This window comes from Pseudomonas sp. OE 28.3 (assembly GCF_014268205.2).
Classification (GTDB): domain Bacteria; phylum Pseudomonadota; class Gammaproteobacteria; order Pseudomonadales; family Pseudomonadaceae; genus Aquipseudomonas; species Aquipseudomonas edaphica.
Genome location: NZ_CP077082.1, coordinates 172,126 through 286,024 on the forward strand (window position 1 = coordinate 172,126; position 113,899 = coordinate 286,024).

Consider the following 113,899-nt stretch of genomic DNA (forward strand, 5'->3'; position numbering starts at 1 on the left):
AACATGGGTGCGCTCATTGCTCGGCTCCCTGAATGATCAAGCGGGAGTCGTCTTTAGGGTCGACGGTGGTCACAGAACCTGCCTGGCCCAGAATCTTCGGCAAGCGCTCGCGATAAAGACGCAGCAACAAGCCAGGGTCTTTGACTTGAGCCAGGCTGGCGACGGTCGCGGTTTGCGCCTGGGCGTTGGCCAAGCGTTCACTGGCCTGGGCGTGGGCAACCTGCACCAGCCGATCGGCTTCCTGGTTGGCGGTCTGGGTGAGCTTTTCCGCTTCGGTGCGCGCATTGGCCACGGCTTTGTCGGCCTGCTGGCTGGCCGTCAGCACGGCGTTAAAAGCATTGACGGCCGGGCCTGGCAGACTTGATTGCACGTCGACGCGAGTGACTTCGATGCCCAAGCCCAACCCCGTCGAAGCCAGCTGCGCCAGGCGTTTATTGATGCCTTGCACCAGATCACCGCGCAGCCGCTCACGGCGCTCGGCGGCACCGTTGTCGGTGCCGATCAGTTCAGGGCGCGCCACCAGAATCGTGTCCAGGTCGCGCGCGGCGGTCAGGGCCACCGCGCTGCGCGTCACCAGCCGATCCAGGGCCGGCAGCACGTGCTCGCCCTGCAACACAAACGCGTAAGGCTCGGTGACCTTATAAAACACCCGCACATCCAACTGCACCACGCCGGCATCGCCCGTCAGCAAATAACCGGAACCGGCCAGCGCGTCACTCAAGGGCGTGGCAAAACTGGCCACGCGGTCGGCCTGGATCGCCGCCTCGGAGCGCAACAAGTTCTCCACTCGCCGCTCGATCACACGGTCCGCCGCCGGCAACAGCACCACTTGCTCGAAGGGCTGCGGCCACGCAAGCAAAAGCCCGGCGTTCTGGATGCGGTCAAGCGCGCCGAAGTGCAACACCACGGCGCGGTTCTGCGGGTCGATCTGGCGCACATTCGAAAACGCCCAGGCCAACGCCGCCAATACCGTCACCGCGTACAACGCCAGGAAGGTCAGACGCCCGGCCTGGATCCACGGGCTGTCCGGGCCGTCACGCTCGGTCATGGCTGAACGTCCTTAGGCCCGTCTACCAGTGCACGGAACGGCGCAGCATCGGTGCGCAGGATGATCTTGGTGCCCGGCGTGACCACCGTGCCCAAGGTATCGAGCGAACGCAGCAGGTTGTACAGCTGCGGGTTGCCTGCATAGGCACGCCCGTAAATCTGCGCTGCCTCAACCCGCGACTGGGCTTCGATATCAGCGGCCTTCACCGTGGCATCGGCCTGCACGATGCGCGCATCACGCTCGGCAGCGGAGCGAATCTGCGCCGCTTCACGCTTGCCCACGGCGGTGCGTTCAGTGGCGATGGTTTCGCGCTCGGCACGCATGCGGTCGACGGTGGCGGTCAGGGTGACGGAAGGCAACGTCAGGCGCTCGACACCCACTTGCGCCACGCGCACGCCATAGGTAGTGAGCAATTGTTGATCAATCTGTTGGCGCAGCTGTGCTTCAAAATCAGCAATGCGCACCTGGCTGGCGTCGGTGTTGATCAGGCTGGACAGGTCGAAGCTGGCAGCGGTGGTTTCCAGCGCCGAGCCGACGAAGGTGCGAATCTGCCGCGCCGCTTCATCAGGCTGGTTCTGCACCGCACGCATAAAGCGCTGCACATTGTCGGCATCGCCTTGCACCTGCCACGCCACGTAGGCCTGCACGATGATGCGCAGGCCATCGCGGGTGCCCACATCCTGCAAACCGCTGGAGGTGGTGCGCAGGCGCAAGTCCACCGGGATCGCCGCTTCGAACGGCGCCGGCCAGCGCCAGCCCAGGCCCGGCTCCAGCAGTACCCGCGCCGGGTTGCCGAAGCGGGTAATCACCGTGGCTTCACCGGAGCGCACCTGCACCAGGCTCGCCGCAGCAACGGCAAACAACACCAGCAATACCGCCCAGGCCATGCGCCGCCATGGGAATGGGCCAGCAGCCTGTTCGTCGCCATGATGGTGATGGTGGTGGCCATGATGATGGTGATGACCGTGATCGTGAGAATGAGCGCTCAACAGACAGACTCCTTATTGAACGGCTTTACGCGGCGCCATCGGGTCGGCCGGCAAAGTAAAAGAACGCAGATCGATCGTCGGCGCGCCATCGGCGCCCAGGCGGTGATCCAGAATAAGCAGCTTGGCGTGGGCCAGGCCTTGGCTGAGTTGGCCCAGGTACTGTTCCAGCACAAAGGCACGACCCGCAGTGGCGTAGGCTTTTTGTTCGGCGGTAAAACGCAGGTCGGCCGCCTGGGCGCCCGCGTTTACTTCACGGGCAGTGGCCACCGCCTGATCGCGAGCAGTGCTGGCTTGCAACAACGCCTGGTTGGTTTGCTCGCTGGCAGCCCCGCGTTCGCGGGAGATCAGCGCCTGGGCGCCAATTTGTGCCGCCTGCACACCGTGATAAGCGTTGGCGGCACCGGCCGGTGGGTGAATCGCTTCTACGACCGTGGCCAAAATCTCCACGCCGCTGTCGAGCTTTTGCAGGTCTGCCTGCACGGCGCGACCCACTTCATCGGCGAGGCTGGTGCGTTGCTCACCGAGCAATTCGTCGAGGGTACGCGAAGCAAAGTCATGCACAAGGATGCGGCTGGCGGTGCTGCGAATCAGCGTCGGTATATCCGCGCTGTTATAGGTGGCGGCCAGCGCAGCCTTGTCCGTCAGGCCGATGCGGTAGACGAAACGCACATCCATATTGACGATCTGGAAGCTCTGCTTGTCGCCGCTGCTGCTGGCGATCACTTGGGACTTGTCATTCACATGGCTGGCGTCCCACAAACGATTGGCGATGAGCGGCGCCGGGCCTTCCGCCGAGGCCAACTCCGGTGCGGCGGCCTCGCTGACGCTGGTCGCCAGTTCATGCACCACGCCGTTTTCCACGCTCAGCACGCGCCCCAATGGCCAAGGCAACCCGGCATGCAAGCCAGGCCCGAAAACCTGCACGGGTTTGCCGAAGCGCTCATAAATCCCACGGCCTTGCAGGGGCACTTCGTGCACGCCGGTCAGCGCCCAGCCTACCGCCAGCACCACCAGCAGCACTGGCAAAAACGCCCGACGCATGTAGGTAAACGCCCAGATCTGGCGCAAGTCGATGCCGAACCGGTTGTGCAATTCGTGCTGCAACGCCAGCAAAGGTTGGGGTGGCCAACGCAGCAGGCCCGCGATAAAGCTTTGCGCCATCAAGCGCGGTTCGAGGCGCGGCTGGCGCGGGCTGAACAGTGACAGCACGCCCCTTAGCAGAAACTCCAGCGCCACCAGCGCGGGCAACAGCCCCGTCAACACAGCCAGACGCAGCGGCCACACGGATTCGGCACCGGCAAACAGCAGGCAGATCGCACTGACCACCAGGCTGATAATCGCCACGCGGCTCAACTGCGCCAGCTGTGACGCTTCCGGCCATTGCGCGGCGGTTTCCTGGGCCAAGCGGCGCTCGAACACCAGCAAGCCAAAGGCCAACGCCAGGGCCACCGCCGCGCCGATGCTCGCCGATTGCCCCACCGCGGCAGCGGGCAAGGCCAGGTTCCAGAACTCAATGATGCTGATCAGCGCCAGCAACGACCAGCCGCACAGCCACACCACTGGCGCGCCAATCTGTGCCAGCACACCGCTGCCAAACCGATTGATCGCCCGTGCAAGCGCGCCAACCTCTTCGTCGGGAGCTTCGATCAGTTCAGCCGTGGGCGTTTCCAGCGCCTGGGCGCGCCAATCCGCCACCCACCACGCCGACTGCAACCCGGCCACCAGCACCAGCAAGGCCGACGCGCAATTGATCAACACCACCGGCCAGATCGACAGCGGCGCAAACAGTGCCACGAACAGCGCCAGCACCCAACCGGCCAAGGCCAGGGCCGTCAGGCTGATGCCCGCCTGGCGCAATCGGCGGGCATGGAACAACCCTTGTTGAAAACGCGGAAGGCCTTCAACCGAAGCGCCGTCAGCTTCCAGATCCACTTGCATCCACTTAACGTCCGCTACACACAATTGGTTACGATATAACACGGAGCGTGAAATTTTTGTCCGAAAACAGCGCAAATCCCCTGTGGGAGCGGGCTTGCTCTCGATAAAGGTCTGCCAGTTTTTAATGGTTGGAATGATGTACCGCCATCGCAGCATAGGTATCTACACAACTTTGAAGGCCGCCACTTTCTCCTGTGGCGAGCAGGCTTGTCGAATCGTCGCACCGCCTGCGTTGGGCTGCGAAGCAGCCCCAGTGAAGGCACTGCAATTTTCCTGAAAGTACTCAGTGTCTGGGTTTGGGGCCGCTTCGCAGCCCAACGCAGGGCAAGCCTGCTCGCCACAACGGCTCACCTGCCACAGATTTCGTGTCAACCGGCTGTGTAGATACCTATGCCCATCGCAGGCAAGCCAGCTCCCACATTTATTCTGTGGTGCTCTCTGGAAAGTGATTAAACCCCCAGAAACACAAGCCATCACTGGTGCAGGCACAGATTAATCGGCACACTCCAAAACAGTTTTTCGCGGGCCCATGGACAAGGAAGCGTCATGATTTCGATCTACCAGCTAAAACCGCGTTTTCAGAACCTGCTGCGCCCTCTTGTGCAGCGTCTCTACGACAATGGCACCACCGCTAACCAGATAACCGTGCTGGCCGGCGTCGTTTCCTTGCTGGTCGGCCTGCTGATCGCCAGCTTTGCCCAACACCTCTGGCTGTTTGCGCTGATCCCGCTGTGGATGATCCTGCGCATGGCCCTCAATGCCATCGACGGCATGCTCGCACGCGAATTCGGCCAGCAATCGCGCCTGGGCGCCTACCTCAATGAACTGTGTGACGTGATCGCCGACAGCGCCTTGATCCTGCCCTTTGCGCTGATTCCGGGCGTGAGCCTGGCGCCGGTGCTGCTGGTGGCGTTGCTCGCCGTGTTCAGCGAATACGCCGGTGTACTGGGGCCGATGGTGGGTGCCTCACGGCGCTATGACGGGCCGATGGGCAAAAGTGATCGTGCGTTCGTGCTCGGTGTACTCGCCACTGGCGTGGCGTTGGGCTGGCTCGGCGCGGGCTGGGTGGATGCGGTGATGTGGCTGGTCGCTGCCCTGCTCGCCTACACCTTGGTCAACCGCGTGCGTCAGGGCCTCAAAGAACAACAAGAAACCTCTCCGATTGCATAAGGATTTTTGCGATGCGCGAACAGCAAGAGCACACTTTCAGTACCCATGATGGCGTCGAGCTTTTTTATCGACACTGGCCGGCCACTGCGCCTGCGGGCGATGAGCCGCGCAAGGCGATCCTGCTGTTCCATCGCGGCCATGAGCATTCGGGCCGTATTGCCCACCTGGTCGATGAACTCGACCTGCCGCAATTCGATTTCTTTGCCTGGGACGCCCGTGGCCACGGCCAATCGCCGGGCGCCCGCGGTGACAGCCCAAGCTTCGCCACCAGCGCCCGCGACGTGCAGACCTTCTGCGAACACATCGGCGCCACTTACGGCATAGAAGAACAAAACTTCGCCGTTATCGCCCAAAGCGTCGGCGCGGTAATCGCGGCCACTTGGGTACACGACTACGCGCCAAAAATCCGCGCGCTGGTGCTCGCCTCCCCGGCGTTCAAGGTCAAGCTGTACGTGCCCTTCGCCCGGCCCGGGCTGGCGTTGATGCGCAAGTTTCGCGGCAACTTTTTCGTCAACAGCTACGTCAAGGCCAAGTTCCTCAGCCATGACCCTGAGCGCGTCGCGTCCTACGACAGCGACCCGCTGATCACCAAAGCGATTTCGGTGAATGTGCTGCTCGGTTTGTACGAAGCCGCCGACCGGGTAGTCGCCGATGCCCAGGCGATCCAGGTGCCGACGCAATTGCTCATCTCCGGCTCCGACTTCGTGGTGCACCGCAAACCCCAGCAGCAATTTTTCGACCGGCTTGGCAGCCTGAAAAAAGAGCTGCACATCCTGCCCGGTTTTTTCCACGACACCCTCGGCGAGCGCGACCGCGCCACGGCCGTAAGCAGCGCTCGGCGTTTTATCCTGCAGAACTTCGCCCATCCGCTGGACCGCGCGGCCCTGCTCGACGCCGACAAACTCGGCGCCACGTGCGCCGAATCCGAAGCCCTCGCCGCGCCGCTGCCGCGTAATTCCCTGCGCGACCTGTACTGGCGCATCACCCGCGCCAGCATGGGCCTGGGCAAGAACCTGTCGGACGGGGTGAAACTGGGTTTCGACACCGGCTTCGACTCCGGCAGCACCCTGGACTACGTGTACCGCAACACGCCCACCGGCAAGGGTGGGCTGGGGCGGATGATCGACACCAACTACCTCAACTCCATCGGCTGGCGCGGCATTCGCCAGCGCAAGCTGAACGTCGAGGAACTGCTACGGCTGGTCATGGCCAGGTTGCGCGATGAACATCGCGAGGTGCGCATCGTCGATATCGCCGCCGGCCACGGGCGCTACATTCTTGAAGCCTTGCAAGGCGTTTCGCCGCTGCCGGAATCGATCCTGCTGCGCGACTACAGCGACATCAACGTGCGTGACGGCGGCGCGCTGATTCGTGAAAAAGGTCTGGGGGATATCGCGCAGTTCGTCAAAGGCGATGCATTTGATAGAGCTGACTTGGCGTCACTGGCGCCCAAGCCGACCCTGGCAGTGGTGTCCGGCCTGTATGAGCTGTTTGCCGATAACGGCATGGTCGGCGGTTCGCTGGCCGGTCTTGCCGAAGCGGTGGAGCCCGGCGGGTACCTGGTCTATACCGGCCAGCCGTGGCACCCGCAACTGGAATTGATCGCCCGCGCGTTGACCAGCCATCGCCAGGGCCAGGCCTGGGTAATGCGCCGTCGCAGCCAGGCAGAGATGGATCAATTGGTCGAGGCGGCGGGCTTTCGCAAAATCACCCAGCGTGTGGATGAGTGGGGCATTTTCACCGTGTCCCTGGCACAGAAGATCTGAGCATGCGCGAACCCGGTTTATTGAAACCCGCAGTCCTGTGGCTATTGCTGTTGGCGCCGCTGTTTTTCAGCACCTACGGCTTTGCCACCTGGGTCACCAGCCAGCGCAGCGATGTGGGCACGCTGGTGTTCGGCTGGGAAACCCATATGCCGTTCTGGGCGTGGACCATCGTGCCCTACTGGTCCATTGACCTGCTGTACGGGTTTTCACTGCTACTGCCCAATACTCGCCATGAGCTGAAACAACACGCGTTGCGCCTGCTCAGTGCGCAGGTCATTGCCGTGAGCTGCTTTTTGATCTGGCCGCTGCGTTTCACCTTTGAACGGCCGGAGCTGGATGGCGTATTCGGCTGGCTGTTTGCAGTGCTGGCCGGGTTCGACAAACCCTTTAACCAGGCGCCGTCGCTGCATATCGCGCTGCTGGTGATTTTGTGGGTCATGTATCAGCGCCACACCCAAGGGTTTTGGCGTTGGCTGGTGCATGGCTGGTTTGCGTTGATAGGTATTTCAGTGCTGACCACTTATCAACATCACTTTATCGACTTACCCACAGGCGCCCTGGCCGGTTGGTTGTGTGTGTGGCTGTGGCCGGTGGAACATCCAAGCCCGCTGTTGAATGCACGGCTGACGCGGGACACAAAACGATGGCGACTGGGCATGCGCTACGGCCTCGGCGCTTTAGTGCTGGTAATCCTGGCCTTGGTGCTGCGCGGCGGGTGGTTGTGGCTGCTTTGGCCAGCGGTTTCCTTGGGTTTGATCAAGGCGAACTACTTTGTACTCGGCGCGTCGGGCTTCCAGAAGCGCAAAGACGGCCGGCTCACTCCTGCCGCGCGCTGGCTGTATGCACCCTATTTAGCGGCTGCGTGGATAAATTCCAGGCTGTGGACACGTAAACATCCACAGCCTGACCAAATTGTGGATAACGTCTGGCTTGGTCGAATTCCTGCCAACGGCGAGCAAGGTTCCTTCAAGGCTATCGTCGATCTGTGCGCCGAATTGCCGATTAATCCACAGAGCCGCGCCTATGAATGCGTGCCCGTGCTGGACCTGATTGCCCCGTCCCCCGCCGAGTGCCAGCAAGCCGCCGAAGCCATTGAGCGCCTGCGTTCAAACGGCGCGTTGCTGGTGTGCTGCGCCCTCGGCTACTCACGCAGCGCCACCGCCGTCGCCGCGTGGCTGCTGCACAGCGGGCGTGCTGCCACGGTCGACGAGGCACTGGCTATTATTCTTACAGCACGGGCCGAAGTGGTCCTGCATCCTGCTCACCGTAAAGCGTTGGAGGGTTTGCCCCATGCCCGCTGATATGGAACTTCAGGTTGTTGCCAGCCTGCTGCGCCGTGGCCGTTCGCTGGATCAGTTATCCACAGGCCTGACCGTGGCTGGCGTGTTGTTTGGCCTCGCTCAGTTGCTGTTGGCGAGCGTTTCGACCCTGTGCCTGCTGCTCAGCCTGTGGATGATTATTCTTGGCTTGCTGCAAAAGTACTGGGCCTTGCGCGTGGCCTTCGACGCCGACCTGTTCGCCCTGCTGGCCCGCGACACCGAGCGCACGGCCGATCTCGACCAAGCCTTGCAGACCCTCGGCCTGCAATCGCCCAAACGCGCCGGCCGGCCCTGGATCGAACGCCGTCGCGGCGCGCTCAAACTGCTGCGTAAACAAGCCTGGTTGCTGGGCGCGCAAGCGCTGCTGACCCTGGCCGTCATCCTCGCCAGCCCTTGGCTACCTTTCGCCGGATAAGGAATCCCCATGTTCGAACCCGTGGTCGCCACCCTGATTACCTCGATGGCCCGCACCGTCACCGGCGCCCGCAGCCTGTGGCTGGGCTGCGCACCAGTGCCGGTGCAGCGCATCTACTTCGCCAACCACAGCAGCCACGGTGATTTCGTCTTGTTATGGGCGTCGTTGCCGCAAAACCTGCGCAAATTCACGCGCCCGGTGGCCGGCAGTGATTACTGGAACCAAAGCGCACTGCGCCGCTACATCATCAACCGCGTGTTCAACGGCGTGTTGATCGACCGTGAGCGCAAAGACCCTGTGGATAACCCCTTGCAGCCGATGCTGGCCGCGCTGGAAGGCGGCGATTCCTTGATCATCTTTCCCGAAGGTACGCGCAACCTGGAGGACGGTTTGCTGCCGTTCAAAAGTGGCCTGTATCACCTGGCCAAAAGTTACCCACAGGCCGAATTGATTCCGGTGTGGATCGCCAACCTCAACCGGGTCATGCCCAAGGGCCGCGTACTGCCGCTGCCTTTGCTGTGCACCACCAGCTTCGGCGCGCCGCTGCAACTGGAAGACGGTGAAGACAAATCCGCCTTCCTCGCCCGCACCCGCGATGCCCTGCTTGCCCTCGCCCCGGAGCATGTCTGACATGGATAGCCAAACCCTGATGTTGTTCGGCGGGATCGGTGCGATTCTGGTGCTCGCCTCGCTGATCGGCCTGATCCTCAAACTGCGCACCCGTGGCACACCGAATGCGGTGGTCGACAACCTTAACGCCCGCATCAATGCCTGGTGGGTGATGGTGGTGGTGATCGGTATCGCCTTCTGGCTCGGCACCGGCGCGGTGATCCTGCTGTTCTACGCGGTGTCGTTCTACGCCCTGCGCGAATTTCTCACCCTCACGCCCACCCGCCGCAGCGATTACCCAGCGCTGGTGGCGGCGTTCTATCTGGCGCTGCCGCTGCAATACCTGCTGATCTACGCCGACTGGTACGGGCTGTTCTCGATCTTTATCCCCGTGTACGTGTTCCTGCTGCTGCCGATCCTCGCCTCACTGGGCGGCGACAGCACGCACTTTCTGGAGCGTGCGTCGAAGGTGCAATGGGGCCTGATGATCGCGGTGTTCTGCGTGTCGTTCGTGCCCGCCCTGCTGACGCTCGACATTCCCGGCTACGAAGGCCGCAACCTGTTGCTGATCGCTTACCTGGTGATCGTGGTGCAGCTGTCGGACGTGCTGCAGTACGTGTGCGGCAAGCTGTTCGGCAAACACAAGATCGCGCCCAACCTGTCGCCGTCCAAAACCGTGGAAGGCTTTGTCGGCGGGATTCTGCTGTCGTCCCTGATCGGCGCGGCGCTGTGGTGGACCACGCCGTTCAACCCGTGGCAGTCATTCCTGATCGCGCTGCTGATCAACCTGCTGGGCTTCGCCGGCGGCATCGTGATGTCGGCGATCAAGCGCGACCGGGGCGTGAAGGATTGGGGGCACATGATCGAAGGCCACGGCGGGATGCTGGATCGCCTGGATTCGGTGTGCTTCGCCGCGCCGATTTTCTTCCACCTTGTGCGCTACTGGTGGACTTGAGACACACACTCTCTCTCAAGCCCAACACACATCAATTGTGGGAGCTGGCTTGCCTGCGATAGCGGAGTGTCAGCCAACATCACTTTTTGGTGTGCCACCGCCATCGCAGGCAAGCCAGCTCCCACAGGGTTTTGTGGTGTATTGGGAGGCCCCGCTCAATCCGAAACCTTGCTTCACGGCCAACCTTTCGATCGGTTTTGCGGTACGCCTCACCTTTGTGCAACACGCCTGAGCACGTAGACCACTGCACGTCATCTTTTGTATCAAAGACGCGTGTAAGATAGGCCGCACTTTGCCAGGGATGCTCACCATGTTCGACTCGTTGAAAGCGATCAGCCGCCGGATTATCGGCGCTTTATTGACTGTGGTGAGTGCCATCTTTGGCCAATGGCAGCCGCCAGCCTGGCTGCGAGCCACGGGCCGTGGCGTGGGGAACCTGGGCAGTAAAGCCCGCACCTATCCGCGCCAGGCGGGTGCCGGGGTCTTGGGCCTGGTGCTGCTGGCCGCTGCTGGTTTCTACGGCTGGCACTGGTATTCGAATTTGCCGCAGCCCCACACCGTGGGTTATTCGCTGCATAAGCCGAACCTGACCGATTACACCCAGCAGCCTCCGGTTGTGGATAACTTGCAGGTGCGCTTTGCCGAGTCCGTGGCTCCGCTGGCGGCCATTGGCAAGCCGGTCACTGAAGGCATTACCCTTAAACCCGCTGTAGCCGGTGCCTGGCGTTGGTCTGACGACCGCACGTTATTGTTCGTGCCGGAAAAAGACTGGCCTGTGGATGCCCATTACACGCTCGACCTGGCCAAGAAACAGCTGCTGGCTGACGGCGTGCTGCTCAGCCAATACAGCAGCCAGTTCTCCACCCAACCGTTCCGCGCCACCCTGGCGCAAAACGAGCTGTACCAAGACCCGTCCAACCCCACACTGAAACAGCTGGTGGCGACCTTCCACTTTTCCCACCCGGTGGATGAAGACAACCTGCGCAAGCGCGTCTCGGTAACCCTCGGCAAAGGCCTGGCCTACCGCGACGCCCAGCTGCCCAACCGCCCGGAAATCACCTTCGACGACCTCAAGCTCAATGCTTACGTGCGCTCCGCCGCCCTGGCCACGCCACTGGAAAGCACGCCGGTCAGCGCCAAGCTCGATGAAGGCATCAAAGCCCGTGACGGCGGCAATGCCAGCAACGCGCCACTGGTGGCGGAAGTCACCGTGCCCGGCCGTTATCGCCTGACGTTTACCGGTGCCGAAGTCAGCTTTGTCGACAACGAGCGCGGCGAACCGGAACCGGTGTTGATGTTCAGCAGCTCCAGCGCCGTGGCCGATGACACCATCGCCGGTAAGGTCCAGGCCTGGCTGCTGCCGGCCAAGGCTGAAGACGACACGCGCCCTTACACCAGCAACGACATCGACGACGCGATGCTGGCGCGCAGCACCAAGGTCAGCCTGACCCACGTGCCCAGCGTCGAGCCGCTGAACACCCTGCATGCGTTCAAGTTCAAGGCTCCGGCCGGCCGCGCGCTGTATGTACGCGTGCCCGCCAACCTGGAAGCCATTGGCGGTTATCTGGCGAAAAACCCTACCGCTTCGCTGATCAGCATGCCGGCGTACCCACGCACCTTGCAGTTCCTGTCGGACGGCGCGCTGCTGAGCCTCAACGGCGAAAAACGCCTGGGTTTCATGGCCCGTGGCGTGCCCGGTGCCCATGTGGAAATCGCCCGCCTGCTGCCCAACCAGTTGCAGCATTTGGTCGACCAAAGCAGCGGCAGCTTCGCCCGGCCGAATTTCGGCAATGAATACTTCGACCGCATGGTTGAGCGTCAGTCGCTGGATATTGCGTTGTCGTCCAATGACCCGGCGAAAACCGTCTACGACAACGTCGACCTCAGCCACTACCTCACTGCCAATGGCGGCCGTCGCGGTATTTTCGTGCTCAAGCTGAGCCCGCAGGATGACCCGGCCGAGCGCACGTTCGAGTACGAACGCAACAGCACCAGCGACCTGCGTTTTATCGTGGTTACCGACCTTGGCATCATCGCCAAGCGCTCCAGCGACGGCAGCCACGATGTGTTTGTGCAGTCCATCGGCAACGGCTCGCCGGTCGCCGATGCGCAAGTCGATATCATGGGTCGCAACGGTCTGCCGGTCGCCAGCGGCCGCACCGATGCCGAAGGCCACGCGCATTTCGCCAAGCTGGATGAACTGCGCCGTGAGAAAACGCCGCTGATGTATGTAGTCACGCGCGGCAATGACCAGTCGTTCCTGCCGATTGCCCGTCAGTCCCAGCAGTTGGACTTTTCACGCTTCGATGTAGGCGGTTTGGAAGAAGACGGCGCGATTAATCGCCTCAGCGCGTATATGTTCACCGACCGTGGCCTGTACCGCCCGGGCGAGACCGCGCACCTGGGCATGATCGTGCGCAGCGGCGACTGGAAAGGTGCGCTGCAAGGCCTGCCGGTTGAACTGCAAATCACCGACCCGCGCGGCCTGGAAGTGATTCGCCAGCCGCTCAAACTGTCCACCAGCGGCTTTGAAACCTTTGATTTCCCCAGCAGTGAAGTCGCTCCCGCCGGTGAGTACACCGCGACTTTGCAGCTGATCGGCCAGAAAAACACCCGCACCGACCTCGGCAGTGTCAGCTTCAAGGTCCGCGACTTCGAGCCGGACCGCATGAAGGTCAGCCTGAGCCTGCACGACACGCCGGTGTTGGGCTGGATTCCACCGGACCAGGTGGTGGCCAAAGTCACCGCGATGCACTTGTTCGGCGCGCCGGCAGCCGGCCGACGTGTCACAGCGAAGATGTCCCTGAGCCCGACGCTCGCGGCCTTTGACCGTTACCCCGATTACCGCTTCCGCCTCAACGACGCCCTGGAAGAAGCCAGCACCGAAGACCTGGCTGAAACCACCGTCGACGATAACGGCCAGGCCGTACTCGATCTCAACCTGCAACGCTTTGCCAGCAGCACCTATCGCCTGCAGGTGATGACCCAGGTGTTCGAGGCCGAAGGCGGCCGCAACGTGGCGGCGCAAAGTGCGCTGCTGGTGTCGTCCGCGCCTTATCTGGTCGGTGTGAAAAGTCAGGATTCGCTGTCGTACGTCGCCAAGGACGCCCCGCGTCAGGTGCAATGGCTGGCCGTCGCGCCGGACCTCACGCCGATGGCCGTGGATGGCCTGACCAGTGAAGTGGTCGAACACCGTTACGTATCGGTACTGGTGAAACAGTCCAACGGCACCTACAAATACGAGTCGCGCATCAAGAACATCAGCCAGCCGGCCTCACCGCTGACGATGACCAAGGACGGCGCCAAGCAGACCCTGAACACCGGCACGCCGGGTGATTTCACCCTGCAGGTCAAAGACGCCAATGGCCGCCTGCTCAACCAGATCGACTACAGCGTGGCCGGGCGCGGCAACACCTCGCGCTCGCTGGAGCGCAACGCCGAGCTGCAACTGCGCCTGGATAAACGCAGCTATGCCACCGGTGATGAGATAGCGATCAGCATCCGCGCGCCTTACACCGGTGCCGGCTTGATCACCATCGAGCGTGACAAGGTTTACACCCAGCAGTGGTTCAAGGCCGACAGCACCAACAGCGTGCAACATATCCGCGTGCCTGCCGGGCTTGAGGGCAATGCCTACGTCAACGTGCAGTTTGTGCGCGACATGGGTTCACCTGAGGTTTATATGAGCCCGCTGTCCTACGGCGTGGTGCCGTTCAGCATCAACCTGGATGCACGGCGCATGGCGCTCAAGGTTGAAGGCCCGGAGAAGATCGAGCCGGGGCAGACCCTGGATATCAAGGTAACTGCCGACCGCCCAGGCCGCGCGGTGGTTTACGCGGTGGACGAAGGCATCCTGCAAGTGGCGCGTTACCAGACGCCCGACCCGTTGGGCTTCTTCTTCCAGAAACGCGCATTGGAGGTTGGCACCAGTCAGATCCTTGACCTGATCCTGCCGGAATTCAGCCGCCTGCTCAGTGGCGCAGCGCCCGGTGGTGACACCGAAGGCGCGCTGGCCAACCACCTCAACCCGTTCAAGCGTAAACACCAGCCGCCCGTGGCCTGGTGGTCCGGGTTGGTTGACCTGCCGGCCGGTGAAACCGTGCTGCATTACCAGGTGCCGGACAGCTTCAACGGCAAGCTGCACCTGTTTGCGGTGGCAGTGGACAGTGACAGCGTGGGCGTCAGCGAGGCCAATACCGAAGTGCGCGGGCCGATTGTGATCACACCGAACGTGCCGGCCTTTGTGGCGCCGGGGGACGTGTTCAATGTGAGCGCCGGGGTGTTCAGTAACCTCGACGCGGCAGCGGACGTGAAGTTTGAAGTGCAGACCAGCGACGGGCTAAACGTGCAGGGCGACAAAGGCAGTACCCTGTCGCTGCAACCGCGCAAGGAAGGCACTGCCGAGTTCAAGATCAAGGTCGGTGAAACCCTCGGCTCCGCGGACCTGCGTTTTGTCGCGGTACTGCCGAACGGCAAACGTATCCAGGTCGCAGAAACCACGTCGATCCGCCCACTGAGCGAGCATCGCGTGGCCTTGAGCCTGGGCCGGTTCGACAGCGCCAGCAAAGAGCTGAAACCGACGCGTGAGCTGTTCAGCCAATTGCGCGATGTGCAACTGGGTGTGGCTGCCTCGCCGCTGGTATGGGCCAACGGCCTCAAGCATTACCTGGATGACTATGGCTACGCCTGCACCGAGCAATTGGTGTCCAAGGCCATGCCGGCGTTGATCTGGGGCGGTACCGCACCAGAAGCCGAACAAGCCTTCAGCGGCGCGGTGCGCATGCTGCGCCAGCGCCAGAACTCGGCCGGTGGCTTTGGTTTGTGGGCCGCCAACCCGGACGTGGCGCCGTATGCCAGCCTGTACGCCACCGACTTCCTGATCGAAGCCAAGGAACGCGGGCTGCCGGTGCCGGAAGACCTGCTGGCGCGCTCCAACGCCTACCTGACCGACCTGGCCAATGGCCCAAGCGAAGGTCTGTCGGAATTGCGCAACCGTGCCTACGCCAGTTACCTCTTGAGCCGTCAGGGAATTCTGGTGAGTGGCGCCTTGAGCGACATTCGCGAGCGCTACGAGAGCTACTTCAAAGATACCTGGCAAAACGACCTGGGCGCCGCTTACCTGGCGGCCAGTTACAAGCTGCTCAAGCAGGATCGTCAGGCCGATACCCTGTTCCGCAAAATCCCGTGGCGTTCGCTGGTGGATAAGTGGGACAGCGACGGCCTGTATTACGACCCGCTGGTACACGACGCCGAGCACTTGCACCTGCTGGCGCGCCAATTCCCCGAGTTGCTTGACGATGTACCGACGGCGCTGCTGGATAAACTCGGCAAGCGCCTGAACGAACAGCGTTACAACTCGCTGTCGGCCGCCCTGCTGCTGCGCGCCCTGGACAATTATGGCCAGCGCGCCCAGAGCGACATGACCCTCAAGGCGACCGCCTGGCTGGGCGACAAGCAACAGCAATTGCTGGAGATGGCCGGCCAGCCACCGCGCGCCGCCGTGCCGGGTAAAACGCAGAAGCTGGTGATGGAAAAAACCGACGGACCGGCCGCCTTCTACATGCTCAGCGAAGCCGGTTTCGACAAGGGCGCCAAGCTCAAGCCCATCAACAATGGCCTGGAGATCATCCACGAATACCTCGACCTCAAAGGCGAGCCAGTGAGCAAAGTCGCGGTGGGCGACGAGTTCCTGGTGCGCCTGCGCCTGCGCGCCACCGACCGCGACCAAGTGCAGCAAGTGGCCGTGGTCGATCTGCTGCCCGGTGGCGTCGAGCCTGTGTATAACTTGCCGCCGGAGCCGGAAGCGGCCGCCAGCAACGAAGAAAGTGAAAGTGAAGGCGACGATTCCGAGTACGTGGAAACCGCAGACGGTGACGAAGCCGATACCTGGCAGGCGCCGATCGGCGAAACCGAGCTGAGCAACTGGCAGCCGGACTACGTGGACGTGCGCGATGATCGAGTGGTGTTGTACGGCACCGCGCTGCGTGATGTAGGCACTTTCGTGTACCGCGTGCGCGCCACCAACGCAGGGACGTTCAATACGCCACCGGCCTACGCCGAAGGCATGTACGAAACCACCCTGCAAGGGCGCGGCAAAGTAGGCCAGCTTGAAATTACCAAGCCTTAAACGCCTGACGCCGCTGCTTGCAGCGGCGGTACTCTTTACAGGCACGCTGGCGGGGCTGCGATGGTGGCCCCATGCCCCGCTGGAACAGGCCGTCACCTCGTCCCGCGTGGTGTTGGCCGATGACGGCGCGTTGCTGCGCATGACCTTGGCGCAGGACGGGCAATATCGCCTGTGGCTGCCGCTGGAGCGCATGTCGCCGTCACTGGTCGAGGCCTTGCTGCTAAAGGAAGACCGCAATTTCTATTGGCACCCGGGCATCAACCCCCCGGCGTTGCTGCGCGCGGCCATGGCCACCTACAGCGGCGGCCAGCGTCAGGGCGGCTCGACCTTGAGCATGCAGCTGGCGCGGCGGCTGTGGAACCTCAACACCCGCCAAGTGCCGGGCAAATTGCAGCAGATGGCCCTGGCGCTGTGGCTGGAAGCGCGCTACAGCAAGCACGATATCCTTGAGGCTTACCTGAACCTGGCGCCCATGGGTGGCAATATCGAGGGCGCCGAAGCGGCCAGCCGGATTTACTTTGGCAAGTCGGCGGCGCAGTTGTCGTTGTCCGAAGCCTTGGCGCTGGCGGTGATCCCACAGCAACCGGGGCGACGCGCGCGCTTCGGGCCGTCGCTGCAAAATGCGCGGCTGCGCTTGATGGCCGACTGGCGCGAAACTTATCCACAGGACCCGCGTAACGACAGTTTGCTCGACTTGCCTCTGGAGGCGCGCAACCGCCAGCAGATACCGTTTCTGGCACCGCACTTGAGCGAACAGCTGCTGGCGTCGCAACCCGGCAACGAACTCAACTCAACCCTCAACCTGCCTTTGCAGCAACTGCTCGAACGCTTGATCACAGGCTTTATTGCCGAGCGGCGCAGTACCGGTGTGGAAAACGCCACGGCCATCCTTGTGGACAGCCGCGACCAGAGCGTCAAGGCGCTGGTAGGTTCGGCGGATTACTTATCCACAGGCATCCACGGGCAGGTCAACGGCGTGTTGTCGCGGCGCTCGCCGGGGTCGACGCTCAAGCCGTTTCTGTATGGGTTGGCGCTGGATCAGGGGGTTATCCACCCCATGAGCATCCTCAAGGATTTACCCAGTAACTTCGGCTACTTCCAGCCGGAAAATTTCGACGGCAGTTTTGTCGGGCCACTGACAGCGCGGGATGCGTTGATCCGTAGTCGCAATATTCCGGCGGTGTGGCTCGCCAGCCAAGTGCAGTCGCCCTCGCTGTATGGCTTGCTGCAACGCGCCGGTATCAAAGGCTTGCGTGGGGAAAGCCACTACGGTTTGGCCCTGGCCTTGGGCGGCGGCGAGATGACGCCGGAGGAACTGGCGCGCCTGTATGTGATGCTGGCGGGTGACGGGCATTTGCGGCCTTTGCGCTATTTGCAGGAACAGCCGCAAACCACTGGAGCGCAACTGCTCACGCCCCAAGCGGCGTTTATGGTGCGCGACATGCTGCGCCGCAACCCGCGCCCGGATGGTCTGCCCGGCCGCCACTGGCGCACGGCCTGGAAAACCGGCACGTCGTGGGGCTTTCATGATGCCTGGAGCGCAGGCCTGGTCGGGCCGTATGTGCTGGTGGTGTGGGTGGGTAATTTTGATGGGCGGCCGAACCCGACGTTTATCGGCGCCAAAACCGCCGCGCCGCTGTTCTTCCGTATCGCCGACGCCCTGCCGCTGGCCTTGCCCAACGTGGTGATCAAGCCCGACAAGCCGCCCGCCGGGCTGGTGCGCATCGACGTGTGCGCGGCCTCCGGCGAATTGCCCAACCGCTGGTGCCCGCAAACCCGCAAGACCTGGTACATCCCTGGCGTGTCGCCGATTCGCGTGTCCAACCTGCACCGCCCGGTACTGATCGACACCCGCACCGGCAAGGCCGCATGCCCGCCGTTCGACCCGCAATACACCCGCGAAGAAGTCTTCGAATTCTGGCCCAGCGACGTGCAGCGCCTATACCGCGCCGCCGGCCTGCCCCGGCGCACGCCACCGAACGTGATGAAAAATTGCCAACCCAACCGCATCAGCGACCAAAGCGAAGCGCCGCAGATTCGCTCGCCGCTGACACAGGTGAGCTACCAGTTGCGCCTGTCCCAGCCGCAGGAAAGCATTCCGCTCAATGCCAACGCGGCCAGTGATGCGACCACGCTGTACTGGTTTGCCGACCAGACCCTGATCGGCCAAGGCCCGCCGCAAACCACCTTGAACTGGCGGCCGGGCAAGTCGGGCGAGTATCGGTTGCGGGTCAGTGATGATCAGGGCCGCAGTGCGAGCCGCGGGTTACGAGTAGAGTTTGTACCTTAGGTCAACTCGGTTTTGAAAACGCTCGCCACCAACGCCTGCAACGCGCGTATTTGGGTAGTGGAAAAGATCAAAGCGACAATAATCACGCTCAGCCAGATCAAAAGGATCTTGAATGGATCGAACTCGAGCGCCACCAATGCCCACGTCACCAGGCCGCCACCGATCACGCCAACCACTCCCCAGGCGATAAGTATGGGCTGAACCCGCTTGTGGATATCTCGATAAAGAAACACCCGTGCAACGCACATCAGCACGAATACTGTGCCCATCCAACCGAAGGCAGCCAACAACGGCAGCGATAAACCTTGGCGCTGATACAACAAAGCCACCCATTCATGGAATGGCCCCAATCCAGCCATTTGCTGGAACGTATCGCGGCTGGGCAACTGCCACTGCATCCATTGCGCCGGATCTATAAGCAGTAGCGCCATACTGAACAACACCACCAACGCACTGCATAACCCCAAGGCGCGCCACGCTGGCACAGCGAGACGATAGTTGTTCACAGTGCGCAGCCGCTCCACACCAAATACCGTATCGGCCTCCTCACCCCGGACGATCACCGTTTTACCGTTACGCTGTATTGCAGTACCGATAACCATGACCTCCAGGCTTTCGCTGAGCAAGATTTCTCCTTGTTGGCGGCCCGGTCCTGCGGTGTAACGATAGTCCCCTAGCTGTGGCACTTGGCCTGAAAACAACTCAATGCCTTCGGCGATGATATCCACAGTGCCGTGGGCATCCTTGAGCGCAAAGTCATTGCATTGTGCGTCAGTAAATACTGTCCGCCATGCATCCCTTTCGCCGCTGTCGCGGTAGCTCTCCTGGATCTGCAGTGAATACCCGGCACAGGGCAAGCCATCCACTGGGGATAAGCGCGACTCTTTGAGCATCACAGTGCCACAGACTTTTACCAGACCAGGTCTCAGCGAGTACGAAAGGCTGAGCGGCAAGCGTTTGTCCGCACGGTAGAAACCTCTGTTCATAGTGATGACACCCCTGTCTGGCTATCCATAAGGCTGCATTCTAGGGATAAGGTGGCCGCTAATGCACATCAATGAGGCAGGGAGCATGGGGGTTCTCGGCGGGCTACCTCATGCAGTCAACTCGGTGTAATTCGACTCGCCGCCACCTGTCGCGCCCGACAACCAGCCCCAAACAAAGCTCAAGGTTGTGCGCCCTGACGCGTCGACACCCACTGTACCTCTCGACCACCCGGCAAGTAGTTGCTCGTCCACTGTCACACAGTGAAAAAGCAGCTCAAAGGTGTTGTGACCTGTCACCTGTCCGACCTGCGCTCCCAAACGAATCCGACCGCCTTCGTAAGTACTCGAAATAACGCCATCTTCGACCAGGTAATGAAATACCGTACCGACACCGGACAGTCCTTGGGCGTTGTTCGCCACCGCAAATCGGCGATTGTGCAAGCGTGCGTGTACGATTGTAGAGAGGCTTTGCATAAACGGGCGTCCTTGAGTTGGCGGCTCCAGCATGTAAAAAGGGGCTATTGAAATAGCCCCTTCCGATACGCCAGCAGCGCTTACTCCACCGTCACCGACTTCGCCAGGTTACGCGGCTGGTCAACGTCAGTGCCCTTGAGCACAGCAACGTAATACGACAGCAGCTGCAACGGGATGGTGTAGAGGATCGGCGACAGGGTGTCGTGGATGTGCGGCATGTTGATCACGTGGGTGCCTTCGCCATTGGTCATGCCAGCCTTTTCGTCGGCAAACACGATCAACTGGCCGCCACGCGCGCGTACTTCCTGCAGGTTGGATTTGAGCTTTTCCAGCAGTTCGTTGTTCGGCGCGACGGTGACCACCGGCATGTCGTCATCCACCAGGGCCAAGGGGCCGTGTTTGAGTTCGCCGGCCGGGTAGGCTTCGGCGTGGATGTACGAGATTTCCTTGAGCTTGAGTGAGCCTTCCATCGCTACCGGGTATTGCGCGCCACGGCCGAGGAACAGGGTGTGGTTTTTGTCGGCGAACAGTTCGGCGACTTTTTCCACGGTGCTGTCCATGGCCAGGGCTTCGCCCAGACGGGCCGGCAGGCGGCGCAGTTCTTCAACCAATGTGGCTTCGACGCCTTCGGCGAGGGTGCCGCGCACCTGGCCCAGGGACAGGGTCAGCAGCAACAGGCCAACGAGTTGGGTGGTAAAGGCTTTGGTGGACGCCACGCCGATTTCGCGACCGGCCTGGGTCAACAGGGTCAGGTCGGACTCGCGCACCAGCGAGCTGATGCTGACGTTGCAGATTGCCAGGCTGCCAAGGAAGCCGAGTTCTTTGGCATTACGCAGCGCGGCCAGGGTGTCAGCCGTTTCGCCGGACTGGGAGATGGTCACGAACAGGGTGTCGGGCTGCACCACCACCTTGCGGTAGCGGAACTCGCTGGCGACTTCGACCTGGCACGGGATGCCGGCCAGTTCTTCGAGCCAGTAACGGGCAACCATACCGGCGTGGTAGCTGGTGCCGCAGGCGACGATCTGCACATTGCGCACTTTGGCGAACAGCTCGGCGGCTTGTGGGCCGAAGGCGTTGACCAGCACTTGGTTCTGGCTCAGGCGGCCTTCCAGGGTGCGTTGCACCACAGACGGTTGCTCGTGGATTTCCTTGAGCATGAAGTGGCGGAATTCGCCTTTATCAGCGGCCTCGGCACCGTCGCGGTATTGCACAGCTTCGCGCTCGACCGGCACGCCGTTGACGTCCCAGATCTGCACACTTTCACGGCGAATATCGGCGATATCACCTTCTTCCAGGTACATGAAGCGGTCAGTCACTTGGCGCAGGGCCAGTTGGTCGGAGGCAAGGAAGTTTTCGCCCAGGCCCAGGCCAATCACCAACGGGCTGCCACTGCGCGCAGCCACCACGCGGTCGGGTTGGCTGGCGCAGACCACGGCCAGGCCGTAGGCGCCGTGCAGTTCCTTGACCGTAGCCTTGAGCGCGACGGTCAGGTCGCCGAGGTCCTTGAGCTTGTGGTTGAGCAGATGGGCGATGACTTCGGTGTCGGTGTCCGAGGTGAACTCATAGCCCAGGCCCTTGAGCTGTTCGCGCAGCACTTCGTGGTTTTCGATGATGCCGTTGTGCACCACGGCCAGGTCGCCGGAGAAATGCGGGTGAGCGTTACGTTCGCACGGTGCACCGTGGGTGGCCCAACGGGTGTGGGCGATGCCAAGACGACCCACCAGCGGCTCGCCGAGCAAAGCTTGTTCCAGCTCGCTGACTTTGCCTGGGCGGCGCATGCGCTCGAGCTTGCCGGCGTTGGTAAATACGGCTACACCGGCGCTGTCATAGCCGCGGTATTCCAGACGTTTGAGGCCTTCAAGCAGGATGGCGGTGACGTTGCGTTCAGCGACTGCGCCTACAATTCCACACATGGTGTATCTCCTAGATGATTGCCGCGCATATCAGCGTAATGCCGCGGGCTTGGATCTGGTCGCGGGCCTCAAGCGGCAGGCGATCATCGGTAATAAGGGTATGGACGCTGCTCCAGGGCAGCTCCAGGTTGGGGATCTTGCGGCCGATCTTGTCGGATTCGACCATCACCACCACTTCACGGGCGACGTCGGCCATTACACGGCTCAGGCCCAGCAGTTCGTTGAAGGTGGTGGTGCCACGTTCCAGATCGATGCCGTCGGCGCCGATAAACAACTGATCAAAATCATAGGAACGCAGCACTTGTTCGGCGACCTGGCCCTGGAATGAATCCGAATGCGGGTCCCAGGTGCCGCCGGTCATCAATAACACCGGCTCATGTTCCAGCTCGCTCAGCGCGCGGGCCACGTGCAGGGAGTTGGTCATCACCACCAGGCCCGGCTGGTGGCCGAGCTCCGGGATCATGGCGGCGGTGGTGCTGCCGCTGTCGATGATGATGCGCGCGTGTTCACGCAAGCGCATGACGGCCGCCCGGGCGATGGCGCGCTTGTACGCCGAGATGGGCTGGGCGGCATCACCGACCAGCTCTTGGGGCATGGTGATCGCGCCACCGTAGCGGCGCAGCAGCAGGCCATTGCTTTCGAGGGCGGCGAGGTCCTTGCGGATGGTCACTTCCGACGTTTCGAAACGTTTGGCCAATTCGTCCACGCTGACTTCGCCCTGTTCATTGAGCAGGGTCAGAATGTTGTGGCGTCGTTGGGGTGTATTTCGTTTCGACATGGTAGTGATAAGTTTCGTTTCGAAAGATAACGAAGACAATCAAAACCTATTGGCGAAAGATCGTCAAGCGGCAAGCTGTAATTTTTACGCTGATTTTTACTAACACCACTCAACCAATGTGGGAGCTGCCTTGCCTGCGATGGCGGAGTGTCAGGCAACATTCATCGTGAATGCCAGACCGCTATCGCAGGCAAGCCAGCTCCCACAGGAGATAGCATTAGCTGGTGAGGTTGTGGATAACTCAGGTCTTTTTGATTTTGACCGGGCGTTTCCAGCCGTCGATGTTGCGCTGGCGGGCGCGGGCAACAGCCAGTTGGGACTTATCCACATCCTGGTTGATGGTCGAACCTGCCGCAGTGTTTGAACCATCCCCAATGGTGACCGGCGCAATCAGCGAGTTGTTGGAGCCGATAAATACATCCTCACCAATGGTGGTCTGGTACTTGTTGGCGCCATCGTAGTTGCAGGTGATCGCACCGGCGCCGATGTTGCTGCGCGCGCCGATCACCGCATCGCCGAGGTAGGCCAAGTGACCGGCCTTGGCGTCGTCGCCCATTTTCGCGTTCTTGAGTTCAACGAAGTTGCCGACGTGCGCACGGGCACCCAGCACACTGCCCGGACGAAGGCGCGCAAACGGACCGGCATCACTACCCTCGCCCATCACTGCACCCTCAAGATGGCTGTTGGCCTTGACCACCACGCCTTTGCGCAAGGTGCTGTCCTTGATTACGCAGTTAGGGCCAATTACCACGTTATCTTCGATGATCACACGACCCTCGAGGATTACGTTGATGTCGATCAGCACGTCGCGGCCCACGCTGACTTCACCGCGCACGTCGAAACGCGCCGGATCACGCAGGGTTACGCCCTGGGCCATCAGGCGGCGACCTTCACGCAGTTGGTAGTGGCGCTCAAGCTCGGCAAGCTGCTTGCGGTCGTTGGCGCCCTGCACTTCCATCGGGTCATGGGGCTGCTCGGTGGCAACCAGCAGGCCGTCACTGACGGCCATCTCAATGACGTCGGTGAGGTAGTACTCGCCCTGGGCATTGTTGTTGGACAAGCGGCTCATCCAGTCCGCCAGCATGTTGGCCGGCACGGCGAGAATGCCGGTGTTGCCTTCAGTTATCGCGCGTTGGGCTTCGCTGGCGTCTTTGTGCTCGACGATGGCCGCAACCTTGCCGCTCGCATCGCGCACGATGCGGCCGTAGCCGGTTGGGTCATCCAGCTCAACGGTGAGCAGGCCCACCTGGCCAGGTACCACTTGCTTGAGCAGGCGTTGCAGGGTTTCGACTTCGATCAGCGGTACGTCGCCGTAGAGGATCAGTACGGTGTCGCCGCTGATGAACGGTACGGCCTGCGCAGTCGCGTGGCCGGTGCCCAGTTGTTTGTCCTGCAACACGAAATTCAGGTCATCCGCGGCCAGGCGTTCACGCACCACGTCGGCGCCGTGGCCGATCACCACGTGAATACGCTGGGGGTCCAGTTGCCGGGCGCTATGGATAACATGACCGAGCATGGAATTGCCTGCGACCGGATGCAGAACCTTGGGCAGAGCCGAACGCATGCGGGTGCCCTGGCCTGCGGCGAGAATGACGATTTCAAGAGACATGAATGGCTACCAATCCTGGGCGGTCCGACTTCAGACCAGAGAAGTGTTTTGCTGAAAAAGAAAAAGGGTAGCCGAGGCTACCCTTTTTAATCAATCGCGCTAGAAGTATTGCGGCTAGGCCGCTTACTTCTTGCGGATCTGCTGGAGCGTGCGCAGCTGGGCTGCAGCCTCGGCCAGACGTACAGCAGCAGCGCTGTAGTCGAAGTCCGCACCCTTTTCGTTCAGGGCCTTCTCGGCAGCCTTGACGGCTTCCTGAGCGGAGGCTTCATCCAGGTCGCCAGCACGTTGCACGGTGTCGGCAAGTACCTTGACCATGTTCGGCTGAACCTCGAGGAAACCGCCGGAGATGTAAAACACCTCACGTTCCCCGCCTTGCTTGGTCAGAGTGATCGGACCTGGCTTCAAGCTGGTGATCAACGGTGCGTGACCCATGGCGATACCAAGATCACCCAGATCGCCGTGTGCAATCACCATTTCTACCAGACCGGAGAAGATTTCCCCTTCCGCGCTGACGATATCGCAATGGACTGTCATAGCCATCTGATTGCCTCAACCTGATGAGCGCCCGTTTCCGGGCGCCGAGATTACAGTTTCTTGGCTTTCTCGATCGCTTCTTCGATGCCGCCGACCATGTAGAACGCTTGTTCTGGCAGGTGGTCGTAGTCACCGTTGAGGATGCCTTTGAAGCCAGCAATGGTGTCTTTCAGGGAAACGTATTTACCCGAAGCACCGGTGAAGACTTCAGCCACGAAGAACGGCTGCGACAAGAAACGCTGGATCTTACGAGCACGGTTTACCAACTGCTTGTCGGCTTCCGACAGCTCGTCCATACCCAGGATCGCAATGATGTCCTTCAGTTCTTTGTAACGCTGCAGCACGTACTGAACGCCGCGAGCGGTGTCGTAGTGCTCCTGGCCGATCACGTTCGGGTCCAGCTGGCGCGAAGTCGAGTCGAGTGGATCGACCGCTGGGTAGATACCCAGGGAAGCGATGTCACGGGACAGAACGACGGTGGCGTCCAAGTGGGCGAAGGTGGTCGCAGGCGACGGGTCAGTCAAGTCATCCGCAGGTACGTATACCGCTTGGATCGAGGTGATCGAACCTTCTTTGGTCGAAGTGATACGTTCTTGCAGAACGCCCATCTCTTCGGCCAGGGTCGGCTGGTAACCTACTGCGGAAGGCATACGACCCAGCAGTGCGGATACTTCAGTACCGGCCAAGGTGTAACGGTAGATGTTGTCGACGAACAGCAGAACGTCGTTACCTTCGTCACGGAACTTCTCGGCCATGGTCAGGCCGGTCAGTGCTACGCGCAGACGGTTACCCGGCGGCTCGTTCATCTGACCGTAAACCAGTGCCACTTTGTCCAGAACGTTGGAGTCCTTCATCTCGTGGTAGAAGTCGTTACCCTCACGAGTACGCTCACCCACACCGGCGAACACGGAATAACCGCTGTGCTCGATGGCGATGTTACGGATCAGTTCCATCATGTTTACGGTTTTGCCTACACCGGCACCACCGAACAGACCGACTTTACCGCCTTTGGCGAACGGGCAAACCAGGTCGATAACCTTGATACCGGTTTCGAGCAGATCGTTGCCGCCAGCTTGTTCGGCGAACGAAGGTGCTGGACGGTGAATGCCCCAGCGCTCTTCGGTGTCGATCGGGCCAGCTTCGTCAATCGGGTTGCCCAGTACGTCCATGATCCGGCCCAGGGTCGCTTTACCGACCGGTACGGAAATGGCAGCGCCAGTGTCGACAACGTCCAGACCGCGCTTCAAGCCTTCGGTGGAACCCATCGCAATGGTACGAACCACGCCGTCGCCCAGCTGCTGCTGAACTTCCAGGGTGGTTTCCGCGCCTTGTACTTTCAGCGCGTTGTAGATGCTCGGTACGCTGTCGCGTGGGAATTCCACGTCGATAACGGCGCCGATGATTTGAACGATACGTCCGCTACTCATAGCTGGATCCTCTGAATATTTGAACCGTTAAACCGCGGCAGCGCCGCCGACGATTTCCGAGATCTCTTGGGTGATCGCAGCCTGACGCGCCTTGTTGTAGATCAGCTGCAAATCGCTGATCAGATCACCGGCGTTATCGGTAGCGTTTTTCATCGCGATCATCCGCGCCGCTTGTTCAGCTGCGTTGTTCTCGACCACCGCCTGGTACACCTGCGACTCCACGTAGCGCACCATCAAGCCGTCAAGCAGCTCTTTGGCGTCTGGTTCGTAGAGGTAGTCCCAGTGGTGCTTGAGTTCCTGATCCGGAGTCGCCACCAGTGGAATCAATTGCTCCACGGTTGGCTGCTGGGTCATGGTGTTGATGAACTTGTTGGATACCACGGACAGGCGGTCAATCCGGCCTTCCAGGTACGCATCCAGCATCACCTTCACACTGCCGATCAAATCATTGATCGACGGCTCTTCACCCAGGTGGCTGATAGCTGCAACGACGTTACCGCCGAAGTTGCGGAAAAAGGCCGCACCCTTGCTACCAACTACACACAGATCGATCTCGACGCCCTTTTCGCGGTTTACCGCCATGTCCTTGACCAGGGCCTTGAACAGGTTGGTATTCAGACCACCGCACAAACCACGGTCACTGCTCACTACCACATAACCCACACGCTTAACTTCGCGGTCGATCATGAACGGGTGGCGGTATTCCGGGTTGGCGTTAGCCAAATGCCCAATTACCTGGCGGATACGCTCCGCATAAGGACGGCTAGCAGCCATGCGCATTTGTGCCTTGCGCATTTTGCTGACCGCCACTTTTTCCATGGCGCTGGTAATCTTTTGCGTGCTTTTGATGCTCGCAATCTTACTGCGAATCTCTTTTGCGCCTGCCATGTAACACCTATCAGGTTAGCAAGCGGGAGCCTTGCGGCTCCCGCTGCGGCTTACCAGGTTTGGGTGGCCTTGAACTTCTCGATACCGGCTTTCATGCCAGCGTCGATTTCGTCATTGAAGTCACCCTTCACGTTGATCTTGGCCAACAAGTCGGCGTGATCGCGGTTGAAGTAAGCAATCAGCGCTTGTTCAAAGCTGCCGACCTTGGTGATTTCGACGTCAGTCAGGAACCCACGCTCAGCGGCATACAGCGACAACGCCATGTCAGCGATCGACATTGGGGCGTATTGCTTCTGCTTCATCAGCTCGGTAACGCGCTGACCATGCTCAAGTTGCTTACGGGTCGCTTCGTCCAGGTCAGAAGCGAACTGGGCGAATGCCGCCAGTTCACGGTACTGAGCCAGAGCGGTACGGATACCACCGGAGAGCTTCTTGATGATCTTGGTCTGAGCGGCACCACCCACACGGGATACCGAAACACCGGCGTTCACAGCAGGACGGATCCCGGAGTTGAACATGGCCGATTCCAGGAAGATCTGACCGTCGGTGATGGAAATCACGTTGGTCGGAACGAACGCGGAAACGTCGCCAGCCTGGGTTTCGATGATCGGCAGTGCGGTCAGGGAACCGGTTTTGCCGGTCACTGCGCCGTTGGTGAACTTCTCTACGTATTCTTCCGAAACGCGGGATGCGCGCTCCAGCAGACGGGAGTGGAGATAGAACACGTCGCCTGGGTAAGCTTCACGGCCTGGTGGACGGCGCAGCAGCAGGGAAATCTGGCGGTAAGCCACTGCTTGCTTGGACAGATCGTCATAAACGATCAGCGCGTCTTCACCGCGGTCGCGGAAGAATTCACCCATGGTGCAACCGGAGTACGGTGCCAGGAATTGCAGCGCAGGAGATTCCGAAGCACTGGCAGCCACGATGATCGTGTTGGCCAGGGCGCCGTTTTCTTCCAGCTTGCGAACCACGTTGGCGATGGTCGATTGCTTCTGACCAATGGCTACGTAGACGCAGAAAATGCCGCTGTCTTTCTGGTTGATGATCGCGTCGATCGCCAGAGCGGTTTTACCGATCTGACGGTCACCGATGATCAGCTCACGCTGGCCACGGCCGACTGGGATCATGGCATCGACAGCCTTGTAGCCAGTCTGTACAGGCTGGTCTACCGACTTACGCCAGATCACGCCTGGAGCAACTTTCTCGACCGCGTCGGTCTCGGTGTTGCCCAGTGGACCTTTACCGTCAACAGGGTTACCCAGTGCGTCGACTACGCGACCCAGCAGTTCCTTACCAACCGGAACTTCCAGGATGCGGCCTGTGCACTTGGCGCTCATGCCTTCAGCCAGACTGGTGTACGCGCCCAATACAACGGCACCTACGGAGTCTTGCTCCAGGTTGAGGGCCATACCGTAGACGCCGCCCGGAAACTCGATCATCTCGCCGTACATGACGTCGGCCAGACCGTGAATCCGCACGATGCCGTCAGATACGCTGACGACAGTGCCTTCGTTACGGGCTTGGGAGGTCACATCGAGCTTGTCGATGCGGCCCTTGATAATTTCACTTATTTCGGAAGGATTGAGTTGCTGCATTGCTCTGCTGCCCCTTCAAACTCAAGATTTCAATGCTTCGGCAAGTTTCGCGATTTTGCCGCGAATCGAGCCATCGATAACCAGGTCGCCGGCACGGATAACAACACCACCAATCAGGGATGCGTCCTCCGAAGCTTGCAGGCGCACTTCCCGATTGAGTCGTGCACTGAGAACCTTGGCGAGTTTGTCTTGCTGTTCTTGGTTCAATGCAAAAGCACTGGTCACTTCAACGTCTACCGATTTCTCTTCTTCGGCCTTGTACAGGTCGAACAGAGCGGCGATCTCCGGCAAAAGCGGGAGACGGTCGTTTTCGGCAACGACGTGGATGAAGTTCTGTACCTTCACATCAAACTTGTCGCCGCACACTTCAATAAAAGTGGCGGCCTTGTCTGCGCTCGTCAGTCGCGGGGCCTTGAGCACGCGCTGCATGGTGTCGTCTTGCGACACTGCTGCAGCCAGGCCGAGCATGGCTGACCAAGAGGCCAGCTGCTGGTGGGCCTGGGCGTGCTCGAAGGCTGCCTTAGCGTAAGGTCGGGCCAACGTGGTCAATTCTGCCATGATCGCCCTCGCTTAGATTTCAGCAGCCAGTTTGTTAACCAGCTCCGCGTGCGCGTTTTGATCGATTGTGGCACCCAGGATCTTCTCAGCACCGCCGACGGCCAGAGCACCCAGTTGGGCACGCAGCGCATCTTTGACACTGTTCAATTCCTGCTCGATCTCGGCCTGAGCCTGAACCTTCACACGGTCAGCGTCGATACGGGCTTTTTCAACAGCCTCTTCAACAATCTGATTACCGCGTTTCTTGGCTTGCTCAATGATTTCAGCTGCCTGTGCCTTAGCATCGCGCAGTTGATGGCCCGCTTTCTCTTGGGCCAACTCCAGGTCGCGAGCTGCACGGGTGGCAGCGTCCAGTCCATCCGCGATCTTCTTCTGACGTTCGTGCAAAGCTGCGATGACCGGAGGCCATACGAACTTCATGCAGAAAACGACAAAAATCAAGAACGCTAAGGACTGACCAATAATGGTTGCATTAATGTTCACGCCAATACCTCGCTCGTTCGTTGCACAACACACCAATCACTCGAAAAAACGAGTGATTAACCGGCGAGTTGACCAACGAAGGGGTTCGCGAAGGTGAAGAACAGAGCGATACCAACACCGATCATGGTCACGGCGTCGAGCAGACCGGCAACGATGAACATTTTAACCTGCAGCATTGGGACCATTTCTGGCTGACGCGCTGCGCCTTCCAGGAACTTGCCGCCCAGCAGGCCGAAACCAATGGCAGTACCCAGGGCGCCCAGGCCGATCAACAGTGCAACAGCGATAGCGGTTAGACCAACTACAGTTTCCATCTTTCCTCCCGACTTTTACGTCGTATGGTTTAGGTTTTTTAGATTTTAAAGCGGTAAAACAAATCGTTTCATAGCCCTGGTGGGCCACTTTCCCGTTTCACCGGGAAGGACATCAGACTAGTCGAGACCGGTCTTAATGGTTCTCTTCGTGCGCCATCGACAGGTAGACGATGGTCAGCATCATGAAGATGAAGGCCTGCAGGGTGATGATCAGGATGTGGAACACAGCCCACGCCCACTGCAGAACAATGCCCAGGCCGCTAAGCCAGAGCAGACCACTGCCGAACATCACAGCGATCAGAATGAACACCAGCTCGCCGGCATACATGTTGCCGAACAGTCGCAGAGCCAGGGAGATAGGCTTGGCGATCAGGGTGACGAATTCCAGCAGGAAGTTCACCGGGATCAGCAGGGCTTGAACGAAAATGTTCTTGCTGCCGAACGGGTGCAGGGTCAGTTCGCCGATGAAGCCGCCGATGCCCTTGATCTTGATGCTGTAGAAAATGATCAACGCGAATACCGACAAGGCCATGCCCAGGGTAGCGTTAGGGTCAGTGGTCGATACGGCACGGAATGGAATATGCGGATCGCCGCTGATCGCCATGGCGAGCTGAGGAATCCAGTCAACCGGGATCAGGTCGACGGCGTTCATCAGGAACACCCAGACGAAGATGGTCAGTGCCAGCGGTGCAATCACCGGGCTACGGCCATGGAAGCTGTCTTTCACGCTGCCATCGACGAATTCGACCAATACTTCAACGAAGTTCTGCAACGCACCTGGCTGACCGGAAGTCGCCTTTTTTGCCGCCATGCGGAAAATCAGAACGAAGATCAGACCCAATGCGACCGACCAGCCCAGAGTATCCAGGTGGAAAGCCCAGAAACCCATTTCTTTGGCTTCTGCTGCGGTGTGGGCGAAGCCCCAGCCGCCGTTGGGAAGCTGACCGAAGGTCAGGTTCTGCAAGTGGTGCTGGATATAGCCCGAAGCGGTTGTTTCTGCCATGGTTGCCTCAAACGCCCTAAGGTTTCGAAAGTCTTGTTTTCATTAGCAGGGGAGCGAACCAGCTGACCAGTTGGGTCAACACGAAGACGCCGAATACAGCCAGCGGCGCCAATGGCTTCACACCTGCAAAGGTCAGTGCAAACAGCACTGCCGTCAAAATCAGTTTCCCCGCCTCGCCGGCATAAAATGACCGGACGATAGCCTGGGCTGCTCGGGCGCCGGAAAACCGAAAGGCCCTGTGAGCAAAATACATATTGGGCAGCAAGGCTATCAGGCCTCCGCAGAGTCCTGAATATCCGGCTACGACTCCATGCCAGTACCAAAGCGCCAACGCGGCGATCAGTAGAATGACAAATTGAGCCAATAAAACCGGGAAAACGGCCAAGCGATGGAACGGCAACGTGTTTGGCGTGCGGGTTTCCATCACTTTTGCTCCTCAATGGTCGGCTGCCGAGAATCAATAACTTGGCATAATTTGTGCCGACAAAATGCGCGCAGAGTATAGGGGCGGTTCAGCCCCTATTCAACTGTCGGGTAGTGTTTTCCGATCGCGCGCTACATAAGCAAATGTTTCAGCGGATGTGGGCAAGGACGCCCTGAAGCTCGTCAAGCGAGTTATATCCGATAACCAATTGCCCTTTGCCCTTCTTGCCGTGGCGAATTTGTACCGCAGAGCCCAGCCGCTCGGCCAGGCGCTGCTCGAGGCGTGCGATATCCGGATCAGGTTTGGCGGTTTCGACCGGTGCAGGTTTGCCGCTCAGCCACTGGCGAACCAGCGCCTCAGTCTGACGCACCGTGAGCCCTCGTGCGACAACGTGTCGCGCCCCTTCAACCTGTTGATTTTCCGGCAAACCGAGCAAAGCACGGGCATGACCCATTTCCAGGTCGCCGTGGGACAACATGGTCTTGATGACTTCCGGCAACGCGATCAGACGCAGCAAGTTGGACACCGTGACGCGGGATTTACCCACCGCGTCGGCCACTTGTTGCTGGGTCAGCTGGAATTCCTGCTGCAAACGCTGCAACGCGATCGCTTCTTCAACCGGGTTGAGGTCTTCACGCTGGATGTTTTCGATCAACGCCATGGCGATGGCGGTTTCATCCGGTACATCGCGCACCATCGCCGGGATAGTTTCCTTTCCGGCCTGCTGGCTTGCGCGCCAGCGGCGTTCGCCGGCGATGATTTCAAACCGACCGCCGCCGATCGGGCGCACCACAATCGGCTGCATCACGCCCTGGGCCTTGATCGAGTTGGCCAGTTCTTCCAGCGCCTGAGGGTCCATATCGCGGCGTGGCTGGTATTTGCCGCGCTGGATCAAGTCCAGCGGCAAATGTTGCAGCTCGCGCTCGTCGGCCTGTACCGCTTGTTCTTCAAGCGAAGTGACAGTCGGACCACTCAACAGTGCATCCAGTCCACGTCCGAGACCTCGTTTCTTGACGGCCATGGGGATTCCTTAAGTTGGCTGGGCTGCAGCGGTGCGTGAATTGCGGCGTTGACGGCGAACCATCTCGCCGGCCAGTGCCAGGTAGGCAATGGCGCCACGCGATGATTTGTCGTACGCCAGCGCGGGCATGCCGTAGCTTGGCGCTTCGGCCAGGCGGATGTTGCGTGGGATCACGGTGTCGTACAACTGATCACCAAAGTGTTCCTTGAGCTGTGCCGACACATCGTTCATCAGGCTCAGGCGCGGATCGAACATCGTACGCAGCAGACCCTCGATCTGCAGGTTCGGGTTCAGCAGCTCAGCGATTCGCTTGATGTTATCCACAAGGTCGCTCAAGCCTTCCAGTGCGTAATACTCGCACTGCATGGGGATAATCACCCCATCGGCGGCAACCAATGCGTTGAGCGTGAGCATCGACAGCGACGGTGGGCAGTCGATCAAAATGTAATCGTAATTCTCGCGGATCGGCGCCAAGGCGCTGCGCAGACGGCTTTCTTTCATCTGCATTTCGAGCAGCACCACTTCCGCCGCGGTCAAATCGCGGTTGGCCGGCAGCAGTTGATAACCACCGTGCTCGGAGTAGTGCATGGCCTGGCCCAGGTCACACTCGCCGATCAGCAAGTCGTAGACCGAATTTTCCAGGCCGTGTTTATCCACACCGCTACCCATGGTGGCGTTGCCCTGTGGATCGAGATCGATCAACAGCACCCGACGCTTGGTGGCGACCAGGGATGCTGCGAGGTTGATGCAGGTGGTGGTTTTGCCCACGCCACCTTTCTGGTTCGCTATCGCGAATACCTTAGCCATTCTTGCTTGTGTTCCCAATCATGCCGTGCGGCGCAGTATCAGCAGATGGCGTTGGCCTTGGCAACCGGGTACGGCCAAGGCGTGTTCGCTATCGAGGTGGAAGTCTGTCGGCAATGCTAACAGCTCGTCGCTTGGATGAACGCCCTTCATTGCCAGCCAGCGGGTGTCGCGGTCGCCCAGGTGGCGAGTCCAATTGCTGAAGTTCTCCATGCTGCTGAATGCCCGGGAAACAATTCCATTGAAAGGCAGTTCAGGTGTGAACTCTTCGACCCGACTGTGGATAACTTGCAGGTTTTCCAGCTTGAGCTCGAGTTTTACCTGGGTCAGGAAGCGGGTTTTCTTGCCGTTGCTGTCCAGGCACGTCACTTGCGACTCGGGAAACAGGATCGCCAGCGGAATGCCTGGCATCCCACCGCCACTGCCCACGTCAAGCCAACGGCCGTTTTCGATAAACGGCATCACGCTCAAACTGTCGAGCAAATGACGCGAAACCATTTCGTCGGGGTTACGCACCGCAGTCAGGTTGTAAGCCTTGTTCCATTTGATCAACAGGGCCAGGTAACCGAGCAGTAATTCGTGCTGGGCTGCGGTCAGGTCCACGCCTAACTGGCGCGCACCTGTGGATAATTCTTCGGCGTGTTGCGAGGTGACCAACGAACTCAAGCGCTTTGCTCCAACTGACGGCCCGCGCCGCGTTTTTTCAAATGAATCATCAACAGCGAAATCGCTGCCGGAGTGACGCCGGGAATACGTGAAGCCTGACCAAGAGTCTCCGGCCGAGTTATCCCCAGCTTGCTTTGGATTTCTTTCGACAACCCCGAAATCCCGGTGTAATCGATATCCACAGGCAGCTTGGTGTCTTCACTGGCGCGCAGGCGAGCGATCTCATCCTGCTGGCGGTCAATGTAACCGGCGTATTTGGTCTTGATCTCGACCTGCTCGGCAACCTGTGGGTCTTCTGCGCCCTGGCCTGTCACTTCGACCAAGCCAGCGTAGTCGATTTCCGGACGGGACAGCAGGTTCAGCAGGTTGTATTCGTGGGTCAGCGGCGTACCGAATTTTTCCGCAATCGCATCGCCCTGCTCGGTGCCTGGGCGAACCCAGGTACTTTTCAGACGTTGCTCTTCGAGCGTGATGCTTTCGCGTTTTTTGCAGAAGGCTGCCCAGCGCGCGTCATCGACCAGGCCCAGCTCGCGACCTTTTTCGGTCAGGCGCAGGTCGGCGTTGTCTTCGCGCAGGATCAAACGGTATTCCGCCCGGGACGTGAACATCCGATACGGTTCCTGGGTGCCCAGGGTAATCAGGTCATCGACCAATACGCCGATGTACGCTTCATCGCGACGCGGGCACCAGCTGTCTTTGCCCTGCGCGCGCAGTGCTGCGTTGGTCCCGGCCAGCAAACCTTGGGCGCCGGCTTCTTCGTAACCGGTGGTGCCATTGATTTGGCCAGCGAAAAACAGACCGGCGATGACTTTGGTTTCGAGGCTGTACTTCAGATCACGCGGGTCGAAGTAGTCGTACTCGATGGCGTAGCCCGGACGCACGATGTGGGCGTTTTCCATACCGCGAATCGACTGCACGATCTGAATTTGCACGTCGAACGGCAAGGACGTGGAAATCCCGTTCGGGTACAGCTCATGGGTGGTCAAGCCTTCGGGCTCGATGAAGACCTGGTGGCTTTCCTTGTCGGCAAAGCGATGGATCTTGTCTTCGATCGAAGGGCAATAACGCGGGCCAATGCCTTCAATCACCCCGGAATACATCGGCGAACGGTCGAGGTTCGCGGCAATGATCTCGTGGGTGCGGGCGTTGGTGTGGGTAATCCAGCAGCTCACCTGTTTCGGGTGCTGCTCTTTGGAACCCATGAACGACATGACCGGGATTGGTGTATCACCGGCTTGTTCGGTCATCACCGAGAAATCCACAGAACGCCCGTCGATACGCGGCGGGGTACCTGTTTTCAAGCGACCGACTCGCAGTGGTAACTCGCGCAGGCGTTTTGCCAGGGCAATCGATGGCGGATCACCGGCGCGACCGCCGGAATAGTTCTGCATACCGATGTGGATAAGTCCGCCCAGGAATGTGCCGGTGGTCAACACCACGGATTCTGCGAAGAAACGCAGGCCCATCTGGGTGACAACGCCCTTCACCACGTCCTGTTCGACGATCAGATCATCGGCAGCCTGTTGAAATATCCACAGGTTCGGCTGGTTTTCCAGGGTTTCACGTACCGCAGCCTTGTACAGGATGCGGTCGGCCTGTGCCCGAGTAGCGCGTACGGCCGGGCCTTTGCGGCTATTGAGCACGCGAAATTGAATACCACCTTTGTCGGTAGCCATGGCCATGACACCGCCAAGGGCATCAATTTCTTTAACCAGATGGCTTTTGCCGATCCCACCGATGGCGGGGTTGCAACTCATGGCACCGAGGGTTTCCACGTTGTGCGTCAACAACAGGGTTTTAACGCCCATGCGTGCTGACGCCAGTGCTGCCTCGGTACCGGCATGACCGCCGCCGATGACGATCACTTCAAAACGGGAAGGGAAATCCACCACGCACCTCGTGCCTGCTTATGTAGGTAATCAGGAATTGTTTGTTGAAAGAGTTTTAGAGCTATGGCGGCAAGTATAGGGACTTAGCCCTTCCTAAAGAACCCTTTGCACAAAATTTAACCAGCTGTGGATGAATCACAGACAATAGAAATTAAAAAAGAAGAAATTTATAAGATCTTTGTTTTTATGTTTATTTCTACTGAGCCTACTTTCTGTGGATAGATCTCTACAAGCCTCTATTTACGTCGTGTACAGAGATTCAAAAGTCTGTGGTCATGTGCCAATGAGGCCCTTGGATAAGTGCTTTAAGCCTGTGGATTAAAGGGGTGGTTATCCACAGAGGGGGTTTTGCTCAGGTTTCAAGCCCTGTTATCAACTGGGCACAGGTGCGGTTATTCACAGGGCTTAATCCACAGAAAATGGCTTGCATGGCCAAATCTCGCCCACGCAAAAGCCACCTGCCTTTTAGGTAATGAGTCAAAAATGGGAATTGAATGCCCTGAGGCGGGCGAAACAGGCAGGCGCGAATGGCCTGCCTGTGGACAACGAAGGGTTATTTACCGATGCAGAAGCTGGAAAAGATCCTTCCGAGCAGATCATCGGAGCTAAAAGCGCCGGTAATCTCACCCAACAACTGCTGCGCCTGGCGTAAATCCTCAGCCAGCAGCTCGCCAGCCCCCGCCAAGGTCAACTGAGCCCGACCGTGCTCCAACGCCGCGCTGGCATGGCGCAGCGCTTCCAGGTGCCTGCGGCGTGCGCTGAAGCTGCTTTCGGAGGTCTGCTCATAGCCCATGCAGGCTTTGAGGTGGTCGCGCAGCAATTCCAACCCATCGCCCGCTGACTTTGCGCTCAGGCTGATGGTCACGTGGCCATCATCGCTGGTCTCCATGGCAATGGCTTCACCAGTCAAATCGGCCTTGTTGCGGATCAAGGTGACTTTGGCCGGGTCTGGCCGTTGCTCGAGAAATTCCGGCCACAGGGCAAAAGGATCCGCAGCCTCTGGCGCAGTGGCATCCACCACCAGCAATACGCGGTCCGCTTCACTGATCGCCTTGAGCGCCCGTTCCACGCCGATCTTTTCCACCTGGTCTTCGGTATCGCGCAAGCCGGCGGTGTCGACCACGTGCAGCGGCATACCATCGATGTGGATATGTTCGCGCAAGATGTCCCGGGTGGTGCCGGCAATCTCGGTGACGATCGCGGCTTCTCGGCCAGCCAGCGCATTGAGCAGGCTGGACTTGCCGGCATTGGGTCGCCCGGCAATCACTACCGTCATGCCGTCACGCAGCAAAGCACCCTGCCCGGCCTCGCGCAGTACGGTGGATAACTCGTCGCGAACTTTATCCAGCATCGCCAGGACGTGGCCATCAGCGAGGAAGTCGATTTCTTCCTCTGGGAAGTCAATCGCAGCCTCGACGTAGATGCGCAGACTGATCAACTGTTCGGTCAAGTTATGCACACGCAGGGAAAAAGCGCCCTGCAGTGAGCGCAACGCATTGCGCGCCGCCTGTGCAGAACTGGCCTCGATCAAATCCGCAATCGCCTCGGCCTGGGCCAGGTCCAGTTTGTCGTTAAGGAATGCCCGCTCGCTGAATTCGCCTGGGCGCGCCAGACGGCAGCCCAATTGCAGGCAACGCTGCAGCAACATATCCAGCACTACCGGGCCACCATGGCCCTGCAGTTCCAGCACGTCTTCGCCGGTGAACGAGTTAGGGCCGGGGAAATACAGAGCCAGCCCCTCATCCAATACCGTTTCATCAGCATCCAGGAACGGCCCGTAATGGGCATATCGGGGTTTCAACTCACGGCCGCTGATGGCCTGGGCCGCCACGCTGGCCAGCGGCCCGGAAATTCTAACGATACCAACACCGCCGCGACCTTGAGCGGTAGCGACAGCAGCGATGGTTTCACGAGGAGCGCTCATCAGCAGGTTCCAGAACAAAAGTGACAGAAAGCAAAACGCCCCACTAGGGGGCGTCTTGAGTGGTTATCCACAGAGTAAATTACGCCGCAGCTTTTTTGGTAGCCGCTTCGATTTTACGTGTGATGTACCACTGTTGAGAGATCGACAACACGTTGTTGACCACCCAGTACAGCACCAGACCGGCTGGGAACCACAGGAAGAAGAAGGTGAAGATGATTGGCATCATCTTCATGACCTTGGCCTGCATCGGGTCCGGCGGAGTCGGGTTCAGACGCTGCTGGATAAACATGGTCGCGCCCATGATGATCGGCAGAATAAAGAACGGGTCTTTAATCGACAGGTCAGTTATCCACAGAATGAACGGTGCCTGGCGCATTTCGACGCTTTCCAGGAGAACCCAGTACAGCGACAGGAATACCGGCATCTGCACCAGAATCGGCAAGCAACCACCCAGCGGGTTGATCTTCTCTTTCTTGTACAGCTCCATCATGGCCTGCGACATTTTCTGCCGGTCGTCACCATGTTGCTCTTTCAGAGCGGCCAGTTTCGGCGCAACGGCACGCATGCGCGCCATCGACTTATAGCTGGCTGCCGACAGAGGGAAGAAAATCCCTTTGATCAGCATGGTCAGGAAGATGATCGAGAAGCCCCAGTTACCCACAATGCTGTGGATATGTTGCAGCAGCCAGAAAATAGGCTGGGCAATGAACCACAGAATGCCGTAATCCACAGTCAGTTCCAGACCTGGGGACAACTCTTTGAGCACAGCCTGGCTTTTCGGGCCGGCGTACAGGGTAGTGCTGGTTTCAGCCTTGGCACCTGGAGCGACGGTCAACGCCGGGCCAGTAAAACCAATGATGTAGTTGCCTTGGCTGTCTTTGCGGGTTTGAACCAGGTTGGCTTCACCCTTGTTCGGGATCCATGCGGTCACGAAGTAGTGTTGCAACCAGGCAACCCAGCCACCTTGGACGGTTTCTTTCAGCGCGCCCTTGTCGATATCTTTCATCGACACTTTTTTGTACGGCTCGCTACTTGTCCACAGGGCGGCGCCCAGGTAAGTCGCAGTGCCGGTGGCGGTGCTGGAAGAAGGATCGGCGCTGTTGTCACGCTTGAGCTGGGCAAACAGGTTGCCCGTCCATGGCTTGGCGCTTTCGTTGTCGATCAGGTAAGTGACCTTCAAGTCGTACAAACCACGGGTGAAGCTGAAACGCTTGATGTAGTTGACGCCGTCGAGGCTGAATTTCAGGTCGACATTCAACTGGTTCTGGCCATCAGCCAGTTGATAAGTCTTCTGTTCGGTCGAATAAACCGGACGACCGGTAGCACGAGCATCAGGACCGTCAGTGCCGGTCAGGCCGCTTTGCGCCAGATAAGTACGTTCACCACCGTTATCGAACAGTTGGAACGGAACATCTGGATGGTCTTGGCGACGTGGATACAGCGGCAGTTTCAACTGCGCGATATCACCACCTTGTGGGTCGATAGCCAGGTCGAGCACATCCGTTTTCACGTGGATGAGGTCTTTATTGGTGACCACTGGCGTTTCTAGAGGGGCGCTTGTCTCGCCATTCGCGCTGGGAACATCGGCACTCGCGGACGCATTGTTACCCAGCGGGGTGTCCGGAATAGCCGGCGCAGCCTGATTGGTAGCAACATTCTGAGTCGGCAGGGCAGCCTGGCCGTAGTCCTGGTTCCACTTAAGAACCATGACGTAGGACACGATTGCCAGGGCGACGATCAGGATCGTGCGTTTAATATCCATGATTACTCGGCCATCGAAGAAGAACGGGAGGTAGGGATAGGTGGAACCGGGTCGAAACCACCGGGATTCCACGGATGACAGCGGCCTAAACGACGAAAGGCCAGCCAGCCACCGCGCAGAAGACCATGATTTTCTATGGCCTCTAACGCGTAGCAGGAACAACTGGGGTAGAAACGACAGTGGTCGGCCATCAGAGGACTAATGGCATAACGGTAAAACTGGATCGGAACGAGTGCCAGTTTACGCATTGGTGCTGTCTACCCCTACAGTTTCGGTGCTGACTGCTGGTGCTGGCTTGTTGGTACGCGCCAAACGTTTCCAGAGCTTGCCGAAATGCTGAATCAATTCGGGGTTTTCTACATCCCCCAAGCCTTTGCGCGCGACGATAACAATATCCCAACCAACCAGAGTGTCCTGGTGGAGGCGAAACGATTCGCGCATCAGACGCTTGAGGCGATTGCGCTCAACGGAGAGCTTTACGCTCTTCTTGCCGATCACCAACCCGAGACGGGGGTGATCCAGATCGTTGTTACGCGCAAGGAGCAGGAGATTTTTCCCCGGAACCTTGCCGGTGGGGGAGTCAAAGACTGCCTTGAAATGCCGGGGGGTTAGCAGACGCTTTTCCCGACTGAAGTCCTGACTCACCACCAGTACCGGATTATCAAACTGCCAGACGCGCACGACCTTTGGCGCGGCGACGCGACAGGACAGCACGGCCGTTCTTGGTAGCCATGCGAGCACGGAAGCCGTGAGTACGGGCGCGTTTGATGGTGCTTGGTTGGAAAGTACGTTTCATGGCGTTGTTACCTGGTTCGTCCACAACGGGCCGGAATGGCCCCCGTTTTAAGAGACCGGCGATTCTAGAGAAAGCAAGCCTCTAGGTCAATTTCCAACCAGCTTTTCCTTCAATTAGATCTTCTACAGGTAATCGGTCCTTTTCTGTCGGCCGGGCTTTCACGAGCAATGCCATAGATATAAAAATAAAGAAGGAAGTTATTTAAAGCTTTTCTGTAAAGCTTATAAAAGCTAGGCAGGCGATCATCTGTGGATAACTGCCTTGAGGCCATATTCCACCTGCTGTACAGAGAATGACAAGTACGGGGGAAAACGGTGCTCTGCCTGTGCTGCGCTGTCGGATAAGCTGTGGGTGGAATGGGTTGTTATCCACAGGCCAGTTACCCACAGACTTTCGACCCCACTTGTGCAACGAGCTTAGGTGCGCTTATCCACAGAGCTTATGCACAGACCATTGGTCGGCTTTTTTGCACTTAACACGTTGATTTTGGCTGCTCTGTGAGCAACCTACATGTGGATAAGTGGGCGTCTGGCCGCTACAATGGCGGCTGTTTTTGCCTCACCGGCTTTCAACTTAGGGGATATCCGTGTCAGTGGAACTTTGGCAGCAGTGCGTGGAGCTTTTGCGCGAAGAGCTGCCTGCCCAGCAATTCAACACCTGGATCCGTCCGCTACAGGTCGAAGCCGAAGGCGACGAGTTGCGTGTCTACGCGCCGAATCGTTTTGTTCTCGACTGGGTCAACGAAAAATACCTGAGCCGCGTTCTCGAATTGCTCGATGAACACGGCAACGGCATCGCGCCCGTGCTTTCCTTATTAATAGGCAGCAAACGCAGCTCTGCACCTCGCGCTGCGCCGAATGCGCCGCTGGCTGCTGCTGCGTCGCAAGCCCAAGCAGCACCGGCACCTGTTAATAACTCTCCGGCGCCCGTGGCCCAGGCGCCGTCGAAATCCTCGTCGCAGAAAAACGCGCCTATAAATGAAGAACCGTCGCGTGACAGCTTTGACCCGATGGCCGGCGCCAGCTCCCAACAAGCACCGGTTCGCGCTGAGCAGCGCACCGTGCAGGTGGAAGGCGCGCTCAAGCACACCAGTTACCTGAACCGCACCTTTACCTTTGAGAACTTCGTCGAAGGTAAATCCAACCAGTTGGCCCGCGCGGCCGCCTGGCAGGTTGCCGATAACCCCAAGCATGGTTACAACCCGCTCTTCCTTTATGGTGGCGTTGGCTTGGGTAAGACCCACTTGATGCATGCTGTGGGTAACCATCTATTAAAGAAGAACCCGAATGCCAAGGTTGTGTACCTGCACTCGGAGCGCTTCGTGGCTGACATGGTCAAGGCCTTGCAGCTCAACGCAATCAACGAATTTAAGCGTTTCTACCGTTCTGTGGACGCTTTGCTGATCGATGACATTCAATTTTTCGCTCGCAAGGAACGTTCCCAGGAAGAGTTTTTCCACACCTTCAACGCCCTTCTCGAAGGCGGCCAACAGGTCATCCTGACCAGTGACCGTTACCCGAAGGAAATCGAAGGCCTGGAAGAACGCTTGAAGTCACGCTTTGGCTGGGGCCTGACCGTTGCGGTAGAACCGCCGGAGCTGGAAACCCGTGTGGCGATCCTGATGAAAAAGGCCGACCAGGCAAAAGTCGACCTGCCCCACGATGCAGCCTTCTTTATCGCCCAACGCATTCGTTCCAACGTGCGTGAGCTGGAAGGCGCGCTCAAGCGGGTCATTGCACACTCGCACTTTATGGGCCGCGACATCACCATCGAGTTGATTCGCGAATCCCTGAAAGACCTGTTGGCTCTGCAAGACAAGCTGGTGAGTGTGGATAACATTCAGCGCACCGTGGCTGAGTACTACAAGATCAAGATTTCAGACCTGCTGTCCAAGCGCCGTTCGCGCTCGGTGGCACGTCCACGTCAGGTGGCGATGGCGCTCTCCAAAGAGCTGACCAACCACAGCCTGCCGGAAATCGGTGATGTGTTTGGCGGTCGCGACCACACCACGGTCTTGCACGCGTGCCGCAAGATCAATGAACTTAAGGAATCCGACGCGGATATTCGCGAGGACTACAAGAACCTGCTGCGTACACTGACTACCTGATGACACCAGCGCAGCTTATTAAGGCAAGGGACTAGACCATGCATTTCACCATTCAACGCGAAGCCCTGTTGAAACCCCTGCAACTGGTCGCAGGCGTCGTCGAGCGCCGACAGACCTTGCCGGTGCTTTCCAACGTATTGCTGGTGGTCGAAGGCCAGCAATTGTCCTTGACCGGTACCGATCTGGAAGTCGAACTGGTGGGTCGTGTGCAGCTGGAAGAACCGGCTGAGCCCGGCGAAATCACTGTGCCGGCACGTAAGCTGATGGACATCTGCAAGAGCCTGCCCAACGATGCGCTGATCGACATCAAGGTTGATGAGCAGAAGTTGGTGGTCAAGGCCGGTCGCAGCCGTTTCACGCTGTCGACCTTGCCAGCCAATGACTTCCCTACCGTCGAAGAAGGCCCAGGTTCGCTGACCTGCAGCCTGGACCAAAGCAAGCTGCGCCGTTTGATCGAGCGCACCAGCTTCGCCATGGCCCAGCAGGACGTGCGTTACTACCTCAACGGCATGTTGCTGGAGGTCGCTGAAGGCGTTATCCGTGCAGTGGCTACCGACGGTCACCGCCTGGCCATGTGCTCAATGCGTGCTGACATCGGCCAGCCGGACCGTCACCAGGTCATCGTGCCGCGTAAAGGTATTCTGGAACTGGCGCGTCTGCTCACCGAGCCGGATGGCAATGTCAGCATCGTCCTGGGTCAGCACCACATCCGCGCCACCACCGGCGAATTCACCTTCACGTCCAAGCTGGTTGACGGCAAATTCCCGGATTACGAGCGTGTGCTGCCAAAAGGTGGCGACAAGCTGGTAATCGGCGATCGTCAGGCGCTGCGTGAAGCGTTCAGCCGTACCGCGATTCTGTCTAACGAAAAGTACCGTGGTATTCGTCTGCAACTGGCCAACGGTCAGCTGAAGATTCAGGCCAATAACCCGGAGCAGGAAGAAGCGGAAGAAGAAGTCGGCGTTGACTACAATGGCGGCTCGCTGGAGATCGGCTTTAACGTGAGCTACCTGCTGGACGTACTGGGCGTGATGACCACCGAGCAGGTTCGCCTGATTCTGTCGGACTCCAACAGCAGTGCCCTGGTGCAAGAATCCGACAACGACGACTCGGCTTACGTTGTTATGCCGATGCGCCTGTAATCATGCTCAGCAGAAGCTAGATGTCCCTCAGTCGCGTCTCGGTCACCGCGGTGCGCAATCTGCACCCGGTGACCTTCTCCCCCTCCCCCCGCATCAATATCCTTTACGGCGCCAACGGCAGCGGCAAAACCAGCGTGCTGGAAGCCGTCCATTTGCTTGGGCTTGCCCGTTCCTTTCGTAGTGCTCGCTTGTTGCCGGTGATTCAATACGAACAACTGGCTTGCACCGTGTTTGGCCAGGTTGAACTGGCAGAAGGTGGGCACAGCGCCCTGGGGATATCTCGAGATCGCGGCGGTGATTTCCAGATTCGCATTGACGGGCAAAATGCTCGCAGTGCTGCACAGTTGGCAGAAATCCTGCCGCTGCAGCTGATCAACCCAGACAGCTTTCGCCTTTTGGAAGGTGCACCGAAAATCCGCAGGCAGTTCCTCGATTGGGGAGTGTTCCACGTGGAACCGCGCTTCATGGCCACTTGGCAGCGCCTGCAGAAGGCCCTGCGGCAGCGGAACTCATGGCTGCGGCATGGTACACTTGACGCCGCTTCGCAAGCGGCCTGGGACCGGGAACTGTGCCTGGCCAGTGACGAAATAGATGAATACCGCCGCGCCTATATCAAAGCCTTGAAACCAGTCTTTGAGCAGACCTTGAGTGAGTTGTTGGATCTCGAGGGCCTGACGCTGAGCTACTACCGTGGTTGGGATAAAGAACGTGAGCTGAGCGCAGTGCTCGCCACGTCCTTGCAGCGGGATCAGCAAATTGGCCATACCCAGGCAGGCCCACAACGTGCTGACTTGCGCCTTAGATTAGGCGCACACAATGCCGCGGATATTTTGTCCCGCGGTCAGCAAAAGTTGGTGGTGTGTGCACTGCGTATTGCCCAAGGGCATTTGGTTAGCCAAGCCCGGCGCGGTCAGTGTATTTATCTGGTGGATGACTTGCCGTCCGAACTCGACGAGCAGCACCGCCGCGCGTTATGCCGCTTGTTGGAAGACTTACGCTGCCAGGTGTTTATCACCTGTGTAGACCACGAATTATTGAGGGAAGGCTGGCAGACGGAAACGCCAGTCGCTTTGTTCCACGTGGAACAGGGCCGTATCACCCAGACCCACGACCATCGGGAGTGAAGGCATGAGCGAAGAAAACACGTACGACTCGACCAGCATTAAAGTGCTGAAAGGTTTGGATGCCGTACGCAAACGTCCCGGTATGTACATCGGCGACACCGATGATGGTAGCGGTCTGCACCACATGGTGTTCGAGGTGGTCGACAACTCCATCGACGAAGCTTTGGCCGGTCACTGCGACGACATCAGCATTATCATCCACCCGGATGAGTCCATCACCGTGCGCGACAACGGTCGCGGTATTCCGGTCGATGTGCACAAAGAAGAAGGCGTATCGGCGGCAGAGGTCATCATGACCGTGCTTCACGCCGGCGGTAAGTTCGACGACAACTCCTATAAAGTTTCCGGCGGTTTGCACGGTGTAGGTGTGTCGGTGGTGAACGCTCTGTCCGAAGAGCTTATCCTGACTGTTCGCCGTAGCGGCAAGATCTGGGAACAGACCTACGTGCATGGTGTTCCACAAGAACCGATGAAAATCGTTGGCGACAGTGAATCCACCGGTACGCAGATCCACTTCAAGCCTTCGGCAGAAACCTTCAAGAATATCCACTTCAGCTGGGACATCCTGGCCAAGCGTATTCGTGAACTGTCGTTCCTTAACTCCGGTGTGGGTATCGTCCTCAAGGACGAGCGCAGCGGCAAGGAAGAGTTGTTCAAGTACGAAGGCGGCTTGCGTGCGTTCGTTGAGTACCTGAACACCAACAAGACTGCGGTCAACCAGGTGTTCCACTTCAACATCCAGCGTGAAGACGGTATCGGCGTTGAAATCGCCCTGCAGTGGAACGACAGCTTCAACGAGAACCTGTTGTGCTTCACCAACAACATTCCACAGCGCGACGGCGGTACTCACCTGGTGGGTTTCCGTTCCGCACTGACGCGTAACCTGAACACCTACATCGAAGCGGAAGGCTTGGCCAAGAAGCACAAAGTGGCCACTACCGGTGACGATGCGCGTGAAGGCCTGACGGCGATTATCTCGGTGAAAGTGCCGGATCCAAAGTTCAGCTCCCAGACCAAAGACAAGCTGGTGTCTTCCGAAGTGAAGACCGCAGTGGAACAGGAGATGGGCAAGTACTTCTCCGACTTCCTGCTGGAAAACCCGAACGAAGCCAAGCTGGTTGTCGGCAAGATGATCGACGCGGCGCGTGCCCGTGAAGCGGCGCGTAAAGCCCGTGAGATGACCCGCCGTAAAGGCGCGTTGGATATCGCCGGCCTGCCGGGCAAACTGGCTGACTGCCAGGAGAAGGACCCTGCCCTCTCCGAACTGTACCTGGTGGAAGGTGACTCTGCTGGCGGTTCCGCCAAGCAGGGTCGTAACCGTCGCACCCAGGCTATCCTGCCGTTGAAGGGTAAGATCCTCAACGTCGAGAAGGCCCGCTTCGACAAGATGATTTCCTCTCAGGAAGTCGGCACCTTGATCACGGCGTTGGGCTGCGGTATTGGCCGCGATGAGTACAACATCGACAAACTGCGTTACCACAACATCATCATCATGACCGATGCTGACGTCGACGGTTCGCACATCCGTACCCTGCTGCTGACCTTCTTCTTCCGTCAGTTGCCGGAGCTGATCGAGCGTGGCTACATCTACATCGCTCAGCCGCCGTTGTACAAAGTGAAAAAGGGCAAGCAAGAGCAGTACATCAAAGACGACGACGCCATGGAAGAGTACATGACGCAGTCGGCCCTGGAAGATGCCAGCCTGCACTTGAACGACGAAGCCCCGGGCATTTCCGGTGAGGCGCTGGAGCGTTTGGTTAACGACTTCCGCATGGTAATGAAGACCCTCAAGCGTCTGTCGCGCCTGTACCCTCAGGAGCTGACCGAGCACTTCATCTACCTGCCTTCCGTGAGCCTGGAGCAGTTGGGCGATCACGCCCACATGCAGAATTGGCTGGCTCAGTACGAAGTACGTCTGCGCACCGTCGAGAAGTCTGGCCTGGTTTACAAAGCCAGCTTGCGTGAAGACCGTGAACGTAACGTGTGGCTGCCGGAGGTTGAACTGATCTCCCACGGCCTGTCGAACTACGTCACCTTCAACCGCGACTTCTTCGGCAGCAACGACTACAAGACCGTGGTTACCCTCGGCGCGCAATTGAGCACCCTGTTGGATGACGGTGCTTACATCCAGCGTGGCGAGCGTAAGAAAGCGGTCAAGGAGTTCAAGGAAGCCCTGGACTGGTTGATGGCTGAAAGCACCAAGCGCCACACCATCCAGCGATACAAAGGTCTGGGCGAGATGAACCCGGATCAACTGTGGGAAACCACCATGGATCCTGCTCAGCGTCGCATGCTGCGCGTGACCATCGAAGACGCCATTGGCGCAGACCAGATCTTCAACACCCTGATGGGTGATGCGGTCGAGCCTCGCCGTGACTTCATCGAGAGCAACGCCTTGGCGGTGTCTAACCTGGATTTCTGATCAGGCTACCCGCTAAAACAAAAAGGCCAACGCTCAGCGTTGGCCTTTTTTATTGGGTGAAACTTAAGCGTTTTACAATTGCTCCACGTGGAACATCACTGTTTTTAACCTTGGGCCGCCGCCACACTCTCCAACCGATAGCCATACCCGTAGATGGTCAGCAGCTGCCAGCCCCGGTCTGCGGTCAACCCCAGCTTGTTACGCAGCCGATAAATATGTGTATCCAGTGGCCGTGAGGAGACCATTTCTTCATGGCTCCAAAACCGCTCATACAGGTATTCCCGAGACAGTGGCCGAGCCAGGTTGGCGAACAAGCAACTGGCCAGGCGGTATTCACGCTCAGTGAGATTGATCGGCTTACCCGCGCGCGTCACCGTCAGTTCGGCATCATCAAAGGTCAGGTCGTTGAAACTCTGCACCTCATTAGTCGCTGGCTTTTGCAGCCCATGGCGGCGTAGCACGGCGTTGACCCGAGCCTTGAGTTCGTTTGGCCGAAACGGCTTGCTGACGTAATCATCCGCCCCGCTGTTGAGTGCGGTGACGATATCGCTCTCGGCATCGCGGCTGGTCAACATAATTACGGCGGGTGGTGAGTCCATGTGCTCGCGGGTCCAGCGCAACAATGCGATGCCTGTGATATCCGGCAGTTGCCAGTCGAGGATCAACAGGTCAAAGGTTTCGCGGCGCAGTTGGCGCAGCAGGTCTTCACCGCGTTCGAAGAAATGCAGGGACCAGGGTTGCTCTGCGGTGCTGGGGATCTGTCGCAGCGTCTGTTCAACCCGACGCAATTCAGCGGGTTCGTCGTCCAGTATTGCGACACGCATGGGTGGGTCCTTTCTACAAAAAATACGACAGCCGACGGTCTGTTCAATCGCGTAGGTAATGCACAGATGCCTGTGGTTGAATCTGAATAATTATGGGCAGACTCAATGCTCACAGGATCTATCGGTACGCTGATATCAAAGGGCCGTAAACCCGTTTAAAGTCTTGCGTACCTACCAGGCGAAAGATACCGGCTCCTACCCTTGAGGAAAAGGATCAGCCGACACATGCGCTGCCGTAGACCTGTATGTGCTGAGGTCAGATGCCGTCTGAAACTACTCGGGTGATGAGCTCCATGACCTGTTCTGCCTATCGATTATGCTGTGCCCTACCCGCGTTACTGGCCCTGGTCATCAGTACAGCTCAGGCTGCAACGCCCTATCGCCCTGCTTATATTGACGAGCCGTTCCTGTGCCGTGCGCACCCGTTGCCAGCAGTTGTGCAGCATTTGACGGGTGAAGCCTGGAAGCTCGATGCCAAAGGCGGGGCGCAGCATCTACTGGAAGGGATGAGCATTGATGAGCAAGAAGGCGTGAAGACTTCGACATCGGCTTTCGTCAGCCTGCGCCTGGGTGATGGTTCCAGTGTGGTGCTGCCCTCCAGTTCACAGGTGCGTCTGCACCTGGTGCAAAAACAGGCGATTCCCCAGGTCATTCTGGAACAGGGCCAGGTCGAGACCTATGTGATCAAACGGGCCAGTGACTACGACCGTTTTCAGATCGTGACGCCCGTCGGCGTTCTGGGCGTGCGTGGCACGCACTTTCGCGTGCGCAATGACGGCGAGCAATCCGTGCTGGAGGTGCTGAATGGCCAGGTAGCGGTTAACCGTGCAGCAGGCAGCGCCGCAGCCGAAGTGAAGGTGGACGCACGCCAAGGTCTGCTGATCAGACAACAAGGTGAACTCAAGCCCGTGGCGCTTTTGCCCGCGCCTGTATTAATCGGCCAGGATGGCCAAAAAGGTCAGTCGCCAGTCTGGAGCCTGTACCTGCGGCCATTACCCGGTGCACAGCGCTACCGCGCCCAAGTCGCGACCGACTCAGCCTTTATGAACATCAAGCAGGAAAACTTTTCCAGTGAGCCGAAAATGCGCTTCACTGGGCTCAAAGCATCGTTTTACCACGTGCGTTTGTCCGCCTACGACGCGCAGGGCCTGGAGGGAGAAACCGGGGTCTATGACATCTTCTATTACCCACCCGCCACTCAGGTACAGGCCAGCGATGGTTAACCCATGATGCTTTGGCACAAGGCCGAGAAACGCCAGCCCACTCATGCCCAGCGCTTGTTCCACGGCCTGGTGCGCGAGTGGTTGTGGATAGGTTTGCTGTTATTGCCAATGACGGCCTACCTCTCGTTGAGCCCGGGCCTGGCGCTGAACAACCCGCTGTATGACAGCCTCAGGCGCCTGGCGCCGTTGCCGGTAGACCCGCGCATCGTGCTGGTGACCATTGACGATCCTAGCCTGAAAGAGTTGGGCCGCTGGCCCTGGCCGCGCAGTTTGCACGCCGACCTGATCGACCGCCTGAGCGCCGCGCAGCCAGCGGCCATCCTCTTCGATGTGATCTTCAGTGAGCCCGGTGTGCCTGCCAACGACCGACGCCTGGCAGCCGCCGTGTGCAACGCCGGCAACGTGGTACTGCCGTTGCTGCGTGAGGAAGCGGCGAACTACAGCACGCCGGACGCGCATATGTTGCCGCTGCTCAAGTGTGCTAAAGGTCTCGGGCATATCAATGTTGAAGCCGACAGTGACGGCGTAGTGCGCAGCCTGTTTATGCGTGAAGGCCCACCCGGTGACACCACGCCGCAGTTGGCGTGGGTGGCCTATGCATTGAGCGGCCAGGCCTCTGAGATGCCAGGAGAACCCCAGCAACCGATTAACCCGTCCTGGCACCGGGAGCACGCCATTCGGATCCCGTTCATCGCTGCCGACACCCGCTTTCCTACGGTCTCCTACGCCAGCGTTATACGCGGTGAGGTCGACCCTGAACGGCTGCGGGGTCGGCTTATTCTGGTAGGCGCCACTGCGTCCGGCATGGGCGATCGTTTCGTCACCCCACTCTCCTCGACTGTCGGCACCACGGCGGGTGTTGAGATCCAGGCCAACGTGCTCAACGGCCTGCTGCAAGGGCGCAGCATCGTTGATCTACCCGGCGCGGTGTCGGCCTTGATGGCGACTGCCTGGGTGGCATTGTTACTGGGCCTGTTGTTGTATCGCCCACGCTACGCGCTCTGGATGACCCTGGGCTGCATGGCCACCGCATTGCTCGGCGCGTGGGTGTTGCTGCGCCAGGGCCACTGGTGGTCACCGGCCGCGTGCCTGATTGGTTTGCTGCTCAGCTACCTGATATGGAATTGGCGGCGCCTCAGCGTGATCCTGGCCTACTTCGGCTGGGAGCTTGCGCGGCTGGATAACGAACCCAAAGTACTGCCCGAGCGTCGTCGTGCGCCCGCGAGCAAGGGAGATGTGCTGCAAGCGCGGATCTTTGCCCTGGAACAAGCGGTAAGCCGTACACGCGATACCCGGCGGTTTATGGCCGACGGTCTGGAGTGCCTGCCGGTGGCCACGCTGATTACCGACCCCAAAGGCAGCATCCTGCTGGCCAACCGGATTGCACGTGAGGTGTTCAGTAATGAGTTAGTCAACCAAAACCTCCTCGAACAACTCGGCGACCTGGGTTATCCGCCGCTGCACAATGGCGTGCGCCCTGCTCTCTCAGCGCTGGAACTCGTTGAGTTTCGCGACATCCATCAGCGCAGCCTGCGCATTGAACTTGCCCCTTTGCTGCCGGCTGAAGGCGACGTCGCCCTCGGCTGGCTGATGAGCCTCACAGACTTGAGCAAAGAGCGCGAAGCGCAGCAGCACCGCGAAACCATGCTGCGCTTCCTGTCCCATGACCTGCGTGCGCCACACTCGGCGATCCTGGCGCTGCTGGATGTGCATGGCGGTGAGTCGCCGGTGTTTGCTCAGATCGAGCAACAGGTCAGGCGCGCGCTGAGCCTGACTGAATCGTTCGTACAACTGGCCAAAGCTGAGGCCGATGGCTACCAGTTTCAGCCCACGCTGTTTGCCATGCTGGTCATGGATGCTTTCGATCAAGTGGCGGTCATTGGCCAACTTAAAGGCATCCACCTGGTTCATGATCTGGACGAAGCCGATGAAGGCATGGTGTACGCCGATCAATCGCTGCTGACCCGAGCGTTGTTCAACGTGCTGGAGAATGCGATCAAGTATTCCCCTTCCGGTACTACCGTCACCTTGAGCCACGGCAGCGCGCAAGGATGGCTGGAATGCCGCATCAGCGATCAAGGACCCGGTATTGCGCCAGAGGATTTGCCCGAGCTATTCAGCCAATATCGACGCTTCGATTCGGCCCAAGGCAGTGAAGGTTTGGGGTTGGGGTTGACCATGGTCAAAGCTGTAGTGGAGCGCCATGGCGGTCGCATTCAATGTGAAAGCGAGGTGGGTAAGGGTTCGACTTTCAGCCTGCAACTGCCGTTACTCGAGGATTGAAAAACGTACTTTTTCACGGTGCATAAAAAACCGGTCACAAGGACCGGTTTTTTTATGCGGGAAAAACTTATGCACGTTTTTCGCGATTTTATGAGCTTTGGAAATATGTAAGTAAATCAGATTGTTATGAGGAAAAAACACCAATTCGCCAACAAACCGTACACAGGTTATCCACAGATCACTAAGTCGCTGGTGTCTCGACTACAACCGGCTCTGGAGGCAGCGAACCCATGGCCCGTTGCTGCGCTTCATTCCACGCCTGTGCGCGGTCATTGAGTGCGGCAATGGCGCGTGGCCCTTCACCTTCGGCGTACATGGGCTCGCCAATGACCACAGTGATAGTGCCTTCACGCTTGGCCCAACCGGTCTTCGGCCAGAACTTGCCAGCGTTGTGCGCAATCGGCAGCACCGGCAGATGGGCGTTGACCGCTAATGCAGTACCGCCGCGTGAGAACTTGCCCACGGTGCCAAACGGCACACGCGTACCTTCCGGGAAGATCAGCACCCAAACACCATCCTTGAGCAGCTCGTCACCCTTCTTGGCCACGTGTTTGAGCGCCGCCTTGGGGTTGTCACGGTCGATGGCGATCGGCCGCAGCATGGCCATCGCCCAGCCGAAGAACGGCACGTACAGCAGCTCACGCTTAAGCACCTGGCTCAGAGGCGAGAAGTACGCGGACAGGAAGAACGTTTCCCACGTGCTCTGGTGATTCGACAGAATCACGCAGGGCTGGTCCGGGACGTTTTCAGCGCCCTTGATCTCGAAACGGATGCCCAGGAATACCTTGGTCAGCCACAACGCACAGCGGCACCAATAGACGTTGATAAAACGATAACGCGCCTTGAACGGCAGGAACGGCGCGATAAAAAAGCTCAGGGTGCACCACAGAAACGAACTGGTGCCCAGCAGCAGGTAAAAGAAGAAGGTTCTGATGGCCTGCAAAATCGACATGGCAGCATTTACCGTTGCGGGACATGGCCCGCCTGCTAAAAGCACACTCCCGAGCAATCCTTGTTCAGGAAGTCGAGGGCGGCTAGTTGTTAATAAGTTCTGCGGCAACCGCCGCCAGATCGTCAAAAATCAGAGTGCCCACCGGCAGGTTTTTCGCCTGGGTCTTTTCGCCTTTCCCGGTCTTAACCAAAACTGGCTGAGAGTCGACGGCTTTGGCCGCCTCCAGGTCACCGAGGCTGTCCCCGACGAACCATAGCCCAGCTAACGGCACCTTGTAATGTTCTGCAATGGTTTTCAACATGCCAGGCTTGGGTTTGCGGCACTCGCAGCCCTCATCCGGCCCGTGGGGGCAGTACACCACCAGCCCCACCTCACCGCCCTGCTCGGCCACTAACGCGCGCAAACGCGCGTGCATGGCGTCCAGGGTGGCGATGTCGTAATAACCGCGGGCGATGCCGGACTGGTTGGTGGCGATGGCCACCGTCCAGCCGGCTTTGCTCAACTGCGCGATGGCCTCGATCGAGCCGGGCAGTGGAATCCATTCCGCCACCGACTTGATGTAAGCGTCGGAGTCGTAATTGATCACCCCGTCCCGATCGAGAATCAGCAGTTTCAACATGGTCAGCCCAGTACAGAAATGTCAGCGATGTTGATGAACAAGCCGCGCAGGCGTGCCAGCATGGCGTAGCGGTTTTTCCGCACACCAGCATCTTCGGCATTGATCATCACCGCTTCAAAGAACGCATCCACCGGCTCACGCAAGGTGGCCAGGCGTGCCAGTGCTTCGGCGTAATTGCGTTCGGCGAGCAGCGGCTTCACCGCGTTTTCCGCTTTGGCGATGGCCGAGTTCAGCGAGAACTCCTTGGCATCGGCAAACAGGCCAGGGTCGACTTCGGCATTGCCGAGGTTGTCGGCCTTGCTCAGCAGGTTCGACACACGCTTGTTCACGGCGGCCAGAGCCTCGGCTTCCGGCAGCTTGCGGAAGGCTTGTACGGCCTGTACGCGCTGATCGAAGTCCAACGCCGAGCCCGGTTGCAGGGCACGTACCGACAGGTAGACGGAAACGTCCACGCCTTCGTCTTCATAACGCGCACGCAGGCGGTCGAACACAAACTCCAGCACTTGCTCGGCCAACCCGGCTTGCTTGACCTTGGCGCCAAACTGGCTGACTGCAAACACCACGGCCTGGGTCAGGTCGAGGTCGAGCTTTTTGTCGATCAGGATACGCAGCACGCCCAGGGCCGCACGGCGCAGGGCATACGGGTCTTTGCTGCCGGTAGGCAACATGCCGATACCGAAGATGCCGACGAGGGTGTCCAGCTTGTCGGCGATGGCCACGGCCGCACCGGTCAGGGTGCTCGGCAGCTCAGCGCCAGCGCCGCGCGGCATGTACTGCTCGTTCAGAGCCAGGGCCACATCGTCCGGTTCGCCGTCGTTGAGGGCGTAGTAGTAACCGGCGACGCCTTGCATCTCCGGGAACTCGCCGACCATTTCGGTGGCCAGGTCGCACTTGGACAGCAAGCCAGCGCGGGCTGCCCAGGCAGCGTCACCGCCAATGCGTGGGGCAATGTAGGCGGCCAGCTTGGAAACGCGCACGGCCTTGTCGTAGACGCTGCCGAGTTTTTCCTGGAACACCACGTTTTGCAGGCGCAGGTTAAAGTCTTCGAGCTTCTGCTTCTTGTCTTGCTTGAAGAAGAACTCGGCGTCAGTCAGGCGCGGGCGCACGACTTTCTCGTTACCGGCGATGATCTGCTGCGGGTCTTTGCTTTCGATGTTGGCCACGGTGATAAAACGCGGCAGCAGCTTACCGTCCACATCCAGCAGGCAGAAATACTTCTGGTTGTCCTGCATGGTGGTGATCAGCGCTTCTTGCGGCACGTCGAGGAAACGCTCCTCGAACGAGCACACCAGCGGCACCGGCCATTCAACCAGCGCGGTCACTTCGTCGAGCAGGCTTGGCGGCACGATGGCGGTGCCTTCCTGCAGGCGGGCCAGCTCTTCGGTGCGCTTGCTGATCAGCTCGCGACGCTCGTTGGCATCGGCCAACACGTAAGCGGCACGCAGGTCGGCGGCGTAGTTGGCCGGCGAGGTGATGCGCACGACTTCTGGATGGTGGAAGCGGTGACCACGGGAATCACGGCCAGCCTTCTGGGCGAGGATCGTGCAGTCGATGACTTGGTCACCGAGCAACATCACCAGCCACTGAGTTGGGCGCACGAACTCTTCCTTGCGAGCACCCCAGCGCATGCGCTTGGGGATAGGCAAGTCGTTCAGGGAGTCTTCAACGATGGTCGGCAACAGGCTTGCCGTTGGCTTGCCGGTGATGACCTGGCTGAAACGCAGTTTCGGGCCGCTCTGGTCGATCTCGCTCAGCTCGACGCCACACTTCTTGGCAAAACCAAGGGCGGCTTGAGTCGGATTGCCTTCAGCATCAAAAGCCGCCTGACGCGGTGGGCCGTCGAGGTTGATGCTGCGGTCCGGCTGCTGGGTTTCCAGCGCGGTCAGCAACACCGCCAGGCGACGTGGCGCGGCGTAGACTTTTTTCGCGGCGAATTTCAGGCCAGCGCTGTGCAGGCCTTTTTCGATACCGGCCAGGAACGCATCGGCCAGGGTGTTCAGTGCCTTGGGTGGCAGCTCTTCGGTGCCCAGTTCAACCAGGAAATCTTGAGCACTCATTGTGCAGCCTCCAGCTTAGCCAACACTTCATCACGCAGGTCCGGGGTTGCCATCGGGAAGCCCAGCTTGGCGCGAGCCAGCAGGTAGGCTTGGGCGACGGAACGCGCCAGGGTGCGTACACGCAGGATGTATTGCTGGCGCGCGGTCACCGAGATGGCACGGCGGGCGTCCAGCAGGTTGAAGGTATGGGAAGCCTTCAACACCATTTCATAGCTCGGCAACGGCAGCGGCTGGTCGAGTTCGATCAGGCGCTTGGCTTCGCTTTCATAGAAGTCGAACAGTTCGAACAGCTTGTCGACGTTGGCGTGTTCGAAGTTGTAAGTGGATTGCTCCACTTCGTTCTGGTGGAACACGTCGCCGTAGGTGACTTTGCCGAACGGGCCGTCAGCCCACACCAGGTCGTAGACCGAATCCACGCCTTGCAGGTACATGGCCAGGCGCTCGAGACCGTAGGTGATCTCGCCGGTCACCGGGTAGCACTCGATGCCGCCGGCTTGCTGGAAGTACGTGAACTGCGTCACTTCCATGCCATTGAGCCAGACTTCCCAGCCCAGGCCCCAGGCGCCCAAAGTTGGCGATTCCCAGTTGTCTTCGACGAAACGGATGTCGTGCACCAGTGGGTCCAGGCCGACATGTTTCAGCGAGCCCAGGTACAGCTCCTGGAAGTTATCCGGGTTCGGCTTCAATACCACCTGGAACTGGTAGTAGTGCTGCAGACGGTTCGGGTTTTCGCCGTAGCGGCCGTCAGTCGGGCGACGACTGGGCTGCACATAAGCGGCGTTCCAGGTTTCCGGGCCGATGGCCCGCAGGAATGTAGCGGTGTGGAAAGTGCCGGCGCCTACTTCCATATCGTAGGGCTGAAGTACCACACAACCTTGCTCGGCCCAGTATTGCTGGAGGGCGAGGATCAAGTCTTGGAAGGTACGCACGGCTGGCGTAGGCTGGCTCACGAAATTCACCTGTTACTTGGGCTGCGATTTAAAGAGCGGGAGTATACCCGATTCGGCCCTGCCACCACTCCCTGGAGCCTTATGCCACGCTGCTTTTGGTGTTCTGAAGATCCGCTGTACATGGCTTATCACGATCAGGAGTGGGGAACGCCGCTGCGCGATGCGCAGGGTTTGTTCGAGTTGCTTTTGCTCGAAGGGTTCCAGGCGGGCCTGTCCTGGATCACCGTTTTACGCAAACGCGAGCATTATCGAAAGGTCTTGTTCGGCTTTGATGCGCAGCGTTTGGCCAGGCTGACCGATGCTGAAATCGAAGCACTGATGCTCGATCCAGGCATCGTGCGTAACCGCCTAAAGCTCAACGCCACCCGCCGCAACGCCGCCGCCTGGCTGGCGCTGGAAGATCCGGTGGGGTTGCTCTGGTCCTTTGTTGGCGGCGTGCCCAAGGTCAATCACTTTACCGATCGCAGCCAAGTCCCGGCGATTACCCCCGAGGCTGAAGCCATGAGTAAAGCGTTGAAAAAAGCCGGTTTCACCTTCGTCGGCCCGACCATCTGCTACGCGTTCATGCAGGCCTCGGGCATGGTCATGGACCACACTCAGGACTGCGACCGTTACGCGGACTTGGCCAACGCCGGTTAGAATGCCCGCTTTGCGCACCACACACGATCAGGAGTGACCTGTGGAAAAGTTTAAAGGCGCCTTGCTGGTAGGCGCTCTTCGGTTGTTTGCCCTGCTGCCCTGGCGCGCTGTCCAGGCCGTCGGCACGGCGATTGGCTGGATCATGTGGAAAACCCCCAACCGCTCCCGCGACACGGTGCGGATCAACCTCTCCAAATGCTTCCCGGACATGGACCCGGCCGCCCGCGAGCGTCTGGTGGGCCAAAGCCTGATGGACATCGGCAAGTCGCTGACCGAAAGCGCCTGCGCCTGGATCTGGCCGGCACAGCGTTCCATCGACCTGGTGCGCGAAGTCGAAGGCCTGGAAGTGCTGCATGAGGCATTGGCCTCGGGCAAAGGCGTGGTTGGCATCACCAGCCACCTGGGCAACTGGGAAGTGTTGAACCACTTCTATTGCAACCAGTGCAAACCGATCATTTTCTACCGCCCGCCCAAGCTCAAGGCGGTGGATGAGTTGCTGCAAAAACAGCGGGTGCAGTTGGGTAACCGCGTGGCGGCGTCCACCAAGGAAGGCATCCTCAGTGTGATCAAGGAAGTGCGCAAAGGTGGTCAGGTGGGTATTCCGGCTGACCCGGAGCCGGCGGAATCTGCGGGCATCTTCGTGCCGTTTTTCGCCACCCAGGCGCTGACCAGCAAGTTTGTGCCGAACATGCTCGCAGGCCACAAGGCTGTTGGCGTGTTCCTGCATGCCCTGAGGCTGCCGGACGGTTCGGGTTACAAAGTGATTCTGGAAGCAGCGCCGGAAGATATGTACAGCACCGACACGGCTACCTCCTGCGCGGCGATGAGCAAGGTGGTGGAGCGTTATGTCGGCGCCTACCCGAGCCAGTACATGTGGAGCATGAAGCGCTTCAAGAAACGCCCGCCGGGTGAAGAGCGCTGGTACTGACCACGTGATCGTTCCCACGCTCCGCGTGGGAACGCCGCCTGTGACGCTCCGCGTCACAGTTTTAAGGGCAGGCGCAGAGCGCCCAGGGCTGCATTCCCACGCAGAGCGTGGGAACGATCATAAATGCAGGCAACTCGGTTTTTCAGCCATACCGAGGTGATGCTATCGCAGGCAAGCCAGCTCCCACAGGGATCAATTCAGGCCAGGCGATCGAGTTTCTTCAGGAACACCGTCATCTCTTTTTCAGCCTGTTTGTCGCCATGTGCCAGGGCTGCTTCTATGCCCTTTTCCCAAGCTAACCGTGCTGCAGCGTTATCACCCTGCCCTTGCTGAGCCTTGCCCAACAGCTTCCACGCCGCCGAATACTTCGGGTCGAACTCGACGCATTTCTGCAAATGCTCGGCCGCCTTGGCGTTGTCCTTCAAGTCCAGATAACCCTTGCCCAAGCCAAAGCGCAGCAATGAATTATCCACACCCTTGGCGAGCATTTTTTCCAGGGATTCGAGCATTTATTATCACCTTGAGCGAAAAAAGGCTGTTGTGGCGAGGGCGCTTGCTCCCGTTGGATTGCGCAGCAGTCCCCCAACATTTTGCGAGCGCTTCGCACTCGAGCGGGAGCAAGCTCCCTCGCCACAATGAAATATTCCTGCCTAGAAAAAACTCAGCCCCACGTGAAACAGCTTCTCCACATCGCGAATGTGCTTTTTATCCACAAGGAACAGAATCACATGGTCACCCGTGGCGATCATCGTGTCGTCATGGGCGATGATCACCTCTTCGTCACGAATGATCGCGCCGATGGTGGTGCCCGGCGGCAGGCCGATATCGCGGATCGCCTTGCCGATCACTTTGCTCGACTTTGAATCACCATGGGCAATCGCCTCGATGGCTTCCGCCGCGCCCCGGCGCAGGGAGTGCACGCTGACGATATCGCCACGGCGCACGTGGGCCAGCAAGGTGCCGATGGTGGCCAACTGCGGGCTGATGGCGATGTCGATGTCGCCGCCCTGGATCAGGTCGACATAGGCCGGGTTGTTGATGATGGTCATCACCTTCTTCGCCCCCAGCCGCTTGGCCAGCAACGAGGACATGATGTTGGCCTCGTCGTCGTTGGTCAGGGCCAGGAAGATATCGGCGTCGGCGATGTTTTCTTCCATCAGCAGGTCGCGGTCCGAGGCGCTTCCTTGCAATACCACGGTGCTGTCGAGGGTGTCGGACAAATGTCGGCAGCGTGTCGGGTTCATCTCGATGATCTTGACCTGGTAGCGGCTCTCGATGGCCTCGGCCAAGCGCTCGCCGATCTGCCCGCCGCCGGCAATGACGATGCGTTTGTAGCTCTCATCGAGTCGACGCATTTCGCTCATCACTGCACGAATATTCGCTTTGGCAGCGATGAAAAACACTTCGTCGTCCGCTTCGATCACCGTATCGCCCTGGGGCAGGATCGGCCGGTCGCGACGGAAAATCGCCGCCACGCGGGTTTCCACATTCGGCATGTGTTCGCGCAGTTGGCGCAGTTGCTGGCCCACCAGTGGCCCGCCGTAATAAGCCTTTACCGCCACCAGTTGCGCCTTGCCTTCGGCAAAGTCGATCACCTGCAAGGCACCGGGAATTTCGATCAGGCGCTTGATGTAGTGAGTCACCACTTGTTCAGGGCTGATCAGCACATCCACCGGAATCGCATCGTTGTCGAACAGACCGGCGCGGGTCAGGTAGGCGGCTTCGCGCACGCGGGCGATCTTGGTGGGCGTGTGAAACAGGGTATGGGCGACTTGGCAGGCGACCATGTTGGTCTCGTCACTGTTGGTCACCGCCACCAGCATATCGGCATCGTCGGCACCGGCCTGGCGCAGCACCGTCGGGAATGACGCACGGCCTTGTACGGTGCGGATGTCCAGGCGGTCGCCCAGGTTGCGCAGGCGCTCGCTGTCGGTGTCGACCACGGTGATGTCGTTGGCTTCGCTGGCCAAATGTTCGGCCAGTGTGCCGCCGACCTGCCCTGCACCAAGGATGATGATTTTCATCCGGTCACTCCCTTAAACCCATTAGCCGCGCGCGGCAGCAATCTTGATCAGTTTGGCGTAATAGAAGCCATCGTGTCCGCCTTCCTGCGCGAGCAGTTGACGGCCGTGGGGCTGCTTGATACCGGCCGCCGTGGCGAGGTCCAGCTCCCGTGCGCCACTGGTGCGGGCGAGGAAGGCTTGGATCACCTCGGTATTTTCTGTCGGCAGCGTGGAGCACGTGGCGTAGAGCAGGATGCCGCCGACTTCCAGGGTTGGCCACATTGCATCGAGCAGTTCGCCTTGCAGCACGGCCAGGGCGGCGATGTCGTCGGGTTGGCGGGTGAGCTTGATATCCGGGTGACGGCGGATCACGCCAGTGGCGGAACATGGCGCGTCGAGCAGGATGCGCTGGAACGGCTTGCCGTCCCACCACGTGGCGGTGTCGCGGCCGTCGGCGGCGATCAGCTCGGCGCTCAGGCCCAGGCGTGCAAGGTTTTCACGCACGCGCACAAGGCGCTTGGCTTCCAGGTCGACGGCGACTACACCGGCCAGGTCTTTTTCGACTTCCAGAATGTGACACGTCTTACCGCCCGGGGCGCAGCAGGCGTCCAGTACGCGTTGGCCTGGGGCCAGGTCGAGCAGGTCGGCGGCCAATTGTGCGGCTTCGTCCTGCACGCTGATCCAGCCTTCGGCAAAGCCCGGCAGGCTGCGCACGTCGGTGGCCGCTTCCAGCACGATGCCGTCGACGCTGTACACGCACGGTGCGGCGTTGATGCCGGCACCGGTGAGCAATTGCAGGTAGGCGTCACGGCTGTGGTGGCGACGGTTGACCCGCAAAATCATCGGCGGGTGCGCATTGTTGGCGGCGCAAATGGCTTCCCATTGCTCGGGCCAGAAGGCTTTCAGGGATTTTTGCAGCCAGCGCGGGTGCGCTGTGCGCACCACCGGGTCATGTTCCAGTTCGGCCAGCAGCGCTTCGCTTTCACGCTGGGCGCGACGCAGTACGGCATTGAGCAAGGCCTTGGCCCACGGCTTCTTCAGCTTGTCGGCGCAGCCGACGGTTTCACCGATGGCGGCATGCGCGGGCACGCGGGTGTAGAGCAGTTGATAAAGGCCGACCAGCAGCAGCGCCTCTACATCGGCGTCGGCGGCCTTGAACGGCTTTTGCAGCAGCTTGGCCGCCAGGGCCGACAAGCGCGGCTGCCAGCGGGCGGTGCCAAAGGCCAGGTCCTGGGTGAAACCGCGATCACGGTCTTCAACCTTGTCCATTTGTGTAGGCAACGAACTGTTCAGCGAAGCCTTGCCGTTGAGTACGGCAGCGAGCGCCTTGGCGGCGGCCAGACGCGGGTTCATTGAGCGACCGCCCCGAGAACCGTGCCCAAGGCAAATTTCTCACGACGGCTGTTGAACAAGTCGCTGAAATTAAGCGCCTTGCCGCCGGGCAATTGCAGGCGGGTCAGGCACAGCGCCTGTTCACCGCAGGCGACCAACAGGCCGTCCTTGCTGGCGCCGATGATTTCACCCGGAGCACCTTTGCCATCCACCCAGGTGGCGGCCAGCACTTTCAACGCTTCGCCATCGAGGGTGCTGTGGCAGATCGGCCACGGGTTGAAGGCACGCACCAGGCGTTCCAGCTCAACGGCCGGGAGGTTCCAGTCGATACGCGCTTCGTCTTTATTCAGTTTGTGTGCGTAGGTGGCGAGGCTGTCGTCCTGTACTTCGCCTTCCAGCGTGCCGGCCGCCAGGCCAGCGATGGCCTGGATCACGGCGGGCGGGCCAAGTTCGGCCAAGCGGTCGTGCAGGCTGCCGCCCGTGTCTTCAGCCGTGATTGGGGTGGCAACCTTGAGCAGCATCGGGCCGGTATCCAGACCCGCCTCCATGCGCATCACGGTCACACCGCTTTCAAGGTCACCGGCTTCGACGGCGCGCTGGATCGGCGCCGCACCGCGCCAACGCGGCAGCAACGAAGCGTGGCTGTTGATGCAGCCCAGGCGCGGGATATCCAGCACCGCTTGAGGCAGGATCAAACCGTAAGCCACTACCACCAGCAAGTCGGGCTTCAACGCCGCCAGTTCCGCCTGGGCATCGGCGTTGCGCAGGGTTGGCGGTTGCAGCACAGGGATGTTGTGTTCAAGCGCCAACTGCTTGACCGGGCTTGGCATCAGTTTTTGCCCGCGACCGGCCGGGCGATCCGGCTGGGTGTACACCGCCACGATGTCATAAGGGCTGGCAAGCAGCGCCTTGAGGTGTTCGGCAGCGAATTCGGGAGTGCCGGCAAAAACAATGCGCAGTGGCTCGGTCATGGGAGTTCTCGGTTAAAAACAGTCACAAAAGAAAAAGGCTTGCCGCAGCAAGCCTTTGGAAGAAGGGCATCAAGCTTGCTGGCGATGCTTTTTTTCCAGCTTCTTCTTGATCCGGTCGCGTTTAAGCGTGGACAGGTAATCAACAAACAGCTTGCCGTTGAGGTGGTCGCATTCATGCTGAATGCACACTGCCAGCAAGCCTTCGGCGATCAGTTCGTAGGGCTTGCCGTCACGGTCCAGGGCCTTGATCTTCACGCGCAGCGGGCGTTCGACGTTCTCGTAGAACTCCGGCACTGACAGGCAGCCTTCCTGGTATTCGCCCATCTCTTCGGTCAGCGGTTCGAACTCGGGGTTGATAAACACCCGCGGCTCGCTGCGATCTTCCGACAGGTCCATGACCACGACGCGCTGATGCACGTTGACCTGGGTCGCGGCGAGGCCGATGCCCGGGGCTTCATACATTGTTTCAAACATGTCATCGACCAACTGACGAACCTTGTCGTCCACTACGGCCACCGGTTTGGCGATCGTGCGCAGGCGCGAGTCGGGAAATTCGAGGATGTTCAAAATAGCCATAAGCGTAATTGCTGCACATGTGAGGTAGAGGCAAATCGGCGTTGGGATGGACCCAGACCGCCGGTGTGAAAGGTTCGAAAGCCGCTAAGGCTCTGGCATTTCACGCGAACGCACATAATAAAGGAGATTGACCCCATGAGGAAATCGCTACTCGTCTTGCTGTTGTGGGCGCCGCTCGCCATGGCCCTGGTTTCCCAGCCCGGCCCGCGCCTGGAACAGGCGACGCAACAGGCCATCCGCCACTTCTTGCTGCACAACCGCATTTTCGATACACCCCAGGACCTGGACAACGCCCCTTACATTGTTGCCGCCGACGCGGGGCGAGTCCTGGGCGCCAACGGTGAGCGCGTGCATGCCCGCGGTGACCTGGACCCGGCCCAGCCGGACTATGGGATCTTTCGTCGCGGCAAAACCTACACCGACCCGCAAACCCAGGAGCTGCTGGGCATCAATGCCGACGACATCGGCAGCGCACGCTTTGTATTGGCGGGCGACCTCAGCACCCTGGCCGTGCAAAGGGTGACCCAGGAAGTGCGCCCAGGCGACCGCTTGCTGCGTGCCGAACCGCCCGTCGAATGGGCTAACCGGGAGCCTGCGACTTTCATCGAAGGGCACATTATCGATATTCCCAAGGGTGTCACCCAGATCGGCGTAATGGATGCCGTGACCTTGAACAAGGGCCGCCGTGACGGTCTGGCCGAAGGCCACCTGCTCACGGTGATCAAGGCCGGCGTGAGCGTACGCGACAGCCTCTCTGGCGCCCCGGCCCAACTCCCCGATGAAGATGCCGGCACGCTGCTGGTGTTTCGCACCTACGAAAAACTCAGTTATGGCCTGGTGCTCAGAGCCTCGCGTTCACTCGCGGTCATGGATCGATTCGAGACTGCCCGACAAACGCAATAAATAGCCTGCTAAATAAGTTACCAACAGAGTTATCCACAGCTTGTTCAGATCAAGGACGATCAAATGTATCCGACAAACAGCCCTGAAATTTCCCCTGCAGAACTGGAAGCCCGACTACGCTTGCACAGGCTGCCGGAACTGGGCCCCAAGCGTTTTCGTGTATTGATTGACGCATTTGGTTCTGCCTCCAAGGCCATCAGCGCCCCGGCGAGTGCCTGGCGTTCTCTCGGGTTGCCACCCATTAGCGCCGATGCCAGGCGCAGCCCTGAAATTCGAGATGGCGCCAGTGATGCGCTCGCATGGTTGGAGCGCCCGGCCCAGCATTTACTGATGTGGGACCAGCCTGAGTACCCTGCGTTACTGGCGCAGATCGACGATGCACCGCCGTTATTATTCGTTGCCGGCGAGCCAAACATTCTCGAAAAACCGCAGTTGGCCATGGTCGGCAGTCGCCGTGCATCACGCCCTGGGATGGACACTGCCACCGCCTTTTCGCGCAGCCTGGCAAGCGCCGGTTTTGTCATCACCAGTGGCTTGGCCTTGGGCATCGACGGTGCTGCGCACCAAGCGGCATTAGATGTCGGGGGGCAGACAATCGGCGTGCTCGGCACCGGCCTCGAAAATTTTTATCCACAACGCCACCGCCAGCTCGCCGCCGCGATGATTGCCCAGGGCAGCGCGGTGGTTTCCGAGTTTCCGCTGGACGCCGCGCCCCAGGCCGCCAACTTTCCACGGCGCAACCGGATCATCAGTGGCCTGTCGCTGGGGGTGCTGGTGGTGGAAGCCAGCATGGCCAGTGGTTCGCTGATCACCGCCAAACTTGCCGCCGAGCAAGGGCGTGAGGTGTATGCGATTCCGGGCTCCATTCATCATCCGGGCGCCAAGGGCTGCCATCAGTTGATTCGCGACGGTGCGACGCTGGTGGAGTCCATCGAGCACATCCTGGACGGCTTGCGCGGTTGGCAGGCTTTGTCCCGCCCGGCGCCGATGCCGGTCACCCATCCGCTGGTGGCGCTGTTGCACGCGGCGCCCCTCACCAGCGAGGCCTTGGCGATTGCCAGCGGGCGGCCGTTGTCCCACACACTGGCGGCGCTTACCGAGCTTGAGCTTGAGGGCCAGGTGATCTGCGAAAGCGGGCGCTGGCTTGCGCGCGGCCCGCTTATGTAATTAGTTTTTGCAAAGAACATCGGTAAACTGCCCACAGCTTTAGTCCGGAGAGTGAGCAATGGTCAACAGGTGGCGTGTGCTGGAAGCCGCACGAGAAATTCGCGCAGGCGCGGTGATTGCCTATCCGACCGAAGCGGTCTGGGGCCTGGGCTGCGACCCGTGGAATGAAGACGCGGTGGACCGGCTGCTGGCGATCAAGAATCGCTCGGTCGACAAGGGGCTGATCCTGGTGGCGGACAATATCCGTCAGTTCGATTTTCTGTTTGAAGACTTCCCGGACACCTGGATCGACCGCATGGCCAGCACCTGGCCGGGGCCGAATACCTGGCTGGTGCCGCATCAGGGCATGTTGCCGGAATGGGTGACCGGTGTGCATGACACCGTGGCGCTGCGGGTCAGTGATCATCCGTTGGTTAGGGATTTATGCGCGCAGGTGGGGCCGTTGATCTCTACCTCAGCCAACCCGCAAGGCCGCCCGGCGGCGCGTACGCGGATTCGTGTGGAGCAGTATTTCCGTGGCCAAGTGGATTTGGTGCTGGGTGGTGCCCTGGGTGGGCGCAAGAACCCGAGCCTGATTCGTGATTTGGCGACGGGTGAGGTAGTGCGGCCGTCTTGAGACCGAGGCGCGGCCATCGCGGGCAAGCCCGGCTCCCACAGGGGAATGCATTCCAAATGAGGGAGCGGGCTTGCCCGCGATGGGGCCCTTACAAACGCGGAAGATCTTAGAGACTTATGGCAGCAAAATGGTCGACCCGGTCGTCCTGCGCCCCGACAACTCCGTCTGCGCCTTCGCCGCATCCGCCAGCGCAAACCGCTGGTTGATATCAATACGCACCTTGCCGCTCTTGATCATCGAGAACAGATCATCGGCCATCGCCTGCAAGTCTTTCGGGTTGCTGGCGTAAGTCGCCAGTGTCGGCCGAGTGACATACAACGAGCCCTTCGCCGCCAGAATCCCCAGGTTCACGCCATCCACCGCGCCCGACGCATTGCCGAAACTCACCACTAAACCCCGTGGCGCCACGCTGTCCAGCGAGGTCAGCCAGGTATCTTTGCCAACGCCGTCGTACACCACCGGGACTTTTTTGCCGTCGGTCAATTCCAGCACGCGCTGTGCGACGTTTTCCTTGCTGTAGTCGATGGTTTCCCAGGCGCCGAGGGATTTGGCCAGTGCGGCTTTTTCCGGCGAACTCACGGTGCCGATCAGCTTCACGCCCAGCGCCTTGGCCCATTGGCAGGCCAGCGAACCCACGCCACCGGCAGCGGCGTGGAACAGAATGGTTTCGCCACCCTTCAACTCGTAGGTCTGACGCAGCAGGTACTGCACGGTCAGGCCCTTGAGCATCGCGCCAGCCGCCTGTTCGAAGCTGATAGCGTCCGGCAAGTGCACCAGGTTGGCGGCAGGCAACACATGCAGTTGGCTGTACGCACCCAGTGGGCCACTGCCGTAGGCCACGCGGTCACCGACCTTGAACTGCGTGACCTCGCTGCCAACCGCATCCACCACGCCAGCGCCTTCTGCGCCAAGGCCCGATGGCAAGGCTGGCGGCGCATACAGGCCGCTGCGGAAATAGGTGTCGATGAAGTTCAGGCCGATGGCCTCGTTCCGTACACGCACCTGCTGTGGCCCAGGTTCTGCCGGGGTGTAGTCCACATACTCAAGCACTTCGGGGCCACCATGGGCGCTGAACTGGATACGTTTGGCCATCTGCACTTCTCCTGAGGTCGAATCGCGTAGCCCCCTATCCCACTCCTAAGCTTGATCTTCGTCAACTGCGGCGCGGTCGGGTGCAGTGGTATCCTGTGCGCCCATTTGCCGCCGACGCCCAATGGCCTCGCGTAGCTTTGCCCGATTCAAGGTGATGCCATGACTACCCGCACCGAGGCTGTAAAGGCCTACCTGCTTGACCTGCAAGACCGCATTTGCAGCGCCCTGGAAACCTTCGAGACGGATACTCGCTTTATCGAAGACGCCTGGACCCGGCCTGCCGGCGGCGGCGGTCGCACCCGTGTGATCGAAAACGGTTCGGTGATCGAAAAAGGCGGCGTCAACTTTTCCCACGTCTTCGGCAGCGGCCTGCCACCGTCCGCCAGCGCGCATCGCCCGGAACTGGCTGGGCGTGGCTTTGAAGCCCTCGGCGTGTCGCTGGTGATCCACCCGCACAACCCGCATGTGCCGACGTCCCACGCCAACGTGCGCTTTTTCATCGCCGAAAAAGACGGCGAAGAGCCGGTGTGGTGGTTCGGTGGCGGCTTCGACCTCACGCCCTACTACGGCAATGAAGAAGACTGCATCCACTGGCATCGCGTGGCCGAGCAGGCCTGTGCGCCGTTTGGCGCGGATGTGTATTCGCGCTACAAGGCCTGGTGCGACACCTACTTCCATATCAAGCACCGCAACGAACCGCGCGGCATCGGCGGCCTGTTCTTCGATGACTTGAACGAGTGGGGCTTTGACACCTGCTTCGCCTTCATCCGTGCCATCGGCGATGCCTACATCGACGCCTACCTGCCGATCGTGCAGCGTCGCAAGGCCATGGCTTACACCGAGCAGCAGCGCCAATTCCAGGAATTCCGTCGTGGCCGCTACGTCGAATTCAACCTGGTCTACGACCGGGGCACCCTGTTCGGCCTGCAATCGGGCGGGCGTACCGAGTCGATCCTGATGTCGCTGCCGCCGCAAGTACGCTGGAGCTACGACTGGAAAGCCGAAGCCGACAGCGAAGAAGCGCGCCTCACTGATTACTACCTGCAAGACCGCGACTGGTTGGGCCTTGCTGCGCCCAAGGCGGCTGTCTGATGGACCGTTATGTGGTGTTCGGCAACCCCATTGGCCACAGCAAGTCGCCGTTGATTCACCGCATGTTCGCCGAGCAGACCGGTGAGCAACTGGACTACAGCACCCTGCTCGCGCCGCTGGAGGATTTCACCGGCTGTGCCCGTGAGTTCTTTGCACAAGGCCGTGGCGCCAACGTCACCGTGCCGTTCAAGGAAGACGCCTACCGCCTGGCCAACAGCTTGACCGAACGCGCCCAGCGCGCAGGCGCTGTGAACACCCTGAGCAAGCTTGCCGACGGCACCTTGCTGGGCGACAACACCGACGGCGCCGGCCTGGTGCGCGACCTCACGGTGAACGCCGGGCTTAGCCTGCAAGGCAAACGCATCCTGCTGCTGGGCGCCGGTGGCGCCGTACGCGGGGCGTTGGAGCCATTACTGGCTGAGCAACCTGCGTCGCTGATCATCGCCAACCGCACCGTTGAAAAAGCCGAACTGCTTGCCGAGCTGTTCGACGATTTGGGGCCGGTGTCGGCCAGCGGTTTCGATTGGCTGCGTGAGCCGGTGGACGTGATCATCAATGCCACGTCTGCCAGCCTGTCAGGCGATGTACCGCCGATTGCCGGCAGCCTGATCGAACCGGGCAAGACCTTTTGCTACGACATGATGTATGCCAAGGAGCCGACCGCGTTCTGTCGCTGGGCTACCGAGCAAGGCGCGGCGGTGGCGATGGATGGTTTGGGCATGTTGGTGGAGCAGGCCGCAGAAGCCTTCTTCCTGTGGCGCGGCGTGCGCCCGCAGTCGGCGCCGGTGTTGGCTGAGTTGCGACGGCAGTTGGCTGCGGCATAAATCTGAATGTGAACACGGTCAAAATGTGGGAGCTGGCTTGCCTGCGATGGCGGTGTATCAGATACAGATGTGCTGGCTGATTCACCGCCATCGCAGGCAAGCCAGCTCCCACAGTTTTAACCGTGTTTATTCTTCAAAATGGATGGGGCATTTATCGGCCCCTTCCAGCTTTTTCAGTTCCTCGACGACTTGCGGCCGCGCCCGGCGCAACTTCAGGCTACGCCCCATACCCGCCAACCGCCGCGCCTCCTGGTGCAGCATCTCCACCCCGGAATAGTCGATAAAGTTAATTTGCTGCGCCTCGATCACCACCCGCTCGCCCTGCAGGCTTTGCAGCCGCACTTGCAGGTAATGGCTGGCGCCGAAGAAGATCGAACCGCCTACCCGCAACACATCCTCATCACCGTCGCGCCATTGCTGAACCCGCGGCTGTGAGGTGCGTTTGAGGTAGAAAAACAACGATGCCAGCACGCCCGCGTAAATCGCCGTTTGCAGCTCCAGCAGCAAGGTCGCGACGCCGGTCAGGCTCATCACCACAAACTCGGCGCGGCTGACGCGGAACAGCGCGCGAATGCCACGATGATCCACCAGGCCCCAGCAAATCAGCAGGATGCTTGCGGCCATGCTCGGGATCGGGATGTGCGCGATCAAGGCCGCGCCAAATAACGCAAACAATGCCACCCAGAGCGCGGAAAACACGCCCGCCAACGGCGAGCAGGCACCCGCTTCATAGCTGAGGCCGGAGCGGGTGAAGGAGCCGGCCGACAAGTACCCGGAAAAAAAGCCGCCGACGATATTGGATAAACCCTGCGCGCGGACTTCCTGGTTGGCGTCGAGCAATTGTTGCGAGCGCGCCGACAACGAGCGCGCAATCGACAGGCTGGTGACCAGCCCAAGCATGCCCACCGCCACGGCGCTGGGCAGCAGGCGCAGAAGTATATCCAGGTCCATCGGCAGCGGGCTGAACGGTGGCAGTTTGCCGATAAACGAACTCACCCGCGCCACATGCCCGAACATCGCCGGCCAAAGCCACGCCACCAGGCTGCCAAGTGTCAGGGCAATCAACAGTGTTGGCCAACGCGGGACCAGGTATTTGAGCAGCGCGCCCACCAGCAAGGTGCCCAGGCCCAGCGTCAGTGAGGCGTGGTCCCATTCACCGGCATGGTCCACCAGTGCCAGCAAGCTATTGATCGCCGTGGCCTGGCTGGGCAAATCCAGCCCCAGCAAGTTGGGCAATTGCCCCAAGGCAATCACCACGGCAGCGCCCAGAGTGAAACCCAGCACCACCGAATGCGAGACGAAATTCACCAGCGCGCCAAAGCGCAGCATGCCCAGCAGCCACTGGAACACACCGGCGAGGAATGTGAGCAACAGGATCAGCGTGATGTAGTCCTGAGAGCCTGGAACGGCCAGCGGACTGACGCTGGCGTACAGGACGATGGAAATCGCCGCCGTCGGGCCGCAGATCAGGTGCCAGGAGGAGCCCCACAGGCAGGCGATCAAGACGGGGATGATGGCGGCATACAGGCCGTATTCGGGTGGGAGCCCGGCGATCAGCGCGTAGGCAATGGACTGCGGCAAGGCGAGCACGGCGCCGCTGAGCCCGACAATCGCGTCCCGGCCGACGCTGGCGCGGGTTTGGCGCGGCAGCCAGGCAAGGAAGGGGAAGAGAGTGTGGCGGTTGGGCCGGGGCATCGCAGACTCGGTAGAAAGGTTTAGCTCAGAGTATCAGTACACCTAAGTCTCTGTGGGAGCAGGCAAGCCAGCTCCCACAGGGATGCGCGGCGGCCCTTAGAGTTTGGCTTTTACGGCAGACAGTGCGTCTTTACCGTCGAGGGTTTTTACGCCATCCAGCCATGTGTCCAGTACCGCCGGGTTGGCTTTGATCCACGCTTTTGCCGCGTCGGCATTGCTGACTTTATTGTTGGCCACCTGGGCCATGATGCTGTTCTCCATCTCCTGGGTAAAACTCAGGTTGGTCAGCAATTTTCCTACGTTCGGGCAGGCCTGGGCATAACCCTTGCGGGTCAAGGTATACACGCTGCCGGTGTCACCAAAATATTTCTCGCCGCCTTTGAGGTAATGCATTTTCAACTGCACGTTCATCGGATGCGGCGTCCAGCCGAGGAAGGTCACGAACTTCTGCTTTTTCACCGCCCGCGACACTTCGGCCAGCATCGCCTGCTCGCTGGACTCGATCAGCTTCCACTGGCCCAGGTCGAAGTCATTCTTCTTGATGATCTCCTGCAACGAGATGTTCGCCGGCGCGCCGGAGCCAATGCCGTAGATCTTCTTGTCGAACTTGTCGGCAAATTTGTTCAGGTCGGCAAAATCATGCACACCGGCGTCCCACACATAGTCCGGCACGGCGAGGGTGAATTCGGTGCCGTCGAGGTTTTTCGCCAGTTGCACCACATCGCCATTGGCCACGAACTTGTCGTAGAAACCCTGCTGCGCCGGCATCCAGTTGCCCAGGAACACATCCACCTGGCCATCCTTGAGCCCGCCAAACGTGATCGGCACCGCCAGGGTGTCGACCTTGGCCTTGTAGCCCATGCCGTTCAACAGGAAACCGGTGATGGCATTGGTGGCGGCGATATCGCTCCAGCCTGGATCGGCCATTTTTACCGTTTCGCAGCTAGCGTCTGCGTACACATTGGCGCTGCCCAGCACCAACATACTCAGTACCACGGTCAACTTTTGCATGGCCTTCCCTCTGTCTATTTATTGGTTTTGGCAGGGTTGTGGATAACGTGCCTTGCGCTCCAGGTCGTCGAGGTCGATATGGTTGCGCATGTATTGCTGACTGGCGTCCACCAGTGGCTGGTGATCCCAGCTCTTCAGCTTGCCTTGGGTCAGTGCCTCGAACACCAGGCGGCGACGGCGTTGGCTGGCGAGCACCTGTTGGTGGATCGCCGGGATGTCCCATTTGGCCCGCGCCTCATTCAAAAACGCCTCGAACAGTGGCCGGTGTTCCGGTGACTGGCTGAGGTCTTCCCGTTCATGCGGGTCGTTGTGTACATCGAACAGTAGACAAGGGTCGTCTTCGCTGTAGATGAATTTGTAGGCGCTGCGCCGAATCATCATCAGTGGGCTGATGGTGCCTTCGGCCATGTATTCGCCAAACACTTCGTCGTGCCCGCCCTGCCCTTGCAGGTGCGGGACCAGCGAGCGGCCGTCCAGCGCCAGGCGCGGGTCCAACTCGCCGCCGGCCAGTTCCACCAGGGTGGGCAGCAGGTCGGCGGTGGACACGGCGTTGCTCACGCGGCCCGCCGCAAACTGGCCTGGCGCACTCACCAGCAGCGGTACGCGGGCGGCCATTTCGAACCAGTGCATTTTGTACCAGAGGCCTCGCTCGCCGAGCATGTCGCCGTGGTCGCCGGAGAAGATGATGATCGTGTCGTCGGCCAAGCCAGTGTCCTCCAGGGTTTGCAGGAGTTTGCCGACGTTGCTGTCGATATAGCTGCACGCGCCGAAATACGCGCGGCGCGCATCGCGGATCTTGTCCACAGGCAGCGGCTTGTCCCACAGGTCGTAAACCTTGAGCAGGCGCTGGGAGTGCGGGTCGAGATCGCCTTGCGCGGGGGTTGCCGGCATTGGGATGTCGTTGTCGTCGTACAGGTCCCAGAACGGCTTGGGAATGGTGTACGGGTCGTGTGGGTGCGTCATCGACACGGTGAGGCAGAACGGTTGGTTGCCGTCTTCACGGATATGGTCAAACAGATACTGCTGGGCTTTGAACACCACCTCTTCGTCGAAATCCAGCTGATTGGTGCGCACGCACGGCCCGGCTTGCAGCACCGACGACATGTTGTGGTACCAGGTGGGGCGCACGTGCGGCTCATCCCAGTTCACCGCCCAGCCATAGTCGGCCGGGTAGATGTCGCTGGTGAGGCGTTCTTCATAGCCGTGCAACTGATCTGGCCCGCAGAAATGCATCTTGCCCGACAGTGCCGTGCGGTAACCGAGGCGGCGCAGGTAGTGGGCATAAGTGGGTACATCGGCGGGGAAATCGGCGGCGTTGTCGTAGGCGCCAATCTTGCTCGGCAACTGGCCGCTGACCAGGGTGAAACGCGAAGGCGCGCACAGCGGGCTATTGCAGTAGGCGGCGTCAAACACCACGCCCTGTGCAGCCAGGCGGCTCAGGTTCGGCAACTTGATCGGGGAAGGTCCGTAGAACGGCAGCATCGGCGCGGCCATTTGATCGGCCATGATGAAAAGAATGTTCTTGCGCTTCATGATCTATCGGCATTCCATAGGCGGAGTTTATGCGAATGAGCATGCAGCCCATGGAAAATGGGGTAAAGCCCATGGAAAGCAATGTCTAGGATAAGCACAGCTTATGTATGAAGCCCTCGGTGATCTGTCCCTCGACCTGCTGCGTGCCTTTGAAGCCGCGGCGCGCCATCGCAGCTTTACCGCCGCCGCGATGGAGTTGGGCACTACGCAGCCGGCCATCAGCCAGCAGATCAAGCGCCTTGAAGAGCAACTGGCGATCCGCCTGTTCGATCGCATCTACCGAGGCATCGAACTGACGGATGCGGGCGCGCTGTTGTTTGAACAGGTGCAAGGCGGTTTGCAGGCCATCAACCAAGGCCTCAGCACGATCACCCAGCAGGACCAGCACGAAGTGCTGCAAGTGGCCACCGACTTCGCTTTCGCCGCCTACTGGCTGATGCCGCGCCTGCATCGCTTTCACCAGGCCAACCCGCAGGTGGATGTGAGCCTGGTGACCAGCGAACGCAACCACGCGACTTTGCGCAGCGATATCGACGTGGCGGTGTTGTTTGGCGATGGGCGTTTCAAGCAGGGCGAGAGCTTGTGGCTGTTCAACGAGGAAGTGTTTCCAGTGTGCAGCCCGCAGTGGCTCAAGGCTCAATCCACGCCATTGACTGTACAAAATTTGCACGATTACCCGCTGCTGCACCTGCGCCAGGAAAACAACAGCCAGTGGTTCGACTGGAGCGGCGTGTTTCGTGAGTTGGGCATCACCACGGCGCCCACGCCTGGGCAATTGCGCTTCGACAATTACACCCTGCTGATTCAGGCTGCGATTGCCGCCCAGGGCGTGGCCATCGGTTGGCGGCACTTGGTGGATAACCTGCTGGAACAGAACTGGCTGTGCCGGCCGATCAATGACACGGTGATCTCGCGCTTCGGTTATTACGTGGTGCAGCCCCAGCGCAAACGCCGGGGGCAACTGGTCGAGCGCTTTGTCGACTGGCTGCTGGCCGAGCAAGCCAGCAGCGCGCAGTCGTTGACCGGGCTGGCCCTGCCGTCGATTGCGGTCTAGGATCGGCGCATATTGGATCCGGATTTCGTCATGCAACGTATCAAGGGCTACCACGCCCATATCTACTTCGACGCCAGCACCATCGACCAGGCGCGCAAGCTCTGCGAGGACGCAGCCACGCTGTTCCCGCTGAGCATGGGTCGTGTACACGAAAAGCCGGTCGGCCCGCACCCGGACTGGAGCTGCCAGCTGGCATTCGAGCCGGAATACATCGGCGTGGTGTTGCCCTGGCTGGCGCTGCATCGCGATGGGTTGGTGGTGTTCCTGCACCCGGACACCGGCGATGACCTCAAGGATCACACCGATTACGCGATCTGGATGGGCGCGATGCGCGAGCTGAACCTGTCTATTTTTTAACCACTGTTGCACCTGATCCCATCACCCTGAGCTAAGGAGATGGGATTTTTTATTACAAAAACCCAATATATGGGACTGTTATTTATATATTGAGATATCGCCAGTCATAGGTTTATATTCGCCCATCAGCTTTTTCAGCACCCACTCATTTCAGGTGAAGCGATGCAGGCGCAATTGATCGCGCTCGACTGGGGGACCAGCTCCCTTCGTGCTTACAAACTCGGCCCGGCTGGCTGTGTGCTCGAACAGCGCGCGTTGGCGTTCGGCATCATGCACCTGCCCAGCGAACCCCGGGTCATTGCTGGCGTGCTGTGCAGTGACGGCTTTGAGTTGGCGTTCGATGCGGCCTGCGGCGACTGGCTCGACGCGCAGCCCGGCCTGCCGGTGATTGCCTGCGGCATGGTCGGCAGCGCCCAAGGCTGGAGCGAAGCGGCCTATCGGCAAACGCCCGTCGACGTCGCCAGCCTCGGCCAGGCCTTGCACCCTGTGCGCAGCCTGCGCGGGGTGCAGGTGCATATTGTGCCGGGTGTGATCGAGCGGGTCGGCTTGCCCAATGTGATGCGTGGCGAAGAAACTCAAGTGCTGGGTGTGCTGCAAGGCCTGGGCGCCGACGTGTTGATCGGCCTGCCGGGCAGCCATTCCAAATGGGTCGAGGTGGTTGAAGGCTGCATCACCCACTTCGACACATTCATGACCGGTGAGCTGTTTGCGGTACTCAGTAAGCACAGCATTCTCGGGCGTACCCAGCAACAGTCCGAAAAATTCCAGGTCGCGGCGTTTGATCGTGGCGTCCACGTGGCGCTGTCAAACGACGGCCAGCGCGGCGTGCTGTCGACCTTGTTCAGCGCTCGTACCCTGGGGTTGACCGGCGAACTGGCGCCAGACGAGCAGCCCGATTATCTGTCCGGCCTGCTGATCGGCCACGAACTCGCCGGTTTGCCGCAGCAGGCCAAACACAAGCCTATCGTCCTGGTCGGCGCTGCCGACCTCTGCGCCCGCTACCAACGCGCCCTTGCCCTCTGCGGCTTCGTCCACGTCAGCCTCGCGCAGGAAGCCACCGCGCGCGGTCTGTGGCAGTTGGCCGTCGCTGCTGGGCTCACTCAACCTGTACAGGAGGCCTGACATGCTCAAGCAAGCACTCGCACACAACGGTTTGATCGCAATCTTGCGCGGCGTGCGCCCGGATGAAGCGCAGGCGGTCGGCCAGGTGCTCTATGAGGCCGGTTTTCGCGTGATCGAAGTGCCACTGAATTCGCCGGACCCTTACACCAGCATCCGCACCCTGCGCGACACCTTGCCCGCCGATTGCCTGATCGGCGCGGGCACCGTGTTGACCCCGGAACAGGTCGAGCAGGTCAAAGCCGCCGGCGGCCAAGTCATCGTCATGCCCCACAGCGATGCCAAGGTATTGCGTGCCGCCAAAGCGGCGGGGCTGTTCCTGTCGCCGGGTGTGGCGACGCCGACCGAAGCCTTCGCCGCGCTGGCCGAAGGCGCGGATGTTTTGAAGCTGTTCCCGGCCGAGCAAATGGGCCCGGCGGTGATCAAGGCGTGGCTGGCGGTATTGCCGACCGGCACCTTACTGCTGCCGGTGGGCGGCGTGACCCCAGGCAACATGCAGGTGTATTTCGACGCTGGCGCCAAGGGCTTTGGCCTGGGTTCCGGGTTGTTCAAACCGGGCATGTCGGTGGACCAAGTGGCGAGCAATGCCCAGGCCTATGTCGCGGCCTGGAACGCGCTTAACTGAACTCAAGGTTTGCGCCCCTGGCGCTGCATCGATAAGAGAGATAAGAAGATGAAAATCACCAAACTGACCACCTTTATCGTCCCGCCGCGCTGGTGCTTCCTCAAGGTCGAGACCGACCAGGGCGTGACCGGTTGGGGTGAGCCTGTGGTGGAGGGCCGCGCCCACACCGTGGCCGCCGCCGTTGAAGAACTTTCCGACTATTTGATCGGCAAAGACCCACGCAATATCGAAGATATCTGGACCGTGCTCTATCGCGGTGGCTTTTACCGTGGCGGCGCGGTGCACATGAGCGCCCTCGCCGGTATCGACCAGGCGCTGTGGGACATCAAGGGCAAGGCGCTCGGCGTGTCGGTCAGCGACCTGTTGGGTGGCCAGGTGCGTGACAAGATCCGCGTGTATTCCTGGATCGGCGGCGACCGCCCCGCCGACACCGCCCGTGCCGCCAAAGAGGCCGTGGCCCGTGGCTTCACCGCCGTGAAAATGAATGGCACCGAAGAATTGCAGTTCGTCGACAGCTTCGAGAAAGTCGACCTGGCATTGGCCAACGTTGCCGCCGTGCGCGATGCGGTCGGGCCTAACGTCGGCATCGGCGTCGACTTCCATGGCCGCGTGCACAAGCCCATGGCCAAGGTGCTGATGAAAGAGCTGGACCCGTACAAGCTGATGTTTATCGAAGAGCCGGTGCTCAGCGAAAACTACGAAGCGCTCAAGGAACTGGCGCCGTTGACCAGTACGCCGATTGCCCTGGGCGAGCGGCTGTTTTCCCGTTGGGACTTCAAGCGTGTGCTCAGCGAAGGTTATGTCGACATCATCCAACCGGACGCGTCCCACGCTGGCGGCATCACCGAAACCCGCAAGATCGCCAACATGGCCGAAGCCTACGACGTGGCCCTGGCCCTGCACTGCCCGCTGGGCCCGATTGCCCTGGCGGCGTGCCTGCAATTGGACGCGGTTTGCTACAACGCGTTTATTCAGGAGCAAAGCCTGGGTATTCACTACAACGAGAGCAATGACCTGCTCGATTACGTGCGCGATCCAGGCGTGTTCGACTATGAGAAAGGCTTCGTGAAGATCCCCAACGGGCCGGGCCTGGGCATTGAGATCAACGAGGAATACGTGATCGAACGCGCCGCCATCGGCCACCGCTGGCGCAACCCGATCTGGCGGCATGCCGACGGCAGCTTTGCCGAGTGGTGATTGCTCACTGAAGGAACCGGATCAACTGTGGGAGCTGGCTTGCCTGCGATAGCGGTCCGCCTGTGCCAGATCAGTTAGCTGATGCACCGCCATCGCAGGCAAGCCAGCCCCACAATGACCGCGCCCCGTCCTCAATAAACATAAGAAGAGGCAACCCCATGCACCCTGAATCCTTCACCGGGCAGGCTTCTCTCGTCACGCCTAGCAGAAAGCGTTTCTTCATCATGGTGCTGCTGTTTATCACCGTGGTGATCAACTACCTCGACCGCAGCAACCTGTCGATTGCCGCCCCGGCGCTGACCAGCGAACTGGGGATCGACCCGGTGCATGTCGGGCTGATCTTCTCCGCGTTCGGCTGGACCTACGCCGCCATGCAGATTCCCGGCGGCTGGCTGGTGGACCGCGTGCCGCCGCGCATTCTCTACACCGCTGCCCTGCTGTTGTGGTCCATCGCCACGGTGATGCTGGGGTTTGCGGCCAGCTTTATCGCGCTGTTTGTGCTGCGCATGGCCGTCGGTGCCCTGGAAGCACCGGCTTACCCAATCAACAGCCGCGTGGTCACCACCTGGTTTCCCGAGCGCGAGCGTGCCACCGCGATTGGCGTTTACACGTCCGGGCAGTTTGTCGGGCTGGCGTTTCTGACGCCGGTACTGGCCTGGCTGCAGCACGCATTTGGCTGGCACATGGTGTTTGTCGCCACCGGTGGCGTCGGCATCCTGTGGGCGTTGATCTGGTACGTGGTGTACCGCGAGCCGAAAGACTTCAAAGGCGCCAATGCGGCAGAAATCGAGTTGATCCGCGAGGGCGGCGGCCTGGTGGATATGCAGGCGAAAGCGGTCAAGGCGCCGTTCAGTTGGGTCGACCTCGGGATAGTGCTGAGCAAGCGCAAGCTGTGGGGCATCTACCTGGGGCAGTTCTGCCTGAACTCGACGCTGTGGTTTTTTCTGACGTGGTTCCCGACCTACCTGGTGAAATATCGCGGCATGGACTTCATCAAGTCCGGCCTGCTGGCCTCGCTGCCATTCCTCGCTGCGTTTATCGGCGTGCTGTGTTCTGGGGTTTTTTCTGATTGGCTGATTCGCCGGGGTACGTCGGTAGGTTTTGCGCGCAAGCTGCCGATCATTGGTGGGTTGCTGATTTCCACGGCGATCATCGGCGCCAACTATGTGGACTCGACGGCCTGGGTGATCGCGTTTCTGGCGCTGGCGTTCTTTGGGAATGGCCTGGCATCGATCACCTGGTCATTGGTGTCGACCCTGGCGCCGGCGCGGTTGTTGGGGCTGACGGGTGGGGTATTTAACTTCATCGGCAACTTGTCGGCGATTACCACGCCGATAGTGATTGGCTTTCTGGCCAGTGGGGATTCGTTTGCGCCGGCGATTACCTATATCGCGGTGCTGGCATTGCTGGGGGCGCTGTCCTACGTGTTGCTGGTGGGCAAGGTCGAGCGCATCGAGCTGTAAATCCATTGTTTGAGTGGCCCGAAACCCTGTGGCGAGTGGGCTTGTTGTGGCGAGCGGGCTTGCCCCGCGTTGGGCTGCGCAGCAGCCCCAATAAAGCCACTGCGGTTTTTCCAGATGGAACCGTGTTGTCTGGTTTTGGGGGCGCTTCGCACCCCAACGCGGGGCAAGCCCGCTCGCCACAACAGCTCCCCGCCACAAAAGCTTTGCTGGGCTAGTAGAGGGCGCCATCCAGGATTTGATAGACGATGCTGGTGCCGATGGCGATCAACACGATATCGCCGCCGGAACGACGCCATTCATACCCTGGGTATTGCGGCAGATGGGCCAAGGCGCGGTTGTCGAGGCGTTCGCCGTAGTAGTTGCGTGGCAGCGGTTGGCCCCGCACCAGACGCACGCCAGGAGGTGGTGGCGCCCCACGGCGGAAGTCGTTGTGGTTGTCACGGATCACCTGGCGCACGGGGCCGAAGTCCTGTGGCGGGCCACGACGGTTATCCTGCGGGCCGCGATGGTCGTCGCCGCGCTGCTCGTACTGGCCTTGCGGGCCGCCACGGCCTGGGCCATCGCCGCGTTGGTCGGGCGGCGCGGCCTGCGCCAGGGCACTTGCGCCGAGCATCAACACGCCAAGACCTGCGATCAAGCGTTTAGGCATTTTCATGGGGGCTTTCCTCAGTACTGCACGAACAAAAAAGGGATTTCGAACGAGGCTCGAAATCCCTTGGTCTTGTCAGTTTAGGTACTGGATTGCCCGGATGATTCCTCTGTATCAGGAACTTTACCCATTGCTACACGCCGCTTACGTACGGGCGTTACGGACACCTTCCGACAGCGCCGCGCAGAGGCTCAATACGCCATCAATTGCTTGCTGATCATTTTTCGCATTGGCGATGTGATCGATCAGCGCCGAACCGACCACCACACCGTCTGCCAGACGGGCGATAGCGGCGGCTTGTTCCGGTGTGCGAATACCAAAGCCGATGCTGATCGGCAGGTCGGTATGCCGACGCAGGCGCGTTACCGCTTCCTCGACGTGTTCCAGGGTGGCGGCACCGGCACCGGTCACACCGGCCACCGACACGTAATACACAAAACCGGAGCTGCCGTTAAGCACGGTCGGCAGGCGCACGTCATCAGTGGTCGGCGTGGTCAGGCGGATAAAGTCGATGCCTGCCGCCTGGGCCGGGTCGCACAGCTCGCCGTTATGCTCGGGCGGCATGTCGACCACGATCAGGCCGTCGACACCGGCTTCTTTGGCGTCAGCGATAAACGTGGGCACGCCGTATTTGTGGATCGGGTTGAAGTAACCCATCAGCACCAGTGGCGTGTCCTGGTTGTCTTTGCGGAACTCGCGAACCATCTGCAGGGTTTTCAGCAGGTTCTGTTTGGCTTCCAACGCACGGATGTTGGCCAGTTGAATCGCCGGGCCGTCGGCCATCGGGTCGGTGAAGGGCATGCCCAGCTCGATCACGTCGGCACCGGCGGCGGGCAAGCCCTTGAGGATCGCCAGCGAGGTGTCATAACCCGGGTCGCCGGCGGTGACGAAAGTCACCAGGGCGGCGCGGTTTTGTTCTTTCAGTTGCGCAAAACGGGTTTGCAGGCGGCTCATCAGTGTTTCTCCTGCTTTGACTGCTCTTGTTGAGAGTGTTCCATATGGTGCATCACGGTCTGCATGTCTTTGTCGCCACGGCCGGACAGGTTGACCACCATCAGGTGATCTTTCGGCAAGGTCGGTGCGCGCTTGAACACTTCAGCCAGGGCATGGGCGCTTTCCAGTGCAGGAATAATCCCTTCCAGGCGGCAGCATTTGTGGAAGGCTTCGAGGGCTTCGTCGTCGGTCACCGAGGTGTACTGAACACGGCCGATATCATGCAACCAGGCGTGTTCAGGGCCGATACCTGGGTAGTCGAGGCCGGCGGAAATCGAGTGGGCGTCGATGATCTGGCCGTCGTCGTCCTGCAACAGGAAGGTGCGGTTGCCGTGCAGCACGCCCGGTACACCACCGTTGAGGCTGGCGGCGTGCTTGCCGGTTTCGATGCCGTGGCCGGCGGCTTCAACGCCGATGATTTCGACGCTGGTGTCATCCAGGAACGGGTGGAACAGGCCCATGGCGTTGGAACCACCGCCGATGCATGCCACCAGGCTGTCCGGCAGGCGGCCTTCCTGGGCTTGCAGCTGGTCGCGGGTTTCCTTGCCGATCACGGCCTGGAAATCGCGCACCATCGCCGGGTACGGGTGGGGGCCGGCCACGGTGCCGATCAGGTAGAAGGTGCTGTCGACGTTGGTCACCCAGTCACGCAGGGCTTCGTTCATCGCGTCTTTAAGGGTGCCGGTGCCGGCGACCACCGGGATCACTTCTGCGCCCAGCAGCTTCATACGGAACACGTTGGCCTGCTGGCGCTCGATGTCGGTGGTGCCCATATAGATCACGCAATCGAGGCCAAAGCGCGCCGCCACGGTGGCGGTGGCCACGCCGTGCATGCCCGCGCCGGTCTCGGCGATGATGCGTTTTTTGCCCATGCGCCGCGCCAGCAGGATCTGGCCGATGCAGTTGTTGATCTTGTGCGCGCCGGTGTGGTTGAGCTCTTCGCGCTTGAGGTAGATCTTGGCGCCGCCACAGAACTCGGTCAGGCGCTCGGCGAAGTACAGCGGGCTTGGGCGCCCGACGTAGTCGCGTTGGAAGTAGGCCAATTCTTCGTTAAAGGCCGGATCGATCTTGGCCGCTTCGTATTCGCGGGCCAGGTCGAGGATCAACGGCATCAGGGTTTCAGCGACGTAGCGGCCGCCGAACGCGCCAAACAGGCCGTTGGCGTCGGGGCCGTTGCGAAGGTCGGTCTGGGACTGAGTCATGGGGCGCTCCAGGAAAGAAGGTGAGGAGAGGCAATGACGGCCACTCTACCCCTGACGCGCCAGGCTGAAAACCGATAAGATCGCCACAACCTGTCAGGAAAACTCACAGATGAGCCGAGACCTACCGCCCCTCAATGCCCTGCGTGCGTTTGAGGCCACCGCCCGCTTGAACAGCGTCAGTCAGGCAGCCGAGCAACTGCATGTGACCCATGGCGCGGTCAGTCGCCAGTTGAAGGTGCTGGAAGAGCACTTGGGTGTCAGCCTGTTCGCCAAAGACGGGCGCGGCCTTAAACTCACAGATGCAGGCGTTCGGCTCAGGGATGCCAGTGCCGAAGCGTTCGAGCGTTTAAGGGATGTTTGCGCCGAACTGACCCAGGCCAGCGCCGATGCGCCTTTTGTGCTCGGCTGCTCGGGCAGCTTGCTGGCGCGCTGGCTGATTCCGCGCCTGGGCCGCTTGAACGCAGACTTGCCCGACTTGCGTCTGCACCTGTCGGCGGGTGACGGCGACCTCGACCCACGGCGCCCCGGCCTGGATGCCCTGCTGGTTTTTGCGGAGCCGCCATGGCCAGCGGACATGCAGGTGTATGAGCTGGCCAGCGAGCGCATTGGCCCGGTAATGAGCCCGCGCTTCGCCGGTTACGAACGCCTGCGCCAGGCGCCGCCCCACGCCCTGTGCGGTGAAGCCTTGTTACACACCACCTCGCGCCCGCAGGCCTGGCCCATCTGGGCGCAGCAACATGACATCGAGCCCGGCGCGTTGAAGCACGGCCAGGGTTTTGAGCATTTGTATTATTTGCTGGAGGCGGCGGTGGCGGGTTTGGGTGTGGCAATTGCGCCCGAACCGCTGGTGGCAGAGGACCTGCGAGCGGGTCGCCTGGTGGCGCCGTGGGGTTTCAGTGAAACCCCGGCGCACCTGGCGTTGTGGCTACCCAAGCGCGCCGCAGACGGGCGCGCGGGTCAGTTGGCGCAGTGGCTCAAGGCTGAGCTGTTGCGCCAGCCAGTTTAGTCACCGCGTTTGCACAGCAGGTAAGCCGCCAACAGGCCCAGCGCGCCAACGGCAACGCCGGCGGTAGTCCATGGGTGCTCTTGTGCGTAGTCACGGGTTGCCGCGCTGGTTTCGCGGATTTTGACTTTGCTTTCTTCATAGGCATCGCTGATCAGGTGGCGGGAATGCTTGAGGGCATTCTCGGCATTGCTTTTCAGGGCCTTCAGCGTTTTGCGCGACTCATCGGACGCATCGTCCTTGAGGCTCTCAAGGGACTTGAGCAGGCTCGAAATCTCGGCTTCCATGCTTTCCAGCGACGCTTTGCGTAAAGAAGTGTTGGCCATGTGGAACTCTCCTGAAGTGATTGAGTGGCATGTGTAGATACCGACTCCACGGTTTTCAGAAAGTGCAGTAAATCTGAACTTTCGAGTGGGATTGGTCGCCAGAAGCAGTACGAAGATTCACTGCTACGCTCACTAGAGACCTCAGGAGAAACGTTATGTCTGATCATCACACCTACAAGAAAGTCGAACTGGTCGGCTCCTCGACCACCAGCATCGAAGATGCCATCAACAACGCCATCGCTGAAGCGCACAAGAGCATCAAGCACCTGGAGTGGTTCGAAGTGACCGAAACACGCGGCCATATCAAGGACGGCAAGGCCGCGCACTTCCAGGTCACGCTCAAGGTGGGATTCCGAATTGCCAGTAGTTGATCCCGTGAGTTGAACTTGCTGACTGGCCGATTGCCATAACCTGCGCTACAACCATTGGGTGCCGACGCCATAAGCGTCGGCACGCACTTTTCGATCAGCGCAAGGAAAGTAACGGATGAAGAAGTTCCTGTTAGCGGTAGGTTTGTTGAGCATTGCGGGCACTGCCCTGGCGGCGGGCAAGCCTTGTGAAGAGCTGAAAGGTGAACTCGCGGCGAAGCTCGACGCTAAAGGTGTTCAGCATTATTCGCTGGATGTTGTCGACAAAGGCGCGGCGGCCGATGGCAAAGTGATTGGCAGCTGCGAAGGCGGCACCAAGGAAATCGTCTACAAGCGCGGTTAATCCCGTGCAGACATGAAACGACGCACTTGTGGCGAGGGAGCTTGCTCCCGCTGAGTGCGCAGCGCTCCCTTTCTTTTGGGGCCGCTACGCAGCCCAGCGGGAGCAAGCTCCCTAGCCACAGGTGCGTCGTTTTTTTCGCCTGCGGGTAATCAGCCCTTCATCACCTGCGCCAGCAACTCGTAGGAATGAATCCGGTCGGCATGCTCATACAGGTCGCTGGTAAAGATCAGCTCATCGGCGCCGGTTTGCTCGATCAACACTTCCAACTTCGCACGGATCTTCGCTGGGCTACCGACCATGGCCAGGCCAAGGAAGCTGCCCACCGCGTCTTTTTCATGGGGCAGCCACAGGCCGTCCATGGTTTTCACCGGCGGGCGTTGCACCAGGCTTTGCCCGCGCATCAGCGCCAGGATGCGTTGGTACACGGAAGTGGCCAGGTAGTCGGCCTGCTCGTCGGTGTCGGCGGCCACAAGGGGAATGCCAAGCATCACGTAGGGCTTGTCCAGCACGGCTGAAGGCTTGAAGTGATTGCGGTACACGCGAATCGCCTCGTGCATCAAGCGGGGTGCGAAATGGGAGGCGAAGGCGTAGGGCAAACCACGCTCACCGGCCAGTTGTGCGCTGAACAGGCTGGAACCGAGCAGCCACACCGGCACGTTGGTGCCGGTACCGGGTACGGCGATGATCCGTTGGTCGGGCGTGCGTGGCCCCAGGTAGGCCATCAGTTCGGCCACATCTTCCGGAAACTCGTCAGCGCTGCCGGAGCGTTCACGGCGCAGGGCGCGGGCGGTCATCTGGTCGGAACCGGGGGCGCGGCCCAGGCCCAGGTCGATACGGCCGGGGTACAGGCTTTCCAGGGTGCCGAACTGCTCGGCAATCACCAACGGCGCGTGGTTGGGCAGCATCACACCGCCGGAGCCGACGCGAATCGTTGAGGTGCCACCGGCCAAATAACCCAGCAGCACCGAAGTGGCCGAGCTGGCGATGCCGTCCATATTATGGTGTTCAGCTACCCAGAAACGGTTGTAGCCGAACTTTTCCACGTGCTGGGCCAGGTCCAGCGAGTTGCGCAATGACTGCGCGATGCTGCCGTTGGCGCGCACGGGCACGAGGTCGAGGGTCGAGAACTTCACGTCGGACAGCGATTTCATAAGCCTGCTTCTCCATTAGGTGCGCAGGCTTATAGACGAACCAAAACCTGCCGCTTCATGTGCATGCTCTATGCAATGAGGGCATATACCCGAGATTCAATAGCAACTGCGAAATTTCCTACTAAATCGCTAGGTTTCTCCGACAAGATGAACTTTGCCGGGCCGACTATCCTCAGAACCCTTACTGACGCAAAACCACCGTTCGAGGAGAGAGCTATGAGTATTGTTAAAAAAGCATCCGCGCATTGGGAAGGTGATCTGAAGACGGGCCTGGGTTCCATCTCCACGGAAACTGGCGTGCTGCGCGAAGCACCCTATGGCTTCAAGGCCCGTTTCGAAGGCGGCAAGGGCACCAACCCTGAAGAGTTGATCGGCGCGGCCCACGCTGGCTGTTTCTCCATGGCATTTTCCATGATTCTGGGCGATGCCGGCCTTAAGGCTGACAGCATCGACACTCAGGCTGAAGTGACCCTGGACCAGGTGGATGGCGGTTTTGCGATTACCGCCGTGCATTTGGTCTTGAAAGCCAAGATCCCCGGCGCAAGCCAGGCGCAGTTCGAGGAACTGAGCAAAAAGGCGAAGGAAGGCTGCCCAGTGTCGAAAGTGCTGAACGCAAAAATCAGCCTGGATGCCACGCTGGTCTAACTGACACAGCAAGATCCCCTGTGGGAGCGGGCTTGTGTGGGAGCCGGGCTTGCCCGCGATAGGTTCACCTCGGTTATCCAGTTGTATCGAGGCGTTGCCATCGCAGGCAAGCCAGCTCCCACACAGGCCCGTTCCCACATTTTGTTCTGCGTTAAATCAGAACTCGCGTTTAGATCGTTCCCACGCTCCCGCGTGGGAATGCAGCCCGTGACGCTCTGCGTCACACCTGCACAGAACTTGAATGCTGTGGGCGGGACGCGGAGCGTCCCAGGCGGCATTCCCACGCAGAGCGTGGGAACGATCTGATTCCCTGTGGGAGCGGGCTTGTGTGGGAGCCGGGCTTGCCCGCGATAGGTTCACCTCGGTTATCCAGTTGTATCGAGGCGTTGCCATCGCAGGCAAGCCAGCTCCCACAAAGGCCCGTTCCCATAGTTTGTTGTGCGTTAAATCAGAACTCGCGTTTCCAAAATGTGGTCGAATAGCCTAGGCGCACACCCGTGCGCAGTGCATTCAGGGAGCTTCACACATGAAACGTTTTGCCTTGGCGATCATTTGCGGTGTATTGGCCACTTCGGCCGTGGCCGCGCCAAAAGATTGTGAAGAGCTCAAGCAAGAGATCGAGGTAAAGATCCAGGCCAAGGCGATTCCGTCTTACACCCTGGAAATCATCACCGCCGAAGAAGCCAAGAATCATGACAGCGCCATGATCGTCGGCTCCTGCGAAAACGGCACCAAGCGGATCATCTATCAGAAGAATAGCGACTGATCAGATGCAATTAACGCTGCGCTCCTCCGCCAACAGCTGACGCGCCGCGTTGTACAGCCGGATATTGGGCGTAAAAGCCAGCGAGCGCCCCTCCAGCACATAGCGTTGGCCTGCCTGGAAGTTGTCGTATTGCAGGGTCATGAAGCAGGTTCGGTCATGGGTCTGGTCCAGGCCGCCAAAGCCCGCCCCGGTGTTCACTTCGAAATCAAAGCGCACCATCAGCTCATGGCTGCCGGGTGGCACCTGGAAGAAACGCCCGTCGTTGAGGTTCTTGCCGTCCAGGCGCTGGGCCATCACCAGTTTGGCGCCGGGTGTCGGCGTGGCGAAATCGATCCAGGCCTGGTGCGGGTCGACCGGCGGGATTGGGGTCGAAGCGCAGGCGCTGAGAAACAAGGCGGTGACGGGGAGCAAGAGCTGGCGCATGGCGGGCACTCAACGGTGGGTAAGAATTCAACCTGGCAGCCTGTGGCAACAGACGCTGTATCAGTATAAACACGCCACGGCATGGAAAAATTCCGTGCAGGCAGGATAGTCTGGCGGGCCAATAACCCAGGAGCGGTCGGTGCATGGTCAGGCGTTTTCTTCCAGGGTTGATGGTGCTGCTGCTCAGCGGCTGTTCCAGCGTGAGTTATTACAGCCAGTTGGCCAGCGGCCAATGGCAGTTGCTGCGGGCTCGGGAGCCGGTTGCCGAGGTCATCGCCGACCCTGCTCGCCCACAGGCGTTGCGCGCCCACCTGATGCAATCGCAGCAGGCCCGCACCTTTGCCAGTGAGCACCTGCACCTGCCTGACAACCAGAGTTACCGCCTGTACGCCGACATTGGCCGGCCTTACGTGGTCTGGAATGTGTTCGCTACGCAGGAATTTTCTCTCTCGCCCCAAACCCACTGCTTCCCTATCGCTGGGTGTGTGGCCTATCGCGGCTATTACAGCCAGGGCGCAGCACGCGGCGAAGCGGCGCTATTGCAGCAACAAGGCATGGATGTGTCGATGGGCGGCGTCGAAGCCTATTCCACCCTGGGCTGGTTCAACGACCCGATCATGAGTTCGATGATGCATTGGGGGGATGAGCGCCTGGCCACGCTGATCTTCCACGAGCTGGCGCACCAACGCTTTTATGTGAAGGACGACACCGAGTTCAACGAGTCCTATGCCAACTTCGTCGAGCAGGAAGGCACCCGTCAATGGCGTGCGGCGCGGGGCTTGGCGCCGCTGAGCAATGCGGCGTTGCAGCAGCGCGACCAATTTATCCGGCTGGTGCTCGATACCCGCAAACGCCTGGAGGCGTTGTACGCACAGCCCTTGGCGGCGGATGTGATGCGCCAGGCCAAAGCGGCAGAGTTCGAGCGCCTGCGCAGTGAGTACCGGCACATGCGCGACAGCCAATGGGGCGGTGACAAGCGTTATGACGCGTGGATCAACCAGCCGATGAACAATGCGCGGTTATTGCCGTTCGGGCTGTATGACCAGTGGGTGCCGGCGTTTGCGGCGTTGTTTGCGCAGCAAGGCGGGGATTGGGTGAAGTTCTTTGCGGCGGTGGAGAAGCTGGGTGGGTTGCCGGTGGAGCAGCGTAAGGCGGCGTTGCGGCAGTTGGAAGGTGGTGGCCGTTAGGGCCTTATCGCAGCATAACTATCTACCCTACCTGTTAACACAAAGTCTGTGGCAGGTGGGCTGTTGTGGCGAGCAGGCTTGTCCTGCGTTGGGCTGCGAAGCGGCCCCAGTAAAGGCACTGCAATTTTCCTGAAAGAACTCAGCGTCTGGGTTTGGCGCTGCTTCGCAGCCCAACGCAGGACAAGCCTGCTCGCCACAGGAGAAATTGGCTGCCTTCAAAAGTTGTAGATACCCATGCCCATCGCAGGCAAGCCAGCTCCCACAGTTTGAATTGTGAACACGGTCAAATGTGGGAGCTGGCTTGCCTGCGATAGCGGTCTCAGCCGCGCTGCAAAAACGCCTGATGCATCTGCTCCAGCGTCTCAAAATGCAAGGTCGGCGCCTCAGCATTCAGTTCTTCAAAACTACCAAACCCATAACCCACCGCCGCCGAATCCAACCCATTGCTGCGCGCCCCGATCAAGTCGTGCTTGCGATCACCAATCATCAGGGTAGTCGCCGGGTCCAAACCCTCTTCGTTCATCAGGTGCGCAATCAGCTCAACCTTGTTGGTGCGCGTGCCATCCAGTTCGCTGCCGTAGATCACTTTGAAGTGCTTGGCAAAATCAAAATGCCGGGCAATCTCACGGGCAAACACCCACGGCTTGGATGTGGCGACATACAGCTGGCGGCCCTGGCCGTTCAGCTCCTCAAGCAACGGCATCACGCCATCGAATACGCGGTTTTCATACAGGCCGGTGACCTTGAAGCGTTCGCGATAAAAATTCACCGCTTCCCAGGCTTTGGCCTCATCGAAGTCATAGAACTGCATAAAGGCTTGCAGCAAGGGCGGGCCGATAAAGTGTTCCAGCTTGGTCAGGTCCGGTTCATCGATGCCGAGTTTGCCGAGGGCGTACTGGATCGAGCGGGTGATGCCCTCACGCGGGTCGGTCAGGGTGCCGTCCAGGTCGAACAGCACGGTGGAGTAGTTCAGGGTCATCGGTCGAATCCTTCCGCCAGGTGCAGGTCTTTGAGCTTCACGTAGTTCGCGGCGCTGTAGGTGAAGAAGGCCCGTTCTTTGTCAGTCAGTGGGCGGATCTGTTTAACCGGGCTGCCCACGTACAAAAAACCACTCTCAAGTTTCTTGCCGGGCGGCACCAGGCTGCCGGCGCCGATGATCACATCGTCTTCCACCACCGCGCCGTCCATCACGATGCTGCCCATGCCGATCAGGATGCGATTGCCGACCGTGCAGCCGTGCAGCATGACTTTGTGGGCGATGGTCACGTCATCGCCGATCAGCAGCGGGAAGCCGTCCGGGTTGAACGGCCCGGCGTGGGTGATGTGCAGTACACAGCCGTCCTGCACGCTGGTGCGCGCACCGATGCGGATGCGGTGCATGTCGCCGCGAATCACGGTCAGCGGCCAAACCGAGCTGTCGGTGCCGATTTCGACATCGCCGATCACCACCGCCGAAATATCGACAAAAGCCCCGGCGCCCAGGGTTGGCGTGTGGTTCTGATAGGTGCGAAGGGTCACGATAGCCTCTCTCTTATAGGTTGATAGCTGCGGTGGGTGTTGATTGTAATTAAGATGGCCCCATCTTTGTCTTATCAGTTTCTTCAGCCAAGGTACCCACCGTGAGCGCGAACAACCCACTTTTGCAGTCCTACGACCTGCCGCCGTTCTCGGCGATCCGTGCCGAGCACGTGCAGCCGGCCATTGAACAGATCCTCGCCGACAACCGCGTTGCCATCGAAGGCATCCTGCAAAGCCAGGGTAAAAACCCTACGTGGGCCGGTCTGGTACTGGCCATGGACGAACTGAATGACCGCCTGGGCGCCGCCTGGAGCCCGGTCAGCCACCTCAACGCCGTGTGCAACAGCGCTGAATTGCGCGAAGCCTACGAGGCTTGCCTGCCGGCATTGAGCGCCTATTCCACCGAGATGGGCCAGAACCGCGAACTGTTCCAGGCCTTCGAAGCCCTGGCCAACAGCCCGGAAGCCGCCGGTTTCGATGTGGCGCAAAAAACCATTCTGGAACATTCACTGCGCGACTTCCGCCTGTCGGGTATCGATTTGCCGCCTGAGCAGCAAAAACGCTACGCCGAAGTGCAGAGCAAACTGTCTGAGCTGGGCAGCAAGTTCTCCAACCAATTGCTGGACGCCACCCAGGCGTGGACCAAGCACGTCACCGACGAAGCCACCCTCGCCGGCCTGACCGACTCGGCCAAGGCGCAAATGGCCGCCGCCGCCCAGGCCAAAGGCCTCGATGGCTGGCTGATCACCCTCGAATTCCCAAGCTACTACGCGGTGATGACCTACGCCCAGGACCGCGCCCTGCGTGAAGAAGTCTACGCGGCCTACTGCACCCGTGCGTCAGACCAAGGCCCGAATGCCGGTAAGAACGATAATGGCCCGGTGATGGAGCAGATCCTCGACCTGCGTCAGGAACTGGCCAAACTGTTGGGCTACGCGTCGTTCTCCGAGCTGAGCCTGGCGACCAAAATGGCCGAGTCCAGCGACCAGGTGCTGAGCTTCCTGCGCGACTTGGCCAAGCGCAGCAAACCCTTTGCCGCCCAGGACCTGCAACAGCTCAAGGCTTACGCTGCCGAACAAGGCTGCGCCGACCTGCAAAGCTGGGACAGCGGTTTCTACGGCGAAAAACTCCGTGAGCAACGCTACAGCGTGTCCCAGGAAGCCCTGCGCGCCTACTTCCCGATCGACAAAGTGCTGAGCGGCCTGTTCGCCATCGTGCAGCGCCTGTACGGCATCGAGATCGCCGAGCAAAAAGGCTTCGACACCTGGCACCCGGATGTTCGCCTGTTTGAGATCAAGGAAAACGGCCAGCACGTTGGCCGTTTCTTCTTCGACCTGTACGCCCGCGCCAACAAGCGTGGCGGCGCGTGGATGGACGGCGCGCGCGATCGCCGCCGTACTGTCGACGGTGTGCTGCAAAGCCCGGTGGCGAACCTGGTGTGCAACTTCACCCCGGCCGACAGCGGCAAGCCTGCCCTGCTGACCCACGATGAAGTGACTACGCTGTTCCACGAATTCGGCCACGGCCTGCACCACCTGCTGACCCGCGTTGAACACGCGGGCGTGTCCGGCATCAACGGCGTGGCCTGGGATGCGGTGGAGCTGCCGAGCCAGTTCATGGAGAACTGGTGCTGGGAGCCGGAAGGCCTGGCGCTGATTTCCGGTCACTATGAAAGCGGCGAGCCGCTGCCTCAGGACCTGCTGGAAAAAATGCTCGCGGCGAAGAACTTCCAGTCTGGCCTGATGATGGTGCGCCAGTTGGAATTCTCGCTGTTCGACTTCGAACTGCATGCCACCCACGGCGATGGCCGCACGGTGGCTCAGGTGCTCGAAGGCGTGCGCGATGAGGTCTCGGTGATGCGTCCGCCAGCCTACAATCGTTTCCCCAACAGCTTCGCGCACATCTTCGCTGGCGGTTATGCCGCGGGTTACTACAGCTACAAGTGGGCCGAAGTGCTGTCTGCCGATGCTTTCTCCAAGTTTGAAGAAGACGGCGTGCTCAATGCCGAAACCGGCCGGGCATTTCGCGAAGCGATTCTGGCGCGCGGTGGCTCCCAGGCGCCGATGGTGCTGTTCGTCGACTTCCGCGGACGTGCACCGTCGATTGACGCACTCTTGCGCCACAGCGGCCTGAGTGAGGACGCAGCAGCATGAGTGATGGGCCTGTGGTGACCAAAAAGCAATTTATCGCCGGGGCGGTTTGCCCGGCGTGCGAAGAGTTGGACAAGTTGAAAATGTGGAACGAAGACGATGTGCCGCACCGCGAATGTGTGGCCTGCGGCTATTCGGACACGTTGAATGAACAAGGCAATTCGGTGCCCAAGGAATTGGGCACGCGGGTCAATACGTCGGCGTTGAAGGCGCCTGCGGACCCGAAGGTGCGGGCGGTGCAGTTTTTCCCTAATCCCAAGCTGAAAAAGGACTGATCCCCGACGCCTGCTTCTGCTTGGGGCGGGCTTTTTGTGGGAGTCGGGCTTGCCCGCGATGCAGGCACCGTGGTGTGTCATTCACACCGCGTTGAAGCTATCGCAGGCAAGCCAGCTCCCACAGCCAGCTCCCACAGAAAGGCGCGCTACAGTTGCCCTTCGGCCTTGTCTGTCGTGGTGATCCAGCTTTTTACCGAGCACAGTGCAAAGGCACTGGTGCTGCAGTCGCCATTGGCCAATGCTGTACGCAACTTGTCGATATCTGCCTTCATCATGTAGCGAACGCCGTCTTTAAAGCCGTTACTTGAACCAAAGCCGCCCAGCGTCATCTCGTTCAGCGCATCCTCTTTGCTCCAACCCTGAATCACCACCCGATACATCGCCGCCATCAGGCCAGTGCGATCGGAGCCGTGCTTGCAGTGCATCAGCACCGAGCCATGGGTTTCGGCTTCTTGAATGGCCCGGAGTGCCGCCAGCACGTCGGCATCGTCGACATGGTTGGTGCGATAGGTCAGCTGCACCTGTTTGATATCAGACGTCTTCAGCCAGGGCGCATCAGATTCCGGCAGGAAGTTGATCACCGTGCCGATCTTCAGATTTTGCAGCACCGGCAGCGCAGTGCTGTCCGGCAATGCACTGCGATACAGCGTGGGCGTCATCTGGTGCAGGTTGAATTGGTCGCCCACCGGCTGTGCCCACTCAGGCGAGCGGATAGACGTAGCCTCGTCGGCCTGGGCCTGCAGTGTGGTGAACAGTGCCATGAACGCCAGGCCAAAGGCGGGCAGTGATCGAATCGTGAACATGCGCATTGAGACCGAATGGGATAGGGCTGATGGGCTAAATATTCGCCTGCGAGGGGTCAATGCCGTGTGAGGTGGCCGTCAAAGAATCGTGAATCCGCCCATCTGATCCGCTGTTTTTCGCGCTGAATCGATTTCTCTTAATGCTTAGGCTGCTATCATTTGTAACTATTGATTGCCAGTGTGTGATATCCCTTTGGATCCAATGCCCTGGCAAACCATCACGCTGCTCCCAGAAGCGGCGGATAAACCCGTGACCACATGATGAGGTGCACCTATGTCTGATCAAGATCAGGACAACCCGCGGCGTGACTTTTTACGCAAATCCTTGACCTTGATCCCGGTGGTCACGGTTGCCAGCACTGGCCTTGGCGGCTCGATGTTGATGGCCACACCGGAGCCGGTGCAGGCCGCTCCCGCCAAAACGCCCGCCAGCGACAAAGCCTACGAGCCGAGTTACTTCACGGCCGAAGAGTGGGCGTTTATCAACGCTGCCGTCGCCCGCCTGATTCCCGCGGATGCCCAAGGCCCAGGCGCCCTGGAAGCCGGCGCGCCGGAATACATCGACCGCCAGATGAACACGCCGTATGCCGCTGGCGCGCTGTGGTTCATGCAAGGCCCGTTCAACGCCGATGCGGCGCCAGAGATGGGCTGGCAGAGCAAATTGGTGCCCAAAGACATCTATCGCCTGGGCATTGCCGCCACGGATGCCTGGTCGAAGGCGTTCAACGGTAAAGCTTTTGCTGCGCAAGACAGCGCTACCCAGGATGACATGCTGCGGCGTATGGAAGCGGGCGGCGGCGAGATGACCGCGCATTTCGAGGCAGTGCCGGCGAAGATGTTTTTCAACCTGTTACTGCAAAACACCAAGGAAGGCTTCTTCTGCGACCCGATCCACGGTGGCAACAAAGGCATGGTCGGCTGGACCATGATCGGCTTCCCCGGCGCCCGCGCCGATTTCATGGACTGGGTTGAACGCAACGAGCAATACCCCTTCCCGGCTGTTTCCATTCGCGGCGAGAGGGCATAAACGTGGCGACCATCATGAAGAAAGTGGACGCGGTGATCGTGGGTTTCGGCTGGACCGGCGCGATCATGGCCAAGGAGCTGACGGAAGCTGGCCTCAACGTGGTAGCGCTGGAGCGCGGCCCGATGCAGGACACCTACCCGGACGGCAACTATCCCCAGGTCATCGACGAACTGACCTACAGCGTGCGTAAAAAACTCTTTCAGGACATCTCCAAGGAGACGGTGACCATTCGCCATAGCGTGAATGATGTTGCCCTGCCCAACCGTCAGTTGGGTGCGTTTTTGCCGGGCAATGGCGTGGGTGGTGCGGGCCTGCACTGGTCGGGCGTGCATTTTCGCGTCGACCCTATCGAGTTGCGCATGCGCAGCCACTATGAAGAGCGCTACGGCAAGAACTTCATCCCCAAGGACATGACCATCCAGGACTTCGGCGTGAGCTATGAAGAGCTGGAGCCGTTTTTCGACTACGCCGAAAAAGTCTTCGGCACCTCCGGCCAAGCCTGGACCGTAAAAGGCCAGTTGGTGGGTGAAGGCCGTGGCGGCAACCCGTATGCGCCGGATCGCTCCAACCCGTTCCCGCTGGAATCGCAGAAAAACACCGTGTCTGCGCAGTTGTTTCAGAAAGCGGCTACCGACGTCGGCTACAAACCCTACAACCTGCCATCGGCCAATACGTCGGGGCCGTACACCAACCCCTACGGCGCGCAGATGGGGCCGTGCAACTTCTGCGGTTTCTGCAGTGGCTACGTGTGCTACATGTACTCCAAGGCCTCGCCGAACGTAAACATCCTGCCGGCGCTGCGTCAGGTGCCGAACTTTGAGCTGCGGGCCAATTCCCATGTGCTCAAGGTCAACCTCGACAGCACCAAGAGCAAGGCCACCGGCGTGACCTATATCGACGCCCAGGGCCGCGAGTGTGAGCAGCCGGCGGACCTGGTGATCATCGCCTCCTTCCAGTTCAACAACGTGCGCCTCATGTTGCTCTCGGGCATCGGCAAACCCTACGACCCGATTACCAATGAGGGCGTGGTGGGCCGCAACTTTGCCTACCAGAACATGGGCACCATCAAGGCCTTCTTCGACAAGGACACCCACACCAACAACTTCATCGGTGCGGGCGGCAATGGCGTGGCCATCGATGACTTCAACGCGGACAACTTCGACCACGGCCCGCACGGCTTTGTGGGCGGCTCGCCGATGTGGGTCAACCAGGCTGGCAGCCGGCCGATTGCCGGTACGTCCAACCCGCCGGGCACGCCGGCGTGGGGCAGCGCCTGGAAGCGTGCCACCGCCGACTACTACACCCACCAAGTGTCGATGGACTCCCATGGTGCGCATCAATCCTACCGGAGCAACTACCTGGATCTGGACCCGGTTTACCGCGACTCCTACGGCCTGCCGCTGCTGCGGATGACGTTCGACTGGCAGGAAAACGACATCAAGATGAACCGCTTCATGATGGAGAAAATGGGCAAGGTCGCCGCGGCGATGAACCCCAAGGCCATTGCTGTGCTGGGCAAAAAAGTCGGTGAGCAATTCAACACCGCGTCCTACCAGACCACCCACCTCAATGGCGGCGCGATCATGGGCACCGACCCGAAAACCAGTGCGTTGAACCGTTACCTGCAAAGCTGGGATGTACACAACGTGTTTGTTCCGGGCGCATCGGCTTTCCCACAAGGCTTGGGCTACAACCCTACCGGCCTGGTGGCAGCGCTGGCCTATTGGTCGGCGCGGGCGATCCGCGAGCAGTACCTGAAAAACCCCGGCCCACTGGTTCAGGCATAAGGAGCGATGACCATGAAAGCACTTGTTATCGCCAGTTTTGCCCTGTTCAGCAGCTGCTCGGTGAGCGCTGCCGAAACCGATTTGGTCAAGCAGGGCGAATACCTGGCCCGTGCCGGTGACTGCGTGGCCTGCCACACCGCGAAGGGTGGCAAACCCTTCGCCGGTGGGCTGCCGATGGAAACCCCGATCGGCGTGATCTATTCCACCAACATCACCCCGGACAAAACCGGCCTGGGCGACTACAGCTTCGAAGACTTCGACAAGGCCGTGCGCCATGGCGTCGCCAAGAACGGTAGTACGCTTTACCCGGCGATGCCGTATCCGTCCTACGCGCGTGTCAGCGACAGTGACATGCAGGCGTTGTATGCGTATTTCATGAAGGGCGTGGAGCCCGTCGCCCAGGAGAACAAGGACAGCGATATTCCCTGGCCCTTGAGCATGCGTTGGCCGTTGGCGGCGTGGCGCTGGATGTTCGCGCCGGCGGTCGAGGCGCATCAGGCGCAAGCCGCCACCGACCCGGTGGTCGCTCGCGGTGCCTATCTGGTTGAAGGCCTCGGCCATTGTGGCGCCTGCCACACCCCGCGTGCCCTTACCATGCAGGAAAAAGCCCTTAGCGCTACTGACGGCAACGCGTTCCTGTCTGGCAGTGCGCCGCTGGAAGGCTGGATCGCGAAAAGCCTGCGCGGCGACCACAAGGACGGCCTTGGCAGTTGGAGCGAGGAGCAACTGGTGCAATTCCTCAAGACCGGCCGCAGTGACCGCAGTGCAGTGTTCGGCGGCATGAGTGATGTGGTGGTGCACAGCATGCAGTACATGTCCCAGGACGACCTCACCGCGATTGCGCGATACCTCAAGAGCCTGCCGGCGGTGGACCCGAAGGACCAGCCGCATCAGTACGACAAGCAGGTGGCCGAGGCGCTGTGGAAAGGTGACGACAGCAAGCCGGGCGCGTCGGTGTATATCGACAACTGCGCGGCGTGCCACCGTACCGACGGCCATGGCTACACGCGGGTGTTCCCGGCGCTGGCGGGTAACCCGGTGTTGCAGACGGCGGACGCCACCTCGTTGATCAACATCGTATTGAACGGCGGCACCTTGCCAGCCACCCACACGGCGCCGTCGACTTTCACCATGCCGGCGTTCGCGTGGCGCCTGTCGGACCAGGAAGTCGCGGATGTGGTCAGTTTCGTCCGTGGCAGCTGGGGCAATAAAGGCGCGCCAGTCAAAGCCAGTGACGTGGCAGACCTGCGCAAGAGCGATATGCGCACCACATCGGGTGACGATTTGGGGCAGGTAACGCAAAAGCACTGATCTTGCCCTGGCCGCCAAACGGCACTGGTCAGAAACCTCGCGCCTCGATACTGTATATAAAAACAGTATCGAGGCGTTTTCATGACTACTGCGCTGCCGCCCCGTGGCCGGGGCACGGCCACTAACCTGCACAACCGCTTTGCGCCGACCGTCAGCGTGGCCGAAGACGACGGCTGGTTCCAGGAAGTGCCACCGACCCAGGGCACCGAAGTGCGTATCGAAACGGCCAAGAGCATCATCACCCGCAACAACTCGCCGGATTTGCCGTTCGACCGCTCCATCAACCCCTATCGCGGCTGCGAACATGGCTGCATCTACTGCTATGCGCGGCCCAGCCATGCCTATTGGGACCTGTCGCCAGGGCTGGATTTCGAAACCAAACTGATTGCCAAGACCAACGCCGCCGACGTGCTGGAGCAACAGCTGTCGAAGCCAGGTTATGTCTGCGCACCGATCAACCTGGGCTCCAATACCGACCCGTACCAGCCTATCGAACGCGACTACACAATCACCCGGCAAACCCTCGAAGTGCTGCTGCGCTATCGGCACCCGGTAACCATCATCACCAAGGGTTCGCTGATCTTGCGCGACCTCGACCTGCTCACCGAGTTGGCGCGTCAGCGGCTGGTGGCGGTAATGATCAGCCTCACCAGCCTGGACGACGAACTCAAGCGTATCCTGGAGCCGCGCACGGCGGCGCCCAAGGCGCGGTTACGGGCGATTCGGGTGATGCGCGAGGCGGGTATCCCGGTGGGCGTGCTGTGCTCGCCAATGATCCCGATGATCAACGACAGCGAGCTGGAAAGCCTGCTGACCGAGGCCCACGCCGCCGGTGCGCAGAGCGCCGCCTACATGATGTTGCGCTTGCCCTTGGAAGTGGCGCCACTGTTCGAGGAGTGGCTGGCGGCGCATTACCCGCAGCGCGCGGCCCATGTGATGAGCCTGGTGCGCCAGGTGCGCGGTGGTGAGGTGTACGACAGCCGCTTCGGTGTGCGCATGCGTGGCGAGGGGCCGTTTGCTGATTTGTTGGCGCAGCGTTTCAACAAAGCGATCAAGCGGCTGGGGCTGAATCGACGGGAAGGGTTTAATCTGGATTGCACGGCGTTTTGCCCGCCGGGCAGGCAGATGGCATTGTTGTAAACTGAACAGAACGAAGGCGCCATTGCTGTGGAAATAGTCGCGTTTTGATATCACTGAAACCCTCGTTCTAGAGCGGTTCATTCAGTTTGAGTTAAGTTTCGCCGGTTACCTTGTTCAGCGAGTGACTGGTGAGTCGACGCCTTGGTTTGTTTAGTTTTTCAACTTTTCCGATAGCCAGACGTCGAACTGACCTGAACACTCCCCTGCATTAATAAAGAGGATGAATCATGAGTGACAAGGATAAACAGCCGTTGGCTGCGTCGGCTTCAGCCACTCAGGTGGCGGAGTCTGCCGATGCAGCGTTAAAGCACATCGTTGACGGCTTTTTGCATTTCCATCACGACGTCTTCCCGCAGCAGGAAGAACTCTTCAAGAAACTCGCCACGGCCCAGAGCCCACGGGCGATGTTTATTACGTGCGCTGATTCGCGCATCGTCCCCGAGCTGATCACCCAAAGCTCCCCCGGCGATTTGTTCGTGACGCGTAACGTCGGCAACGTGGTGCCGCCCTACGGCCAGATGAACGGCGGGGTTTCCACCGCCATCGAGTACGCGGTACTCGCCCTGGGCGTACAGCACATCATCGTGTGCGGGCACTCCGATTGCGGCGCCATGCGCGCGGTACTCAACCCCGACAGCCTGGAAAAGATGCCGACGGTACGGGCCTGGTTGCGTCACGCCGAAGTCGCCAAGTCCATGGTCGAAGACAATTGCGACTGCGCCAACGAAGGCGAGAGCATGAAGGTGCTGACCGAAGAAAACGTCATCGCTCAATTGCAGCATTTGCGTACCCACCCTTCCGTGGCTTCGCGCATGGCCAATGGTCATTTGTTTATCCATGGTTGGATCTACAACATCGAGACCAGCGAAATCCGCGCTTACGATGCGGACCAGGCGGCATTCAGACCGCTGAACGGCACCGAGCCGATTCCTTGCGCGACGCCTAGAGCGCGCTTCTAAAACACTTCCCTGCCGGGTCAAGCGGTGGCTGCCATGGACGCAGCCAGGCTTTACCGCGCCCGGCGAATCCCTCGGGAGAGCCATCATGCGTGCTGCTCAATTGAAAGCTGTATTGCCACGGGAGCTGCTGGCCTCGGTGGTTGTGTTTCTGGTCGCCCTGCCCTTGTGCATGGGCATCGCGATTGCGTCCGGCATGCCGCCGGCCAAGGGGCTGATCACCGGGATAATCGGTGGCCTGGTAGTGGGTTGGCTGGCGGGCTCGCCGCTGCAGGTCAGTGGCCCGGCGGCGGGGCTGGCGGTGTTGGTGTTCGAGTTGGTGCGCCAGCACGGGATGATGATGCTCGGGCCGATTCTGTTGCTGGCGGGTTTCCTGCAACTGGTGGCCGGGCGTTTGCGCCTGGGCTGCTGGTTCCGGGTCACGGCTCCGGCGGTGGTGTACGGCATGCTGGCGGGTATCGGCGTATTGATTGTGCTGTCGCAGGTGCATGTGATGCTCGACGGCGCGCCTAAACCTTCGGGGTTGGATAACCTGGCGGGCTTCCCGGCGGCCATGGCCGAAGCGATCCCGACGCTGGGCGGCGGTCTTGGTTGGCAGGCTGGTTTGCTGGGCCTGTCGACCATGCTGGTGATGTACTGCTGGGATAAATTCCGGCCGCAAACATTGCGCTTCGTACCGGGCGCGTTGTTGGGTGTGGGCCTGGCGACGGTGACCAGCCTGGTGCTGGCGTTGCAGGTCAAGCGCGTGGAGGTGCCGGAAAACCTCGCCGACGCCATCGACTGGCTGCGCCCCAGCGACCTGCTGAACCTGGCTGATCCGCAACTGCTGATCGCCGCCTTCGCCGTGGCGTTTATTGCCAGCGCCGAAACCCTGCTTTCTGCGGCAGCGGTCGATCGAATGCACAGCGGCCAGCGCTCCGATTTCGACAAGGAATTGTCAGCTCAAGGCGTGGGCAACATGCTCTGTGGTTTGGTTGGCGCCTTGCCGATGACCGGCGTAATCGTGCGCAGCTCGGCCAACGTGCAGGCCGGCGCTACTACGCGTCTGTCGGCGATGTTCCATGGTGTGTGGCTGCTGGGCTTTGTGTTGCTGCTGTCGAGCGTGCTGCAAAGCATTCCGGTGGCGAGTTTGGCGGGCGTGCTGGTGTACACCGGGATCAAGCTGGTGGACGTCAAAGCCTTTCGCGCGCTGGGCCGTTATGGGCGGATGCCGATGTTTACCTACGCCGCTACGGCACTGGCAATCATCTTCACCGACCTGCTGACCGGCGTATTGGTGGGCTTTGGGCTCACGTTGCTGAAGCTCGCGTTTAAAGCTTCGCGATTGAAAGTCAGCCTGATCGATTTGCCCCAGGACGGTGAGATGGAGCTGCGATTGACCGGTGCCGCGACCTTCCTGAAAGTGCCTGCGCTGACTCAGGTGCTGTCGACGGTGCCTGCGGGGACCACCTTGCATGTGCCGCTGAGCAACCTGAGCTACATCGACCATTCGTGTCTGGAGTTGCTGGAAGAATGGGGCCGGGCCAATGCGGCCAAGGGCTCGACGCTGGTGATCGAGGCGCGGGGGTTGAAGCGTAGGCTCGAAGGCCGAGTGCGGACGACGGTGGGGATAGGTTCGGCGCCCGTCTGAACACCACAAAAATTGTGGGAGCCGGGCTTGCCCGCGATGGCGGTGGGTCAGCCAGCTAATGTGCTGACTGACACTCCGCCATCGCGGGCAAGCCCGGCTCCCACAGTGGTTCTATGTTCACTCGGAAAATCAGGCTGGCTGATCCAGCGATAACTCAACGCCCAGCTGCCGCGACAGGCACGGCCAGCGCTTCCACGCCGCTTCCGTTTGCGGGCTTTTCAGCTGTTCGCGATACGCCTCGACCGACTCCAGCGCAAAGCTCTCCTCGTTGAGCATTTCATCTACCGCCAAGTGCACGGCTTCATCCAACTGATTGGCAAATGTTTCACCAATCAGTTGATGGGCAATCAAGTTAGCCACAGTGGTATCCGCCGGAATCAATGGCTGGCCGAAATGCTTGATATACAGGTCGTTGACCTCTTCAACCAAGCGGTGAGCCAGGTAGGCCTCATCCAGCAAGCCGTCCAGGCCTTCATGGCCGGCCAGGATCGCAGGCGGCTGCAGGAAGAAATGCTCGGCGATTTTCAACACCGGTTTGATCTGGCTTTCGATACCGGCTTCGCGGGCCACATCGTTGGCGGCTTCGAGCAAGTCCGGAACCAGTTCGATGTAGGCGGTGACAAAGCGGGTCATGACAATGTTGCGATCACCGTCAGCCAGGGAGATGGCCGAATGCAGGTGCGGCAATTGTTTTTCCAGTTGCTGGGCAAGCTGGCCCGTAGTGGCTTCGTGTTGATGGGCACGGAAAATCTGCTCGCGCAATGCGGCGGTGTTCATGAAGGCTCCAGTGAAACAGGCGTAGGAAAAGGGAGAGGATAAGGTAGCTCGTTTATACGAGCGCCTAAGACGCATTTGTCATAATTATTTCATGGTTATGCGTGTGCGTTATATCGAAATGCCATCGTTCGTCGGATAAACGTTTGCGCGCCCGGTTTTATTGGGTCCGCCCGTCTGTTTTTGCTCATTTGCCCCTACACATTGCGGGGTCGCCCCGGCTGTCTATACTCGGATTTGTACGCAATTAGCTGATGACGCCCAACTGCATGACGCAGGCAAGGCTTGGCGGTTGTAAGCAGTATGGAAGCCGCTCCCTTCGCCGCAGGTGCAAACCGGCGGGATAACAAGAAACATAAAGGGGAACCCGCAATGACGCGACATCCACACGTTTGGATGGGCCTACTGTTGTGGTCAGTATTCGGCCAGGCGCAAGCCGCCTGGACAACGAATATGGCGCCAGGGGCTACTGAAGTCAGTCACGCCGTGTTTGACCTGCACATGACCATTTTCTGGATCTGTGTGGTGATCGGCATCGTCGTGTTTGGCGCGATGTTCTGGTCGATGATCCTGCACCGCCGGTCTACGGGCCAGGTGGCGGCCAAGTTCCACGAGAGCACCACCGTGGAAATTCTCTGGACCGTAGTGCCCTTGCTGATCCTGGTGGCCATGGCCATTCCGGCGACCAAAACCCTGATCAATATCTACGACAGCAGTGAGTCGGATATCGATATCCAGGTCACCGGCTATCAGTGGAAGTGGCACTACAAATACCTGGGCCAGGACGTGGAGTTCTTCAGCAACCTGGCCACGCCCGCCGAGCAGATCCATAACCAGGCCACCAAGGGCGAGCACTACTTGCTCGAAGTCGACCAGCCGCTGGTGCTGCCGGTGGGCGCCAAGGTGCGCTTTCTGGTGACGGCCGCCGACGTGATCCACTCCTGGTGGGTGCCGGCCTTTGCGGTCAAGCGCGATGCGATCCCCGGCTTCGTCAACGAGGCCTGGACCCGTGTCGAGAAGCCCGGTATCTACCGTGGCCAGTGCGCCGAGCTGTGCGGTAAGGATCACGGCTTCATGCCGATTGTGGTCGAGGTCAAATCCAAGGCCGACTACGACAACTGGCTGGGCGAGCGCAAGGCAGAGGCCGCCAAGCTCAAGGAGCTGACGTCCAAAGAGTGGACGCTGGACGAGCTGGTGGCCCGTGGCGACAAGGTTTACCACACCACCTGCGTGGCCTGTCACCAGGCCGAAGGCCAGGGCTTGCCGCCGATGTTCCCGGCGCTCAAAGGCTCGCCAATTGCCACCGGCGCCAAAGAAGACCACCTGCACCGCGTGTACTTCGGCAAGCCCGGCACCGCCATGGCGGCGTTCGGCAAACAGCTGTCGGAAGTCGATATCGCCGCCGTGGTCACCTACGAGCGCAACGCCTGGGGCAACAACAAAGGCGACATGGTCACGCCCAAAGACGTGCTGGCTCTGAAACAGGCGGAAAGCAAATGACGGCCTCAACTGCGTATGCCCTGAACCGCACAGCCCATTCCTTTGCAGGAGAACGGCCATGAGCACTGTGATCGACCATGGTCATGCGGACCATGCCCACGGCCCCGCCAAAGGCTTGATGCGCTGGGTGCTGACCACCAACCACAAAGACATCGGCACCATGTACCTGTGGTTCGCCTTCACCATGTTTCTGCTCGGCGGTTCGTTCGCCATGGTGATCCGCGCCGAGTTGTTCCAGCCAGGCCTGCAAATCGTGCAGCCGGCGTTCTTCAACCAGATGACCACCATGCACGGCCTGATCATGGTGTTTGGCGCGGTGATGCCGGCGTTTGTCGGCCTGGCCAACTGGATGATCCCGCTGATGATCGGCGCGCCGGACATGGCCTTGCCGCGCATGAACAACTTCAGTTTCTGGCTGCTGCCGGCAGCGTTCCTGCTGCTGGTCTCGACGCTGTTCACGCCGGGCGGCGGGCCGAATTTCGGCTGGACCTTCTACGCCCCACTCTCCACCACCTACGCGCCGGAAAGCGTGACGTTCTTCATCTTTGCCATTCACCTGATGGGCATCAGCTCGATCATGGGCGCGATCAACGTGGTCGCCACCATTCTCAACCTGCGCGCGCCTGGCATGACCTTGATGAAAATGCCGCTGTTCGTATGGACCTGGCTGATTACCGCCTTCCTGCTCATCGCGGTGATGCCGGTGCTGGCTGGTTGCGTGACCATGATGTTGATGGACATCCACTTCGGCACCAGCTTCTTCAGTGCGGCCGGTGGCGGTGACCCGGTGCTGTTCCAGCATGTGTTCTGGTTTTTCGGCCACCCCGAGGTGTACATCATGATCCTGCCGGCGTTTGGCGCCGTCAGCTCGATCATCCCGACCTTCTCGCGCAAGCCGCTGTTCGGCTACACCTCGATGGTCTACGCCACGGCGAGCATCGCGTTTCTGTCGTTTATCGTGTGGGCGCACCACATGTTCGTGGTGGGTATTCCGCTGGTGGGCGAGCTGTTCTTCATGTACGCCACGCTGCTGATCGCGGTGCCCACGGGCGTGAAGGTGTTCAACTGGGTGAGCACCATGTGGCAAGGCTCGCTGACTTTCGAGACACCGATGTTGTTTGCCGTGGCTTTTGTGATTCTGTTCACCATTGGCGGTTTCTCCGGGCTGATGCTGGCAATTGCCCCGGCGGACTTCCAGTACCACGACACCTACTTTGTGGTGGCGCACTTCCATTACGTATTGGTGCCCGGGGCGATCTTCGGCATCTTCGCCTCGGCCTACTACTGGCTGCCGAAATGGACCGGCCACATGTACGACGAAACCCTGGGCAAGCTGCACTTCTGGCTGTCCTTTGTGGGCATGAACATGGCGTTCTTCCCGATGCACTTTGTCGGCCTGGCGGGCATGCCGCGCCGGGTGCCGGACTACAACCTGCAGTTCGCCGACTTCAACATGGTCTCCTCGATTGGCGCGTTCATGTTTGGCGCCACGCAGATCTTCTTCCTGTTTATCGTGATCAAGTGCATCCGTGGCGGCCCGCCGGCGCCGGCCAAGCCGTGGGATGGCGCCGAAGGCCTGGAATGGAGCATCCCCTCGCCTGCGCCGTATCACACGTTTACGACGCCGCCGGAGGTCAAGTGAACGCCTTGATGCAGGTCGACTCGGTCTCCTGTGGGAGCTGGCTTGCCTGCGATAGCGGTGTGTCAGGCACAGAATGTATTGCCTGCCAGGGCCTCATCGCAGGCAAGCCAGCTCCCACAGAAAAACCAGAAGCGGGTGAGCGCCATGCTTGAGTCCGTCCCCATCAAGCGCCTGGTCACCCGCCTGCTGATCCTGGTCGTGGCCATGTTCGCCTTCGGCTTTGCCCTGGTGCCGATCTACGACGTGATGTGCAAGGCGTTTGGCATCAACGGCAAGACCGCCGGGCAGTACGAAGGCGAGCAGGTGGTGGACCCTACGCGCCAGGTGCGCGTGCAGTTCATGTCCACCAATGCCATCGACATGGTCTGGGAATTCCACTCCAAAGCCGATGAGGTCGTGGTCAACCCTGGCGCTGTCACCGAGATGCTGTTCGTGGCCTACAACCCCACAGATAAACCCATGACCGCCCAGGCCGTACCGAGTATTTCCCCGGCCGAAGCGGCGATGTATTTCCACAAGACCGAGTGTTTTTGCTTCACCCAGCAAGTGCTGCAGCCAGGTCAGCGCATAGAAATGCCCGTGCGCTTTATCGTCGATCGCGCCATGCCCAAGGATGTGAAGCATTTGACCCTGGCATACACGCTGTTTGACATCACTGCGCGCCAACCGCCGGTGGCCGTCCATACCGGCGGCTAGCTACTGTTTGCCCCCTCAATCAGGAGAGCGAATACATGTCGTCTCATGATACGTACTACGTACCAGCGCAAAGCAAATGGCCAATAATTGCTACGTTTGGCATGTTGATCACGGTGTACGGCCTGGCCGTGTGGTTCAACGACCTCAAAGCGGCGCGCCCGGAATCCCACGGCCCGTGGATCTTTTTCGTCGGCGGGCTGTTGCTGGCCTACATGCTGTTCGGCTGGTTCGGCGCGGTGATCAAGGAAAGCCGCGCGGGTTTGTACAGCCCGCAGATGGATCGCTCATTTCGCTGGGGCATGACTTGGTTCATCTTTTCCGAGGTGATGTTCTTTATCGCGTTCTTCGGCGCGCTGTTTTATGTGCGGCATATGTCCGCGCCATGGCTGGCGGGCGAAGGCTCCAAGGGCGTCGCGCACATGCTGTGGCCGAACTTCGAATTTGCCTGGCCGTTGCTCAACAACCCTGACCCGAAAATGTACCCGCCGCCCGAAGGCACCATCAGCCCGTGGGGCTTGCCGCTGGTCAATACGATCTTGCTGGTCAGCTCCAGCGTGACCATCACCATTGCCCACCACGCGTTGCGCAAGGGCCATCGCGGCGCGCTGAAAATCTGGCTGGCGCTCACGGTGCTGCTGGGTTGGGCCTTTTTGGGCTTTCAGGCCGAGGAGTACATGCACGCTTACAAAGAGCTGGGCCTGACCCTTGGCTCGGGCGTGTACGGCGCGACGTTCTTCATGCTCACCGGCTTTCACGGCGCCCACGTGACCATCGGCACCATCATTCTGTTCGTGATGCTGATGCGCATCCTCAAGGGGCACTTCAACGCCGAGCACCAGTTCGGTTTTGAGGCGGCCAGTTGGTACTGGCACTTTGTGGATGTGGTGTGGATCGGCCTGTTTTTCTTCGTTTATGTGCTGTGAGGCGTTTTACCACGGTGCATGAGAGACCAGCTGGCCGCTGAAAAAGCCCCAGGCGATCAAGCCCACGGTGATCGCGGCCAGTACAACACGCACGGTCAAGGCAGTGACGAGGCGGTTGGAGTTGCCCTCGTCCTTGACCAGAAAGAACAAGCCACTGAACAGGCTCACGACAGTCGCGATCAGCATCAGGGCAATGGTTGCTTTGAGCATGGTCAGGTTCCATTCGGATGGGCGGGCAATGAAAAGGCGGGCAATGAAAACAAGTATAGCCAGCGCCATAAAAGACTTTCGCCCAGGGCTCGCTCCCACGCTGGTGGTGCTTGTGCTGCTGCCGTTGATGGTTGGGCTGGGGTTCTGGCAATTGGCTCGCGGGCATGAAAAACAGCTGCTGGTGGACAGCTATGCCGAACGGCGTGTGGCTGAGCCGCTCAGCAGCGTGCAACTTGATGGCATGGCCGACCCGGCCTTCCGCCGCGTGCGGCTGCGCGGTCAGTTCGATGCTGAGCACAGCGTGCTGCTCGACAACCGCATGCGCGACGGCAAGGCCGGTGTTGAACTCCTGCAGCCCTTTCACGACCAGGCCAGCGGCGAATGGCTGCTACTCAATCGCGGCTGGTTGCCGTGGCCGGACCGGCGCACGCCGCCCGTGTTCACCACGCCTGAACAACCTCTGAATCTGGATGCCTGGGTGTACATCGCGCCCGGCGAAACCTTCCAACTGCACGCCGACCCCGCCACCACGCAATGGCCGCGCTTGCTGACTGCGTTGCATCCCGCCGCGCTCTGGGCGGAGTTGGGCCGCAGCGGTTTCGCCTATGAGTTGCGCGCCGAACCTGGCCCCGGCACCTACGACACTACCTGGCCGGTGGTCGCCATGGGCCCGGAAAAACACTTGGGCTACGCCGTGCAGTGGTTCGCCATGGCACTGGCGTTGCTGGCGCTTTACCTCTACCTCGGATGGCATAACAAAAAGGAGAAACTCCATGGGAGCGGCCATGAATCCACCCAGCACGTCTGAGGCGCCCGACCGGCGCAAAGGCCGCTGGCAGCTGATTCTGATCCTGATGATGGTGATCGGCCCAATGGCGCTGGCCACCTTTATGTACAAGTTGCAGTTCTGGGTGCCCGACAGCCGCAGTTACCACGGCGAGATGATCGGCAACGGCCAGACCCGCGCCGACATCGGCGTGCAGGCCGATGAAGATCGCTGGCAACTGTTGGTTACCGCGCCCACCGCCTGCGCCGCTGAGTGCCAGCAACTGGTGTATCTGGCGCGCCAGCTGCAAATCAGCCTGGGCCGCGATGCCTCTCGCGCCAGCCATGCCCTGGCCAGCGCGCAGCCGATGAGCACGGATTACGACGCCAAGCTCAAGGCCGAATACCCACAACTGCAGCGCTACCCGCTGGATCTGACTACCTTCAGTAAAAACGCGGCCGCGCCGGGTGAGGCGCAACTGTGGATCGTCGACCCGCACGGCAACCTGGTGCTGCGCTACGACGCCAAGGTCAAGGGCAAGGACCTGCTCAACGACCTGCGCCTGCTGCTGAAACTGTCGAACATCGGATAAGGGCATCGTCATGGCCAAACCTGGATTTCGCCTCGCGTTGTTTGCCACCTTGCTGGCGCTGCTGGTCGTGCTGCTCGGCGCCTACACGCGCCTGACCCACGCTGGCCTCGGCTGCCCGGACTGGCCGGGCTGCTACGGGTTTATCAGCGTGCCGCAAAGCGAAGCCCAGCTGGCGCATGCCGAGCTGCATTTTCCCGATACGCCGGTAGAAGCCGACAAGGGCTGGGCCGAGATGACCCATCGCTACTTCGCCGGCACCTTGGGCTTGCTGATCGTGCTGCTGGCGGCGCGCTCGTGGAGCCATCGGCGTGATCCGGGGCAGCCAGTGAAACTGCCGCTGTTTGTGTTGGCGGTGGTGTTTGCCCAGGCGGCGTTCGGTATGTGGACGGTGACGCTGAAGTTGTGGCCGCAAGTGGTCACGGGGCATTTGCTTGGCGGCTTTGCAACCTTGAGCCTGCTGTTTCTGCTCACCTTGCGACTGTCCGGCGTGTTGCCCGCTTTGATCGTGCCCAAGCGCCTGCAATATTGGGCCACGGCGGGCCTGGTGCTGGTGATCGGGCAGATCGCGCTGGGCGGTTGGGTCAGTTCAAACTACGCGGCGGTGGCCTGTGTCGACCTGCCGACGTGTCATGGCGAGTGGTGGCCGGCGGCGGACTTTGCCAACGGGTTTCACCTCACCCAGCATATCGGCCCCAATTACCTCGGCGGCCAGCTCGACAGTGAGGCGCGCACGGCCATCCACCTGACCCATCGCATCGGCGCGGTGCTGGTGACGCTGGTGCTGCTGGGGCTGGCCTGGCAATTGCGCGCCGTGGGCATGACGCGGCTGTCGGGCCTGCTGCTGATCGCCCTCGCGGCGCAAATCTGCCTGGGCGTGAGCAATGTGGCGTTCGGCTTGCCGCTGCCGGTGGCGGTCGGGCACAACGCCGGTGGGGCGGGGTTATTGCTGACGCTGGTGCTGGTCAACTACCACGCCCGTACCAGCCTGGTCCGGGTGCGCAATCAGTTGCCGTTTGGCTGGCGTTTTATCCCGCGCAAACACGTATCGGGTCTCATCACCCTAAAAGGAGAAATGCCATGGCGACCTTGATCGGCGCGCGTCACGATCAGGCGATCTGGCGGGACTATTTGGAGCTGACCAAGCCGAAAGTGGTGGTGCTGATGCTCATCACCTCCTTGGTGGGCATGTTCCTCGCGACCCGCGCCGGGGTGCCGTGGACGGTGCTGGTGTTCGGCAATTTGGGCATTGCCCTGTGCGCCGGAGGTGCGGCGGCGGTCAACCATGTGGTGGATCGGCGCATTGATGCGGTGATGGCGCGCACGCATAAACGGCCCTTGGCAGAAGGGCGCGTGTCACCCGTGGCGGCATTGGCGTTTGCATTGTTTCTGGCTATTGCAGGTTTGGCCTTGTTGCTGGCGTTCACCAACCCGTTGGCGGCCTGGCTCACGTTGGCCTCATTGCTGGGTTACGCGGTGATCTACACCGGTTTTCTCAAGCGTGCCACGCCACAAAATATCGTGATCGGCGGCCTGGCCGGTGCGGCGCCGCCGCTGCTCGGCTGGGTCGCGGTTACCGGGCATGTCAGCGCCGAGCCGCTGCTGCTGGTGCTGATCATCTTCGCCTGGACCCCGCCGCACTTCTGGGCCCTGGCCATTCACCGCAAAGAGGAATACGCCAAGGCCGATATCCCGATGCTGCCGGTCACCCACGGCGAGCACTACACCAAGGTGCATATCCTGCTCTACACCTTCGCCCTGCTGGCGGTGAGCTTCATGCCCTATGTGATCCATATGAGCGGCCTGCTGTACCTGGCGTGTGCGCTGGTATTGGGCGGGCGCTTTCTGCAATGGGCCTGGGTGCTGTACCGTGGCAGCAAGCCGCACGCGGCGATCAACACCTTCAAGTACTCTATCTGGTACTTGCTGCTGCTGTTTATCGCGCTGCTCGTCGACCACTACCTATTGTTGAACCTATGACTCGAACTCAAAAAACCGTCTTTATCCTGGTGGCCATCGTCGCGTTGATCATGGGCCTGACCGTTAACAAAGTGCTCAGCGGCAAAGGCCAGGGCGACCCTACCGCACTGATCGACGCTGGCATTATCCTGCTGCCGCAAAGCCGCCAGCTGCCGCCGGTGACCATGACCAATCAGGACGGCCAGCCGGTGGTGGTCAACGAGTTGAAAGGCAAATGGAGCCTGCTGTTCTTCGGTTACACCTTCTGCCCCGACATCTGCCCGACCACCCTCGCGCAACTGCGCCAGATCAAGAGCGAGCTGCCTAAAGAGGCGGTGGATAAGTTGCAGGTGATCCTGGTCAGCGTTGACCCGAACCGCGACACGCCGACCCAGCTCAAGCAGTACCTGGGCTACTTCGACCCGCAATTCGAAGGCCTGACCGGCGCGAATGTAGCGGATGTGCAGAAGGTCTCGAATGCGGTGAGCATTCCGTTTATTCCGGCCGATACCAGCAAACCCAACTACACCGTGGACCACAGCGGCAACCTGGCGCTGATCGGCCCGGACGGCACGCAGCGTGGGTTTATTCGTGCGCCGTTGAATAATCAAAAGCTGGTGGCGCAGTTGCCGGGTTTGCTACAGCGCAAGTAGGCCAATCACCAAGCTAACCAACAACACAAATAACCTGTGGGAGCTGGCTTGCCTGCGATAGCGGTGGGCCTGCTTGCATCTCAGTTGCTGACCCACCGCCATCGCAGGCAAGCCAGCTCCCACAGTGGTTTTGTGCAAGGTTTGAACAGGGTGTCGTCGGAGATTTCCCACGTGTTGTCGCGCTGTGCGTGAACTTGTTGGACGGTCTTGGGGTGGCTAGTCTTTGGCCTGTCGCTGCAAATTCAGTGACAGGGCGTAGGAACCCTTTTATGTACCCTTGGCGTCATAGCGCCACCGTCTGATTGCGGCGTTTTTTTTGTGCCCGTACTATCAGTCGCGGCGGCTATGCGCGGGCACGTTTCGACGTGGCTGAGATCCCTGGGTACTCGGTTCCTACCCCGCGTATGGCTGCCACCCATGCCCGTAGGAAGGCTGTTGGCAGCTCCTGTTCATACCCGGAGTTGTCCCAATGCAATCACTTACCCCTGATCCACCGATCACACCCAAAGTCTTCACCCGCCACCATCACCAGCTGCACGCTGTGTTGATAGACAACCAGCCATGGTTCAGCGCCTGCGACATCGGCCACCTGATGGGCCTGCACCTGAACCCTGCGCTACTGCGCAAGCTCGATCCCGACCAACAACACACCCTGGCGCTGATCACTCATGGCCACTGTGCGCCGACGTTGATGGTCAGTGAGTCTGGCGTCTACGCGCTGCTTATCTACCACTACTACCCGGAGAATCGGTGCCTGCGCCAATGGTTGACCCATGAGGTGGTGCCAGCCCTGCGCTGATAGCAAAAGCCACACAAAGCTGGTGGCTGAGTTGCCGGTTTTACTCCAGCGCAAATGATCGTTCCCACGCTCTGCGTGGGAATGCCTCCTGTGACGCTCTGCGTCGCGGCCTCAGAAGCGGGACGCAGAGCGTCCCGGGCTGCATTCCCACGCGGAGCGTGGGAACGATCACAACACAAAACAAATGTGGGAGCTGGCTTGCCTGCGATAGCGGCAGGCCAGTCAACATCTTCGGCGACTGACACTCTGCTATCGCGGGCAAGCCCGCTCCCACATTAGGTTTACGGTGTAGCTCTGGATCAGAACGCCGGCAGAATCGCGCCTTTGTACTTCTCAAGAATGAACGCTTTCACTTCTGGCGTGTGCAGGGCTGCAACCAGCTTCTTCACCGCGTCCGAATCCTTGTTGTCGTCGCGGGTCACCAGGATGTTCACGTAAGGCGAGTCGTTGCCTTCGATCACCAGCGCATCCTTGGATGGGTCCAGCTTGGCTTCCAGGGCGTAGTTGGTGTTGATCAGCGCCAGGTCGACCTGGGTCAGCACGCGCGGCAGGGTGGCGGCTTCCAGTTCGCGGAATTTCAGGTTTTTTGGGTTGCCGCTGATGTCCTTGATGGTCGACAGGATGTTGGTCGGGTCCTTCAGGGTTATCAGGTTGTGCTTGGCCAGCAGCAGCAGGGCGCGACCGCCGTTGGTGGCGTCGTTCGGGATCACGACGTTGGCGCCGCTTGGCAGGTCTTCCAGCTTTTTGTACTTGCTGGAGTAGGCGCCCAGTGGCTCCAGGTGTACCGCGGCAACGCTTACCAGGTGAGTGCCCTTGGTTTTGTTGAACTCATCCAGGTACGGCTGGTGCTGGAAGAAGTTGGCGTCCAGGCGTTTTTCAGCCACTTGTACGTTCGGCTGCACGTAGTCGGTGAAGACTTTGACCTGCAAATTAACGCCTTCTTTGGCGAGTGCAGGCTTCACGAATTCGAGGATTTCCGCGTGGGGCACCGGCGATGCAGCGACTGTAATAGTCTCGGCAGCGTGGGCAGAAAACGCGGCAACGGCGGCGAAAGCAACCAGTAGTTTTTTCATCCAACAAGCTCCTTGTTCGGGCATGTGCCGGCGGGGGCCGGCAATGGCCGTTATTTTCGAGAGTAGTGTGTCACCAGCTTATCGCCGATGGTTTGCAGAATCTGTACCAGCACAATCAACATCACCACGGTGACGACCATCACGTCGTCCTGGAAACGTTGGTAACCATAGCGGATCGCCAGGTCGCCCAGCCCGCCAGCACCCACGACGCCTGCCATGGCGGTGTAACCCACCAGAGCAATAGCGGTGACGGTGATGGCCGCAATGATGCCGGGTTTAGCCTCGGGCAGCAGTGCCTTGGTGATGATCTGCCGAGTGGTGGCGCCCATGGCTTGAGTCGCCTCGATGATGCCGCGATCCACCTCGCGCAATGCGGTTTCCACCAGGCGCGCGAAGAACGTCGAAGCGCCCACCACCAAAGGTGGAATCGCGCCGGCCACACCGAGCGAAGTGCCGGTGATAAAGATCGTCGTAGGGATCATCACAATCAGCAGAATGATAAACGGCAGAGAGCGTATGGCGTTGACGATAAATGCCAGCACGCCATAGGTGGCTTTCTGCTCGAGCAACTGACGTGGGCTGAACAGAAACAGCAGAACGCCCAGCGGCAAGCCAACCAGTACGGTGAACACCAGCGAGGTGCTGAGCATCAGCATGGTGTCGCCGGTGGCAACCCAGATGTCGGCCCAGTCAACTTTGTCGAAGTAATGCAGTAACACGTCCATTAACGCAGGACCTCCATATGCACATCGGCTGCGGTAAAGCGGGCGAAGGCCGCTTCCATGTCACCGCCGGTGATGGCCAGGGTCAGTTGCCCGTAGGGTGTATCTTTGATGTGGTCGATGCGACCGGCAAGGATGCTGTAGTCCACTCCCGTTTCGCGGGCGACGGTCCCCAGCAATGGCGCGTAGGTCGCTTCGCCCTGGAACGTCAGGCGCACGATGCGGCCCGGTACATGGGCAAACACATCACGCTGCTCGCCTTCATCGACTTGCTCGGCTTCTTGCACAAAGCGCTTGGTGGTCGGGTGCTTGGGGTGCAGGAACACCTCGGCCACCGAGCCTTGCTCGACGATCACGCCGGCGTCCATCACGGCGACCTGGTCGCACACGCGGCGGATCACGTCCATTTCATGGGTGATCAGCACGATGGTCAGCTTCAACTCGCGGTTGATCTCGGCCAACAATTTGAGCACCGAGGCGGTGGTCTGCGGGTCGAGGGCGCTGGTGGCTTCGTCGCACAGCAGAATTTTTGGCTTGGTCGCCAGGGCGCGGGCGATGCCGACGCGCTGCTTCTGGCCGCCGGACAACTGCGCCGGGTACTTCTTGGCATGGTCCGACAGGCCCACGCGGGCGAGCAGTTCAGCCACGCGCAGGTCGATGTCTTTACGCGACAATTCGCCGGCCAGGGTCAGCGGCAATGCCACGTTGTCGGCAACGGTCTTGGACGCCAGCAGGTTGAAGTGCTGGAAGATCATCCCCACTTGCTGGCGAAAACGGCGCAGGCCGTTGGCGTCCAGGGCGGTGACTTCCTCACCGTCGACGTTGATCTGACCGCCGCTTGGCTGCTCCAGGCGATTGATCAGGCGCAGCAGGGTACTTTTGCCCGCACCGGAGTGGCCAATCAGGCCGAACACCTGGCCGTTTTCGACGCGCAGGCTGGTGGGGTGCAGGGCGGGGATTTCCTTACCGGCGACGCGGTAGGTTTTATGGACGTTATGAAACTCGATCACGTAGCGAACCTTGTGGGGCGCATTGAAAAGGGATCAGCGGTTAGCCGGGCGCGCATTTTAGCCTGTCCGTATAGCGTTTCTTAGCATTTATTTCGCATTCAACCAGCGATTTGGCAATAACGCGATCAAAGGTCATAAAAAAGGAACGGCCCAAAACCCCATCAGTCACTACTTAAGCAACTCAATTTCCCAGGTGCCGTGCCTGGGGGTTTGCTCAAACGAGCCGGGGACCGCTCTGGCCACTTTGAATAAGGAGTTTTGACTGATGAGTACCAAGAAGCCAGCCACCCCGCCTAAGAGTGAGCTTGCGGGCACCGATACCCTGGACCGTGGCAACACCAACGCCAAGCTGCAGGCCCTGGAAGAATTTCGCTCCGATGCGACCGGCCAGGCGCTGCGCACCAACCAAGGCGTAAAGATTTCCGATAACCAGAACACCCTTAAAGTCGGCGCCCGTGGCCCCTCGCTGCTGGAAGACTTCATCATGCGTGAAAAAATCACGCACTTTGACCATGAGCGTATCCCGGAGCGCATCGTGCATGCCCGTGGCACTGGC

The 113,899-nt window shown here is 60.1% G+C and carries 106 protein-coding genes and 1 pseudogene (2 of these 107 running past the window's edge); 52 read left to right on the plus strand and 55 right to left on the minus strand.

Annotated features, from left to right (window positions below):
* The 4 genes in view from HU759_RS00755 to HU759_RS00770 are tightly spaced (at most 9 nt apart) and all read right to left on the minus strand, a layout consistent with a single transcriptional unit that may run on beyond the window.
* Positions 1-17, minus strand: the start of a protein-coding gene (locus HU759_RS00755) for a cation-translocating P-type ATPase (RefSeq protein ID WP_058421072.1). Its footprint begins 1,870 nt before the window's first position; only the first 17 of its 1,887 coding nucleotides appear in the window; the start codon lies at positions 15-17; its stop codon lies off the left edge, out of view.
* On the minus strand, positions 14-1,048 hold the full coding sequence (locus HU759_RS00760; RefSeq protein ID WP_138450390.1) for a protease modulator HflK: 1,035 nt from the start codon (positions 1,046-1,048) through the stop codon (positions 14-16). Before HU759_RS00760 ends, HU759_RS00755 begins: the two co-directional genes overlap by 4 nt.
* Positions 1,045-2,040 (minus strand): protease modulator HflC, encoded by a 996-nt coding sequence (locus HU759_RS00765; RefSeq protein ID WP_170037021.1) that lies wholly within the window; start codon positions 2,038-2,040, stop codon positions 1,045-1,047. The genes HU759_RS00760 and HU759_RS00765 overlap by 4 nt, the downstream gene beginning before the upstream one ends.
* 9 nt (positions 2,041-2,049) lie before the next feature.
* Positions 2,050-3,975 carry a protease modulator HflK gene (locus HU759_RS00770; protein ID WP_138450388.1) on the minus strand — a complete coding sequence of 642 codons (1,926 nt, stop codon included), beginning with the start codon at positions 3,973-3,975 and terminating at the stop codon, positions 2,050-2,052.
* 546 nt (positions 3,976-4,521) lie between these two features.
* Between HU759_RS00770 and HU759_RS00775 the strand changes: the two genes are divergently transcribed.
* From HU759_RS00775 to pbpC, 8 genes are all read left to right on the plus strand, one after another.
* On the plus strand, positions 4,522-5,145 hold the full coding sequence (locus HU759_RS00775) for a CDP-alcohol phosphatidyltransferase family protein (RefSeq protein WP_133078442.1): 624 nt from the start codon (positions 4,522-4,524) through the stop codon (positions 5,143-5,145).
* Between the two features lie 11 nt (positions 5,146-5,156).
* Positions 5,157-6,911 (plus strand): bifunctional alpha/beta hydrolase/class I SAM-dependent methyltransferase, encoded by a 1,755-nt coding sequence (locus tag HU759_RS00780; protein WP_186617220.1) that lies wholly within the window; start codon positions 5,157-5,159, stop codon positions 6,909-6,911.
* A gap of 2 nt (positions 6,912-6,913) precedes the next feature.
* Positions 6,914-8,212: a phosphatase PAP2/dual specificity phosphatase family protein gene (locus HU759_RS00785; protein ID WP_186617218.1), complete on the plus strand. Its 1,299-nt coding sequence runs from the start codon at positions 6,914-6,916 to the stop codon at positions 8,210-8,212.
* Positions 8,202-8,645: a hypothetical protein gene (locus HU759_RS00790; protein ID WP_176992473.1), complete on the plus strand. Its 444-nt coding sequence runs from the start codon at positions 8,202-8,204 to the stop codon at positions 8,643-8,645. Before HU759_RS00785 ends, HU759_RS00790 begins: the two co-directional genes overlap by 11 nt.
* A gap of 9 nt (positions 8,646-8,654) precedes the next feature.
* Positions 8,655-9,275 (plus strand): lysophospholipid acyltransferase family protein, encoded by a 621-nt coding sequence (locus HU759_RS00795; protein WP_056860933.1) that lies wholly within the window; start codon positions 8,655-8,657, stop codon positions 9,273-9,275.
* A 1-nt stretch (position 9,276) separates the two neighbouring features.
* Positions 9,277-10,209, plus strand: a complete 933-nt coding sequence (locus HU759_RS00800; RefSeq protein WP_017135107.1) for a phosphatidate cytidylyltransferase — start codon at positions 9,277-9,279, stop codon at positions 10,207-10,209.
* A gap of 310 nt (positions 10,210-10,519) precedes the next feature.
* Positions 10,520-16,336 carry an MG2 domain-containing protein gene (locus tag HU759_RS00805; RefSeq protein WP_138450343.1) on the plus strand — a complete coding sequence of 1,939 codons (5,817 nt, stop codon included), beginning with the start codon at positions 10,520-10,522 and terminating at the stop codon, positions 16,334-16,336.
* Entirely contained in the window at positions 16,317-18,626 is a 2,310-nt protein-coding gene (gene pbpC / locus HU759_RS00810) for a penicillin-binding protein 1C (protein ID WP_186617217.1), read from the plus strand. The genes HU759_RS00805 and pbpC overlap by 20 nt, the downstream gene beginning before the upstream one ends.
* Here the strand turns inward: pbpC and HU759_RS00815 are convergent.
* The 23 genes from HU759_RS00815 to rpmH form a co-directional block, all read right to left on the minus strand.
* On the minus strand, positions 18,623-19,612 hold the full coding sequence (locus tag HU759_RS00815) for a hypothetical protein (RefSeq protein ID WP_186617216.1): 990 nt from the start codon (positions 19,610-19,612) through the stop codon (positions 18,623-18,625). The genes pbpC and HU759_RS00815 overlap by 4 nt on opposite strands.
* A 108-nt stretch (positions 19,613-19,720) precedes the next feature.
* A complete protein-coding gene (locus HU759_RS00820; RefSeq protein WP_170036620.1) occupies positions 19,721-20,086 on the minus strand; it encodes a hypothetical protein in 366 nt (121 codons plus the stop codon).
* A gap of 80 nt (positions 20,087-20,166) precedes the next feature.
* Complete coding sequence (glmS, locus tag HU759_RS00825) at positions 20,167-21,999, minus strand: glutamine--fructose-6-phosphate transaminase (isomerizing) (protein ID WP_099550204.1); 1,833 nt, start codon at positions 21,997-21,999, stop codon at positions 20,167-20,169.
* 10 nt (positions 22,000-22,009) lie between these two features.
* Complete coding sequence (locus tag HU759_RS00830; protein WP_099550203.1) at positions 22,010-22,777, minus strand: DeoR family transcriptional regulator; 768 nt, start codon at positions 22,775-22,777, stop codon at positions 22,010-22,012.
* Between the two features lie 241 nt (positions 22,778-23,018).
* The gene (glmU, locus tag HU759_RS00835) at positions 23,019-24,386 is read right to left on the minus strand and encodes a bifunctional UDP-N-acetylglucosamine diphosphorylase/glucosamine-1-phosphate N-acetyltransferase GlmU (RefSeq protein WP_170040598.1); all 1,368 of its coding nucleotides are present in this window, start codon (positions 24,384-24,386) and stop codon (positions 23,019-23,021) included.
* 123 nt (positions 24,387-24,509) lie between these two features.
* On the minus strand, positions 24,510-24,926 hold the full coding sequence (locus tag HU759_RS00840) for a F0F1 ATP synthase subunit epsilon (protein WP_017135117.1): 417 nt from the start codon (positions 24,924-24,926) through the stop codon (positions 24,510-24,512).
* Between the two features lie 44 nt (positions 24,927-24,970).
* Positions 24,971-26,347 (minus strand): F0F1 ATP synthase subunit beta, encoded by a 1,377-nt coding sequence (gene atpD, locus HU759_RS00845; protein ID WP_017135118.1) that lies wholly within the window; start codon positions 26,345-26,347, stop codon positions 24,971-24,973.
* Between the two features lie 27 nt (positions 26,348-26,374).
* The gene (atpG, locus tag HU759_RS00850; protein WP_010207685.1) at positions 26,375-27,235 is read right to left on the minus strand and encodes a F0F1 ATP synthase subunit gamma; all 861 of its coding nucleotides are present in this window, start codon (positions 27,233-27,235) and stop codon (positions 26,375-26,377) included.
* Positions 27,236-27,285: 50 nt separating this feature from the next.
* A complete protein-coding gene (gene atpA, locus HU759_RS00855; protein WP_017135120.1) occupies positions 27,286-28,830 on the minus strand; it encodes a F0F1 ATP synthase subunit alpha in 1,545 nt (514 codons plus the stop codon).
* A gap of 21 nt (positions 28,831-28,851) precedes the next feature.
* Complete coding sequence (locus HU759_RS00860) at positions 28,852-29,388, minus strand: F0F1 ATP synthase subunit delta (protein WP_017135121.1); 537 nt, start codon at positions 29,386-29,388, stop codon at positions 28,852-28,854.
* A 12-nt stretch (positions 29,389-29,400) separates the two neighbouring features.
* Complete coding sequence (locus HU759_RS00865; protein WP_017135122.1) at positions 29,401-29,871, minus strand: F0F1 ATP synthase subunit B; 471 nt, start codon at positions 29,869-29,871, stop codon at positions 29,401-29,403.
* Between the two features lie 56 nt (positions 29,872-29,927).
* Positions 29,928-30,185, minus strand: a complete 258-nt coding sequence (atpE, locus tag HU759_RS00870) for a F0F1 ATP synthase subunit C (RefSeq protein WP_002555987.1) — start codon at positions 30,183-30,185, stop codon at positions 29,928-29,930.
* A gap of 133 nt (positions 30,186-30,318) precedes the next feature.
* The gene (atpB, locus tag HU759_RS00875; RefSeq protein WP_017135123.1) at positions 30,319-31,188 is read right to left on the minus strand and encodes a F0F1 ATP synthase subunit A; all 870 of its coding nucleotides are present in this window, start codon (positions 31,186-31,188) and stop codon (positions 30,319-30,321) included.
* Positions 31,189-31,204: 16 nt separating this feature from the next.
* Positions 31,205-31,612 (minus strand): F0F1 ATP synthase subunit I, encoded by a 408-nt coding sequence (locus HU759_RS00880; protein ID WP_010565865.1) that lies wholly within the window; start codon positions 31,610-31,612, stop codon positions 31,205-31,207.
* 148 nt (positions 31,613-31,760) lie between these two features.
* Entirely contained in the window at positions 31,761-32,633 is an 873-nt protein-coding gene (locus tag HU759_RS00885) for a ParB/RepB/Spo0J family partition protein (RefSeq protein WP_017135124.1), read from the minus strand.
* 9 nt (positions 32,634-32,642) lie between these two features.
* Entirely contained in the window at positions 32,643-33,440 is a 798-nt protein-coding gene (locus tag HU759_RS00890; protein ID WP_092488138.1) for a ParA family protein, read from the minus strand.
* A gap of 18 nt (positions 33,441-33,458) precedes the next feature.
* Positions 33,459-34,103, minus strand: coding sequence for a 16S rRNA (guanine(527)-N(7))-methyltransferase RsmG (gene rsmG, locus HU759_RS00895; protein ID WP_017135125.1), 645 nt, complete (start codon positions 34,101-34,103; stop codon positions 33,459-33,461).
* The gene (gene mnmG / locus HU759_RS00900) at positions 34,100-35,992 is read right to left on the minus strand and encodes a tRNA uridine-5-carboxymethylaminomethyl(34) synthesis enzyme MnmG (protein ID WP_099550201.1); all 1,893 of its coding nucleotides are present in this window, start codon (positions 35,990-35,992) and stop codon (positions 34,100-34,102) included. Before mnmG ends, rsmG begins: the two co-directional genes overlap by 4 nt.
* A gap of 553 nt (positions 35,993-36,545) precedes the next feature.
* Positions 36,546-37,916 (minus strand): tRNA uridine-5-carboxymethylaminomethyl(34) synthesis GTPase MnmE, encoded by a 1,371-nt coding sequence (gene mnmE, locus HU759_RS00905; protein WP_099550200.1) that lies wholly within the window; start codon positions 37,914-37,916, stop codon positions 36,546-36,548.
* Between the two features lie 79 nt (positions 37,917-37,995).
* Positions 37,996-39,678 (minus strand): membrane protein insertase YidC, encoded by a 1,683-nt coding sequence (gene yidC / locus HU759_RS00910; protein ID WP_017135128.1) that lies wholly within the window; start codon positions 39,676-39,678, stop codon positions 37,996-37,998.
* A gap of 2 nt (positions 39,679-39,680) precedes the next feature.
* Entirely contained in the window at positions 39,681-39,926 is a 246-nt protein-coding gene (gene yidD, locus HU759_RS00915) for a membrane protein insertion efficiency factor YidD (RefSeq protein ID WP_073636650.1), read from the minus strand.
* A complete protein-coding gene (rnpA, locus tag HU759_RS00920) occupies positions 39,919-40,323 on the minus strand; it encodes a ribonuclease P protein component (RefSeq protein WP_026013533.1) in 405 nt (134 codons plus the stop codon). Before rnpA ends, yidD begins: the two co-directional genes overlap by 8 nt.
* Positions 40,324-40,339: 16 nt before the next feature.
* A complete protein-coding gene (gene rpmH / locus HU759_RS00925; protein ID WP_003213577.1) occupies positions 40,340-40,474 on the minus strand; it encodes a 50S ribosomal protein L34 in 135 nt (44 codons plus the stop codon).
* A 586-nt stretch (positions 40,475-41,060) separates the two neighbouring features.
* Between rpmH and dnaA the strand changes: the two genes are divergently transcribed.
* From dnaA to gyrB, 4 genes are read left to right on the plus strand one after another with little or no spacing between them, the layout of a single operon-like run.
* Positions 41,061-42,581 carry a chromosomal replication initiator protein DnaA gene (gene dnaA / locus HU759_RS00930; protein WP_017135130.1) on the plus strand — a complete coding sequence of 507 codons (1,521 nt, stop codon included), beginning with the start codon at positions 41,061-41,063 and terminating at the stop codon, positions 42,579-42,581.
* 38 nt (positions 42,582-42,619) lie between these two features.
* Complete coding sequence (gene dnaN, locus HU759_RS00935; RefSeq protein WP_017135131.1) at positions 42,620-43,723, plus strand: DNA polymerase III subunit beta; 1,104 nt, start codon at positions 42,620-42,622, stop codon at positions 43,721-43,723.
* A gap of 20 nt (positions 43,724-43,743) precedes the next feature.
* Positions 43,744-44,847: a DNA replication/repair protein RecF gene (recF, locus tag HU759_RS00940; protein ID WP_099488159.1), complete on the plus strand. Its 1,104-nt coding sequence runs from the start codon at positions 43,744-43,746 to the stop codon at positions 44,845-44,847.
* A 4-nt stretch (positions 44,848-44,851) separates the two neighbouring features.
* Entirely contained in the window at positions 44,852-47,269 is a 2,418-nt protein-coding gene (gene gyrB / locus HU759_RS00945) for a DNA topoisomerase (ATP-hydrolyzing) subunit B (RefSeq protein WP_017135133.1), read from the plus strand.
* 104 nt (positions 47,270-47,373) lie between these two features.
* Here gyrB and HU759_RS00950 read toward each other — a convergent pair whose 3' ends face one another.
* Entirely contained in the window at positions 47,374-48,093 is a 720-nt protein-coding gene (locus HU759_RS00950; RefSeq protein WP_017135134.1) for a response regulator transcription factor, read from the minus strand.
* Between the two features lie 293 nt (positions 48,094-48,386).
* On the opposite strand from HU759_RS00950, the gene HU759_RS00955 reads away from it, so the two are divergent.
* A complete protein-coding gene (locus HU759_RS00955; protein ID WP_170040599.1) occupies positions 48,387-49,316 on the plus strand; it encodes a FecR domain-containing protein in 930 nt (309 codons plus the stop codon).
* A gap of 3 nt (positions 49,317-49,319) precedes the next feature.
* Positions 49,320-51,599, plus strand: coding sequence for a CHASE2 domain-containing protein (locus tag HU759_RS00960; protein ID WP_170040600.1), 2,280 nt, complete (start codon positions 49,320-49,322; stop codon positions 51,597-51,599).
* 181 nt (positions 51,600-51,780) lie between these two features.
* Here the strand turns inward: HU759_RS00960 and HU759_RS00965 are convergent, their stop codons facing one another.
* From HU759_RS00965 to glyQ, 4 genes are all read right to left on the minus strand, one after another.
* Positions 51,781-52,551 (minus strand): lysophospholipid acyltransferase family protein, encoded by a 771-nt coding sequence (locus HU759_RS00965; RefSeq protein WP_186617215.1) that lies wholly within the window; start codon positions 52,549-52,551, stop codon positions 51,781-51,783.
* Positions 52,552-52,633: 82 nt separating this feature from the next.
* Positions 52,634-53,170 (minus strand): D-glycero-beta-D-manno-heptose 1,7-bisphosphate 7-phosphatase, encoded by a 537-nt coding sequence (gmhB, locus tag HU759_RS00970; RefSeq protein ID WP_017135138.1) that lies wholly within the window; start codon positions 53,168-53,170, stop codon positions 52,634-52,636.
* A 2-nt stretch (positions 53,171-53,172) separates the two neighbouring features.
* Positions 53,173-55,227: a glycine--tRNA ligase subunit beta gene (gene glyS / locus HU759_RS00975; protein WP_186617214.1), complete on the minus strand. Its 2,055-nt coding sequence runs from the start codon at positions 55,225-55,227 to the stop codon at positions 53,173-53,175.
* On the minus strand, positions 55,224-56,177 hold the full coding sequence (gene glyQ, locus HU759_RS00980; protein WP_003187265.1) for a glycine--tRNA ligase subunit alpha: 954 nt from the start codon (positions 56,175-56,177) through the stop codon (positions 55,224-55,226). The genes glyS and glyQ overlap by 4 nt, the downstream gene beginning before the upstream one ends.
* An 81-nt stretch (positions 56,178-56,258) precedes the next feature.
* Between glyQ and tag the strand changes: the two genes are divergently transcribed.
* Together tag and HU759_RS00990 are read left to right on the plus strand one after the other, a co-directional pair.
* Entirely contained in the window at positions 56,259-56,816 is a 558-nt protein-coding gene (gene tag / locus HU759_RS00985; protein ID WP_017135140.1) for a DNA-3-methyladenine glycosylase I, read from the plus strand.
* 40 nt (positions 56,817-56,856) lie between these two features.
* A complete protein-coding gene (locus HU759_RS00990; protein ID WP_017135141.1) occupies positions 56,857-57,744 on the plus strand; it encodes a lysophospholipid acyltransferase in 888 nt (295 codons plus the stop codon).
* A gap of 197 nt (positions 57,745-57,941) precedes the next feature.
* Here the strand turns inward: HU759_RS00990 and HU759_RS00995 are convergent, their stop codons facing one another.
* The 5 genes from HU759_RS00995 to def all read right to left on the minus strand — a co-directional run bounded on the left by HU759_RS00995 (position 57,942) and on the right by def (position 62,626).
* Positions 57,942-58,253, minus strand: coding sequence for a hypothetical protein (locus HU759_RS00995; protein ID WP_065932011.1), 312 nt, complete (start codon positions 58,251-58,253; stop codon positions 57,942-57,944).
* A gap of 141 nt (positions 58,254-58,394) precedes the next feature.
* Positions 58,395-59,768 carry a Trk system potassium transporter TrkA gene (gene trkA / locus HU759_RS01000; protein ID WP_017135143.1) on the minus strand — a complete coding sequence of 458 codons (1,374 nt, stop codon included), beginning with the start codon at positions 59,766-59,768 and terminating at the stop codon, positions 58,395-58,397.
* A gap of 21 nt (positions 59,769-59,789) precedes the next feature.
* Positions 59,790-61,100 carry a 16S rRNA (cytosine(967)-C(5))-methyltransferase RsmB gene (rsmB, locus tag HU759_RS01005; RefSeq protein WP_017135144.1) on the minus strand — a complete coding sequence of 437 codons (1,311 nt, stop codon included), beginning with the start codon at positions 61,098-61,100 and terminating at the stop codon, positions 59,790-59,792.
* A complete protein-coding gene (gene fmt, locus HU759_RS01010) occupies positions 61,097-62,050 on the minus strand; it encodes a methionyl-tRNA formyltransferase (protein WP_186617213.1) in 954 nt (317 codons plus the stop codon). The genes rsmB and fmt overlap by 4 nt, the downstream gene beginning before the upstream one ends.
* Before the next feature lie 69 nt (positions 62,051-62,119).
* Positions 62,120-62,626 carry a peptide deformylase gene (def, locus tag HU759_RS01015; RefSeq protein WP_017135146.1) on the minus strand — a complete coding sequence of 169 codons (507 nt, stop codon included), beginning with the start codon at positions 62,624-62,626 and terminating at the stop codon, positions 62,120-62,122.
* 135 nt (positions 62,627-62,761) lie between these two features.
* Between def and HU759_RS01020 the strand changes: the two genes are divergently transcribed.
* The 3 genes from HU759_RS01020 (at position 62,762) to HU759_RS01030 (ending at position 65,312) form a co-directional block, all read left to right on the plus strand.
* On the plus strand, positions 62,762-63,529 hold the full coding sequence (locus HU759_RS01020) for a hypothetical protein (RefSeq protein ID WP_017135147.1): 768 nt from the start codon (positions 62,762-62,764) through the stop codon (positions 63,527-63,529).
* Between the two features lie 63 nt (positions 63,530-63,592).
* A complete protein-coding gene (gene dprA / locus HU759_RS01025; protein WP_186617212.1) occupies positions 63,593-64,696 on the plus strand; it encodes a DNA-processing protein DprA in 1,104 nt (367 codons plus the stop codon).
* Positions 64,697-64,754: 58 nt separating this feature from the next.
* The gene (locus HU759_RS01030; RefSeq protein ID WP_017135149.1) at positions 64,755-65,312 is read left to right on the plus strand and encodes an L-threonylcarbamoyladenylate synthase; all 558 of its coding nucleotides are present in this window, start codon (positions 64,755-64,757) and stop codon (positions 65,310-65,312) included.
* A 114-nt stretch (positions 65,313-65,426) separates the two neighbouring features.
* Here HU759_RS01030 and HU759_RS01035 read toward each other — a convergent pair whose 3' ends face one another.
* Positions 65,427-66,404, minus strand: coding sequence for an NADPH:quinone reductase (locus HU759_RS01035; RefSeq protein WP_017135150.1), 978 nt, complete (start codon positions 66,402-66,404; stop codon positions 65,427-65,429).
* A 159-nt stretch (positions 66,405-66,563) separates the two neighbouring features.
* On the opposite strand from HU759_RS01035, the gene hemF reads away from it, so the two are divergent.
* Positions 66,564-67,496, plus strand: coding sequence for an oxygen-dependent coproporphyrinogen oxidase (gene hemF / locus HU759_RS01040; protein ID WP_017135151.1), 933 nt, complete (start codon positions 66,564-66,566; stop codon positions 67,494-67,496).
* On the plus strand, positions 67,496-68,320 hold the full coding sequence (gene aroE, locus HU759_RS01045; RefSeq protein WP_017135152.1) for a shikimate dehydrogenase: 825 nt from the start codon (positions 67,496-67,498) through the stop codon (positions 68,318-68,320). The genes hemF and aroE overlap by 1 nt, the downstream gene beginning before the upstream one ends.
* A 126-nt stretch (positions 68,321-68,446) precedes the next feature.
* On the opposite strand, the gene HU759_RS01050 is transcribed toward aroE, so the two are convergent.
* The 3 genes from HU759_RS01050 to betC all read right to left on the minus strand — a co-directional run bounded on the left by HU759_RS01050 (position 68,447) and on the right by betC (position 72,559).
* Positions 68,447-70,015 (minus strand): SulP family inorganic anion transporter, encoded by a 1,569-nt coding sequence (locus HU759_RS01050; RefSeq protein WP_186617211.1) that lies wholly within the window; start codon positions 70,013-70,015, stop codon positions 68,447-68,449.
* Positions 70,016-70,111: 96 nt separating this feature from the next.
* A complete protein-coding gene (gene choX / locus HU759_RS01055; protein ID WP_138453765.1) occupies positions 70,112-71,026 on the minus strand; it encodes a choline ABC transporter substrate-binding protein in 915 nt (304 codons plus the stop codon).
* An 18-nt stretch (positions 71,027-71,044) separates the two neighbouring features.
* A complete protein-coding gene (gene betC, locus HU759_RS01060) occupies positions 71,045-72,559 on the minus strand; it encodes a choline-sulfatase (protein WP_186617209.1) in 1,515 nt (504 codons plus the stop codon).
* Between the two features lie 103 nt (positions 72,560-72,662).
* On the opposite strand from betC, the gene HU759_RS01065 reads away from it, so the two are divergent.
* The 6 genes from HU759_RS01065 to HU759_RS01090 all read left to right on the plus strand — a co-directional run bounded on the left by HU759_RS01065 (position 72,663) and on the right by HU759_RS01090 (position 78,374).
* A complete protein-coding gene (locus HU759_RS01065; protein WP_186617207.1) occupies positions 72,663-73,613 on the plus strand; it encodes a LysR family transcriptional regulator in 951 nt (316 codons plus the stop codon).
* Positions 73,614-73,643: 30 nt separating this feature from the next.
* The gene (locus tag HU759_RS01070; protein ID WP_099550184.1) at positions 73,644-73,970 is read left to right on the plus strand and encodes a DOPA 4,5-dioxygenase family protein; all 327 of its coding nucleotides are present in this window, start codon (positions 73,644-73,646) and stop codon (positions 73,968-73,970) included.
* A gap of 162 nt (positions 73,971-74,132) precedes the next feature.
* Positions 74,133-75,092, plus strand: a complete 960-nt coding sequence (locus HU759_RS01075) for a 2-dehydro-3-deoxygalactonokinase (RefSeq protein ID WP_170040611.1) — start codon at positions 74,133-74,135, stop codon at positions 75,090-75,092.
* Position 75,093: 1 nt separating this feature from the next.
* Positions 75,094-75,714, plus strand: coding sequence for a 2-dehydro-3-deoxy-6-phosphogalactonate aldolase (locus HU759_RS01080; protein WP_017137928.1), 621 nt, complete (start codon positions 75,094-75,096; stop codon positions 75,712-75,714).
* A 48-nt stretch (positions 75,715-75,762) separates the two neighbouring features.
* Positions 75,763-76,911 (plus strand): galactonate dehydratase, encoded by a 1,149-nt coding sequence (gene dgoD / locus HU759_RS01085; RefSeq protein WP_186617206.1) that lies wholly within the window; start codon positions 75,763-75,765, stop codon positions 76,909-76,911.
* Positions 76,912-77,069: 158 nt separating this feature from the next.
* Positions 77,070-78,374 carry an MFS transporter gene (locus tag HU759_RS01090; RefSeq protein ID WP_186617205.1) on the plus strand — a complete coding sequence of 435 codons (1,305 nt, stop codon included), beginning with the start codon at positions 77,070-77,072 and terminating at the stop codon, positions 78,372-78,374.
* A gap of 211 nt (positions 78,375-78,585) precedes the next feature.
* On the opposite strand, the gene HU759_RS01095 is transcribed toward HU759_RS01090, so the two are convergent.
* The 3 genes from HU759_RS01095 to trpB all read right to left on the minus strand — a co-directional run bounded on the left by HU759_RS01095 (position 78,586) and on the right by trpB (position 81,218).
* Positions 78,586-79,029 (minus strand): anti-virulence regulator CigR family protein, encoded by a 444-nt coding sequence (locus HU759_RS01095; protein WP_017137925.1) that lies wholly within the window; start codon positions 79,027-79,029, stop codon positions 78,586-78,588.
* A gap of 138 nt (positions 79,030-79,167) precedes the next feature.
* Entirely contained in the window at positions 79,168-79,977 is an 810-nt protein-coding gene (gene trpA, locus HU759_RS01100; RefSeq protein ID WP_017137924.1) for a tryptophan synthase subunit alpha, read from the minus strand.
* Positions 79,977-81,218, minus strand: a complete 1,242-nt coding sequence (trpB, locus tag HU759_RS01105; RefSeq protein ID WP_058420548.1) for a tryptophan synthase subunit beta — start codon at positions 81,216-81,218, stop codon at positions 79,977-79,979. The genes trpA and trpB overlap by 1 nt, the downstream gene beginning before the upstream one ends.
* 109 nt (positions 81,219-81,327) lie before the next feature.
* Between trpB and HU759_RS01110 the strand changes: the two genes are divergently transcribed.
* Positions 81,328-82,224: a LysR family transcriptional regulator gene (locus tag HU759_RS01110; protein WP_099550179.1), complete on the plus strand. Its 897-nt coding sequence runs from the start codon at positions 81,328-81,330 to the stop codon at positions 82,222-82,224.
* On the opposite strand, the gene HU759_RS01115 is transcribed toward HU759_RS01110, so the two are convergent.
* On the minus strand, positions 82,221-82,547 hold the full coding sequence (locus tag HU759_RS01115) for a DUF883 family protein (RefSeq protein WP_003187304.1): 327 nt from the start codon (positions 82,545-82,547) through the stop codon (positions 82,221-82,223). The genes HU759_RS01110 and HU759_RS01115 overlap by 4 nt on opposite strands.
* Positions 82,548-82,702: 155 nt before the next feature.
* Between HU759_RS01115 and HU759_RS01120 the strand changes: the two genes are divergently transcribed.
* The gene (locus tag HU759_RS01120; RefSeq protein WP_016969657.1) at positions 82,703-82,918 is read left to right on the plus strand and encodes a dodecin; all 216 of its coding nucleotides are present in this window, start codon (positions 82,703-82,705) and stop codon (positions 82,916-82,918) included.
* Between the two features lie 115 nt (positions 82,919-83,033).
* Complete coding sequence (locus HU759_RS01125; protein WP_017137921.1) at positions 83,034-83,258, plus strand: DUF1161 domain-containing protein; 225 nt, start codon at positions 83,034-83,036, stop codon at positions 83,256-83,258.
* A 149-nt stretch (positions 83,259-83,407) separates the two neighbouring features.
* Here the strand turns inward: HU759_RS01125 and HU759_RS01130 are convergent, their stop codons facing one another.
* Entirely contained in the window at positions 83,408-84,409 is a 1,002-nt protein-coding gene (locus tag HU759_RS01130; RefSeq protein WP_017137920.1) for an LLM class flavin-dependent oxidoreductase, read from the minus strand.
* A 216-nt stretch (positions 84,410-84,625) separates the two neighbouring features.
* On the opposite strand from HU759_RS01130, the gene HU759_RS01135 reads away from it, so the two are divergent.
* Together HU759_RS01135 and HU759_RS01140 are read left to right on the plus strand one after the other, a co-directional pair.
* Positions 84,626-85,054 (plus strand): OsmC family protein, encoded by a 429-nt coding sequence (locus HU759_RS01135; protein WP_017137919.1) that lies wholly within the window; start codon positions 84,626-84,628, stop codon positions 85,052-85,054.
* 526 nt (positions 85,055-85,580) lie between these two features.
* Complete coding sequence (locus HU759_RS01140; protein WP_017137918.1) at positions 85,581-85,820, plus strand: DUF1161 domain-containing protein; 240 nt, start codon at positions 85,581-85,583, stop codon at positions 85,818-85,820.
* Here HU759_RS01140 and HU759_RS01145 read toward each other — a convergent pair whose 3' ends face one another.
* On the minus strand, positions 85,821-86,243 hold the full coding sequence (locus tag HU759_RS01145; protein ID WP_017137917.1) for a hypothetical protein: 423 nt from the start codon (positions 86,241-86,243) through the stop codon (positions 85,821-85,823). It abuts the gene before it with no gap.
* A gap of 143 nt (positions 86,244-86,386) precedes the next feature.
* Between HU759_RS01145 and HU759_RS01150 the strand changes: the two genes are divergently transcribed.
* Entirely contained in the window at positions 86,387-87,430 is a 1,044-nt protein-coding gene (locus HU759_RS01150; RefSeq protein ID WP_138450621.1) for an aminopeptidase, read from the plus strand.
* A 319-nt stretch (positions 87,431-87,749) separates the two neighbouring features.
* Here the strand turns inward: HU759_RS01150 and HU759_RS01155 are convergent, their stop codons facing one another.
* Entirely contained in the window at positions 87,750-88,409 is a 660-nt protein-coding gene (locus tag HU759_RS01155) for an HAD family hydrolase (protein WP_170040616.1), read from the minus strand.
* Complete coding sequence (locus HU759_RS01160; protein ID WP_056860985.1) at positions 88,406-88,948, minus strand: gamma carbonic anhydrase family protein; 543 nt, start codon at positions 88,946-88,948, stop codon at positions 88,406-88,408. Before HU759_RS01160 ends, HU759_RS01155 begins: the two co-directional genes overlap by 4 nt.
* A gap of 101 nt (positions 88,949-89,049) precedes the next feature.
* Here HU759_RS01160 and prlC point away from each other — a divergent pair, with 101 nt between their 5' ends.
* Both prlC and HU759_RS01170 read left to right on the plus strand, forming a co-directional pair.
* Positions 89,050-91,101 (plus strand): oligopeptidase A, encoded by a 2,052-nt coding sequence (gene prlC / locus HU759_RS01165; RefSeq protein ID WP_017137913.1) that lies wholly within the window; start codon positions 89,050-89,052, stop codon positions 91,099-91,101.
* Positions 91,098-91,373: a YheV family putative zinc ribbon protein gene (locus HU759_RS01170; protein ID WP_186618274.1), complete on the plus strand. Its 276-nt coding sequence runs from the start codon at positions 91,098-91,100 to the stop codon at positions 91,371-91,373. Before prlC ends, HU759_RS01170 begins: the two co-directional genes overlap by 4 nt.
* Positions 91,374-91,519: 146 nt before the next feature.
* Here the strand turns inward: HU759_RS01170 and HU759_RS01175 are convergent, their stop codons facing one another.
* The gene (locus HU759_RS01175; RefSeq protein WP_170040618.1) at positions 91,520-92,176 is read right to left on the minus strand and encodes a dual specificity protein phosphatase family protein; all 657 of its coding nucleotides are present in this window, start codon (positions 92,174-92,176) and stop codon (positions 91,520-91,522) included.
* Between the two features lie 274 nt (positions 92,177-92,450).
* Between HU759_RS01175 and HU759_RS01180 the strand changes: the two genes are divergently transcribed.
* From HU759_RS01180 to HU759_RS01205, 6 genes are all read left to right on the plus strand, one after another.
* Positions 92,451-93,203, plus strand: a complete 753-nt coding sequence (locus HU759_RS01180; protein WP_017137910.1) for a gluconate 2-dehydrogenase subunit 3 family protein — start codon at positions 92,451-92,453, stop codon at positions 93,201-93,203.
* 2 nt (positions 93,204-93,205) lie between these two features.
* Entirely contained in the window at positions 93,206-94,990 is a 1,785-nt protein-coding gene (locus HU759_RS01185) for a GMC family oxidoreductase (RefSeq protein ID WP_017137909.1), read from the plus strand.
* A gap of 12 nt (positions 94,991-95,002) precedes the next feature.
* The gene (locus HU759_RS01190; RefSeq protein WP_026013769.1) at positions 95,003-96,301 is read left to right on the plus strand and encodes a cytochrome c; all 1,299 of its coding nucleotides are present in this window, start codon (positions 95,003-95,005) and stop codon (positions 96,299-96,301) included.
* 81 nt (positions 96,302-96,382) lie between these two features.
* On the plus strand, positions 96,383-97,441 hold the full coding sequence (locus tag HU759_RS01195; RefSeq protein ID WP_068934074.1) for a PA0069 family radical SAM protein: 1,059 nt from the start codon (positions 96,383-96,385) through the stop codon (positions 97,439-97,441).
* Positions 97,442-97,668: 227 nt separating this feature from the next.
* Positions 97,669-98,400, plus strand: coding sequence for a carbonic anhydrase (locus tag HU759_RS01200; RefSeq protein WP_017137905.1), 732 nt, complete (start codon positions 97,669-97,671; stop codon positions 98,398-98,400).
* An 85-nt stretch (positions 98,401-98,485) separates the two neighbouring features.
* A complete protein-coding gene (locus tag HU759_RS01205; protein ID WP_170040735.1) occupies positions 98,486-100,027 on the plus strand; it encodes a SulP family inorganic anion transporter in 1,542 nt (513 codons plus the stop codon).
* Between the two features lie 129 nt (positions 100,028-100,156).
* Here HU759_RS01205 and HU759_RS01210 read toward each other — a convergent pair whose 3' ends face one another.
* Positions 100,157-100,804, minus strand: a complete 648-nt coding sequence (locus HU759_RS01210) for a hypothetical protein (protein ID WP_017137903.1) — start codon at positions 100,802-100,804, stop codon at positions 100,157-100,159.
* 369 nt (positions 100,805-101,173) lie between these two features.
* Between HU759_RS01210 and coxB the strand changes: the two genes are divergently transcribed.
* The 4 genes from coxB (at position 101,174) to HU759_RS01230 (ending at position 105,562) form a co-directional block, all read left to right on the plus strand.
* Entirely contained in the window at positions 101,174-102,301 is a 1,128-nt protein-coding gene (gene coxB, locus HU759_RS01215) for a cytochrome c oxidase subunit II (protein ID WP_186618275.1), read from the plus strand.
* Between the two features lie 58 nt (positions 102,302-102,359).
* The gene (gene ctaD, locus HU759_RS01220) at positions 102,360-103,943 is read left to right on the plus strand and encodes a cytochrome c oxidase subunit I (protein ID WP_017137901.1); all 1,584 of its coding nucleotides are present in this window, start codon (positions 102,360-102,362) and stop codon (positions 103,941-103,943) included.
* Between the two features lie 144 nt (positions 103,944-104,087).
* Positions 104,088-104,639, plus strand: coding sequence for a cytochrome c oxidase assembly protein (locus tag HU759_RS01225; RefSeq protein WP_026013768.1), 552 nt, complete (start codon positions 104,088-104,090; stop codon positions 104,637-104,639).
* A 35-nt stretch (positions 104,640-104,674) separates the two neighbouring features.
* Complete coding sequence (locus HU759_RS01230) at positions 104,675-105,562, plus strand: cytochrome c oxidase subunit 3 (RefSeq protein ID WP_017137899.1); 888 nt, start codon at positions 104,675-104,677, stop codon at positions 105,560-105,562.
* A gap of 6 nt (positions 105,563-105,568) precedes the next feature.
* Here the strand turns inward: HU759_RS01230 and HU759_RS01235 are convergent, their stop codons facing one another.
* The gene (locus tag HU759_RS01235; protein WP_110623938.1) at positions 105,569-105,772 is read right to left on the minus strand and encodes a twin transmembrane helix small protein; all 204 of its coding nucleotides are present in this window, start codon (positions 105,770-105,772) and stop codon (positions 105,569-105,571) included.
* 43 nt (positions 105,773-105,815) lie between these two features.
* On the opposite strand from HU759_RS01235, the gene HU759_RS01240 reads away from it, so the two are divergent.
* The 6 genes and pseudogenes from HU759_RS01240 to HU759_RS01265 form a co-directional block, all read left to right on the plus strand.
* The gene (locus tag HU759_RS01240) at positions 105,816-106,580 is read left to right on the plus strand and encodes an SURF1 family protein (protein WP_170040733.1); all 765 of its coding nucleotides are present in this window, start codon (positions 105,816-105,818) and stop codon (positions 106,578-106,580) included.
* Positions 106,546-107,130 carry a hypothetical protein gene (locus HU759_RS01245; RefSeq protein ID WP_170040732.1) on the plus strand — a complete coding sequence of 195 codons (585 nt, stop codon included), beginning with the start codon at positions 106,546-106,548 and terminating at the stop codon, positions 107,128-107,130. Before HU759_RS01240 ends, HU759_RS01245 begins: the two co-directional genes overlap by 35 nt.
* A 10-nt stretch (positions 107,131-107,140) precedes the next feature.
* On the plus strand, positions 107,141-108,220 hold the full coding sequence (locus HU759_RS01250; protein WP_058420534.1) for a COX15/CtaA family protein: 1,080 nt from the start codon (positions 107,141-107,143) through the stop codon (positions 108,218-108,220).
* Positions 108,208-109,107, plus strand: coding sequence for a heme o synthase (cyoE, locus tag HU759_RS01255; RefSeq protein WP_186618276.1), 900 nt, complete (start codon positions 108,208-108,210; stop codon positions 109,105-109,107). The genes HU759_RS01250 and cyoE overlap by 13 nt, the downstream gene beginning before the upstream one ends.
* Positions 109,104-109,739, plus strand: coding sequence for an SCO family protein (locus tag HU759_RS01260; RefSeq protein ID WP_017137893.1), 636 nt, complete (start codon positions 109,104-109,106; stop codon positions 109,737-109,739). Before cyoE ends, HU759_RS01260 begins: the two co-directional genes overlap by 4 nt.
* Positions 109,740-110,208: 469 nt before the next feature.
* Positions 110,209-110,535 (plus strand): annotated as a pseudogene (locus HU759_RS01265) (Bro-N domain-containing protein); the annotation flags it as partial.
* A 302-nt stretch (positions 110,536-110,837) separates the two neighbouring features.
* On the opposite strand, the gene HU759_RS01270 reads toward HU759_RS01265, so the two are convergent.
* The 3 genes from HU759_RS01270 to HU759_RS01280 are packed head-to-tail and all read right to left on the minus strand — an operon-like array spanning position 110,838 to position 113,343.
* A complete protein-coding gene (locus tag HU759_RS01270; RefSeq protein WP_169987966.1) occupies positions 110,838-111,611 on the minus strand; it encodes a MetQ/NlpA family ABC transporter substrate-binding protein in 774 nt (257 codons plus the stop codon).
* 50 nt (positions 111,612-111,661) lie between these two features.
* Positions 111,662-112,336: a methionine ABC transporter permease gene (locus HU759_RS01275; RefSeq protein ID WP_017139104.1), complete on the minus strand. Its 675-nt coding sequence runs from the start codon at positions 112,334-112,336 to the stop codon at positions 111,662-111,664.
* Positions 112,336-113,343, minus strand: a complete 1,008-nt coding sequence (locus tag HU759_RS01280; protein ID WP_017139103.1) for a methionine ABC transporter ATP-binding protein — start codon at positions 113,341-113,343, stop codon at positions 112,336-112,338. The genes HU759_RS01275 and HU759_RS01280 overlap by 1 nt, the downstream gene beginning before the upstream one ends.
* 265 nt (positions 113,344-113,608) lie before the next feature.
* On the opposite strand from HU759_RS01280, the gene katE reads away from it, so the two are divergent.
* Positions 113,609-113,899, plus strand: the 5' portion of a protein-coding gene (gene katE, locus HU759_RS01285; RefSeq protein ID WP_017139102.1) for a catalase HPII. Its footprint extends 1,851 nt past the window's final position; the window shows 291 of its 2,142 coding nt (coding positions 1-291); the start codon lies at positions 113,609-113,611; its stop codon lies off the right edge, out of view.

What these genes read in the sequence shown, in the direction of transcription:
- HU759_RS00760 (WP_138450390.1), bottom strand. Translation starts at nt 1,048, where the DNA reads ATGACCGAGCGTGACGGCCCGGACAGCCCGTGGATCCAGGCCGGGCGT.
- HU759_RS00770 (WP_138450388.1), bottom strand. Translation starts at nt 3,975, where the DNA reads ATGCAAGTGGATCTGGAAGCTGACGGCGCTTCGGTTGAAGGCCTTCCG.
- HU759_RS00775 (WP_133078442.1), top strand. Translation starts at nt 4,522, where the DNA reads ATGATTTCGATCTACCAGCTAAAACCGCGTTTTCAGAACCTGCTGCGC.
- HU759_RS00780 (WP_186617220.1), top strand. Translation starts at nt 5,157, where the DNA reads ATGCGCGAACAGCAAGAGCACACTTTCAGTACCCATGATGGCGTCGAG.
- HU759_RS00785 (WP_186617218.1), top strand. Translation starts at nt 6,914, where the DNA reads ATGCGCGAACCCGGTTTATTGAAACCCGCAGTCCTGTGGCTATTGCTG.
- HU759_RS00790 (WP_176992473.1), top strand. Translation starts at nt 8,202, where the DNA reads ATGCCCGCTGATATGGAACTTCAGGTTGTTGCCAGCCTGCTGCGCCGT.
- HU759_RS00795 (WP_056860933.1), top strand. Translation starts at nt 8,655, where the DNA reads ATGTTCGAACCCGTGGTCGCCACCCTGATTACCTCGATGGCCCGCACC.
- HU759_RS00800 (WP_017135107.1), top strand. Translation starts at nt 9,277, where the DNA reads ATGGATAGCCAAACCCTGATGTTGTTCGGCGGGATCGGTGCGATTCTG.
- HU759_RS00805 (WP_138450343.1), top strand. Translation starts at nt 10,520, where the DNA reads ATGTTCGACTCGTTGAAAGCGATCAGCCGCCGGATTATCGGCGCTTTA.
- HU759_RS00815 (WP_186617216.1), bottom strand. Translation starts at nt 19,612, where the DNA reads ATGAACAGAGGTTTCTACCGTGCGGACAAACGCTTGCCGCTCAGCCTT.
- HU759_RS00820 (WP_170036620.1), bottom strand. Translation starts at nt 20,086, where the DNA reads ATGCAAAGCCTCTCTACAATCGTACACGCACGCTTGCACAATCGCCGA.
- glmS (WP_099550204.1), bottom strand. Translation starts at nt 21,999, where the DNA reads ATGTGTGGAATTGTAGGCGCAGTCGCTGAACGCAACGTCACCGCCATC.
- HU759_RS00830 (WP_099550203.1), bottom strand. Translation starts at nt 22,777, where the DNA reads ATGTCGAAACGAAATACACCCCAACGACGCCACAACATTCTGACCCTG.
- glmU (WP_170040598.1), bottom strand. Translation starts at nt 24,386, where the DNA reads ATGTCTCTTGAAATCGTCATTCTCGCCGCAGGCCAGGGCACCCGCATG.
- HU759_RS00840 (WP_017135117.1), bottom strand. Translation starts at nt 24,926, where the DNA reads ATGGCTATGACAGTCCATTGCGATATCGTCAGCGCGGAAGGGGAAATC.
- atpD (WP_017135118.1), bottom strand. Translation starts at nt 26,347, where the DNA reads ATGAGTAGCGGACGTATCGTTCAAATCATCGGCGCCGTTATCGACGTG.
- atpG (WP_010207685.1), bottom strand. Translation starts at nt 27,235, where the DNA reads ATGGCAGGCGCAAAAGAGATTCGCAGTAAGATTGCGAGCATCAAAAGC.
- atpA (WP_017135120.1), bottom strand. Translation starts at nt 28,830, where the DNA reads ATGCAGCAACTCAATCCTTCCGAAATAAGTGAAATTATCAAGGGCCGC.
- HU759_RS00860 (WP_017135121.1), bottom strand. Translation starts at nt 29,388, where the DNA reads ATGGCAGAATTGACCACGTTGGCCCGACCTTACGCTAAGGCAGCCTTC.
- atpE (WP_002555987.1), bottom strand. Translation starts at nt 30,185, where the DNA reads ATGGAAACTGTAGTTGGTCTAACCGCTATCGCTGTTGCACTGTTGATC.
- atpB (WP_017135123.1), bottom strand. Translation starts at nt 31,188, where the DNA reads ATGGCAGAAACAACCGCTTCGGGCTATATCCAGCACCACTTGCAGAAC.
- HU759_RS00880 (WP_010565865.1), bottom strand. Translation starts at nt 31,612, where the DNA reads ATGGAAACCCGCACGCCAAACACGTTGCCGTTCCATCGCTTGGCCGTT.
- HU759_RS00885 (WP_017135124.1), bottom strand. Translation starts at nt 32,633, where the DNA reads ATGGCCGTCAAGAAACGAGGTCTCGGACGTGGACTGGATGCACTGTTG.
- HU759_RS00890 (WP_092488138.1), bottom strand. Translation starts at nt 33,440, where the DNA reads ATGGCTAAGGTATTCGCGATAGCGAACCAGAAAGGTGGCGTGGGCAAA.
- mnmE (WP_099550200.1), bottom strand. Translation starts at nt 37,916, where the DNA reads ATGAGCGCTCCTCGTGAAACCATCGCTGCTGTCGCTACCGCTCAAGGT.
- yidC (WP_017135128.1), bottom strand. Translation starts at nt 39,678, where the DNA reads ATGGATATTAAACGCACGATCCTGATCGTCGCCCTGGCAATCGTGTCC.
- yidD (WP_073636650.1), bottom strand. Translation starts at nt 39,926, where the DNA reads ATGCGTAAACTGGCACTCGTTCCGATCCAGTTTTACCGTTATGCCATT.
- rpmH (WP_003213577.1), bottom strand. Translation starts at nt 40,474, where the DNA reads ATGAAACGTACTTTCCAACCAAGCACCATCAAACGCGCCCGTACTCAC.
- dnaN (WP_017135131.1), top strand. Translation starts at nt 42,620, where the DNA reads ATGCATTTCACCATTCAACGCGAAGCCCTGTTGAAACCCCTGCAACTG.
- recF (WP_099488159.1), top strand. Translation starts at nt 43,744, where the DNA reads ATGTCCCTCAGTCGCGTCTCGGTCACCGCGGTGCGCAATCTGCACCCG.
- gyrB (WP_017135133.1), top strand. Translation starts at nt 44,852, where the DNA reads ATGAGCGAAGAAAACACGTACGACTCGACCAGCATTAAAGTGCTGAAA.
- HU759_RS00950 (WP_017135134.1), bottom strand. Translation starts at nt 48,093, where the DNA reads ATGCGTGTCGCAATACTGGACGACGAACCCGCTGAATTGCGTCGGGTT.
- HU759_RS00955 (WP_170040599.1), top strand. Translation starts at nt 48,387, where the DNA reads ATGACCTGTTCTGCCTATCGATTATGCTGTGCCCTACCCGCGTTACTG.
- HU759_RS00960 (WP_170040600.1), top strand. Translation starts at nt 49,320, where the DNA reads ATGATGCTTTGGCACAAGGCCGAGAAACGCCAGCCCACTCATGCCCAG.
- HU759_RS00965 (WP_186617215.1), bottom strand. Translation starts at nt 52,551, where the DNA reads ATGTCGATTTTGCAGGCCATCAGAACCTTCTTCTTTTACCTGCTGCTG.
- gmhB (WP_017135138.1), bottom strand. Translation starts at nt 53,170, where the DNA reads ATGTTGAAACTGCTGATTCTCGATCGGGACGGGGTGATCAATTACGAC.
- glyS (WP_186617214.1), bottom strand. Translation starts at nt 55,227, where the DNA reads ATGAGTGCTCAAGATTTCCTGGTTGAACTGGGCACCGAAGAGCTGCCA.
- tag (WP_017135140.1), top strand. Translation starts at nt 56,259, where the DNA reads ATGCCACGCTGCTTTTGGTGTTCTGAAGATCCGCTGTACATGGCTTAT.
- HU759_RS00995 (WP_065932011.1), bottom strand. Translation starts at nt 58,253, where the DNA reads ATGCTCGAATCCCTGGAAAAAATGCTCGCCAAGGGTGTGGATAATTCA.
- trkA (WP_017135143.1), bottom strand. Translation starts at nt 59,768, where the DNA reads ATGAAAATCATCATCCTTGGTGCAGGGCAGGTCGGCGGCACACTGGCC.
- rsmB (WP_017135144.1), bottom strand. Translation starts at nt 61,100, where the DNA reads ATGAACCCGCGTCTGGCCGCCGCCAAGGCGCTCGCTGCCGTACTCAAC.
- fmt (WP_186617213.1), bottom strand. Translation starts at nt 62,050, where the DNA reads ATGACCGAGCCACTGCGCATTGTTTTTGCCGGCACTCCCGAATTCGCT.
- def (WP_017135146.1), bottom strand. Translation starts at nt 62,626, where the DNA reads ATGGCTATTTTGAACATCCTCGAATTTCCCGACTCGCGCCTGCGCACG.
- HU759_RS01020 (WP_017135147.1), top strand. Translation starts at nt 62,762, where the DNA reads ATGAGGAAATCGCTACTCGTCTTGCTGTTGTGGGCGCCGCTCGCCATG.
- dprA (WP_186617212.1), top strand. Translation starts at nt 63,593, where the DNA reads ATGTATCCGACAAACAGCCCTGAAATTTCCCCTGCAGAACTGGAAGCC.
- HU759_RS01030 (WP_017135149.1), top strand. Translation starts at nt 64,755, where the DNA reads ATGGTCAACAGGTGGCGTGTGCTGGAAGCCGCACGAGAAATTCGCGCA.
- HU759_RS01035 (WP_017135150.1), bottom strand. Translation starts at nt 66,404, where the DNA reads ATGGCCAAACGTATCCAGTTCAGCGCCCATGGTGGCCCCGAAGTGCTT.
- hemF (WP_017135151.1), top strand. Translation starts at nt 66,564, where the DNA reads ATGACTACCCGCACCGAGGCTGTAAAGGCCTACCTGCTTGACCTGCAA.
- aroE (WP_017135152.1), top strand. Translation starts at nt 67,496, where the DNA reads ATGGACCGTTATGTGGTGTTCGGCAACCCCATTGGCCACAGCAAGTCG.
- HU759_RS01050 (WP_186617211.1), bottom strand. Translation starts at nt 70,015, where the DNA reads ATGCCCCGGCCCAACCGCCACACTCTCTTCCCCTTCCTTGCCTGGCTG.
- choX (WP_138453765.1), bottom strand. Translation starts at nt 71,026, where the DNA reads ATGCAAAAGTTGACCGTGGTACTGAGTATGTTGGTGCTGGGCAGCGCC.
- betC (WP_186617209.1), bottom strand. Translation starts at nt 72,559, where the DNA reads ATGAAGCGCAAGAACATTCTTTTCATCATGGCCGATCAAATGGCCGCG.
- HU759_RS01065 (WP_186617207.1), top strand. Translation starts at nt 72,663, where the DNA reads ATGTATGAAGCCCTCGGTGATCTGTCCCTCGACCTGCTGCGTGCCTTT.
- HU759_RS01070 (WP_099550184.1), top strand. Translation starts at nt 73,644, where the DNA reads ATGCAACGTATCAAGGGCTACCACGCCCATATCTACTTCGACGCCAGC.
- HU759_RS01075 (WP_170040611.1), top strand. Translation starts at nt 74,133, where the DNA reads ATGCAGGCGCAATTGATCGCGCTCGACTGGGGGACCAGCTCCCTTCGT.
- HU759_RS01080 (WP_017137928.1), top strand. Translation starts at nt 75,094, where the DNA reads ATGCTCAAGCAAGCACTCGCACACAACGGTTTGATCGCAATCTTGCGC.
- dgoD (WP_186617206.1), top strand. Translation starts at nt 75,763, where the DNA reads ATGAAAATCACCAAACTGACCACCTTTATCGTCCCGCCGCGCTGGTGC.
- HU759_RS01090 (WP_186617205.1), top strand. Translation starts at nt 77,070, where the DNA reads ATGCACCCTGAATCCTTCACCGGGCAGGCTTCTCTCGTCACGCCTAGC.
- HU759_RS01095 (WP_017137925.1), bottom strand. Translation starts at nt 79,029, where the DNA reads ATGAAAATGCCTAAACGCTTGATCGCAGGTCTTGGCGTGTTGATGCTC.
- trpA (WP_017137924.1), bottom strand. Translation starts at nt 79,977, where the DNA reads ATGAGCCGCCTGCAAACCCGTTTTGCGCAACTGAAAGAACAAAACCGC.
- trpB (WP_058420548.1), bottom strand. Translation starts at nt 81,218, where the DNA reads ATGACTCAGTCCCAGACCGACCTTCGCAACGGCCCCGACGCCAACGGC.
- HU759_RS01110 (WP_099550179.1), top strand. Translation starts at nt 81,328, where the DNA reads ATGAGCCGAGACCTACCGCCCCTCAATGCCCTGCGTGCGTTTGAGGCC.
- HU759_RS01115 (WP_003187304.1), bottom strand. Translation starts at nt 82,547, where the DNA reads ATGGCCAACACTTCTTTACGCAAAGCGTCGCTGGAAAGCATGGAAGCC.
- HU759_RS01120 (WP_016969657.1), top strand. Translation starts at nt 82,703, where the DNA reads ATGTCTGATCATCACACCTACAAGAAAGTCGAACTGGTCGGCTCCTCG.
- HU759_RS01125 (WP_017137921.1), top strand. Translation starts at nt 83,034, where the DNA reads ATGAAGAAGTTCCTGTTAGCGGTAGGTTTGTTGAGCATTGCGGGCACT.
- HU759_RS01130 (WP_017137920.1), bottom strand. Translation starts at nt 84,409, where the DNA reads ATGAAATCGCTGTCCGACGTGAAGTTCTCGACCCTCGACCTCGTGCCC.
- HU759_RS01135 (WP_017137919.1), top strand. Translation starts at nt 84,626, where the DNA reads ATGAGTATTGTTAAAAAAGCATCCGCGCATTGGGAAGGTGATCTGAAG.
- HU759_RS01140 (WP_017137918.1), top strand. Translation starts at nt 85,581, where the DNA reads ATGAAACGTTTTGCCTTGGCGATCATTTGCGGTGTATTGGCCACTTCG.
- HU759_RS01145 (WP_017137917.1), bottom strand. Translation starts at nt 86,243, where the DNA reads ATGCGCCAGCTCTTGCTCCCCGTCACCGCCTTGTTTCTCAGCGCCTGC.
- HU759_RS01150 (WP_138450621.1), top strand. Translation starts at nt 86,387, where the DNA reads ATGGTCAGGCGTTTTCTTCCAGGGTTGATGGTGCTGCTGCTCAGCGGC.
- HU759_RS01155 (WP_170040616.1), bottom strand. Translation starts at nt 88,409, where the DNA reads ATGACCCTGAACTACTCCACCGTGCTGTTCGACCTGGACGGCACCCTG.
- HU759_RS01170 (WP_186618274.1), top strand. Translation starts at nt 91,098, where the DNA reads ATGAGTGATGGGCCTGTGGTGACCAAAAAGCAATTTATCGCCGGGGCG.
- HU759_RS01175 (WP_170040618.1), bottom strand. Translation starts at nt 92,176, where the DNA reads ATGTTCACGATTCGATCACTGCCCGCCTTTGGCCTGGCGTTCATGGCA.
- HU759_RS01180 (WP_017137910.1), top strand. Translation starts at nt 92,451, where the DNA reads ATGTCTGATCAAGATCAGGACAACCCGCGGCGTGACTTTTTACGCAAA.
- HU759_RS01190 (WP_026013769.1), top strand. Translation starts at nt 95,003, where the DNA reads ATGAAAGCACTTGTTATCGCCAGTTTTGCCCTGTTCAGCAGCTGCTCG.
- HU759_RS01195 (WP_068934074.1), top strand. Translation starts at nt 96,383, where the DNA reads ATGACTACTGCGCTGCCGCCCCGTGGCCGGGGCACGGCCACTAACCTG.
- HU759_RS01200 (WP_017137905.1), top strand. Translation starts at nt 97,669, where the DNA reads ATGAGTGACAAGGATAAACAGCCGTTGGCTGCGTCGGCTTCAGCCACT.
- HU759_RS01205 (WP_170040735.1), top strand. Translation starts at nt 98,486, where the DNA reads ATGCGTGCTGCTCAATTGAAAGCTGTATTGCCACGGGAGCTGCTGGCC.
- HU759_RS01210 (WP_017137903.1), bottom strand. Translation starts at nt 100,804, where the DNA reads ATGAACACCGCCGCATTGCGCGAGCAGATTTTCCGTGCCCATCAACAC.
- coxB (WP_186618275.1), top strand. Translation starts at nt 101,174, where the DNA reads ATGACGCGACATCCACACGTTTGGATGGGCCTACTGTTGTGGTCAGTA.
- ctaD (WP_017137901.1), top strand. Translation starts at nt 102,360, where the DNA reads ATGAGCACTGTGATCGACCATGGTCATGCGGACCATGCCCACGGCCCC.
- HU759_RS01225 (WP_026013768.1), top strand. Translation starts at nt 104,088, where the DNA reads ATGCTTGAGTCCGTCCCCATCAAGCGCCTGGTCACCCGCCTGCTGATC.
- HU759_RS01230 (WP_017137899.1), top strand. Translation starts at nt 104,675, where the DNA reads ATGTCGTCTCATGATACGTACTACGTACCAGCGCAAAGCAAATGGCCA.
- HU759_RS01235 (WP_110623938.1), bottom strand. Translation starts at nt 105,772, where the DNA reads ATGCTCAAAGCAACCATTGCCCTGATGCTGATCGCGACTGTCGTGAGC.
- HU759_RS01240 (WP_170040733.1), top strand. Translation starts at nt 105,816, where the DNA reads ATGAAAACAAGTATAGCCAGCGCCATAAAAGACTTTCGCCCAGGGCTC.
- HU759_RS01245 (WP_170040732.1), top strand. Translation starts at nt 106,546, where the DNA reads ATGGGAGCGGCCATGAATCCACCCAGCACGTCTGAGGCGCCCGACCGG.
- HU759_RS01250 (WP_058420534.1), top strand. Translation starts at nt 107,141, where the DNA reads ATGGCCAAACCTGGATTTCGCCTCGCGTTGTTTGCCACCTTGCTGGCG.
- cyoE (WP_186618276.1), top strand. Translation starts at nt 108,208, where the DNA reads ATGGCGACCTTGATCGGCGCGCGTCACGATCAGGCGATCTGGCGGGAC.
- HU759_RS01260 (WP_017137893.1), top strand. Translation starts at nt 109,104, where the DNA reads ATGACTCGAACTCAAAAAACCGTCTTTATCCTGGTGGCCATCGTCGCG.
- HU759_RS01270 (WP_169987966.1), bottom strand. Translation starts at nt 111,611, where the DNA reads ATGAAAAAACTACTGGTTGCTTTCGCCGCCGTTGCCGCGTTTTCTGCC.
- HU759_RS01275 (WP_017139104.1), bottom strand. Translation starts at nt 112,336, where the DNA reads ATGGACGTGTTACTGCATTACTTCGACAAAGTTGACTGGGCCGACATC.